The sequence below is a fragment of the Pedobacter sp. D749 genome (assembly GCF_019317285.1).
Lineage (GTDB): Bacteria > Bacteroidota > Bacteroidia > Sphingobacteriales > Sphingobacteriaceae > Pedobacter.
On record NZ_CP079218.1, the window covers coordinates 3,921,649 to 4,036,991 of the forward strand.

A 115,343-nucleotide genomic window follows, 5' to 3' on the forward strand; every position below is an offset into this window, starting at 1 on the left:
TGGCATTTTTAAGGAACATGAGTCCATTCAATTCGACTACAAAATCATCACTAAAGTTACCGTTGTAGGTATTAAAATATCCTTTTTTACCCCAAGCCTTATCAGTGCTGTTAAACTCTTCTCCATCCTGCCCGTTAGAATGGTGATATCCTTTAACAGAAAATCCAAAATTGTACTTTCGGCCTTTTTTGTAAAGTTTATTATGACTGATGAATAGCTCACCTCCGGGCCGGGATGATGCCGTACGCACAGGTAATGAACTATCTCCAACCGATTTGTCATTATTAAAAATCCGGACTTCAAATTCAGGATTAAAATAAAGCGCAAACATGAGGTAACTGCCCTTCTTTTTATTTAAACCTATGGTCCAGTTAAACGGAGAAATATTAATGTATGGGCTTATTTTAGCATCTAAAATCAAGCTTTTCCTATCAGAAAAATCACTTTTAGTCATCCATCGCTTATTCGCAATAAAAGAAGCTTTTGATAAAAAAACAGAAGAGGCAATATCTTCATTGAAACTAAAATTATTCCGGTTTCTATCTACAAAATATTTAATCTTTCCACTAAGGCTATCATATAAAACGGAATCTAATTCTACAGTCTTATATCCAGGCTTATTCTGCGCAACTGATTTATTGGAAATAAAAAAAATGACAATTAAGAGGGTAATCGTTGAGGCTTTAATCATGATGTTAATTTTTTATTTAAAAATAACCCACGTTTAAAACATAGCCAATACCCATCATTAGGTATATTTCATCCTTAAAACCTTATTTTTTTAACTTTCCTACAATCAATCTGGCCGTTTTTGCCGAAGCACCAGGTTTGCCCATGAGTAAAAGCAACTCATCGTAATTTTTTAACATTCCGTTCCTGCCAGCTCCTGTAACGATAATTTTAAGCTCCTCATCTACTTTTTGAGTGTTACAATCTTCCTGGATAAGTTCAGTTACAATCTTTTTGTTTACAATCAGGTTAACAAGTGAAATAAACTTAATTTTTACCAGCATCCGGGCAATGGCAATTGAAATTGTGCCTCCTTTATAAACCACCACCTGCGGCACTTTAAACAAAGCAGTTTCTAACGTGGCGGTTCCTGAAGCCACAATTGCAGCATGGGCATGGTGCAATAAATTATAGGTATTGTTAAAAAGCAAGTGAACTTTTTTGTCGCCCGTAAACTGGCGATAATAACTTTCGGTAAAAGTCGGTGCAGCAGCAATGGCAAATACACAATCAGGATAATTTTCGGTAATACTTAACATCACCGGGAGTAAACGTTCTATTTCCTGTTTTCTACTGCCGGGCAATAAGGCAATAATTTTTTCATCTCCCAATTGATGGTTTTCGCGAAAGTTTACATCCGGGATAAACTGTGCAATTTCGTCTAACAGGGGGTTGCCAACGTAATCTACATGCATGCCCCACTCCTGGTAGAAATCAACTTCGAAAGGCAAGATACAGAACATGTGATCCACAACCTTTTTAATTTTCAGCACCCGTTTCTGGTTCCATGCCCAAACTTTGGGTGAGATGTAATAACATACTTTTATGCCATTAGCCTTTGCAAATTCAGCAATTTTTAAGTTAAAACCCGGAAAATCGATCAAAACCAAAACATCAGGCTTCCATTTTATAATATCTTCCTTGCAGGCTTTGAGGTTTCTGAAAATGGTGCGCAAATTTAAAATCACCTCAGTAAAACCCATAAAGGCCATATCGGCATAATGTTTAACCAGTTCACCTCCTTCGGCTTGCATTTTATCGCCACCGAAATACCTGAACACGGCTTCGCTATCCTCAGTTTTTAAGGCTTTCATTAAGTTGGCTCCATGTAAATCGCCTGAGGCTTCTCCGGCTACTAGGTAGTATTTCATAATATGGATGATTTATAAAAAATCGTCATTGCGAGGAGGCACGACGAAGCAATCTTTTATGTTATTATTTGATTGCTCAATCCTCCGTTGTTCTGGAAAGATTGCTTCACGCCAGCTCACTGTCCTCTTCTTCAGTTCGCAATGACGACCATTTCATCAAAAAACTTTGTATGCAAAAAATACAAAAGCACACAAAAACGTTGCGGCCAATATACCCCTGCCTATATTTTCTTTGTTGTATTTAAAAAAGTATTGCATGGTATAAGCATTTATGGCAATACCTCCAATGTATAACAAATCTGCCTTTGCCAGGGAAGCCACATGGTGAATGATGTACCAGGCAATTGAGCAAAATATTGCCGGTACAAGCAAACCAATGCCCAAACCTATCCATACCGAATTATTTAATCTTTTTAACTGATCAATCATCATAGCAGGCACTAACCTAAATTAATGCCATCGGGTGCCGAAACTTTAGTGCCAGCAGCTTTTGTTGAATCGCTGTTGCCTATAAAATCCCAACTGTTAAGGGCTTGTATAGCATGATGCGCCGTTAAATCAAACTGAACCGGAACAATAGAAACATAATTATGCTCCAAAGCCCAAACATCGGTATCTTCTCCTTTGTCGAAATTTTCGAAAACACCCGTTAGCCAATAATATGGGCGTTTGTAAGGATCTGTTCTTTCATCAAATTCTTCCATCCATTTGGCATTGGCCTGGCGGCAAACCTTAACCCCTTTTAGGTTGTCGCCTTTCGGAAAATTCACATTTAAGAGTGTGCCTTCAGGCAAACCGTTCGCTAAAACCTGCTCACAAATATTTTTAATGTATTTTTTGGTATAACTAAAATCGGCATCGGCAGCAAAATCATCGAGGGAGAAACCAATAGATGGAATTCTTTCTATCGCACCCTCTACCGCAGCAGACATAGTACCCGAATAAAGTACATTGATCGAATTATTTAATCCATGGTTAATTCCTGACACGCATAAATCAGGTTTTTTACCTTTAAAAATCTTATTGACGGCAATTTTAACGCAATCAACCGGGGTACCGCTGCATTTATACATTTCTACACCTGCATAAAGATCAACCTTATCAAAACGGATCGGTTTACCTATCGTAATAGCATGGCCCATTCCACTTTGAGGGCTATCTGGTGCCACCACCACCACATTGCCGAGCTCCTGCATTACTTCCATTAAATTTTTTATTCCTGTAGCTGTAATCCCATCATCATTTACAACTAAAATATTTGGTTTTGTGCCCTGCTTTGTCATGCCTGTAAAAATACAGATTATAAATTCAAGGCACAATAAACCACCATTTTTATACTAAAACCATTTATCCCTGGCTTTTTAGTTTAGAAATTAAAATTATTTCTTTCCCTGCCGGAAAGCATCTATATTTGAACAAATAACTTATTAAAAATGAATACTGTATTTAAGATCACTCTTAAACCACAGAGACCTATTCATGATCATAAACCAAAAACAATTCAATGAAATTTAAACTATTTACTTTGGCTTGTTTTCTTATTACAGGTTCTTTAGCGAAGGCGCAAACAATCTATCAATGGAAAACAGGAACATCTGGTGGCTTTACCTACAAGTACGTTACCAACGACCCAACCAAAACACGTTTTTATACGTTAAAAAACGGTTTGACTGTAATTTTATCTCAAAACAACAAAGAGCCAAATATTACTTACAAAATGGCGGTAAGAGCGGGCAGTAATACCGATCCGCGTACCAATACCGGTTTGGCGCATTACTTAGAACACCTTTTATTTAAAGGAACAGATAAATTTGGAACGCTAAATTATGCCAAAGAGAAACCACTTTTAGATAAGATCGAAGCACTTTACGAAACGTACATCAAAACTACCGATCCGGCCAAACGTAAGGAGATTTATAAGGAAATAGACAAAACATCAGGCGAAGCTTCTAATTATTCTATCGCAAACGAATACGATAAAATGATGAAATCGATCGGAAGTAATGCAACCAACGCGCATACCGCTGTAGAAGAAACCGTTTACGAAGAAGACCTTCCATCAAATGCCATTGATAAATTTTTGGCTGTGCAGGCTGAGCGTTTCCGAAATCCTGTATTTCGCATCTTCCATACCGAATTAGAAGCTGTTTACGAAGAAAAAAACATCGGCATGGATAACGATGGTCGTAAAATGTACGAAAAAATGTTATATGCATTGTTTCCAACACATAACTACGGCCAACAGACCACCATTGGTACTGTTGAACATTTGAAAAATCCATCCTTAGTCGAAATCAGAAAATATTACAACAAATATTATGTGCCTAATAATATGGCCTTAATTATGAGTGGTGATATTAATTATGATGATTTAATTAAAAAAATCGACAAAGATTTTGCTTACATGGTTCCTAAACCATTTGCACTTTACAACCCTGCGCCAGAAAAACCATTAACCCAGGTTCAAACGGTTGATATTTACGGTCCAAGTGCCGAAAACTTATATATTGCTTACCGGGGCTTTGCCCAAAATACCCACCAAAGTTTACTGTTAGATTTAATCGGAAGCATTTTATCTAATGGCAAAGCGGGTTTAATGGATATCAACATTAACCAGCAACAAAAAATGTTGCGTGCAGGTGCTGGTTATAACTCCATGAAAGATTACGGAATCTTCATTTTATCTGGTTCTCCGAAAGCCGGACAAAGTTTAGAAGAGGCCCAAAAATTATTATTAGAGCAGGTAGAATTGCTTAAAAAAGGCGAGTTCGACGAAAGCCTGATTAAAGCAACTGTTGCCAACATTAAACTGGCCGAACTACAAAGTTTTGACAATAACGACGTTCGCGCAGATTTTGCAATGAATGCCTTTATCCAAAACCGCGGCACAGAATGGGATAAAACCTTAGCCTCAACCGATGCCATGGCCAAAGTAACCAAAAAGGAAATTGTAGAGTTTGCCAACAAGTTTTTCATTAATAACTATGCTGCTATCTTAAAACATAAAGGTGAAGACAAAAGCATTGTTAAAGTAGAAAAACCTACAATTACAGCAGTAAAAACCAATGCTAACGAAGTTTCTCCATTTACCAAAAACATTATCGATGCTCCGGTAAAACCGATCGCACCTAAGTTTTTAGATTACACCAAAGACCTTAATTTTGGTAAAGCAGGTATTGCCGATGTAATTGCCATACAAAATACAGAAAATGGCATTTTCCGTATGGGTTACCGTTTTGATATGGGTTCTTATAACTACAAATTGCTGCCTTATGCTGCGCAATACCTATCTTTTTTAAGTACCGATAAATATTCTGCAGAAGATATCAGCAAAGCATTCTATAATATTGCCTGTAGCTATAGTATCAATGTAGGTACTGATGTAACTACCGTTTCTATCACCGGTTTACAAGAGAATTTTGATAAAGCAGTGGCTTTGCTTGAAGATGTTTTAGCACATTGTAAACCAAACGAAAAAGCTTTAGAAGATTTAAAAGGCCGTTTGTTAAAATCAAGAGATAACAACAAATTAAATAAATCGTCAATTCTAAGTGGTTTAATGAGTTATGCACAGTATGGTGCAGATAATCCTTTTAATTACGGATTAACCAATGATGAGATCAAAAACATTAAATCGGCAGATTTGATCTACCTTTTACACAACCTTACCAATTACAAACACACCATTACCTATTACGGACCTAAAACATTGCCTGCATTTTCTGCTGATATTGTAAAAGCACATCCATTGGCAAAAGAATTTACTGATGCTGCACCGCTTAAGAAATTTGTTTATACCAAAACCGATTCGAACAAAGTATACTTTGCCGATTACGATATGGTACAGGCCGAAATCCGTTGGGTACGCAATGGTGGATTGTACGATCCGGCAAATGCTGCAAAAATTGCTTTATTTAACAACTATTTTGGTGGTGGCATGGGTTCGGTTGTATTCCAAACCATCCGCGAATCTAAAGCCTTAGCTTATTCTACTTTTGCAGTATATTCTTCTCCAAACACCAAAGAGAAAGAGAATGCAATTATTGCTTATGTAGGTACACAGGCCGATAAAATGAACGAAGCTGTAGCAGGTATGAATGAGTTATTAACCACTTTACCAGAGTCTGATAAATCATTTGACTTATCTAAAGCCAATACCTTAAACGGCCTCGAAACCAACCGTATTACTAAAGATGGTATTATCAACAGCTACCTGGCAGATAAAAAATTAGGTTTCGATCACGACTCAAGGATTGATGAATACGCCAACTTAAAGCCATTAACGTTTAATGATGTAAAATCATTCCATCAAAACAACCTTTCGGGCAAGCCATACAGCTATTGTGTTGTTGCGTCAGAGAAAAAAATCAACATGGCCGATTTAGCCAAATTTGGTCCGGTAACTAAATTGAGCTTAGAGCAGATTTTTGGATACTAACAAGGTTGAAGGTTTGAAGGCGGAGGGTTTAAGGTAAAAACCTTTGCCATAAAATTAAAATTGCAAGCGATTCCCGGAAACGGGGATCGCTTTTTTTATTTAGGTAAAATAGTTCGTTTCCATAGGATAATCGTTCAAATAAGTGCGATGAATATTTAATTATTAATAAAGGTTGGGAAAGCAGTGTTCCGTAGGTTTGTTAGCATTTCTCCCGGCTTTCCGATCTGATCTTTTTTGCCCAATACCTAAACGGCCAGGCCGCAAAAAAGGATCTCCCCTTCAATCCGGTTTAAAAACGAGATTTGTGCGACTATTTAGGGCTATAAAGCGTACAAAACCACCTCCCATAATTAATTATAGCTAAGCATATTTCAAGGTACTCAAAATTTCCTTCACCGAAAATTTAGCCCCGCAAACAAATTCATCAGCGGCTCCGTAGTAAATAGTCAGTTCATCTCCATTAACGATGTGGCCGTTTGTAAACACCACCTCGCCAAAGAAACCATGCAGTTCATAATCTGCTGTTGGCACCATAATCGGTTCTTCGGTTCTGGCCAGTACTTTCGATGGATCATTTAAATCCATTAAAAAAGCACCCAGGCAATACTGATGTTTCCCGTTTGCACCGTGGTAGATTTCGAGCCATCCTTCTACGGTTTTTATCGGTGCTGCACCGGCGCCCACACGGGCACTATCCCAGTGGTTAGGTCTCGTTTTAACAATACACTTGTGTTTACCCCAATGGATTCCATCTGGAGATTCGGCCAGCCAGATATAATTACCACCCAAAGCCACACTGCTAGGGCGGTGTAAAGCGTAAAATTTACCGTTAATACATTCTTCGAATATGGCGCAGTCTTTATTGTGCGGTGGGATAATCATACCGTGTTTCTCAAAACGCTTCCAATCTTTTGTGGTTCTTAATCCAACCCCTACCCCATGCGCAGATACCGAGGTAAAAGTTAAATAGTAAGTGTTATCGATTAAGGATACACGGCAATCTTCAATGCCAAACGTTTCATCTTCTCCCTCACCCTGCAGTAAAGGATAACCGGCTGGTTGGTAAAAATGTACACCATCATCACTGCAAACCAGCCTTAGATGCGATAACGTGGTTAAATAGTCAGCACCCTGATAATTGATTACCCGTGGATCATTATCTGCCAAAGCAGGGTCTGACTCTGCTATCTCGATAATTTCGATGCCATTTTTTCTTAAAACCGGGAAAGAAATAAGCCCCTGTTTTTGCGCCGGCCGTTCTGCTACGCGTACCAGAAGCCATATTTTATTTTGAAAGGTAAAAACCCCGGGATTTAAAAGACAAACGATTTCTAGTCCTGCCCTACTGGCATTTAGCTCTTTTGGACATAAAATTGGGTTTTCGGGAAATCTTCTTGCAATATCGGACATAAAAAATGTTTTTTAAAGCAAAACAGGCGGCCAAATTGACCGCCTGTTTATCTTATAGAATTGTGACTATAATGAGTTAATCCATTTCACAAGTTCATCTCTTCCCTTGCCGGTTTTTTGTTGCAACTTGCCTAACAATTCATCGTCCTGGCCTTCTTCGTGCTTTAAATCATCATCGGTTAAATCTCCATACGCTTGTTTAACCTTACCTTTTATTTCGTTCCACTTTCCTTTTAATTCTAACTTATCCATGCTCGTATTTTTTATGATAAAACATTCTAATTTCTAACTATATAACAGTTATCGCCTCTTTTTGTTTTGCTTTGAACTCATAAAACCAAATAACGGCCTGATTTTGCTTTACTCCACAGGGTTTTACAGATATTTTTAAGTATATTAAAAAATCATTTCAACAAACTATTCATATTATCAACTAAACTCCTTAATTTGATGAAAAAACTACTCTTTAGTATGCTTTTGTCTCTCGGTGTAATTTCGTTTGCTTTCGCACAAGGCAAGGTAATTACCGGGAAAGTTACATCAGTCTCCGGACCAATTCCGGGTGTTAGTGTATTTGTAAAAGGCTTACCAGCTAACGGCACGCAGAGTGATGCCTCTGGAGCCTTTAAATTAACGGTTGCAGACGATGCAAAAACGCTAGTTTTCAGCTTTATCGGTTACAAAGCCAAAGAATTGCCAATAACTGGGCAAACTATAAACGTAAATCTGGATGAAGAGAACAACACTTTGTCAGATGTGGTTGTGGTGGGATATGGTACGCAGAATAAACGGGATGTGACGGGATCAATAGCAAGAGTTACCGCAGCCGATTTGAAAGACAAACCCCTAACAACTATAGAAAGTGCCTTACAAGGTAAAGCGCCAGGGGTATTTATCAACTCTGGTAGTGGTAAACTGGGCCAGGCGCTTCAAATCCGGGTAAGGGGTATTTCTTCTATTTCGGCAAGTAACCAACCTTTATTCGTTATTGATGGCGTGCCAATAGTAAGTGAAGCATTGGGAACCTATACAGAAGCGGATAACCCGCTTGCGGCCATTAGCCCAGATGATATAGAATCGATGGAAGTTTTAAAAGACGCCGCATCTGCAGCAATTTATGGAGCCAGGGGATCGAACGGGGTTGTGCTGATTACAACTAAAAAAGGCAAGGAAGGAAGAACCAATATCGATTTTGGCTATTATGCCGGCTTCAGCGATCCAACCAAAAAGGGCGAGTTTTTAAATGCCGATCAATACCGTCAATTATTAGATGCATCGTTTAAGTACAACAACTATGACAATGGAGACTATGCCAATGCTGCAGAAATGTGGAAAGATTATACGGGCACAGATGACTGGACGGGCAACAATAATACCAATTGGGTAAACGAAGCTTTTAGAAAAGGACATACTCAACAATACAACTTAAATATTAATGGTGGTGATGCAAAAACAAGGTTTATGCTCTCCGGGAACTATAATAATAATGATGGAATTATAGTGAGCAACCGTTATGTACGTACTGGTGGTCGCTTAAGTGTAGACCATACTGTTTCGAAAATTTTAGATGTTGGAGGATCAGTTAATATCTCTAAAGTAGATAACTACCGTATTCCTACTGATAATGCCTTCTCTAATCCATTACAATTAAATGCCTTGCCACCAATTCAGCCTGTACGTGATGCATCAGGTCAATTAAATGGTTCTACTGTTTATTATAACAGCTTAATTGATTATGATAATGGTAAAAATTTATCAACCACGTACAGAACTTTTGCCAATGCTTATGCAAGTTTAAAAATCACACCCGATTTAGTTTTTAGAAGTGAGTATGGTTTTGATTTTAACAATTTAGAAGAAGAACAGTTTTTAGGATCAAAAACACAGGACGGAGGTAGCACAGGAGGCTATTCTTCCGATTATATGGCTAAATCTATAAACTTCAATACAAACAACACCCTTAATTACACCAAAACATTTAACGAAAAACATAACCTGAATGTATTGGCTGGTTTCGCCTTTCAAGATACGAAGTTCAGGTATTCATCTGTAACTGGAACTACTCTACCGTCAGACAGTTTTACTAAGATTGCAAGTGCAGCAGTAATTTCTGCGGGTGAATCTTCAGAAACCAGACACACTTTTGTTTCGTATCTGGCCAGGGTAAATTATAAATATGAAGAGAAATACCTGCTAAGTGCATCAATAAGAACGGATGGTTCATCAAGGTTTGGTGTAAACAACAGGTATGGAACTTTCCCTGCAGTTTCGGCTGGCTGGATCATTAACCAGGAAGAGTTTTTAAAATCGAGTAGCTGGGTAAGTGTATTAAAACTTAGGGGAAGTTATGGTTTAACGGGTAATGCAGAAATTGGCGATTTTGCTTCCAGAAATTTATATCGTGGGGTTAACTACGCTGGTGTAGGTGGTACACGTCCGAGCCAGTTAGGCGATCCGAATTTAAGCTGGGAAAATACAACCAATTATAATATAGGTTTAGATTTTGGTTTATTCTCAGACCGGATTTCGGGTACGGTTGAATATTACAAAAAGAAAACGACCGATTTACTGCTAAATGCACCAATTGCCGCCACAAATGGTTTTTCAACCATTACGAGGAACATTGGCGATATGCAAAACAAGGGATTTGAATTCTCCTTAAATACCAGAAATTTTGTCGGGGAGTTTAAATGGTCTACCTCTTTTAATATCTCACTCAACAGAAATAAGGTTTTACGTTTGGTTGATGACCAACCTATTTATCCCGGAGGAAGATTTTTAGGTAGAATTGCTGTTGGAGAGCCACTTGGTTACTTTTATGGCAAAGCTTATGCAGGCGTAGATCCGGCCAATGGTGATGCCCTTTATTTTGTTGATGCATCAAGAACGGCAACAACCAATGACTATGCCCTTGCACAAAACCAAAAGCTTGGCGATCCAAACCCTAAATTCTATGGTGGCTTTGGCAATCATTTCTCTTTTAAAAATTTCGATCTGGATATTCAGTCGCAATTTGTTTCTGGTAATGATATTTATAATATGGCAGGTCCTTTCCAATCAGCAAACGGCGATTATTTTGATAACCAAACCATTGATCAGTTAAACTATTGGACACCTACCAACACCATCACCACCATCCCACAACCAAGGTTTGGTAAAGGAAATGGAACAGGCTCGTCATCCAGATGGATACAAGATGGGTCTTATCTGAGGATGAAGAGTGTAACCTTGGGCTATAATATTCCCAAAGCCTTTATAAGTAAGTATAAATTACAAAATGTAAGGATATACGCATCTGCTCTTAACCTATTTACCATAACTGGTTATAAAGGTTACGATCCGGAAGTGAATACCCCGAGTGGTGGCTCGCTCCAGTCTGACAACATTCAACTCGGTCACGATTTTTATACTCCACCACAAGCAAGAACCATTACTTTCGGTGTAAACATTGGCTTATAAAAACATTAGAATATGAAAAATTACAAAAATATATTAGCTGCATTTCTTATTGTTCTAAGCGCATCAGGCTGCAAAAAACAATTAGAAATAGATCCTAAACAAAATATAGATGCCGGTGTGGCACTAAACACAACAGCAGATGTTCAAAATGCGCTAACAGGCGCCTATACCTTTTTGGCTACTGGCGACCTATACGGAACAAATCTTGTCTTTCTGCCAGACCTTTATGCAAACAGTGGTTATTTAACTTGGAGGGGAACTTTTTCTACTTACGGCGACATTGCAGACAAAACAATTGTATCGAATAATTCCGATGTCACCCGAACTTGGGTAACCGCTTACAGCGCGATTAACACCGCCAACATTGTGCTTTCGGCACTAAATGTGGTAAGTGATGCAGATACAAAAAGTGTAATAGAAGGGAAAGCTTTATTTATTAGGGGTATTATGCATTTTGAACTGGTAAGATTGTACGCTTTGCCTTATGATGCATCTGGTGCTAATACAAACTTAGGCGTTCCTATTATTACAAAGGCAGTTAAAACAATAAATGATGTAACCAATTCAGTTGCGAGGAATACGGTTGGCGAGGTTTATGTTGCGGTAGAAAATGATTTAAAATCAGCGATCACTAAATTGGCTTCAGTTAATGATCAATATGCTGCAAAGGCTTTTTTAGCCAGGGTTTACCTACAGGAAGGCAAGTATGCTTTAGCAAGGGATATGGCCAATGATATTATTACTAATAGCCCGTATACGTTAATTACCAATTCTCTTGAAGCACCTTTTAGGACAAAAAATTCAAGTGAAGGTATTTTTGAAATCAAACAGAACGAACAAAGCAATGCAGGTACCTCTAACGATGGGCTAGCTACTTTTTATGCAAGCTATCAAAATGCTACTGGCGGAGATGTAGGCAGGGCTGATGCGCTGGTGAACCCCACTTTTTACAATTCGTTCGAAACTGATGATAAAAGAAAAACAGAAATGATTTATGATGGTACTGGTGCCAGAAATGGGCTTTTTACTAAAAAATGGTACAGCTTTTATGATAACCTACCTGTTTGCAGGGTTACAGAGCAATACCTCATCAGGGCAGAATGTAATTTTAGATTAGGTACTGATATTGGAGCTACACCAGCTGACGATATTAATACGTTAAGAACCAGGGCCGGATTAGGAGATGTTGTTCCAACTCTCGATATTATCTTAAATGAACGCGAAAAAGAACTGGATTATGAAGGTTTCAGGCTTCACGATTATAAACGTACCAAACGTTCAATCGGAACATTTGCCTATGATAACCCTAAATTGGTATTCCCGATTCCAGACCGTGAAATAAATGTGAACAAAGCATTAAAGCAAAATCCAGGCTACTAGCCCTAACCCTTATAAACAACAAAGCCTCCCGATTTACATCTGGAGGCTTTCTCGTTAAATATGATAAGTTATTAAAGCTTTTTCGCCGCTTCAATAATTTCTTCTACCACACCTGGATCGAGCAAGGTAGACGTATCGCCTAAATTAGCAGTATCTCCTTCGGCAATTTTACGCAGAATCCTGCGCATAATTTTGCCCGAACGTGTTTTGGGTAAACCAGAAACAAACAATATTTTATCAGGTTTGGCAATTGCCCCAATTACGCGGGTAACCGTTTGTAATATATCTTTTTTTGATAATTCTGCTTCGCCATGCATTTCAGGGTAGATTACAAACGCATAAATCCCCTGTCCTTTTACATCGTGCGGATAACCCACAACTGCACTTTCTACCACACCCGCATGCATGTTAATGGCATTTTCTACTTCAGCGGTTCCAATTCTATGCCCCGAAACATTTAATACATCATCAACACGACCTGTGATTCGATAATAACCATCTTCATCACGCAAACAGCCATCACCAGTAAAGTATAAATTCTCGTAAGTAGAGAAATAAGTCTGTTTGCAACGCTCATGGTCACCATAAGTGGTACGCAACATGCCTGGCCAGGGGAATTTAATACAAAGGTTTCCCATCACCCCATTTCCTTCAATTTCATTCCCGTTTTCATCTACCAAAATTGGCTGGATACCCGGTAAAGGCAATGTGGCAAAACTAGGTTTGGTTGGTGTTACGGTAGCAATGGGCGAAATCATAATCCCTCCGGTTTCCGTTTGCCACCAGGTATCAACAATAGGCGCTTTACCGTGCCCGATTTTCTCATCGAACCAATGCCATGCCTCTTCATTAATCGGCTCTCCTACCGAGCCTAAAACGCGGATTGAGCTTAAATCTTTACCGTTTAATGGTTCCTCACTAAAACTCATTAAAGAACGGATGGCTGTAGGTGCGGTATATAAGGTATTTACTTTATGTTTTTCTACAATATCCCAAAAACGGGAAGGGCTTGGGTAAGTCGGGATCCCTTCGAAAAGCACAGAGGTTGCACCTTGCGAAAGCGGCCCGTAAACGATATAAGAGTGACCGGTAATCCAGCCAATATCGGCTGTACAAAAATAAACCTCACCAGGCTGGTAATTAAACACATTGGAGAAGGTATAACCCGCATAAACCATATAACCTCCACAGGTATGCACCACACCTTTGGGTTTGCCGGTAGAACCAGATGTATATAGAATGAATAACATATCTTCTGCATCCATTTCTTCTGCCTCGCAGATATCGTTGACGTGTTTAACTTCATCTTCCCACCATACGTCCCTGCCTTTCAGCATGGAAACAGGTGTGCGAACATGGGTTAATACAATACATTTTTCTACAGTTGGGCAGCCAATTAAGGCATCATCGATTACATCTTTTAGAGGGATCTGTTTGTTGCCACGGTAAGCACCATCAGCCGTAATTACCACCTTACATTGCGAATCGTTAATCCGGTCGGCAATCGATTTAGCAGAAAATCCTCCAAAAATAACGGAGTGAACAGCACCAATCCTGGCACAAGCCAAAACAGCAATGGCCAGTTCAGGCACCATAGGCATGTAAATACAAATACGGTCGCCCTTTTTAGCACCATTACGTTTTAAAACATTGGCAAAACGGCAAACACGCTCATGCAACATTTTATAAGTATAAGTAACACTTTCTTCTTCCGGGTTATTGGGCTCCCAAATAATGGCTGGTTTATCTCCATTGGTAACCAAATGCCGGTCTAAACAATTTTCGGTGATGTTAAGTTTCGCACCTTCAAACCACTTGATATTTGGTTCGTTAAAGTTCCAGGATAATACCTTGAACCAGGGCTTGCGCCATTGAAAGTTCTGCGCCACTTCGCCCCAAAACTGCTCAGGGTTTTCTACGCTTTTCTTATAATCTTCTTCGTATTGCTTGAAAGATGTAATTTGCATTGCTCGTTCTTATGTATTGTATTAGTGGGGCTAATTTAAATAAATAATAATAAGAAGAAATAGTCTAATCGTATCAAAATGAATATCAAACGTTTGATTGGAAATATTTATTTTTAATCCAGTATGATCTAAAGATTATTTAATATCCGGCATGAACAACCATTACACAAACCTTCTCCACTTATTCAATAATAATTATAAAAATAATTAGCTAGGCTATTGCTGTTTACAATTATTATTCAGATATTTGCACACTCTTAAAAAAATTAAGCGGACGATATTAACAACTATATTTACAAGTCATGTCAAGAGTTTGTGATTTAACAGGAAAAAAAGCAATGGTAGGTAACAACGTTTCTCACTCAAACGTTAAAACCAAACGCAAATTTTACCCAAACCTACAACTTCAGAAATTTTATATTCCTGAAGAAAACCGTTGGATTACGTTGAAAGTTTCTACTTCAGCGATTAAAACCATCAATAAAGTGGGCATTAGCGAAGCAATTAACCGTTTCGTAAAAAAAGGATTTTTGTAAAAAACATTAACTGTTGAGATTAACAGTTTTCAATTTATATTAAAATGGCAAAAAAAGGTAACAGAGTTCAGGTTATTTTAGAATGTACTGAACATAAAGAAAGTGGCATGCCAGGTATGTCTAGATATATTTCTACCAAAAACCGTAAAAACACTACTGAGAGATTAGAATTGAAAAAATTCAATCCAGTATTGAGAAAAGTAACCGTACATAAAGAAATTAAATAGGTTAAGAATAAAAGACCAAAGCTTAAAGACTAAAGCATTTGCAAGTCTCAAATCTAATGTCTGATATCTCAAATCTAATAATTAAAATTATAAGAACATGGCAAAGAAAGTAGTTGCAACCCTTAAAACAGGTACAGGTAAAGAATATTCGAAAGTAATTACAATGGTAAAATCACCAAAAACTGGTGCTTACTCATTCAAAGAACTTATCGTACACAACGACCACGTAAAAGATGCTATTGCATCTAAATAAGGTTAATATTTTTTAATATTAAAAATATTAAAGGCCGTTCCGTTTTAACCGGAAGGGCTTTTTTTGTTATATAAAAATTTAGATATGGGTTTATTCGATTTTTTCAAAAAGAAAGAAACTGCACCTGAAGCTCAGGAAGCACTGGATAAAGGTTTAGAGAAAACTAAAGACGGTTTCTTTAATAAAATTACCAAGGCCGTAGCAGGAAAATCTTCTGTTGATGATGAAGTACTCGATAATCTGGAAGAGGTTTTGGTTACTTCTGATGTAGGCGTAAGTACCACCTTAAAAATTATCAAACGGATCGAAGAGCGTGTTGCCAAAGATAAATATCTTAACACCTCTGAGCTCAACTTTATTCTGCGTGATGAGATCCAGTTGCTTTTATCTGAAAACAACAGTAACGATTTCCGTCAGTTCGAATATGGCGACCATAAACCTTATGTAATTATGGTGGTTGGCGTAAATGGTGTGGGCAAAACCACTACCATTGGAAAGCTGTCGCATAAACTTAAAGAATCGGGGCTTAAAGTAGTATTAGGTGCTGCCGATACCTTTAGGGCTGCAGCCGTTGACCAGATTAAACTTTGGGGCGAACGCGTTGGCGTGAGGGTGGTGGCACAGGCTATGGGGTCTGATCCCGCTTCAGTGGCTTTTGACACCTTACAATCGGCCGTTGCCAGTAACGAGGATGTAGTAATTATCGATACTGCAGGACGTTTACACAATAAAATCGGCTTGATGAATGAGCTGGGCAAAATTAAACAGGTAATGCAAAAGGTAGTACCAGGTGCACCGCACGAAATTTTATTGGTATTGGATGCCTCGACCGGACAAAACGCCTTTGAACAATGCAAACAGTTTACCGAAGCTACTGATGTGAATGCATTGGCCATTACAAAATTAGACGGAACGGCAAAAGGTGGTGTAGTAATTGGCATTTCTGATCAATTCAGAATTCCTGTTAAGTATATCGGTGTAGGAGAAAAAATAGGCGATTTACAGCTTTTTGATAAGAAAGAGTTTGTGAATAGTTTGTTTAAATAACACTTCGTGGTTGATTCCACCGATTTAAGTGATTACGCCGATTAGCTCATTTCATAGATTTTATATAGATTTATATATGATCGAATATGAAAAAGACACCTTAACACAAACCATTATAGGCTGTTGTTATGAAGTTCATAATCAGTTAGGTCCGGGATTTTTGGAAAAAACATACGTTAATGCGCTAAAAATCAAACTTCAACAGGCAGGTTTAAATTACACGGCAGAAAAAGAATTCAGCGTTGTATTTGAGAACATTGTTGTAGGAAAATTCAGATGTGATCTTTTTGTTGAAAATAAAGTAATTGTAGAATTAAAATCGGTGACAGGATATCAACCTAAGTTATTTCAAAGTCAACTTATATCATACTTAAAAGCGAGCAAAATTAAAACCGGATTATTGATTAACTTTGGCAACACAAGCTGTGAGGTAAAACGCTTATCTATTTAACAGCAAAATAGGCATCAAAACCCTTAATCTATTAATCCAATCATAAGATTAATCACCGAAATCGTTAATAATCGGTGGAATCATACACAATATGAATACCAAAATAGTAAGAAGTAAAAGCGCAGTTAAACAACCTAAAATTAATGTAATTACATTAGGTTGTTCTAAAAACATATACGATTCGGAAGTGTTGATGGGGCAGTTGCGTGGCAACAATTTAAACGTTGTGCACGAATCAGACAAAATGGGCAAAGACGATATCGTTGTAATCAATACCTGCGGTTTTATCGACAATGCTAAACAGGAATCAATTGATACCATCCTTCAGTTCAGCGAGTTGAAAGAAGCTGGTAAAATTGGTAAGGTAGTGGTTACAGGTTGTTTATCTGAACGCTACAAACCTGAGTTGGAATCAGAAATTACCAACGTTGATGCCTTTTTCGGCACCAATGATTTACAAAATATTCTGCACGAACTAGGTGCTAACTACAAACACGAACTGATTGGCGAACGTTTGCTCACTACTCCATCCCATTTTGCTTATTTCAAAATTGCTGAAGGCTGTAACCGTCCCTGCTCTTTCTGCGCCATTCCTTTAATGCGTGGCAAGCACATGAGCAAACCTATGGAAGAACTGGTTAACGAAGCTAAAATATTGGCCAAAAACGGCACCAAAGAACTGATTTTAATTGCTCAGGATCTTACTTATTACGGATTAGACCTTTACGGCGTACGTAAATTAGATGAGCTGATGCGTCGCCTGTCGGATGTTCCCGGAATCGAATGGATCCGTTTGCAATACGCCTACCCTTCTGGTTTCCCGATGGAAATTTTAGATGCCATGAATGAGCGCGACAACATCTGCAACTATCTGGATATGCCACTACAGCACATTACCGATAACATGCTAAAATCGATGCGTCGCGGTACCACTAAACAGAAAACCATCGATCTGGTTAACCAGATTAGAGATAAAGTTCCGAATATCGCTATGCGTACGACTTTAATCTGCGGTTATCCTGGCGAAACTGAATACGATTTTGAAGAAATGAAGGAATGGGTTGCCGAAACCAAATTCGATCGTTTGGGTTGCTTTACCTACTCGCACGAGGAAAAAACACATGCCCATAGTTTGGTTGATGATATCCCGGATGAAGTTAAACAACAACGTGTTGATGATATCATGGAAATACAACAAGGCATTTCATTTGATATTAACCAGGAAAAAGTAGGCAAAACCTTCAAAGTGCTGATTGATAAAAAAGAAGGTGATTTTTTTGTAGGCAGAACCGAATTTGATTCACCAGAGGTAGATAATGAAGTTTTAATCGACGCTGCAACAGGTTATGCTGCTAATGGAAGTTTTGTTAATGTAAAGGTTGACAGAGCAGAAGATTTCGATTTATACGGAAAAATCGTTTAATAAAAAACTTAATCAATTAAAAATCCCAAGAGTAAGCCTCTTGGGATTTTTTGTTTTAAGACTATAATCATACCTTTTTACGAACTGCCATATATTATTTAAGGCATTTCGATGTTTCCCCTATTCAAGCTCAATACAAACTTTTAGGAAAACTTATTTTATGATATAGTGCATTTTACTTAGTTTTTTGATGCTGGTCTGGTCTTAATCTGACTAGGTTTTAACCAGATTTTAGCTCCTTTTGAGTTTACATAGTATTTCTCATTTTTTGCATTGATATAAACATCAGAACCGTCTGGTGCCATTTTGCCTTTCCAGGTTTTATCAGCAACTTTCGAACTACCTTTTACCGCTACCTCAGCAGTTTTATTCCCTACCGATTTAGCACCTTTACCAATTGCTTTTCCGGTATGATCTATTGCTTTACCTACCTCAGTTTTTTTCTTTTCCTGTGCGCTCACACTAAGGGTTACACCGCCAATTAAGGCCATTGATAATAAACCCATTACTAATTTCTTTTTCATGACAGCTATATTTTTATTTAACTGATAATGATAACAGTTCGCCACCTCTTTTGTTTGATAGCAAAGTATTTATTAATAAATGTTATTAGATTTTTTTTGAGATTGAGAAACGTAATTTTCAGGATGCTTTTTTAGCATGCAGGGTATCATTTTAGTTTTACTATTTTTTTGGAGCGCAAGGACAGTGATCATGATTAAAGCCTGGTCCCGTGCTACGCTGTATCCCTCCGCTGCGCTTCAGGGATGCCGCTGCGCCCGGGGCTAGAAACGTTGTTCCTGCAAAGAACAAAATACAAAATGTCTATAATAGGCAAAGCGTTAATTGTTCCTTACACTGTCCTCTGTTAAATAAACCTTATTGCAGCGGTTATCCTTTTTGGCGCACAAACAAGAATGTTTCCACTAAGCTCTCACAAAAAGATAATAGCGGAAAGAAGGACTGCCCTAACCGACCGGTACAAACCTGCTTTACAAAAATAATTATTGAATCAAATCACTATAATTATTAACCTACGCTAATTTTAGTTTAATTTCTCCGCCAATAGCTTCATTTCTATCTGTGGCGATCGTTTCTCGTAAATGATGCTGTGAACAGCCTTACAGATGGGCATGTCTACATTATACTCCTGGTTTTTGATGTGCATACATTTTGCAGCATAATAACCTTCGGCTACCATATTCATTTCTAACTGTGCCGATTTTACGGTATACCCCTTGCCTATCATATTACCAAAAGTACGGTTGCGGCTGAACTGTGAATAGGCAGTTACGAGCAAATCGCCCAGATAGGCTGATTCTTTAATGTCGCGATCAATGGGATGAACCAAATCTACAAAACGTTTGATTTCTCGTATGGCGTTGCTAATGAGCACGGCCTGAAAGTTATCGCCATAACCTATGCCATGGCAAATGCCACTGGCTACGGCGTAAATATTTTTTAAAACAGCAGCGTATTCTGTACCGAAAATATCGTCAGAAACATTAGTTTTAATGTAGCGTGTATTTAAAATCGAGGCAAATGCGGCCGCTTTATCTACGTCGGTACAGGCAATAGTTAGGTAAGAAAGTTTCTCAAAGGCTACTTCTTCTGCATGGCAGGGGCCGCTTACCACAAGAATATCGTGATAAGGGATGTTGTATTTTTCGTTCAAAAATTCGCCGATAATCAGGTTATCTTCGGGTACAATTCCCTTAATGGCTGATACTATTTTCTTGCCTCTTAAATCTTCAGGGGTTATGGCAGACAGTGTTTCCTTTAAAAAAGCCGCAGGAACATTTAAAATAACAAAATCAGCTGATTTTATAATCGAACTGATATCAGACGAGATATTGTCCTGATTGAGTTTTAGCTCAACAGAACTGAGGTAATGAGGATTGTGTTTAAATTTTTTGATGTGTTCAATGGCTGTTTCGTTACGCATCCACCAAAAAATCTCTTTCTCAGACAAATTATCTGCAAGCATTTTTACGATGGCAGTAGCCCAGCTCCCACCCCCTATCATTGCTATTTTAGGTACCATGATTATAAAAAAGGTTTAAGGTAAAGGTGTAAAATCATTTTTCAAAAGGTATAAGGCAAAAGGTGTAAGGCTTAAAGTTAGGCTCAATGCCATATACCTTAAACCTTACACCCTAAACCTTAGAAATACACCTAAACAACGCAAGTTACTATTTCTTGCGATTATTTATAAACTACTTTTTCCCGTCTTTGCTAAACAATTGGTCTTTAGCTGTTTTTTCTACAACCATACCATCTTTCAGTTTGCTCTGAATGGCTGAATAAGGACCAGTTACAACTTCTTCTCCGGCTTTAACACCCGATTTTACTATGATAAACTGATCGTTCTGAATACCCGTTGTCACCTCTGCTTTTTTAACTTTTTTACTTTTAGCATCGTAAGTGTAAACATATTGCTTCACCTTTTTGTCGGTAAGTTTCGATTTCTGTTTATCGGTATTTTCCTGGCTGCCCTGGTTATTGTTGCTACCACCCGATTTTGCATTATCAGTAAACACCGCCTGGATTGGAATAGCCAATCCGGTTAACGATTCGCTTTCAATATCAACCGTTGCCGACATGCCCGGACGGAAAATAGATTGTTGTTTGCCCTCCATTTCTTCGGTAATCCTGATTTTTACAGAAAAATTGGTCACCTGATCTACTGAGGTAGATACTGCAGTACCCACTGCTGTTGATGAACTTGCAATTTCAGTAACCACACCTCTGAATTTTTTATCAGAAAATGCATCTACTTCGATAGAAGCTTTATCGCCAACCTTAACGCGGGTAATGTCGTTCTCGTTTACATCTACATTAACTTCCATAGATGAAAGATTAGAAATACGCATAATCTCGGTACCTGCCATTTGCGAAGTTCCTAAAATACGGTCGCCAAGCTCAATTGATAATTTAGAAACCACACCATCAACTGGTGCGTAAATAGTGGTTTTAGCTAAGTTAGCTCCCGCTTCTTTAACATTTGCACCAGTTTGCTCTAAAGTAAATTTGGCGCCGGTAACATTTTCTTTTGCACTGGCTAAATTTGCTTTAGCGGTTAAAAACGCCGCTTTAGCTGAATCGAACTCTGAAGCTGAAATTACTTTTTTATTAAAAAGCTCAACATTACGTTTGTAGGTAGCTTCAGCATTCACAAAATTAGCCTGGTTTTGCGCAAGCTGTTGTTGTGCTGCAGCTACACTGGCTTTTTGCGCATTAAAACTTGCCACGGTTCTTTCATAGCCCGATTGTAACACATCCGGACGTACTTTACAAAGCAACTGGCCTGCTTTAACAATATCTCCCTCTTTTACTTTTAACTCTACTACCTCTCCAGATACCTCAGAACTTAATTTAACCTCGGTTTCCGGCTGGATTTTTCCACTTGCCGTAACTGTTTCCACAACAGTTTTATCTGATGCTTTTTCTGTAGTTACTTTTTCGGTTTTATTTCCACCTATCACGCCGGCCAGTTTGAGCACAACCAGAAGGACTACGATAGCAACTACGGTAATAATAATATGCTTCAGTTTCATAATTTGTATTGTATTTCGTTTATTTAAAGTTGTAATATTTAAGCTTCAGCATTTTGTCTTAAAAAACAATCTGTTTGCCTAAATAATAATCAATTACCTTGGCACGGAACAGTAAGTCGTATTTTGCTAAGATAAAATCTATTTCGGCTTTATTTTTATTGGTTTGAGCTGTACTGTAATCTAAAGAGTTTACTAAACCAACAGCATAACGTTGCTCAATAACATAAAAGGCATCTTTTTGCGCCTGAAAAGCATTTTGGGTAGAAGAATACCTGCTTTGCGCGGCATTTAAATCGGCGACAGCCTGATTGATTACTTTAATCAGGTTGTTTTTAGAGATTTGCTCATCTGTTTTGCGCTGCTCGAATACTATTTTAGCCTTTCTTACGGTAGACCTGGTGGTAAAACCATTAAAAATAGGAATTGAAATACCCATATTAATTGATTTACCGAAGTTGTCAGACAGTTGACTAAAAAACGGACTGTTTCCTGGAAAAGCAAACTGGTACTGATAGAAAGATCCTAAACCTCCTCCAAAAGTAACTTTAGGGTAATAACTACCTTTGGCTACATCAATTGCTTTTTCTGCTGCTTTTGTATTTAAACTTGCCAATTTGATATCGGGAAATGTATTTAAGGCCTGACTGTAAATATCACTTGGCACATAATTATTCTGAATGTTATTCAATTCGTTAACCAATGGCGGCTGTACCTTAAATGTCATTGGTGGCTGAATTTCCATTAATTGTCCTAAAGTTAAATAGGATATTGTCAACTGATTCTGCGCATTGGTTAGATTAAGCTCAGCGGTTGCAGCCTGCGATTTGGCCTGCGAAATATCGGCTAAAGTTTTATTACCAACATCCAAAAGGGCCTGTTCTCTTTTTAAAGTAGAATTAGCTACGTCTAATTGTTGCTGCGTAGCTTTAACCTGATCCTGGTTATTTAAAACCTGCAAATAAGCGGTCACCACCTGCAGAATAAGATCATTTTTTACTTTGTCTACATTGGTTTGATCTACGGCCAGCAATAACTTATTCTGTCTGATCTGATTCAGTTGAGCGCCACCTCCAAATACCTGCACATTCGCAGATACATTAGGATTTAAGGTATAATTTTGTGTATTTAGAAACAACCCTGATGTTACCTGGCTCCTTCCCCATTGCATAGATTGGTTAACAGAACCGTTTACAGTGGGCAATAAAGCATTTTTAGATTGGCGTACATTTTCTTCGCTAAGCGCGGCATTAAATGCGGCTTGTTTGATGTTTAGATTGTTTTTTAATGTGTTTTCGACCGCTTGTTGAATGCTGATCACTTCTTGAGCCTTAATTTGCTGATTAAAACTTAATGCCACTAATAACGCAGATCCGGTAATTAACTTATTCTTGGTAAACATCTTCATAATTTGTTTCAAATCTATATAAACAACTTTAATAATTTCAATCTGTTCAGGCATTTACTAACTTTGAACTTAAATGTACCTGATCAAATCACCGCTTCTGCTAAAATGGTATTATCCATCATTGTTATGGAATAAATCCCGCACCGAAAAAGTTATTTATTTGACCTTTGACGATGGACCCATACCCAATGTTACAGATTTTGTATTAAAAACTTTAAAAGTATTCAATGCTAAAGCTACATTTTTTTGCATCGGTGATAATATTGTTAAACACCCCGAAGTTTTTGAACGCGTCAAAACCGACGGGCATGCCATTGGCAACCATACTTTCAATCATTTAAAAGGTTGGAAAACCGATGATGAAACCTACCTTCAAAACACAATAAAATGCCAAGAACTTACGAAAACTGAGCTTTTCCGTCCACCTTACGGGAGGATTAAGAAAAGTCAGATTCTGAGTCTGAAGTCCAAAGTCCGGAGTTCGGAGTCAATATCCCAAAATTCACAAACCGATTCAAATCCCAAATCTCAAATCTCAAATCTGAAAATCGTAATGTGGGATGTACTTAGCGGCGATTTCGACACTAAACTCTCACCCGAAAAATGTTATCAAAATGTGATTAAACATACCGAAAATGGTTCTATAATTGTATTTCACGATAGTTTAAAAGCATTCGACCGTTTATCTTACGCACTTCCCAAAGTATTGGCTTATTTTACTGAAAAAGGTTTTACATTTTCAACATTATAGTTCGAAGCCAATCTTATGCCAAGGCTTTACATACATTTCAACAAACTGAATATCAAAACATTAATATACTATTAAATAAATAACTGTTCAAAATCGCACAAACATGTCCGATAACGAACGGTTAACCAAGTTATTAAGATGCTATCGTTTATCACTAATTTACCTAACTACAGCAGAAATCTTTTTACATAGTTCAAAGATTTCTCCACTGCGGTCGAAATGACGATACTTCGAGACCATTCCCTTCTTTATCCATTTTGTCCATTCATATTGATTTTTATACAATAAATTATCCCTAAGGATGAAAATTCTATATTTATTGTATAGCCCGAGGATTATAATAAACTGGTAAGGATGAAATGATTTTAAGTTATAGCAGGCACTCAAAAAAACACTTCTTAATCACATAAACGTGGTCATAATTTATACGTTTTCATGACTTCTGATATACATCCGTTTTTCATTGTTTAGAATAATTCCAAATTACTGAATCACCTACCTAAATTACATTTAAGGGTTGTTTTTTGCTATTTTTGTTTTAACCAAAAAATTGTGCCCTATTGGCTCAATAAACGCAAATTAATATACAAAAGCAGTATTCTTTTTTTGTAAAAAGTGGGTGTACATTTTATTGCACAATCTTATCACAAAAAGAATAAACTATCCAAGATGAGTATTTATAACGATTATATCCAGGAGATTGAAGACAGAAAAGCTCAAGGTCTTCATCCCAAACCTATTGATGGCGCTGAATTATTAAGTGAAATCATCGATCAAATCAAAAATGTAAATAATTTTAACAGGGCAGATGCTGTTAATTTTTTCATATACAACACCTTGCCGGGCACTACCGGAGCAGCTGGTGTAAAAGCAGAGTTTTTAAAAGAAATTATTTTAGGCGGAGCTATCGTTGCAGAAATCACACCTGATTTTGCTTTCGAATTGTTATCGCACATGAAGGGTGGATCTTCTATCAAAGTGTTATTAGACATTGCCTTAGCCGATAATGGCGATAAAGCCCATAAAGCTGCAGATGTTCTTAAAACACAGGTTTACTTGTACGATGCCGATACCGATCGTTTAAAAGAAGCTTATAACAATGGCAATGCCATCGCTAAAGAAATATTAGAAAGTTATGCCAGGGCTGAATTTTTCACCAAACTCCCTGAAGTAGCAGAAGAAATTAAAGTGGTAACCTTTATTGCCGGGATAGGTGATATTTCTACAGATTTATTATCTCCAGGTAACCAGGCACACTCCCGTTCTGATCGTGAACTGCATGGTAAATGTATGATTACGCCAGAGGCTCAGGAAGAAATCAAAGCATTGCAGGCGCAACACCCAGATAAAAGTGTAATGCTGGTAGCTGAAAAAGGCACCATGGGTGTAGGTTCCTCGCGCATGTCAGGCGTAAATAATGTGGCACTTTGGACGGGCAAAAGATCTAGCCCTTTTATCCCATTTGTAAACATAGCGCCAATTGTAGGTGGTACCAATGGTATTTCTCCAATTTTTTTAACCACAGTTGATGTAACTGGTGGTATTGGTATCGACCTTAAAAACTGGGTAAAGAAAACCGATGAGAACGGAAATGTTATCCGTAACGAAAATGACGAGCCAATTTTAGAGCAGGTTTACTCCATAGAAACGGGCACGGTACTTACCATTAATACCAGAACTAAAAAATTATATAATGGAGATCAGGAGTTGATCGACATTTCAAAAGCGTTGACACCACAAAAAATGGAATTTATCAAAGCTGGCGGTTCTTACGCTATCGTTTTTGGTAAAAAAATCCAAACTTTTGCAGCTAAAACCTTAGGTATCGAAGCTTCTGCAGTATTTGCTCCGGCAAAAGAGGTATCTGTAGAAGGGCAAGGTTTAACCGCTGTAGAGAAAATATTTAACAGAAATGCAGTAGGTTTAACACAAGGCAAAGTTTTACATGCCGGCTCTGATGTTCGTGTTGAAGTAAATATTGTAGGTTCGCAAGATACTACCGGTTTAATGACGGCTCAGGAATTAGAGGCAATGGCTGCTACAGTGATTTCTCCTATTGTTGATGGCGCTTACCAGTCAGGTTGCCATACGGCATCTGTTTGGGATAAAAAAGCACAGGCAAACATCCCTAAACTGATGAAATTTATGAATGATTTCGGGGTAATTACTGCCCGCGACCCTAAGGGGGAATATCATTCGATGACCGATGTTATTCACAAAGTATTAAACGATATTACCATTGATGAGTGGGCAATTATCATTGGTGGCGACTCGCACACCCGTATGTCTAAAGGTGTGGCATTCGGCGCAGATTCTGGTACAGTAGCATTAGCATTGGCAACCGGTGAGGCTTCTATGCCAATTCCGGAGTCAGTAAAAGTAACCTTCAAAGGTGAAATGAAACAACACATGGATTTCCGTGATGTAGTACATGCGACGCAATTACAAATGTTGCAACAGTTTGATGGCGAAAACGTATTCCAGGGCCGCATCATCGAAGTACACATTGGTACTTTATTAGCTGATCAGGCCTTTACCTTTACCGATTGGACTGCTGAAATGAAAGCAAAAGCATCTATCTGTATTTCGCAGGACGATACTTTAATCCAATCGTTAGAAATTGCCAAAAACCGTATTCAAATCATGATCGACAAAGGTATGGATAACCATAACCAGGTTCTACAAGGTTTGATTAATAAAGCAAACAAACGTATTGAAGAAATTAAAACCGGTATCAAACCAGCTTTAATGCCCGATGATAATGCTAAATATTATGCTGAGGTTGTAATTGATCTGGATCTCATTGAAGAACCAATGATTGCCGATCCGGATGTGAATAACGCAGATGTTTCTAAACGTTATACACACGATACCATCAGAGATTTAACCTACTACGGTGGCGATAAAAAAGTAGACCTTGGTTTCGTTGGCTCATGCATGGTGCATAAAGATGACTTGAAAATCGTTTCTCAAATGTTAAAAAACATAGAGACGCAGACCGGTAAAGTAGAGTTCAAAGCGCCATTGGTAGTTGCAGCCCCTACCTACAACATCATAGATGAACTGAAAGCAGAAGGTGATTGGGAATACTTGCAAAGATATTCTGGATTTGAGTTCAGCGATGCGTTACCTAAAGCTGCAGCACGTACCGAATATGAGAACATCATGTATTTAGAGCGCCCGGGCTGTAACCTTTGCATGGGTAACCAGGAGAAAGCGGCTAAAGGTGATACGGTAATGGCTACGTCGACCCGTTTATTTCAGGGCCGTGTGGTAGAAGACAGAGATGGTAAAAAAGGAGAGTCTTTACTGGCTTCAACCCCTGTAGTCGTTCTTTCAGCAATCCTGGGCCGTATTCCGAGCATTGAAGAATATAAAATGGCAGTAGAAGGCATTAACTTAACCAAGTTTACCCCTATTTCTACAAAACAATAAGAAACAAAAAAGCATATTATTTGTTAATCTTTAAAAAAGGCTATCCGAGAGATCTGGTAGCCTTTTCTTTTGCATAATAGTTGCATAGAATGGTTTTAAATAAGATATTATGACAAATCTCAAAAATAAATCTGTTTAAAATTGTTTAATTTAGATAGTACCTTATTGACAATAATTATAAAAAATTAAAGTATGGCTTTTGATATAGACATGATTAAAAAGGTGTATGCAAACTTTGGTAGCCGCGTAGAGGCTGCGCGTAAAGTTGTTGGCAGACCTTTAACATTATCTGAAAAAATATTGTATGCACACCTTTGGGATGGAGATCCTAAAAAGGCGTTTAAGCGTGGTTCTGATTACGTAGACTTTGCACCAGACCGCGTAGCGATGCAGGATGCTACGGCGCAAATGGCCTTATTGCAGTTTATGCAGGCAGGCCGTCCACAGGTTGCCGTTCCTTCAACAGTTCACTGCGATCACCTGATTACGGCTAAAGAAGGCGCTGCCATAGATTTACCACATGCCAAAACCGAAAGTGCCGAAGTTTTTGATTTCTTATCTTCTGTATCCAATAAATACGGTATTGGCTTCTGGAAACCAGGGGCTGGTATTATCCACCAGGTAGTTTTAGAGAACTATGCTTTCCCGGGTGGAATGATGATTGGTACCGACTCGCACACCGTAAATGCTGGTGGTTTGGGTATGGTTGCGATTGGTGTTGGTGGTGCTGATGCCTGTGATGTAATGGCAGGTTTGCCCTGGGAGCTTAAATTCCCTAAGTTAATCGGTGTAAAACTAACCGGTAAATTAAATGGCTGGACCGCAGCCAAAGATGTAATCCTTAAAGTGGCTGGTATTCTGACTGTAAAAGGTGGTACTGGTGCTATTGTTGAATATTTTGGCGATGGTGCCACTTCAATGAGCTGTACCGGAAAAGGTACCATCTGTAACATGGGTGCCGAAATTGGGGCAACCACTTCTACTTTCGGTTACGATGAAAGCATGGAGCGTTACTTACGTGCTACCGGCAGAAATGAAGTTGCAGATGAAGCAAACAAAATTGCGGCTTACCTAACCGGTGATGCTGAAGTATATGCTGATCCTGAAAATTATTTCGATCAGGTTATTGAGATCGATTTAGATACTTTAGAACCTTACTTAAACGGTCCTTTTACACCAGATTTAGCTACTCCGGTTTCGCAGATGAAAGTTGAGGCAGAGAAAAATGGCTGGCCATTAAAAGTAGAATGGGGATTGATTGGTTCTTGTACCAACTCTTCATACGAAGATTTATCAAGGGCAGCGTCTATTGCCAACCAGGCTATTGAAAAAGGTTTGGTAACCAAATCGGCTTTCGGTATTAACCCGGGATCTGAACAGGTACGTTACACGGCAGATCGTGATGGTTTCTTAAAAACTTTCGAAGATTTAGATGCAACGATCTTTACCAACGCCTGCGGACCATGTATCGGTATGTGGGATCGTACAGGTGCAGAGAAAGCAGAAAAAAACACCATTGTACACTCGTTTAACAGAAACTTTGCTAAACGTGCTGATGGCAACCCTAATACTTTCGCTTTTGTGGCTTCACCAGAAATGGTTGCTGCAATTGCCATTTCGGGTAATTTAGGATTTAACCCATTAACGGATACTTTAACAAACGATAAAGGCGAACAGGTTAAATTAGACCCTCCTACCGGTTTTGAATTGCCAACAAAAGGTTTCGCTGTAGAAGATGCAGGTTACCAGGCACCAGCAGCTGATGGTTCATCAGTTCAGGTTTTGGTTTCTCCAACTTCACACCGTTTACAATTGTTAGATCCTTTTACCCCATGGGAAGGCACCGATTTAAAAGGTCTAAAACTTTTAATCAAAGCCAAAGGTAAATGTACAACCGACCACATTTCGATGGCTGGTCCGTGGTTAAAATTCCGTGGTCACCTGGATAACATCTCTAACAACATGTTAATTGGTGCAGTTAATTACTTCAATGATAAAACAGATAACGTTAAAAATGAATTAACTGGCGAATATGGTCCTGTTCCGGCTACCCAACGCGATTATAAAGCTGCTGGTTTAGGTTCAATTGTAGTAGGCGACGAAAACTACGGCGAAGGTTCATCTCGTGAACATGCAGCCATGGAACCACGCCACCTGGGCGTTCGCGCGGTATTGGTAAAATCTTTTGCCCGTATCCACGAAACCAACCTGAAGAAACAAGGTATGTTAGGTTTAACCTTTGCAGATAAAGATGATTACGACAAAATTTTAGAAGATGATACCATCGATATCGTAGGTTTAACAGAATTTGCTCCAGATAAACCATTAACATTAGTATTACATCATGCTGATGGCACTCAAGAGCAATTCCCTGTTAACCACAGTTATAACGATCAACAAATTGAATGGTTTAAAGCTGGTGGTGCATTAAATATCATCAGGGCTGAAGCAGCGGCTAAGGCAGCGCTTTAATAGTCCGAAGTCCAGAGTCGGAAGTCCGAGGTCTGGATGAAAACAATATCAATCCCGTTTTGTTAATTCAGAACGGGATTTTTTATAGCGAAAATGCATTTTCTAATAAAGAGTCGTCATCTCGACTGAAGTGCAACGAAACGGAGAGATCTATCAAGATAGATTTCATTCTAAATCCCATAAAATCGTTTTAAAAGTCTTTCCACTATGCTCAGGATGACAATTGTGAGGAGAATTTCACCTTACTTGCAGTAAAGAACCTTTTAGCCCCGAACGCAGCGGCATCCCTGAAGCGTAGCGCAAGAATACAGCGCAGCACGGGAACAAACTTTAATAGTGGTTCCTGCCTTTGCGCTTCAAAAAATAAAATAAATAGTTTCCTTATTTTTTTGGAAAGCAGTTAAAGTAGTTCTTAGGGTTGGGCTGGCCCCGCTAATGCTGCTGCTGGTTAGAAAAAAACCAGCATTCGCGTATATCGGGTTTAGATGGCAAAGACAGTGATAGTCTTGAGGCGGACGTCCGAAGCCTAGAGTCTACATATCGAAATTCCCATTTTGTTAATTCAGAACGGGATTTTTTATAGCGAAAATGCATTTCTAATAAAGAGTCGTCATCTCGACTGAAGTGCAACGAAACGGAGAGATCTATCAAGATAGATTTCATTCTAAATCCCATAAAATCGTTTTAAAAGTCTTTCCACTATGCTGAGGATAACAATTGTGAGGGGAATTTCACCTTAATGCAGTAAAAAACCTTTTAGCCCCGGGCGCAGCGGCATCCCTGAAGCGCAGCGTATGGATAGAGCTCAGCACGGGAACAAGCCTTAATAGTTGCCTCTGACCTTGCGCTTCAAAAAATATAAAATTTATCTACTTAAACTCATGACCACAATCGTAACAATGATGGCACTTATTGGCTTTAATTGGAGTGGTAAGTGTTAAAAAAGCAAGTATAGTTGCCCAAATACTATATTTTTTATTGGTAGCCATTCCATAGCCCACATTAGTAGATCCACATTTCTCACAAACTGTTTTACCTTCTTCTGATTCTTGTTCATTAGTAATTTCATCTGATGATTCAAAAGTCAAACTATTGTCTTCAGCCAGTAAAGCATTGATGGCCTCTATATCTCTTTCAAAAACAATAAGTTTAACACCGCCAATAGCTTGATTGTAAAGTGGATTTAATGTTGCAAAATTTTCATCCGCCAGGTAACAGGCAAACCCGCTATCTTCCAATTTAGCTTTAATAATATTGGCTTCCATTGGATTATAATAGGTGCTGTACACTACTGTTCTATCATTCATATCCAAACATAAGAATTTGTTTAATTATGAACGTGAAAACAGTAAACGATTAACTAACTTTTCAGAAATTCTTTCCACCAATAGCCCGAATCTTTAATTGTACGTTCCTGAGTTTTAAAATCGTTATAGACCAGTCCAAACCTTGCCGTAAAACCCTCGGCCCATTCAAAATTATCCATGAGTGTCCAGGCCATATAACCGGTAACATTTATCCCTTCATTTTTGAGTTTTAGTAAAGCACTGAGGTAAAGTTTAAAATATTCGATCCGTTCCGGATCTTCTACCCTTTTATCTGTCAATTTATCGTGATAGGCTGCACCGTTTTCAGTAATCATAATATTTTTGACATTGGGATAAGCTGCAAACTGTTTTACAATATTATAAAAGCTATCGGCATTAATCTCCCAGCCCATCGTAGTATGCGGCTTTTTCCGGCTTTTGGCCTTTACTTCCCAGGCCTGGATTACTGGAATAAAGGCGTTGTATTTTACAACCAAAGGAAAGTAATTCTGAAGACCGATAAAATCAAAATCAAATTTCATCCTTTCCTGCAGTCGCCAGGTACCATATTCGATCTGAAATTTCTCCAACACATCCCAATCTGCAGTCGGAAAGCCCATACCTAGTGTAGGTTCTACAAACAAACGGTTCATCAGGCAGTCTACGCGTTTAGCGGTGAGGATATCGCTATCACTTTGTGTATTAGGGATAATTTCCGAACAGGAAAAAGTAGTGCCAATATTGGCCCTGTTAATTTCTGCACGTAAAATTTTACCTCCTTCTGCCTGTGCCAAAGCCGTATGTAATACCGCAGGAAAAAAATTGCTCAAACCTGTTTTACCGGGAGCATGAATACCAAGCATATACCCTAATGATGTATAACCAAAAGGCTCGTTCAACACAATCCAGTTTTTTACTTTATCTCCGTATTCTAATGCACAGATGCTCACAAAGGCATTAAAGGCAGCATTGATGCTAAAGCTTGTCCAGCCGCCCTCATCTTCCAGTGCCTGCGGTAAATCCCAGTGATAAAGCGTAACGTATGGGGTAATTCCATGTGTTAAACATTCGTCAATAAGATTGTGGTAAAAACGGATACCTTCCTGATTTATTTCTCCCCTTCCGCCAGGCAAAATCCTGGACCAGGCAATAGAAAACCTAAAAACTTTAAAACCTAGTAATTTTACTAAAGCTACATCTTCGGTATATCGGTGATAAAAATCGCAGGCAGGATCTAATTTATGGCTCTTCTTTATTTTGCCGTTTTTCGCCGTAAAGGTATCCCAAATGGAAGGGCCTTTACCGTACTGGGTTGCTGTACCCTCTATCTGCGCTGCTGCAGTAGCTACCCCCCAAAAAAAATCCTGACCAAAATCGCTTGCCTTAACCATTGTTATCCATTATTTGCCATAAGTTGCGAGTTTAATATTAACAAATCATTAAGCGCTAAATTTTAATTTAAGATCCTGTCATTTTTAAAAGAAAACGAAACCTCTACTCTTAATAGTATTAAACAGCTTAAAAACAACCAAATATTAATTCACCAATTACGGATTAATGAAATTGAATGAAAAATCGACATTTCTTTATAGTGTCAGATGGTAACATCTAACACCACTTACATATCACTAACTATCAATCCAATGTCAAACCAATCTCTTTCAGCAAAATAGCTGCATTAAAAGTCTTGCACGGCCCGTATTTTAGCAAATAATCAAATCTCATTTCTCCCTCCGTAATCTGGATATCGAAATGAAAATTACGGACGGTGTCAGGGTAATCAACAATCAGATCTGCTAATTGTAAATCGTGAGTAGCAAAAAGTGCAGGAGTTTTTTCGGCAATCAGCTTTTGTATAAAAACTTTTGAACCTAAATATTTATCCCGGCTATTTGTACCCCGCAGCATTTCGTCAATTAATACAAAAGTATCTTTATCCTTTACAACATTGTCCAGAATCATCTTCAAACGGTTGAGCTCTGCCTTAAAGGTCGAGGTACTTTCGTTCAGCGAATCTTTAATCCGCATATACGTATTGATTGAAAAAACAGATAATTGCATCGTTTTGGCACATACCGGCGCACCAGCATAAGCCAATACCATATTGATACCCAAAGTACGTAAAAAAGTACTTTTGCCCGCCATGTTAGAGCCTGTTACAATATCAACTGTTGGTTTTGCCTCCAAATGAAAATCATTGTTTACCCTTACTTGGTCGTTAATAAGCGGATGGCCAATATATTTGGTGGTTAATGCAAACTGACCGGAAACTACCGGAAAAACCCAATCTGGCTGATTATAGGCAGTTGTCGCTAATGAGATCAGTTCTTCAAAATCGCCTAAATGGTCAAGGGCCGAAATTACATCCTTTGATGAAGATTTATACCAACGATCTAAACTGATGCAGCATTTTAAATCCCAAAGTAAAAGGGCATTCAATATTCCTCCAACAAGGATATTCAGCCTGGCATCAAAATTCTGGATAATTTTAGATAGCCCTTTAATTTCTTTGCTTACCGGGATTTTTGAGTCCAGTAAACTCAAAATATACGAACTTTTCCAGCTTTGATTCTCCGTCCATAAAATAGCACTGGCGTAACCATTTAACAGATTCGAACTTCCGCCAAACGTATAAAAAACCTTATTAATTTTTGAGCCTAATAAAACGTTCCATCCTGTATGGATTACAAATAAAAGCGACAATACTTTCCAAAAAGCACTGCTAATAAGAATTGCCGCTAAAATTAACCCAACCGAAAGATACGGCACCAGCTTGACGTAAAACCTTAAAAAATTGCCCTTTATAAATTCCAGTTGAGCACCCAACTGCTGTTTAAGCTGTATTTTAATCTGCTCTATTTTATCGGGGTCGTAACCATGCAAATTCGCCCTAAAGCTATAGGTTTCTGTTATCTTATCTTTTATTTCTTTTATGGCTCCCTGGCGGCGTAATACCTTATCTCTCGTCGATTTTTCTGCGAAATTTTTAGCCAGAATGTTATTACCGCTTTTGGTACTACAGCGGTTAATCAGGGCAAACAGTGATGAGGCACCAAAAATATCAAGATCGGAAGTGTAAGGATGTAGCTCCGATTCGAATGCCTGACCATGGTCGTATCCGTTAGCAGCACCATTCAATATGTTCCACTCATTCTGATAAACCCATAAAAGTTGTTTTTTATAATCGATATCGCGGTCGAGCTGACTTTGTCTGCGCACAATAAAGACGAAAGCAATTACCGGCAGTAACAAACAAATTTGGATTAATGTACGCAGGCTGTCGTCTGCCGAGCGAAGCAGCAAAACGAAAAATAATATTTCTGCCAAAAACAAGCCTATGCGTAGGAAGGAAAGTTGATCGATTAGTTTTTTTGTTTGATCTATATCTGTAGTAACCTCTTTTATTTTATCCTGGTAATCGGCAATTATTTCTTGTTGTTGTTTCAGCATGATTTTATTTAGTATATGTTTTCGAAGCTATCAGATGGATAGATTGTATTTTTTGTTACAATTTTCTCTAAGTTTGAATCTCGAAATTCTAAAGATAGGCAAAATATTAAATGAAGATTACCCTGATCGCCATTGGCAAAACAGAAGACAAATATCTAATTGAAGGGATTGATAAATATATCAACCGCCTAAAACATTATATTAATTTTAGTTTTTTGGCCATACCTGATGTAAAAAACGTTAAAAACCTGAGTGAGGCGCAACAAAAAGCAAAGGAGGCAGAACTCCTGCACAAACAAATTAATAATGGCGATGTTGTTATTTTGTTGGATGAGAAAGGGAAAAAATATTCATCTGTAGAATTTTCAAACTACCTGAATAAACAGATGGTGGGCAGTGTACAGCATTTAATTTTTATCATTGGCGGCCCATACGGATTTGATGAAACCATTTACAAAAGAGCAAATGGTTTAATTTCTTTATCTGATATGACTTTTTCTCATCAAATGATCAGATTGTTTTTTGTAGAGCAGCTTTACCGGGGATTTAGTATTTTAAAAGGAGAACCTTATCATCACGCTTAGCGTAAAAAATTGTTTGACGTAAGGTGGACTATGTGAATGAGATATGGAAAAGACGAATTAAAATCATCATTAAATAAAAAAGATTATGCTACTAGATAAATATAAACGGGAATATAGATATAAAAGCGATCAAAACCGCAACAATAAATACTTATGGATCAGCATTATTGCCTCTTTAGTGATTGTAGCTTTGCTTTGGTATTTCTTAGATTAAAACCCATAAAAAAACACCAGACACATAGCCTGGTGTTCTCTATAATAATTAAATAAAGCTTAAACGCCTTTTTTACTGGTCATGCTTGCTTTTTTAGCTGGAGCTGAAGTTTTAGTAGTCGCTTTAGCACTTGCCGAAGCTTTAGATCCTGTGGCTTTTAGTTTTTTATCTGAAGCTGCTTTTTCTTCTGATAATTTAACTTCTGCTGGTGTACCCGGAGTTTCCGGAGTTTCTTCAGTAAACAAAGGCAGATCTTTTAATAAGTTATACCAGGTAATGATTTTCTTCATATCTGAAGCATAAACTTTTTCCTGATCGTGACCCGGAGCTACTTCAAGAAAATATGCACGTAAATCGCCTTTTAAATCAGGAGTAGCTCCTTTAGCAGAAATTTTAGTAAAAATATCAGCCAGTTTAATTTCTTCATCTTCACCATACACGGTAATATCTTCTAATGAAGCTAATTTTGTGTTAGTGATGTTGGCAACAACTTTAGTTTTTTGGGCATCTAAGCCCTCTAAAATGTAACCCACTTTATTTTGTCCAACCAGTTTAAATAAACCTGGTCTGCCAGATACGGCAACAATTCCTCTTAAATTCATATGATGTGTGTTTAGCGGTTAGTGTTTGGCGTTTAGCGTTATAACGAGCTTGCAACCAAACGCATCGCGTTTTCTAATGTTTAAAACCTCAATAATGAGCAATTGGCATCAGCGCACCGCTTATCGCCAAACGCATTGCGCACTAATCTTCTAAAACTTCAATATTTACAATCTTATCGCCCTGACGGATATCATCAACAAGATCTACATTTTCGATAACTTTACCAAAACAGGTATGGTTACGGTCTAAATGAGCAGTATTTGTTCTGCTATGGCAGATAAAAAATTGTGAACCACCAGTATTACGGCCAGCGTGGGCCATAGATAAAACACCACGATCGTGATATTGATTTTCTCCGTCCAATTCGCAATCAATTTTATAACCTGGACCACCAGTACCTGCCAAATGTGCTTTAGCCGGATCTTTTGAATTTGGACATCCGCCCTGAACCATAAAGTTAGGAATTACACGGTGAAAAGTTACACCATCATAAAAGCCTTCTTTAGCTAGTTTTTTAAAGTTTGCAACGGCTTTTGGCGCATCATTTTCGTAGAATTCTACGGTCATATCGCCTTTGTCTGTTTTTATTATTGCTTTACTCATATCAATATCGGTACTAATTTTAAATTTTTCTTCCCCTAAAAAACTTTCATATTTTTTTAGTAGAGGGCAAAAATAACAAAATTGTATAACTTATAACACCATTAAATTTTTCTATATAGTTTAAATGCGGTATTTTAGTGTTTTAAGCATACCGATTTGATAAAGAAATATTATATCCTGCTCATCTGCCTGCTTTGCTCCCTGGGACTAAGGGCTTCTTCTCTGCTAATTTATATGGATGAAGACCAAAAAAACCATCTTAAAGCATATGGCATAGCCTATTGGACCATCAGCAAACAAGTGGAGGTTGACTGGCTCTTAAACTATCGTGGAGGAAGCTTTTTAATTAAATACAATAAAACAGTTGAAGATGAGCTTAAAATACGCGGGGTATCATACGAAGTAATGGCCGATGGAAAAGTAACCAATCTTTTAAATGAAATCAGCGATCCTGCCGTGAATATGGAAATGGTTAAACTGGAAAAAACACCAAAAATTGCAGTTTACTCGCCAAAAAGCAAATTACCCTGGGATGATGCGGTTACACTCGTTTTAACCTACGCCGAAATCCCATATGATGTAATTTACGATGACGATATCCTTCAGGACAAATTGAGCAAATACGATTGGTTACACTTGCACCACGAAGATTTTACCGGGCAGTACGGGCGTTTCTGGGCTAATTTCAGGTATGCAACCTGGTACCAGGAAGATGTTAAAAACCAGGAGGCTTTAGCCAAACGTATGGGCTATAAAAAGGTTTCTGAAATGAAACTAGCCGTTGCTAAACATATTAAGGAGTATTGTGCTGGTGGAGGTTTCTTGTTTGCCATGTGCTCTGGTACTGATAGTTTCGACATTGCCCTTGCTGCAGATGGGGTGGATATTTGTGCCCAGATGTTTGATGGCGATGCCGCAGATCCGAATGCACAAAGCAAACTGGATTTTAACAAAACACTGGCTTTCCAAAATTTCAAGTTAGACAACAACCCGATGAACTATGAATTTTCAGATATAGATGTTACTCAAACCCGTACACTAAACCAAACCAACGATTATTTTACTTTATTCGATTTTTCTGCCAAGTGGGATCTTGTTCCAACCATGCTAACCCAAGATCATGATAAGGTAATTAAAGGTTTTATGGGACAAACCACAGCATTTAAAAAAAGTCTAGTAAAAACAAGTGTAACTGTTTTAGGAGAAAATAAAGGTGCGGCAGAGGTAAGGTATTTACATGGAGAAATTGGCAAAGGCCAGTTTACTTTTTATGGCGGCCACGATCCGGAAGATTATCAACACGCTGTAGGCGATCCACCAACAGATTTAAATCTGCATCCTAATTCTCCGGGTTACCGTTTAATTTTAAACAATGTACTTTTCCCGGCGGCAAAAAAGAAACCTCAAAAAACATAAACAATCAGAATTTAACTCCTGGCATTATTCCTTTGAGTTTAAAAAATTGTTAATTCTCCGCTATATTCCTGTTATGTATACACTAAATGGCTCCTCATACCATTTTTTAGCTAGATCATAACCACACTTAATTTTCACGAGAATCATACTGGTAACCAATATTTTAGCTAACAAACTGTAACACGTTTGATACTTTGGCACAGCTTTTGGATTAGCAAGGACAATTAACAAGCAGGATAAAACCTGAAAATTTTAAACAAGATTTTTATAAAAGAAAAATATCATGAAAAAGTTACTATTAAGCGCATCGATCATTTTATTGGCAACAGGTGCTTTTGCACAATCGACAATGACAGGTGAGACTTCACGTTTTGGGATTAAAGCCGGTGTTAACCTCTCTAAGTTCCATGCAGGTGGAGATGATAATGCAGCCAAAGCTTTTAACGATAATGCAAAAAACAATGTTGGTTTTAATGTGACCGCATTTGGTGATTTTGGTGTAGGAAACAATTTCTTTATCCAACCAGGAGTGTCGTTACAGAACAAAGGCAATAAGTTTGAATCAACAAGTTCATCAACAATTGGTAATAGCACCATTACAACTACATCATCTGTTAAAACAAATTTAATGGCCATTGAAGTTCCGGTTAATGCGGTATTCAGAATTCCTACTGGCGATGCTGGTTCGGTTCAGATCAGTGCTGGTCCTTATATTGGCTTTAATATTTCAGGTAAAGACAAAGGAGAAAATACCATTACAACGGTTAACAACAGCAACAACACAAGCACAACTGCTACCACCTCTAATGATAGAGACTTATCATTTGGTAGTGCAAGCGATAAAAACTACAACAGCACAGAATTTGGTGCAAACTTTGGTTTAGCTTACCGTACAAATTCAGGATTTTTAGTAGGTGCTAATTATGGTTTAGGTTTAACTGATTTAACTCCTAAAGACAGACAAGCTAACACGAATAAATTGACTAACCGCGTATTAGGTTTCTCAGTTGGTTATTCGTTCTAAGCGAAAGGCCTTAAAAGCAAAAGCCTCCCAGATTATTAAATTTGGGAGGCTTTTTTATGCTTGATTCTTTAGTCGTAAAAATTCCAGCTTACCCCAAATTTTAATAAGGCATCTTGCATAGGGTACCTGTTTACCGTGTAATAACCTGGTTGAAATAAACCCTGATTTATAAAATCATATTTCACAAAAATATTAGCTCTCTTTAAATTTGCCTTAAAAAAGACATCAATTACTGGTCTTGAAACAAGGTTTGTTGGATTGCGCTCATCAATATAAAATTGAGCCGTTGCCGGTGAATATAAGTAATTTGCATATTCCGAATTATACCTCACATCAAATCCCACATTAGCTTTTAATACTTTGAAAAACGTATTATTAAAATAGATACTGTTATAAGTATAAAGTTCTGGTGTTCTTAATACTGCATTTTTATCTGTTTTTTGATAAGCGATATAGTTTTCCATCACAAACCTGCCGAACCTGGTTTTCTTTGATACATCCAGCCTGATTAAGCTAATATCAGCCGTAGCTTGTTTTGGTAAAATAGCAGTTGTATTATTGGTTTGATCTGCAGCAAAATAAACATAGTTACTGGTTAAGTAATAGTTGGCTCCTGCAGTAAAACCATACTTATCATTGATATAGTTGAATGATAAATTGGCAATTTTAGTATTCTTAAAATCGTTGTTTGTCCATTGGTAATGATTGCCATGATAGTAATTAAAAATGGCCGCCGGGGTTTGATTTTGCGCGTATGCCCCCAACTCAATTCTTCCGATGGTTTTACCTAAAAGGATTTTACTTTTTGCCTCATATAAATAATCGCCGGCATTTTCACCTTGCAAAATTTGCTGTACATCTAAATTGAAATCGATATTGTTAGAGAACCGATAACCCGCTGCACCTAAAATGGTAATGTTCTGATAAGCAAATCTACTTTGTTCGTAATTGGTTCCATCTTGTTTTATGCCAAGATATTCATGTTTGTAATAATCGTGCCTTATACCTGCATCAACCTTTAATTCATTTTTAATCACCGAACTATTTTTAGGTCTTAAGAAGAAACTATAGATAAATTCATTTTTAATATGTTTTACATGGGTCGAATCATTTGTAAATACTGTACTCGCAATACCAGGAGGCAGCACATTATTAACATCAGTTCCATTTTTGTAAAAATCAAAACTATCGTTATTATACTCAAATATATATGAAACCTTATTGGTTGGTAAAACCGCATTATTAACATTCGCAGAGGTATCTATCCTGCCTACATAATAGGTTTGCTTTAAGAAAACGGTGTTTTTACGGTACAAATTTCTTGAGTCTGATAAATTTATGGGCTCCGCCTCTCTGTCAATTTTAGAATAGCCTGGATCGAATAAACCCGTAGCTACAGTAGAACCATTCTCGTAGGCACGCATGGTATTAAAAATTGCCGATGCCCACATATTATAACGTTTGCTTGGCGATTGGTACCAGGAAAATACGGCAACATTCAGATTATCACCCCGCTGCCTGGCATAAAAACCCTTCGAATCGCCACGGTTAAAATTAACACCAACGTTCCAGTTTTTTTTAATATTCTGCGTGTGGATAGCCCTAAAAAGCTGTTCTTTTTGACCTGCACTTACAAAATATAAGCTGGTAAAGGGAGTTCTGGCCTGATAGTAAATAATATCTTCTGGCGTTAATGCATAATAATCAAGCGAGTGAAATCCTGCATCAAAGCCAATCCTCTTACTCGGCTCGTACAATAAAGGCCTCGCGGCCAAGCCCATATTACCATTGCTAATGGTTGGATGCAGGGGTTGTAAAAGCGGACTATAATTCTGAATATTTGTTGTGGAGGTATCTAAGGGTAGCAGTACAATGCTATCTTTACTTAGTGATAACTTTGTAAACCGGATATATTTTGCGGTAAAAACAACTGAGTCCTTTCCCGAATCTAATTTTTTCCGGACAGAATCGAGCTCCTTATTGGTCCCAACACTCGTCTTTAAATCTTGTGCAAATACTTTGTTGATGCCTAACAGCAGGAACAGAAAAAAACAGATCTTAACGACTTTATGCATCTTATAGTTCAGAAATTAAGCGGGTTAAAATCTCAGTCATTTTAGGCTCTGCCTTAGCCGCTGCTTCTAAAATTTCATCTAAATTAAAAGGTTGCAAGTCTTCCGGAAAACCTTCATCCGTTAATACGGAGATGGCAAAAACAGGTAAACCAGCATGGTTGGCCACTATAACCTCAGGCACAGTACTCATGCCCACTGCATCAGCGCCAATTAAACGCAGGTATTTGTACTCGGCTTTGGTTTCTAAATTCGGACCAGAAACCGCAACGTATACCCCTTTATGGCACTTGATATCAACATCTTTAGCGATCTCCAGCGCTTTGGCTATAATATCACGTTTATAAGGCTGGCTCATGTCCGGGAAACGTGGTCCTAGTTCGCTCTCAATTAAGCCACGCAATGGGTTATCTGGCTGCAAATTAATATGATCGTCGATAATCATTAAATCGCCCTTTTTAAACTCAGGATTTAATGAACCCGCAGCGTTTGATACAATTAAGTTTTCGATTCCCAACCCTTTCATTACCCTAACCGGGAAGGTGATCTGTTGCATGCTATAACCTTCGTAATAATGTAAGCGCCCCTGCATGGCAATAATCTTCTTCCCGTTCAACGTTCCAAAAATTAGTTTCCCACTGTGGAACTCTAAAGTAGAAATTGGAAAATTTGGGATATTAGAATACATCAGTTGATGCTCGATTTCGATTTCTTTTACCAGGCCACCCAAACCAGTACCTAAAATAATGCCTATTTCTGGCTTAAAGTTCTCTGTTTTACGTTTTATATATTCAACGGTTTCTTCTATTGCTCTTAACATAATTTAAAATGAGTTCGTCAAAGGTAATCTTATCTTCTTCAAATAATTCAACCTCAATGGGTAAATAATATACAGGTAAATCTAGCAGTAAATCTTCAAATCCGGTAGCTCTTAAACGCTTGCTATCCTTTTCTGTTGTGATAATGATTTTATCTTTTTTAGTACTGGCCATAAAAACTGATTTAAACTTCTTAATATCATCATTTTTAAAAGCATAATGATCAGGAAATTCTTCGTGTTTAATGGTTTCAGCATATTTTTCAAGCTCTTCTATTAAAGGATCAGGATTTGCAATTCCCGTGAGCAGGAAAATTTCAAAATCCCTAACTGACTCAAGTGTGCGGCTTTCGTTATGGGATAAATGGATAAGATTGCCATACTTAAGATAAGAATGTAATACTGGTTGATTGCTATTTGGCTGCAGTTCATTTATTGAGGCCTGCTGCGCAACATGTAACAACGGAACCGGCGATTTTGTGACTAACAATACATCGGCCCTTTTGCGTGAGGAGAAAACATCCCTTAAATTTCCTGCAGGCAATAAAAACTGTAAAGTACCCAACTTTCTAAACTCGAAAAGCAAAATATTAAATCCGGCATTTACTGCGCGGTGCTGAAAGGCATCATCAAGGATAATTAAATCATGATTGTCCTTCAACTGCTTAATCCCTTTCACACGGTCTTCGCAAACGGCAACAGTAACAGCTGCAAATTTTTGATGGTACTGTAAAGGTTCATCGCCTATCGTTTCGGCAGTTGCAGCACTATCGGCAATTATAAACCCTTTCGTTTTACGACCATAACCACGACTTAGGATGGCTATTTTATACCCGGCCAGCAACCTGACCAAATATTCTGTTGTTGGTGTTTTGCCCGATCCGCCAACGGCCAAATTGCCTACACAGATTACTGGTAAATCAAACTTTACAGATCGCATCAATCCCCAGTCGTAAAGTTTTTTACGGAGAATAATAGCCATTCCATAAATGATCGAAAAAGGAAGCAGTAAAAGGCGTAGATAGTTAAGTAGCATATCGTGGTTTCAAAAATACTGATTATTTAAAAAAGAAAGGCATAACCTGGTCTGATGCCCAATAAAGCAACCACAGTGTGAGGGAAATGGTTTGGAAAGATGTAAAATGGAAGATGGATGATGGAATGACCAATAATCAGTTTCAAATGATCAATAATCGAAACTAAGGTTAGAGTCTGGAGCTGGGCGTTTGGCGTATAATTAAACAATTAATTTAATGAACCGATGAATTTAAAATTGTTCCAAAATATCTTGATCTGATTTATAGGTTTCGACAATTACCTTCGGAATCGTTAAGTGATGCTTTTGATAGAGTATTGCCCAAAACCCGGCATCATTCTTTTTAGGATATTGATAAAAATCCTGTCTAAGTTTTAAAGTAGAATAGTTGTTGCTGTTTTTTAGTTCCGGATCAATATTTTCCAGAAAAATCAGTTCCATCTCTGCCGAAGGTTCTCCTTCCGAAAATAATCCGGCCACAACATTACACTTTAAATACGTAGAAGATAACTTCGACAAATCATTATCAATGGTATAGTTTTGCCTGTTTATCCAGATCATGCTTTTGTTTATCGTAGCGATATTGCTTTCCATTCCTTTAATCAGGCGTTTATCTACCGTGATATAAACCCATCCATTCTTGCTTTTGTACAATGCATTTCTTGACCTTGTGAAAGAGATCTTATAACATTTTGCCCCTTCATATTCAACCTGCCCTTCAATTTCGTAATCATTATCCTCGCTGAGCATATTATCGTTGAGGTTACTTACAAAATAAGATTTGAGTTCAATTCTTAAATCAACAGCGTAATTAATCTTCACCCCTCCAGTTTTTTTGAGCTCCTTAAGCCTTCTTAGTTCCTCAAGCTGTAACCTGATATCGTTTTTATATTCATCGGTATGGAGGTTGAATAATCCCTCAGCATAACTATAATATTTGCCATCTTTTAGCATATACTGCCTGCACAACAATTTTTCGCTCACCACACCGGTATCCGCAAGGTGCGCGACCGCATTTTTAATTAAGGCAGAAGCAAAATTGGCAGCATAAATTTGCACATCGTCCAATTTAATGTATTTGTCTTTTAGCTTAACCATGAGATCACTTGTACCACTACGCTCATCAACTTTAACTGAATGGCTTTCGTACCCCACCGAACTGAAGGAAAGCGATTGACCTTTATTTAAGGAATCTATTTTAAAGCTGAAGTTTCCTTCAGGATCGCTCAGGGCAATTAATTTCTGCTTATTATAAATCGACACGGATGCGATACCTTTATTGGCTTCGTTAAGCACTTGTCCTTTAATAAGCTGTTGTGCCCAGGCGCACGGGAAAATGAAAAAGCAGCCTATTATGATTGATAATAAGATTTTTGAGCGATAAGACATAGTTGGTTGAGGCTTTATTTAGCTAAAATTTGGTTATTTCAGGTGTAAAATAATCAATCTCTTTAAATAACAAAAATATAACGGATTAAGTAGGACTTTTGAAGTCAGTTAACCATTAAATAATGAGCCATTATTAACTAACAAAATTATTCGACTATATTTTATTTTTTATTATTATCATTGTTATCTATCAAAACATATTTTAATGTCACCGAAAAGATTAGTAGTGGGCCAAGGCCAGATCAGTGGATATATCTCTATTTTTTTAGCCGTATTGGCCTTATTGGGCATTCTCTGTTTTCATTATCCCGAGAAATTAACCACGCCAGAATTCCGCGAAATTTATACGAAAAACAGCATGGAAGTTTTAATGCTTGGTGGTGTTATAGCCTGTTTCTTCTTTTCATTGCTAAGCTTAATCCTCAGCAAAAAGCTAAAATGGGCCTGGCCAGGCTTTGTGCTTGGCGCCCTGGCAGTAATACTAGGTGCTTTAAGCGTAGAAGGTAGAGATGTTGCCAAATCGAGCTGGCATTTTGGCTTAGATTGGATGATTTTGGATCTTCTTTTAATGGTGGCCATTTTTGTTCCATTAGAATTATTCTTTCCAAAAAACAACGGGCAAACCAAATTCCACGAAGAATGGCGTACCGATTTAACCTATTTTGTCATCAGCCATTTGTTCATCCAGTTTTTCGGTATCATTACGCAAAAGCCTGCCGTATTATTTTTTGGCTGGATGGGATTAGATAAATTGCATAGCTGGGTGCAGGGCCTCCCATTTATAGTAGCTTTATTTTTGGCTTTTTTCAGTACCGATTTGTTTCAGTATTGGGCACATCGTTTCTTCCATACAAGGGTAGCTTTATGGCGTTTCCACTCCATACACCATTCTACACAAAATATGGATTGGCTGGCTGGAAGCCGTACCCATTTTATCGACATCTTTTTTACCAGGGCTATGACTTTCATTCCGCTTTATGTGTTGGGCTTTTCATCCACCGTTTTCAACGTATACATTATATTTATTGCCATACATGCAGTACTCATCCATGCCAATACCAGAATTAACTTTGGCCCATTAAAATATATATTTACTACCCCTCAATATCACCATTGGCACCATTGCGAAGACCCTAGATATTATGGACACAATTTCGCTTCAATATTCCCCTTTATTGATATGATATTCGGCACCTATCATTTACCAGGCAAAGAATGGCCAGCCGGAACAGGTGTACATGAAGCCTCTTATCCTAAAGGTTTTGTTAAACAATCTATTTACCCTTTTACCAAAAGTCCGTTTGATACCGATTTGAATATGGAAGAAAGAAGCGATAGATAAATAGATTGAGCTAACGCTCGTTTCTAACGAGTGTTGAATATCTCATAGTTTTAAACGATGGAATCGTATGACTATTTCTGCGCTCGTTTGAAAACGAGCGCAAACGAAACTGTCAGATAGTAACGTCTGACAGCACCTAGTACACACAACTCAGCGCCTCTGTATTTTTCTCTCCGTGGCCTCTGTGTTTAAAGATGCTTAAATGGAACAAACCAGTATTTAAAACGTTATATTAGCGTTCCATCTCATTTTATGCAGGCCGAAACAGAAATTTTAATTATTGGTGGTGGATTGGCAGGTTTAACAGCCGCACTTCACCTGAATAAGATGGGTTTAAATGTTATACTGATTGAGAAAGATACCTATCCTCACCATAAAGTTTGCGGCGAATATATTTCGAACGAGGTACTACCCTACTTTGAATGGCTCGGCCTGGATATCGAAAACCTTGCCCCTGCACTCATCAGCGACCTGCTTTTCACCTCAAACCTTGGTAAAAGCATACAAACAAAATTACCGCTCGGCGGTTTTGGTTTAAGCAGATATACCATCGATCATTATTTGTATACCGAACTCATCAGGAGAAAAGTAAACATCGTTCATGATCGCGTTGTAGAAATAAAGTTTACCAATAATCAATTTACAGTATCAACTGCTAACAATACTTTTGTTGCTGCTTATGTTATTGGGGCTTATGGAAAACGATCGGCTATTGATATTAAGCTAAACCGGAGTTTCATTAATAAACAATCGCCATATCTGGCAGTTAAAGCACATTACAAAGCCGATTTCCCGAATAACGTGGTTAGCCTGCATAATTTCGAAGGTGGCTATTGCGGCGTTTCAAAGGTTGAAAATGACCGGTTGAATATCTGTTATCTGACCAATTACGAAAGTTTTAAAAAGCATAAAAACCTGCTTGCCTTTCAGGAAAACGTACTCTATAAAAACAGCTATCTGAAGGCTATTTTTGAAAATGCTTCAGATTTATTCGATGTTCCGTTAACCATTAGTCAGATTTCTTTTGAAGCTAAAGAACCTGTAAATAACCATATTTTAATGATTGGTGATACTGCAGGTTTGATTCATCCACTTTGTGGGAACGGCATGGCCATGGCCATTCACAGTGCCAAAATAGTTTCAGAACTTTTGCATCAAAGAATCAAGGGGCAAATTAATTCCCGCACAGCACTCGAAGAAAGTTATACCGCCGGCTGGAACAGGGAATTTAAAAGCCGCTTAAAAACGGGAAGAATGTTATCTTCCTTGCTGAGAAACAATAAATTCGAAAGTGTAGCCATGAGTGCATTGACTAAAATGCCCTTTCTGCTCCATAAAATAATTAAAAAAACACATGGCAAACCCATTACAATTTCACCATAAATGCCAGTAGATACCACATTTAGAAGCACCGCACCAGAGATTATGGATGATTTCGCCATGGAAGGTGAAATATTGCGCGATGCATTAGACAAAATAGCCAGCATTAACCAACTCCTTGGTGGTAATAAAGTTACGCTCGATGGAGTTAAAACTTTAATCAAGGGCAAACCATTTGATCAGATTATACGTATTACCGATATCGGTTGTGGAAATGGAGATATGTTACGGACCCTGGCCGATTATGCGAAAAAACAAGGTTTACATTTTATTTTAAAAGGGATAGATGCCAATAAATTCACCATAAATCATGCACAAAGTTTATCTGCAAACTACCCGAATATCACCTATGCCTGCAGCGATATTTTTGAGGATTTAAATAAAGATGAACCCTGCGACATTATGCTCTGCACATTAACGCTACATCATTTTAAAGATGAAGAAATTATTGATTTGCTAAACAATTTTAAACGATCGGCAAAAATGGGTATTGTGATAAACGACCTGCAAAGAAGTGCAGTAGCCTATTACCTGTTTAAAGTATTGTGTTATGTTTTCCGTTTAAATAATATGTCGAGAGAAGATGGTCTAGTATCCATTCTGCGTGGGTTTAAAAGGGCAGATTTGCTTAAATACAGCAAACAATTAAAGCTAAAATCGAGTTCAATAAAATGGAAATGGGCTTTCCGCTACCAATGGATAATTAAAACAATATGAGCGTAACCGTAAAAGCAGTAAGTAAAGCCTTGCCCGAGTTTTGGAGGTCAACCGATGAAATTTTGCCGTTTCTGGATATTTGGCTAAAAGATCAGGATGATCGCTTTATCCGAAAAGTAAAAAAGATTTTTGAAAGCGCAGCAGTAGATAAAAGGTACTCGATCATGTCGCCCGAAGAGGTTTTTAGTGATTTAAGTTTTGAAGAGCGAAACAACATTTATGTAAGAGAAGGGATAAAGCTGGGTGCTAAATGTTTGGAAACTGCACTCGAAAAAGCCAGTTGGAAAGCTCAGGATTTAGATTACATTATTACGGTAAGCTGTACCGGAATCATGATCCCTTCTTTAGATGCTTATTTAATCAACTTACTTAAGCTTCGCCAAGATATCGTGCGCTTGCCGGTTACCGAAATGGGTTGTGCAGCAGGTGTATCAGGCATGATTTACGCAAAGAATTTTCTGAAAGCCAATCCAGGCAAACGGGCAGCAGTTATTGCAGTAGAATCTCCAACGGCAACCTTTCAATTAAACGATTTTTCGATGGCCAACATTGTAAGTGCAGCAATATTTGGCGATGGTGCTGCCTGTGTACTGTTAAGTTCGAATGAAGATGATAGCGGACCAGAGCTTTTGGCTGAAGAAATGTACCATTTTTATGAGGCTGAAGAGATGATGGGATTTAAACTCACCAATACCGGACTGCAGATGATACTGGATGTGGCCGTTCCTGAAACTATTGCCAATCATTTCCCCAATATCATCCATCCATTTTTGATAAAAAACGGGTTCGAAATTAATGATATAGACCATTTGATCTTCCATCCGGGAGGAAAAAAGATTATCCAGATTGTTGAAGAATTATTTGGACAACTTGGTAAAAACATAGATGAAACAAAAGAAGTTTTAAAGCTTTATGGAAACATGAGCAGCGCAACGGTTCTTTATGTTTTAGAACGGATTATGGACAAAAAGCCAATGCCGGGAGAAAAAGGGCTGATGTTAAGCTTCGGCCCGGGATTTTCGGCACAACGCATCCTTTTACAATGGTAACCATTCAATAATTCACTCAATCAATTATTCAATAATTCAAATATGAATCCACAAGAAATATTAGATAAACTGCCTTACGGTAAATCTTTTCTTTTTGTTGATGAGTTATTACATATTGATGAAAATGGAGCAAAAGGCACTTATACTTATGCCAAAGATCTACCTTTTTACGAAGGTCATTTTAAAAACCTTCCACTTACCCCAGCAGTAATCCTTACCGAAACCATGGCACAGATTGGATTGGTTTGCCTGGGCATTTACCTGCTAAAAAACATGGAAACTGATCAAAACATATCCATTGCCATGACATCAAATGCAATCGATTTTTTAAAACCAGTTGCACCGGGAGAAAAAGTTACGGTAACGAGCGAGAAAATATATTTCAGGTTTAATAAACTGAGTTGCAAGGTAAAAATGGAAAATGTAGCAGGCGAGATGGTTTGCAAAGGAAATATTTCCGGAATGTTAATTTCGAAAGAAAATGAATAACAGAGTTGTAATTACAGGCTTAGGCATATGTGCACCCAATGGCGTTACCCTGGCTGAGTTTTCTGACGCCATAAAAAAAGGACTCTCCGGGATCCGTCATCAGCCCGATTTGGAAGCCTTAAACTTCTCTTGTCAGATAGCAGGCAAACCATTACTTAGCGACGAGCGCATCAGTCAATATTTTACACCACTTGAATTACGAAACCTAAACAGCACAGGAATTATATATGGTGTTATTGCTGGCCTGGATGCCTGGAAAGATGCAGGCTTAGCCATCGAAAATAATGACGAACCCGACTGGGATAGTGGTACCATTTTCGGAACCGGCACTTCTGGTATAGATAAATTTAGATGGGCAATTAATAAGATAGATGCGCTTGAAATTAAAAAACTGGGCAGTTCAGTTGTGATACAAACCATGGCCAGCGGCGTAAGCGCTTTTATCAGTGGTAAACTTGGCTTAGGAAACCAGGTAAGCACCAATTCATCTGCCTGCGCAACAGGAGTCGAAAGTATCTTGCTGGCTTATGAAAGAATTAAAACCGGTCAGGCGACAAGAATGTTAGCAGGAAGTACCAGCGACAGCGGGCCTTATATTTGGGGTGGTTTTGATGCCATGAAGGTTTGCACTTTTAAACACAACCACGAACCGGAAAAAGGTAGCCGCCCAATGAGTGCAACAGCAAGTGGCTTTGTACCTGGAAGCGGTGCAGGTGCTTTGGTATTAGAATCGCTCGAAAGTGCAATGGCAAGAAAGGCCAGAATTTATGGCGAGGTACTTGGCGGACATATCAATTCTGGTGGTCAGCGGGGCTTAGGTACCATGACAGCCCCTAACCCCATTGCAGTTCAGCGATGTATTCAGGCAGCCTTAAAAAATTCAGGTATTGAAGCCCATGAAATCGACGTAATTAACGGCCACCTTACCGCAACAACTAAAGATGCACTCGAAATAGAAAACTGGAAAATGGCATTACAACTGCCTGCTGATGATTTTCCATACATCAACTCTTTGAAAAGTATGATTGGTCATTGTATTGCGGCTTCAGGCAGTATAGAATGTGTCGCTTCAATACTGGAACTTTCAGAGGATTTTATATTTCCTAATATTAATTGCGAAGACTTAAACCCTGAGATTACGGCTTTAATTGATGCGAAATGCATTCCAGAAACCGTAATTCATCAACCAATTAATATCTTAGCAAAAGCAAGTTTTGGTTTTGGCGATATTAATGCCTGCATTATTTTTAAAAAGTATACCCATGAATAAAGAAGAGATCATCGAAGCCTTAAAAACAATTGTTCAGCCATACAGCGAAGAGTCAACAGCCTTGGCTCACATCGACGAAAACACCGATTTTATTAATGATTTGAAAATAAATTCGGCTAACCTGGTTGATATTGTCCTGGATATTGAAGAGAAATTTAACATCGAAATAGACAATGATTCGATGGCTAAAATGCTCAACGTAAAAGCCACGACCGAAATTATTGCCCAAAAGCTTGAAGCACATGCTGGGTAACGACATCGTTGATTTGGATCTGGCTAAAATCCAGAGTAACTGGAGGCGTAAAAATTACCTCGATAAAATTTTCACAGCGGAAGAACAGTTATTGATTACTTCAGCAGAAAGGCCTGATGAAATAGTATGGCTGTTGTGGAGCATGAAAGAATCGGCTTATAAAATTTATAACCGAAAAACAGGCATCCGGAATTTTGCTCCTAAAAGTTTAAACTGTAGTGTTTATGCCGGCGCTAGTGAGATAAAAGGTACGGTAAACATCGATCATGATACTTACTTTACTAAAAGTGACATTCAGTTACAATATATCCATACCATAGCTGCTCCTGTTTATAGCAAGCTGGAAGAAATTAAAGTTTCAATTTATGAGGCTCCAAATCATCCAGATGATTATAAACGCACTAAACCGGGCAGTGTAAGCCACCATGGACAGTATTTAGCTTTGGTGTATTAATCAGCTTATGTTTTAAAGGTTAAAAAAAACTGACCTGATAAACTAAAAGAGCTTATGAAATGGTATTTGATGCTTAATTTTAAATTCGCTCAATTCATCACAACTCCCAGTTTGTTCGACGTATTTTTCTAATCCACATTTATTAACATCAAAATTCCATTTATCTATATCTGCACCTATTTGACGAAATACAAATATTTCATCATTTGTTGAATAGGAATTTCTGCCAATTATTTGTTTTGCACTTATAGATCCAGAAAAGAGTTCATTATTTAGATAAGAATAATCATAAAATAAAAAATGGTTTTTATTTACATATTGTTCATAATACCGGGATTGTTTTAATGAATTAGTTTTTTTATCCAAAATCCATAGGTAAGAAACCAAAAGCTTTTCATTGGCAGAAAGATTTCCTTTAATATTAATAACGGTATTAATACTATCAGATTTAATACTTTCTTCTGTAAGATTTAACTTTACGAGCTCATAGAAATGATTTGGCAATAACCCCAAACGCAATTTAATTTGAGGATTACTCCCATAAGTTACCTTCGGACGGCTATTTGAATTAATCGGATTACAAGCATAATCAATATTTAATTTTACTTTTTTACTGCTACCAGCGACAATAAGATCTTTTAAATCAGGACAGTTCAGATTTAACAAGCCTTCGTTTAATAAGATAACCTTTTCGTTATTCCGAACAACAGACTGTCTCAAAAAAACCTTCGCGTTGAAAGCATTTGGATTTAATTGCAGAAAGGATATGTTCAACAATGAATCAATTGTTTTTCGTTTGTTAAAACTTATTTGAACATCATCTAATTGGAATGACTTTGCTGTTAAAACGATATTTTTCTGAAGGGAATCAGTTAAAACAACAGTGGAAGCTTCATAAAAAGGAAAAGTTACCTTCAATGTATCACCCAATTTGGCATTGGCTTCAAAATAACCAGATGCATCACTATTGCCAACATATTTGCCGGAAATTATTATTGAGGCACCTATTAAAGGTTCTTTACCATCAAAAACATGCCCTGTAAGATAAAATGACTGTGCATCAACATTAACAGAAAATAGAAAAAACAAAATCGCTAAAAAAGCATTTTTAGCGTTACATATATATTTAAACATAAGCTGGTATAAAAGGAAGTAAAATAGCAGGTATTTGACCTGCTATTTTTGTTTAATTATTTTCCATGTGCTCCATCTGAGCCTAAGGTAAGTCCAATATTATCCTGTAACCAATGATAAGCGTCATCCAAAGCATTACCAACTGCTTCAAATGCTCTGCTAAACCAGCTTCCACCATCAATTGACTTCATTTCTGTTAAAGATAATTCTTCAACCTCATATTTTTTAAGATTTTTCATATTGTATTTTTTAATTAGTTTTAAGCCTGCTATTTAGACAATCCGGTTTATATTTTAGTTATTTATAGGTTTGAGGTTGGATCGGCACCTACCACATCGGTAACAATTTCATGCACTACATCCAAAACAAACTCTTTTATCGAATTCCACGCCCTGCCAATCCAGCTGCCTCCTTCAACAAGAGATATTTCTGAGAAGCTCATCTCCTGAACATTTAAGTTCTCTAGATTTAATTTTTTCACAATTTAGATTTTATTGATTTCACCTACTCGTTAAAGGCTTTTCGGTATACGCCTTTTTGTTGCAACGGTACTAAATTACTTTTGCTCACTATACAAAAAAAGGAGTGGATAATTTTGCTGATAAAAAAAACCAGCATTTATATCCGTTAACTCCTGAGGCTTTAAAACCGTAAAATCGGCCCTAATATTTACTTCGAATGCCTGGGTATAATAATATGTTTGTAACTGTCGCGAGTATTCTATCGGAGCGCCCATTAATTTCAACTCATCTAATACCACGTATAGTCGCGAGGTAGAAATTGATAATCTTCTTGCTAAATTTTCAGGAGCACCTGTACGGCTTTCTTTTATCAATTTGTGAATGATCTTAATGCGATCGATGTATTCTAATAGTTTCATAGTACAGGTGGATAATTAAATGCTATCTCTTACAAATTCAAGTGAGGGTGTGATCAGACTTGGTAGGTCATCATCGCCAAATTGCTGTTTCCATAAACTAGCATAATGCCCATTCGCCATCATCATTTCCGTATGGCTCCCCTCTTCTACAACCTTTCCTTTATCTAATACAATAATCTGATCAGCCTTTCTAATCGTAGGTAACCGATGCGCAATGATGATGATTGTTTTCTTTTGCATCCTTAGCAAATCTATTGTTCGCTGCACATACTGCTCTGAAGCTGAATCTAAAGAGGAAGTAGCTTCATCCAGAATTAAAATTTCAGGATTACGGTATAGTGCCCTCGCGATGGCGATCCTTTGTTTTTGTCCACCTGATAAAGAGGCTCCGTTTTCACCTAAATAAGTCTGAAAACCTTCTGGCAAAGCTTCAATAAAATCGATAATCCCCAATTGTGTGCAAATACCAATAATCTGTTGCATATTTGGCTCATAATCGCCAATGGCAATATTTTCGATTACATTTCCTGCAAAAAGATCAATTTTTTGTGGCACAACACTTAATAAATTTCTTAAAGAGGCATTATTCAAATACTTAAGCGCATGATTACCAATAAAAATATTACCTGATTGTATGGGATAAATATTTTGTAGCAAAGACATTAAGGTAGATTTACCGGATCCACTCTCCCCAACAATAGCGGTAAAACTTCCGGCCTTAATCATTAGATTTAGATCATCAAACACATTAACGCGACTCCCATACCTAAAGGCTACATGTTCAAATCTGATATCGCCCATTAATTCTTTGGTGAGGAAAACGCCAGATGAATTTTGTTCAATTTCCAAATCCATGATTTCAAACAAACGATCAGAGGCGATCATGGCATCTTGAATAGATTTGTTTGCTCCAATTAAGCAAGTAGCAGGACCAGTAAAATAACCGATTAATGTATAGAAAGAGAATAATTCACCAGGGGTAATTTCGCCGTCTAAAACATAACCGGCACCCACCCAAAGTAAAACGATTGTAAGCATACGGGCAATAACCTCTGTTGAGGTACCAGAAAAAACAGAGTTTAATCCTGATTTATAAATTGTTCTTAGGAGGCCGATAAAATGAGTCTCTGTTTTTTCATTCGTAAATCTTTCTAAACCAAATCTTTTAATTGTGGCCACATTATTTAAACCTTCTACCAATTGCGATTCCAACTCTGCCGACTCCTCCATCAACTTCCGCTGAATTTTTTTGTTTAATTTATTGCTGATGAAATAAATCAATAAATACAATGGAATAACAGCTAACATCATTAAGGCCAGTTTCCAATAGTAACTGAACATTAAAATAAAAGAGAACACCACAATAAAGCCGTTTACCACCAGGTTAATGGAAACATCGTTTATAAAAGCCCTTATTTTAACCGCGTCGTTTACTCTAGAAATAATTTCGCCCACCCTCATTGGTATCGAAAAATTGTTGAGGCAGTTTTAAGAGATGTTTATAGTAACCCAAGATCAAGCGGGCATCTATCTGTTGCCCCGTACGGATGGTAAAAATAGTTTTAGCGGTGCCTATAAACAATTGCAGCCCTAAAATGGCTACCATCATTAAGCTCATTAAATTAAGCAGGTTCCGGTTACCTTCTACCAAAACATGATCAGTTATTTTTTGAACAAAAACAGAGGTAGATAGCCCAAGTATGGTATAAATCAAAGCACCAAAAAGTGCCTGTACTACAATACTTTTATGTGGTTTAATCAGGTTCCAAAAACGGCTTTTAGTATCAACCTTTTCATTTCCTTGTTTAAAGCCTTCATCAGGCAATAACAGCACCAATACACCTGTCCATTCGCTTGTAAATTCATCAATGGTTTTGCGGTGTATTTTTCCATCGCCGGGGTCCATTACTTCGACGTATTTATCCGTTACCTTATAAATAACCACATAATGCTGCAATTGCTTCTTTACTACTACATGAGCAATTGCCGGTAGTGGAATTTTAGAAAGACTATCTAAATTGCCCTTTACCCCTTTTGCTTCAAAACCCAGTTTATTTGCCGCTTCTATCAAACCTAAAACATTGGTTCCTTTTTGATCAGTACTGGCCAATTGGCGGATCCGCGCAACAGGCATTTTCAATTTATAAAATGCAGCTATAGATGCCAAACAAGCAGCACCACAATCGGTAATATCGCGTTGTTTTATTAGTGTAGACATAGAAGTGAGATATTAGATTTGAGACTGGAGATATGAGACTGGAGCACTATGATTGGTAATTTGAGATTTCGGCTTTAACCTTTAAGCTATCCACCTTAAACCCTAAGCCTTTTACCCTACGCCTTTTAAGGGGTTTAACCAATCATCAACTTTATCATAAAGCAGTTGATATAGGTTTCGTTTGGCAATAGCAAAATGTGCATTAAAGGTCATACCCTTTTTTACCTGGCCTTTATAACCGTTTTTTAATTTCAAATAATCCCTATCCAATTTACACTTCACTTTAAAATAAGGACTCTGGTTAATCAATATAATATCGTCTGAAATATCGGCCACTATACCTGCAAGCAAACCCCATTGGTTATAGCTAAAAGCATCGATCTGAAACCTAACGGTTTGCCCGGTTTTAATTAAACCGATATCTGACGGTTTAATATAACAAATGGCCAACAGGGCACTATCTGGCGATATTTCGCCTATTTTCTGATTGGCAGAAATGAAAGAACCCAATTGTAAGCCTGACAGATTTTGTACCGTGCCAGAAATCCCTGCGGTTAAGTGATATAGTTTTTCCTGCTCGGTAAGCTGGATCTTCTGACTATCCAAGTCCTTGAGTTCTTTTCTATATTGATTAGATTCGGTTTGCCACTGAGTTTTATATTTCCTGGCAACCATTTTAAAATCGGAAAGTGCCTGTTCGTAATTAAATTTATATTGCTCATACTCTGCTTCGGTAACTACCCTCTTGCTGAAAAGAATCTCATACCTTTTATAAATTTTGCAGGCCTGTTCGCGTGCATTTAATGCATTTTGAATCTGCTCTGCGTATTGTTGCCAGCTTGCAGCATACAGGCCGGTCTGCAATGCAGGTTGCCCGGCATTGCTTAAATCGACCAGTTTTAAGAGGAGGAGCGCATCATTTAATAAATCTTTTAATTCACGGGAGCGATTATTCAAAATCACATTTTGTGTTTCGGGTATGGTAGGATCAATATTTAAAAGGAGTTGTCCTTTTTTTATTTTTTTGTTATCGGTTAAATTAATCAGCGTAATTTTCCCGGAGACTGGCGCCAGCAATTCTGCCCTTTCGATGTTACTCTGCAAAGAACCATTACCTTTAACACTTACGGTTGTATAAATAAAAGGCAGGGCAGCAAAAGCAATAAGAATGAAAAATATGGTGGCAGAATAAATAATTTGTGTACGAACCTTGGTGTGGTGTAAAAAAATAATGGCGTTATCTTCGAAATTGGCATCTTCTGTAAAAGACATAATCATCAATTGGCTTGGTTAAGGCCAAGTTTGTGATTATTATTTTATGCGGGAAAAAAGATACACGAAATGGGCTATTGTAGGGATGAATCTGTTTTGATCTTTAGAAAATAAAAAACCGATAGATGCACAAATAGGCACTATCGGTTAACAATATTTTAATCGTATTTGGCTTTCTTAGAATTAATTTATTTCATATTTTTAATTAAATATAGCTTTATTGCTCAAAATACAGTTTAAATTAGTTTGAGAGAGTTAACGTTATTTAGACAAATCAATACTTACATTTTTACCATCACGGTTTCCATCATTTCTGCCAATTTTATATGCAACCATCATGGTACTAAACAATAGTAAAAACAAGATCAACTTAACCCAATTATTTTCCAGTATTTTCATAGTATATGTTATAATTAAAATTAACAAATTACTCGTTTATTGCTTTTGAAACGCCATAACCTATCCAGTAGGCTACTCCAAATATACTACCAGACATCGCCCTAAGCATGTGGCTAACTATTGATATTTCTTGAGAGCCGCCACTGATCATTAATTGCTCAGTTTTGTTTAATTCTATTAATTTGATGGTTGTAAGCTTTACACTAAGATTTTTATTATAATTTTCCATATATTTTTTATTTTAATTAACAGATAACTATCTATTTCCATCTGCTCTACCAATTTCATAAGCAGCATACAATGCAATTCCCAAAAGCCCACCCGCAAACAAAAGAACAATTGGATTCCCGGCATCAACGGTTAACATCTCTTTAGCATCCATTTCCTGAACACCAAAACGCTCTAATTTTAAGTTTTTCATTTCGTTTAATTTAAATTTTTGTTTCTTACTCTTTAAAGGCTTTTCAGGTTCCGCCTATGTTGGACTAACATGAAACAAGTATCTAATTTTAAAATTCGACTCAGAAAAAAGATACACGAAATGGGCTATTTTAGGGATGAATCTGTTTTGATCTTTAGAAAATAAAAAAACCGATAGATGTACTAATTACATCTATCGGTTAACTACTTAAATACTATTTTAGAAATATTGCAATATTTAACAATTAATTAATTTTTTATACTAATGTTAAAGCCTTTAGCAAAACTCCTCCCAAAAGATTCAGTAATTTCGCCCAACACAAAAACAAGTAAAACAATAGCAATTACAGTAGATAACGCTTTTGCATTTTTTTTAATAATATTATTCATATTGCCTAAAATTAAAATGTACTTTAAAAATTCTATTTTTTCACAAAAATTCTTTCCTATAAGCTGCTGATTCTGCCACTTCTCCGGCTAGATAAACAAGTCCACCAATTGCTGCAAAAACCTGCCAAATCCCTCCATTTATATTTTTCTTTTCCACCAAAGTTAATTCTTTGACTTCTAATTTTTAAAATCTACTTTCATTTTATATCTATTTTTTTTATAAAACATTACATTGACAGCCGTTTTCAAATTTCTCGATTAGGTAGGCAGAACCGGGTGCCATAAATATAACCAAATTGGTACATTACCTCCACTTATTTTATCCATTTCTTTAATATCCATCTTCTGAACAACAAAATTGCTTAATTCTTATTTTTTCATTTCGTTTAATTTAAAATTTATTCCTTAATCATTTAAGGCTTTTCAGGTTCCGCCTATGTTGGCCTAACATGAAACAAGTATCTAATTTTAAAATTTTACTCAGAAAAAAGATAAACTAAAAGGGAAATTGTAGGGATGAAAAGGCTCGATTAAGAGAGTTGGTCATGAATTTCGCCATGGAACCAAAAGCCTACCAGCAATAAATGATTAGGATTTACACACTTCATGAGCCAAATCCAGGTAATTTCTTTCATACATGGATTAAACTCATTTGTAATTAATGGAAATAGAAAATATTCTAACATTATTAGTGGCTAACATAATATGCCGCCTTACCAATAAAATAACCACCTAAATAAGTTATTCCAATTAGGGCAAAAGCCAGAAAGATAAATAGCAGAAGGTTGTTTTTCATAGCAATTTTAGATGAGTTGTTTTAATTGAAATTTGATTTCATGGCTTCCTACTTGTTTCAGATTCTGTCTAGCTGAGCATAACATAAAACAAATATCTAATTTTAGAATTTATAGAGCAAAAAAGATACACGAAATGGTGTATTGTAGAGGTGAAAAGGCTTTGGATCTTTAAAATAAAAACCACATCTATCGGTTAACTATTTAAACGCTATTTAAGGAAGAGTGATTAGAGGGATAGTGCAGCAACTGCATAATCTTTCCCATGTTCAAAACCAAACCTAAACAGCTCAAATGATAAATAAGTAAGAAGTACAAGAAATAACACAAACACGTAAATCCTGTCTTCTTTTGTAATTGAATGATTCATAATATTAAATTTATGTCTGTTACCTATCTTACCAATTGTTTCATACAAAAACTTACTTAGCCGCAGCTACACCTGCATCCCAACCAAATTTAAACAGCTGGTAGCTTAATGCTGTAGCACCAACAACTAAACCTAATAATCCAAGTATGCCTCCATTTGTTTCAATAATTTCTTGCTCTGATAACTCTTTAAGATTATCAATTTTTAGTGAATTCAATTTACTAATTTTATTTAAAGATTTCATAATATGTCAATTTTATTTGTTTAATTTTTTAAACGTGACTTTTAATAGCCTGCAGTGCTTTTTCATAAATGAAGCCCGAAATCCACCCAGTAATTGGAAGAGTAAGCAATCCTAGCATCCCTCCATTTTTTTCAACCATCTCCTTAACACCAAATCTTTCTAATTCTAATTTTTCATTTTGTTTAATTTAAATTTTTGTTTCTTACTCTTTAAAGGCTTTTAAGGTTCCGCCTATGTTGGCCTAACATGAAACAAGTATCTAATTTTAAAATTCGACTCAGAAAAAAGATACACTAAAAGGGTTATTCCAGGGACGAAAAGGCTGGATAAGAGAGTTGGTCATGAATTTCGCCATGGAACCAAAAGCCTACCAGCAATAAATGATTAGGGATTTACACACTTCATGAGCCAAATCCCGATAATTTCTTTCATACATGGATTAAACTCATTTGTAATTAATGGGAGTAGCAAATATTCTAACATTATTAGTGGCTAACATAATATACCGCCTTACCAATAAAATAACCACCTAAATAAGTTATTCCAACTAGGGCAAAAACCAGAAAGATAAATAGCAAAAGGTTATTTTTCATTTCATTTTTAGATTAAATGTTTATTTAAATTGTTAACAAGAAAATACTGAAATATTTAATGCCTTGTATTGCTCCGTTTATAAAAGATATTTTATGATCGAAAGATATATATGCGTTCTAAAACAGATTAGGCTGGCGTGTTAAAAGCTATAATATTAAACATAATCACAATTAAATAATAATTATCGCCTTCAATATTTTACATTTTTCAATTCAAAATTATTTAAGGTTAATTAAATCACCACAAAGAACAAATAAATTATGTAACATGTGAATGATGCAAACAATTACAAATTTATTTAATCTCCTTCCTTCCCAGCATAAATAAGCCATAATTAATACAGTTCCGGCAAGGAAACCATAAAGGATATAAGCAAAACTTGAAAAATGAATTAATCCAAATAGCAGGCTCGAAACCAATATGATGACCCATTTTTTTGAATTTCTCCTCTTCAAAATATCGTAAGGTGCTTTTTGAAAAAAGTAGGTTTCTATTAATGGAGCTAAAAAGCAAGATAAAATTAATTTGTAAGGTAAAGTTTTATGATCAATTCTATTATTGTAAACAATTTCAACACCAAATTTCGATTCTATTAATTCAATAAAATAATCGTATAAAAAACTGATTCCTAATAAAAAACATGAAAATATAACAATAAATATTATTGGATTTTCCATTGCATTTTTCAACCTTACCTTAAAAGTGTTATTAAACATACCTTGACCGAGATTTATATTTACAAATAAAAGATTTTTTACCTTTATTCGATATAGACTATGGGGCAGATCTTGAAAATGCCCCATAGCTTAGATTTACTTTTTTAATCCAGACGGAAGAGATTGTTGATAACGACCACCTTCTTGCCCAGCATGATACCATATTTCAACCCAACCATCTAATAAGTGTCCTATCAAGTAATCCCCCACGCTAAATCTACCTCCATTTTCTTTAATCAATCCTTTTGCATCCATTTCCTGAACGCCAAAACTTTCTAATTTTAAATTTTTCATAATTAGTTTTTCATTTAAGTTTTCTTACTCTTTAAAGGCTTTTCAGGTTCCGCCTATGTTGGCCTAACATGAAACAAGTATCTAATTTTAAAATTCGACTCAGAAAAAAGATACACTAAAAGCCCTTTTATAAGGACAAAAAGAGATATAACATCAGAAATAGTTTAAATCAGTGCCAATAGATATTACATTTCCCTCAAGATAAGGCAATACAAATATGTATTTTAAAATAGTTCATGCTTTGTGGATAAATATCTACTATAATTGTAATTTAAAACTATGAAAAAAATTATCTTCTACTTATTGCTCTTATTCCCGTTTTATAATTTACAAGCTCAGAACTGTAATTGCGGTGATAATTTTAATTATCTTACTAATAGAATAACAAAAAATTATGTTGGCTATGCCGATAAAGTAAAGCCTGCAAATAGCCAACAGTTTAAAAAATTCACAGATAGTCTGCAACAGGTAGCCAATCAGGCCAACCAATACAAGTGTTTAAGTTTATGCCGGGAATGGTTAGATTTTTTCAAAGATAAACACATATCATTTGGGATGGATTTTGATAAATTGGATCCAGATTCTGTAAGAAGTTTTTTTGCTAATGAAGAAAAAACCACCTGGACAGAGAGCACATTTAAATCCTATCTTGAACAAAATAAAGAAGCCCTAGATAGCATTGAAGGAATTTGGAGCGTTGGCATATATGAAGTTGGGATTGTTAAAGACAAAAAGTCCGATCAGTTTATAGGTTTTATACTAAAGGCAGACTCTGTAAGATGGATGCCTCAACATATCAAATTTAGATTGGCAAAAAAGGATAATCAATATCAAACCATTTTCTTTGCTGGGGGGGACCATTCAGAGCAACACCCAATACTTTTGAAAACTAGAGATGTTTTAGATTTCGGAATATTCGGAAAGTGGATGAGGAGCCCCAAACTACTCCCTGCTCCACTTAAAAAAGAAATTGACCTTTCGCCAAAATTTAAGGTTTTGGACCATGAAACCGCATTATTTGAAATGCCATCTTTTGGCAAACTAGAATATGTAGCCCCAACAGCAGCATTAATTAAAAAGAATGAAAACGTATTAAAAAACACCAAACATTTAATTATCGATTTAAGAAATAATGGCGGTGGATCTGTTCTGATATATGAAAAGTTAATGCCCTACCTTTATACCAACCCTATACTAAAGGAAGGCGGATATGTTCTGGCAACACCAGAAAACATTAAAGATAGCGGTTACGCTAAAGAATATCCCGAAACCTCTGACAGCATAAGAAACGTTTTTAAAAAATACCTAACCGAGTTAAAAGCTCACCAGGGAGAAATGTATAAGCTATATCCAATAGATACCATCAAGTTTAAAACTATTTCAAAAAACCCTGAACGTGTTTCATTTCTTGTTAACCGGGGTACGGGAAGCGCTGCCGAAATGTTTTTACTGGAAGCTAAACAAAGTAAAAAAGTGAAACTCTATGGTGAACATTCATCTGGAGCTGTAGACTACACTGAATTTGTTAAAGTAGAAATGCCATGTAAATTCTACACGCTTTATTACCCTACCTGTAAATCTTTAAGATTACCAGATTATCCCTTAGATAATATTGGAATCAAGCCTGATGTAACAATACCTGCCGATGTTACCGATTGGATTGATTTTGTAAAGAAGTATAAACCTAATTAACGATCACTATTTAAACTAGACAATCTGTAGGTTTGACACAGACAAAAGGCCATTTGGTGTATATTTTTTGGCAAGTGCATTTAGAAATAACACTTTTAAATACATTTATTTAGCCATCTAATATTACAATTATGAAAAACAAAAAATTAGAAAAAAAGACTTTATTTGTTTTTAAGAAAAACAACCTTACAAATTTAACAAAAGAGCAAATGAGAAGAATTAATGGAGGTGATCATCCCACTAGTAACCTATCAGGAGAACCTGGTTGCGAAAATAAAACAATAAATAACCAAACCTTAAGTGGTTAGTATTTATGTATCAAATCCATTGAATTAAAACATTTGCAAACCCTATATTGCTATTGATGAAATATACAATTCCTTTTTTTTTCATGTTTGCCTTTTCATTTGCTTTAAAAGCACAAAACTGTAACTGTAATGATAACTTTCGCTTCTTGGTAGAGAAAATCAAGAAAAATTATATTGGTTATCCTGATAAGGTAGATTCTTCAAATCAATTTCAATTTGAAAAGTTTACAGACAGTTTAAAACACGTCGCCTCTATTTCCAATTCCTACAAGTGTTTAAGCTTAATGAGAGAATGGCTCAGTTTTTTTAAGGATAAACACGTAGATTTTGGGATGGATTTCAGCAAACTTTCACCTGATTCAGTAAAGCTGTTTTTTGCTAATGAAGAGAAAACAACTTGGACAGAAAAGCGTTTTAAATCTTACTTGCAAGAAAATAATAAAACTCTAGATAGTATAGAAGGAATTTGGAATTATGGGATGTATGAAATTGGAGTTGTTAAAGATAACACCAAAAAAAATATTGAATTTATTGGTTTTGTGATAAAAGCAGATAGCGTACGATGGATACCACAACAAATAAAATTTAAAATCGCGAAGACTGACAATCAGTATAAAACTATTTACTACAGCGCGGGTGATCATTCGGTTAATTACCCAGCTTTAATTAAACAGAATGACGTACTAGATTTTGGTTTTTTAGGAAAATGGGTAAGAGGAGAAAGAAAAGCTAAAACTATCCCCCCTGCTGCATACATTGAACCTGATTTAATGGCCAGTTTAAAAAAATTAGATGACCAAACAATTCTCCTTTCACTTCCTTCTTTCAATTCAAAGTATAAAACAAGAATAGATAGCTTAATCGAGAGAAATAAAGATAATTTAGCTAATACTAAACATCTAATTATTGATGTTCGTAACAATTCTGGAGGAACAACGGGTTGTTTTGAAAAAATAATACCTTATTTATATACTAACCCCATACATATTGATGGTGGTATCGTATTAGCTACAGATGACAATATTCGTGATTGTTATGAAAAAGATTATCCATATGCATCAGCAGCTTCAAAAAAAGAATTAAAAAAGAGTGCAAAAAAATTGAGAGCTAATTTAAATAAATTTTACCCACTTTATAAATCCAGTACACTGAAACTATTGAAAACATTAAAAAATCCCGAACGTGTTTCAATTCTAATTAACGGGAATACAGCAAGCAGTGGAGAATTATTTATTTTAAGAGCAGAACAAAGTAAAAAAGTAACTTTATTTGGACAAAATACTGCTGGAAGCGTTGATTATGGCGAAATGGTAATCACTCATCCTCCTTGTAGCTTTTTCACTCTTGTTTATCCAGTAGCAAAATCACTACACGCCATAAAACGACCATTAGATAATATAGGAATAACTCCAAATGTAATTATTCCTAATCAAGAAGTTGATTGGGTCAACTATGTAAAAAACTACAAAAGTAACTAATGATAAAGCATAACTATAGAGTAGTTACATATCACTTAATATTTTGGGTGATTTATATATTACTAAATAATATTTTGACGTATGCTCAAGATCCTAAAAGCTATATTTTCAATATTGGAGACATTTTTATCTTTCAAATTCCGAATATTTGTACTGTATATTTATGCATATTAGCATGTAGAAAATATACCAACCCGCTAAAATCATTTCCCTTGTTCTTAGGAATCGCTACTGTTTTCGCGTTCTCTTACCTCCTATGGTATACTATGACTTATCATATTAGGCCCTATGTTAATGCGAATGGATCAACTCCACCCCCATTCAATTTTATAAATTACGGGGCAGCTGTACTTTTGGTTTTTATTCGGTATTCAATTATAGGTATCGGCTACCATTTTGCCTCTGAAGGAATTAAACGTGAACGAAAACTGCGCCTCATTGAAAAAGAAAAACATGAAGCAGAATATGCCTTTCTCCGCGCACAGATTAATCCTCACTTTTTAAACAACACGCTGAATTTCTTTTTCGCAAAATCGTTACCCTTATCTCAGGAGCTTGCCGATGGCATTATGACCCTCAGTAAAATTATGCGCTATTCCCTGGAAATGGATAAAGATGACCGCATGACCTTAATAGACGAGGAAATTGAGCATATTAAAAATGTAATTAAAATTAATCAGCTTCGTTTCAATAACAAGTTACAGATCGATTTTAATGTAAATGGTAATACTGATCATGTAAGACTGATTCCATTAATTCTAATCACCATTGTAGAGAATATCTTAAAACATGGCGATTGCATAGATAAGTTGCATCCTGTTAAAATTACTTTAAACATTAACGAAATCGATCATAACATTCATCTAATCACCTGGAATAAAAAGAAAAATGGACCTAAAGAACTATCAAGTGGTATAGGTATGGAAAACATAAAGAAAAGACTCGCAAATCATTACAACAAAGGGGTTGCATTAAATATTAATGAAACCGAGATTGATTATAGTCTTGAATTAACTTTGCCTTACAATAAGGTTACTGATCACCAGGAAAAACCAAGCTCATTTGATAATTTAGGCTTTTTGGAACATTTCAAGATACCACAAATTAAACCTCAACCATATACCTCATGATTAAGTGCATTATTGTTGATGACGAAGACCATGCCATTGAAGTAATACAACATTACCTGAAATCAGTTGCTGCCATACAGATCGCGGCAACATTTATCAATCCGATTGATGCATTAAGCTTTTTAAGTAGCAATCCTGTAGATCTCATTTTTTTAGATATCCATATGCCAGGGATATCAGGTATCGAATTTATTCAAACCATGAAAAATAGGGATGTGCAGGTGATACTTACTACTGCCTATAAGGAATTTGCGACCGAGGGCTTCGATCTTGATGTGGTTGATTATTTAGTTAAGCCTATCCCGCTGCCCCGTTTTTTACAAGCAATAAACAAGGCTAAAAAGATAATCCAATCTAAAAAAACCAACATGCCGGCTAACCAGCAGGATGATGATTATTTTATGGTTAAAACAGAGGCTAAAGGTAAAATGCTTAAAATTAATATCGCTGAAATTGATTTTGTTGAGGGCATGAAAAATTATATCGCTTTTCACCATAATGGGATTAGAACGCTTGCGCTCTTAACGATGAAGGATGTAGAGGAAAGATTACCAAAAGCGCAATTTATCCGGGTACAGAAATCGTTTATAGTGGCACTTAATAAAATCACTTCAATAGATGGGAACAGGATTATTCTAAAAGGTATTTCAGCTGAAATATTAATTGGCGAAACCTATCGGAGAGATTTTTTGGATATGATGAAGCAAAAGCTGCTTTTATAACCAGAGTTTAAACTCTTCCTGTAAAGCCTAAACTACCCGGATTTTAACCGCAACTTCTTTAAAATTATCTACTCATTGGCTTAGGCCTTCAGACTTCTATCTAGGAACTGTTGCAGTTAAACCTTCCCTATTTTCTTTACAGAATAATAGAATTGCCTACCCCAAAAAGCACTATCTTTGCACAAATCATAAAAAATAAAATATGCTTAAAGGATTTTTTAACGTACCTACCCCGGTTAACGAGCCCATTAACAGCTATGCGCCAGGTACAAAAGAACGTTCTCTTTTAAAGGAGGCTATTTCCGAAGCGCGTGCTAAACAATTGGATATTCCGATGTTTATTGGCGGACAAGAGGTACATACTCAAAATAAAAAGAAAGTAGTAGCTCCGCACGATCATCAACATGTACTGGCTACCTTCAGTTATGGCGATAAAAACCATGTAAAACAAGCCATAGATGCTGCTTTGGCCGCCAAGGCAGATTGGGAAGCTTTAGCCTGGGAACACAGAGCTGCTATTTTTATGAAAGCTGCTGATTTGTTTGCTACAAAGTACCGCTACCAAATTAATGCGGCAACCATGCTTGGACAAAGTAAAAATGCCTATCAGGCTGAAATTGATGCTGCTTGCGAACTGGTAGATTTCTTGCGTTTTAATGTAAGTTATATGCAGGATATTTATGGCCAACAGCCGCCTGTATCGCCAAATGGCATGTGGAACAGAACGGAACAACGGCCTTTAGAGGGTTTTATATTTGCTTTAACACCTTTCAACTTTACCGCAATTGCCGGTAATTTACCTTCTTGTGTAGCCATGATGGGTAATGTGGTGGTATGGAAACCTGCCGATACCCAGGTTTATGCGGCTAATGTAATTATGAATGTTTTCCGTGAAGCAGGCTTACCTGACGGTGTAATTAATCTTATTTTTGCAGATGGTCCTGAAGTTGGCGATGTGGTTTTTAATCATGCTGATTTTGCAGGCATTCACTTTACAGGCTCAACAAAAGTTTTTCAGGAAATCTGGAAAACAATCGGAACAAACATCCATAAATACAAATCATATCCACGCATCGTTGGTGAAACCGGTGGTAAAGATTTTATTTTGGTTCACCCAAGTGCAGATGTTGCAGCTTCGGCTACTGCTATTGTACGTGGTGCTTTTGAATACCAAGGACAAAAATGTTCTGCTGCCAGCCGTACTTATATCCCACAAAGCCTGTGGCCTGAGATTAAAAAATTAATGATCAGAGATTTAGCTTCATTTAAAATGGGCGGAACAGAAGATTTCGGTAACTTTATTAATGCAGTTATTGATGAGCGTTCTTTCGATAAACTGGCTAAATACATCGATCAGGCTAAAAAAGATAAAGGTGTAGAAGTTATTGCCGGTGGCAACTATGATAAGAGCAAAGGTTATTTCATTGAACCTACTGTTCTAGTGGTTGACGATCCAAAATATACCACCATGTGTGAGGAACTTTTTGGTCCGGTACTATCTGTTTACGTATACGAAGATCAGGAATTTGACCAGATTTTAGAAATAATTGACACCACTTCACCCTATGCCTTAACGGGAGCTATTTTATCACAAGATAGATATGCTATAGAAAAAGCAAGTTATGCCTTACGCAACTCAGCTGGTAATTTTTACATTAACGACAAATGTACAGGTGCCGTAGTTGGGCAACAACCATTTGGTGGAGCAAGAGGATCAGGTACCAACGATAAAGCCGGGGCAATGATTAATTTATTGCGTTGGGTTTCTCCACGTACCATTAAAGAAACTTTTAATCCCCCAACTGATTACCGTTATCCATTCTTAGCAGAAGATTAATATTAAATACCAGGCCAGACATCATTGTCTGGCCTTTTTTATGTGTATGATCCTCATTTGCAATGAAGATGAGGAGAAAAAGCGATTGCACCACATAAATTTATCAAATACGATCTACCCAAAGATAAAACCAATCTTCTTTTTTACTGTTCTATATAATAGCTTAAATAAGACCATGGAAAACAAAAAAGAAAACAACGAAAATCTCGAAAATAAAGACATCGAAAATACTGCCGATAAAAGCAATATGCCCGATCAATTGGTGCCCCGCCACCGCAGCAACGATAATGAAAAGAAAAATACGGTAGAAAGCGATGCCGGTAACTTGGGTAGAAATTTTGGAAGAGGCGATTTTGGATCCGAAGAAGCCAGAGAAGATGCCGAAAAAGGCAATAAAGGCCATGCCGGCAATATGCCGAACAGTACAGAAAAATGAAAGCTCCCGATGTAAAACCGGAAGCTTTCCCTAACAACTAAAAAATAATACCTATGGGGTGTTTTATCCTACCTTAAAAGCAGGGGCAACATCATCAAGACAGTTACAAGTTACTTTCAGGTCTTTGATGATTCCTGTTTTTAGGCTATAAACCCAGGCATGTACAGCTAATTCCTGACCATTTGCCCAGGCACTTTGTACAATCGAAGTATTGGTCACATTTGCAGCGCCTTCAATGGCATTTAACTCCACTAAACGGTCAAATCTCTGATCAGGATCCTTGATCGTAGCCATTTCACGTTCGTGGGTACGGTACACATCGCGAATATTTCTCAGCCAGTTATCAATAATCCCCACTTGTTTATTGCCCAAAGCAGCTTTAACACCACCGCAACCATAATGGCCGCAAACAATAACATGTTTAACCTTTAATACATTAATAGAATAATCCAGTACTGAAAGCAGGTTCATATCCGTATGTACAACCACATTGGCTATGTTTCTATGCACAAAAATGTCACCTGGTCTGGTATTCGTAATCTGATTGGCCGGTACACGGCTATCTGAACAGCCGATCCATAAAACCGGTGGGCTCTGACCTTCTGATAATTTATCAAAAAAAGCAGGATCGTTGTCTATTGTATCTTTAACCCAGTCTTTATTACCCTGTAATAAGTTCTCGTAAGTTATATCTTTTGTATCTAATGTTTTTGCGCACATAACTATAATTTATTAATGTCTTCTTCTACTGTTATATTTAATTTTGGTACTGTATAATGTTTTTGGATATTCTCCAGGGTTACGATAATACCTTTTGTATAAGCATTATGTTTATAATTGTAAATGGTTTCCAATACATCAGGATCAATATACCTGGCATTCGAACCATCAATAATTACATTTGTTTCTTTAGGGATATTCGTTAAAACTACCTGTATCGCTGCTTTATTTAAAAATGAAACCTCTTCTGCTAGTTTAATCCTGATATTCTTTTTGTCGCCTTCGTTCGTTATCCTGTAAAAAAAGGGGTTGCGCATATTGGTCCGTAATAAATAAAAAACCGAAACCAACATACCCACAGCCACACCTTTTAACAGATCGGTAAATAATACCGCCAATACTGTAACCACAAATGGTACAAACTGATCCCAGCCTTTGTGGTACATGTGTTTAAATAAACTGATCCTGGTTAACTTGTATCCCGTTACCAAAAGAATTGCGGCTAAACACGATAATGGAATCATGTTAATGAGCCCTGGAATAAATAACAGTGACAATAACAACCAGATACCATGAAAAATAGCCGCCATCTTGGTTCTGCCACCAGCCCCTACATTTGCCGAACTCCGCACGATTACCGATGTCATAGGCAAACCGCCCACCATACCGCTTGTAATGTTACCTAAACCCTGGGCAATTAACTCTCTGTTTGTTGGCGATACACGTTTAATCGGATCGATTTTATCCACAGCCTCAATACTGAGTAAAGTTTCTAAACTCGCTACAACAGCAATGGTTACGGCTACTATATACACATTTTTATTGGCCAGCTGAGAAAAATCGGGCATCGTAAATAGCCCCAAAAATTCGCCGAAACCATTTACTACCGGGATTTTCACCATTTGATCAGCACGTAAAGGATGATCTGTCCCGGCAAAAAGTATAGTTCCAAGAACTCCTAAAGTTACCACCAATAATGGAGCAGGTACAACCGCCAATTTTGGAAACTTAGGCCACAAAATCAAAATAGCTATTGATAACAGACTGATAACTACTGCCGCCAAACTAAAATGGCTTATTGCTGCACTAATCGCAGAAAAAGTGTTTTCGTGATCTTGTTGAAAGAAACCTTCGTCGCCAGTAAAATCGGTATCAACGCCCAATGCATGCGGTAATTGTTTTAAGATTAAAATCAGTCCGATGGCAGCAAGCATTCCCTCAATTACGCTCGAAGGGAAGTAATTTCCAATGGTTCCGGCTTTAACCAGGCCTAAAACCATCTGGAATACCCCTGCCAATACAACAGCAAGTAAAAATGTAGGATAGCTTCCTAATGAGGTTATTGCACCTAAAACAATAACCGTTAAACCTGCTGCAGGGCCACTAACACTTAATTGCGAGCCGCTAAAAGAGGCAACCACAATTCCCCCTATAATTCCGGTAATTAAACCGGCAAATAAGGGTGCGCCAGAAGCTAAGGCAATACCCAAACATAGTGGTAAAGCCACTAAAAACACAACTATACTTGAAGGTAAATCTTTCTTTAAATTCTTTTTAAGAAAATATTTTTTCACGTCCGAACCTGAAAAGGCCGGGTTAAACTTTTGCATAACGATATAATTATCTAGTAAATTTTAACGAATAAAATCGCAGGGGATAAAAAACAAGCTACAAAAATAATTTACGTACTACATAAATTTAAACATAGCAATAACGCCCAATACCATTGAGCAGGCAATTTATACCCCAAAAAATAATGACTAGATAAAGTTAGGCGGAGGTGTTGGTACAGTAGGGTGATATGGGTCTACATATCTTTTAAAATGTTCTATAAAACTGCTCTTCAAAAAGAAATGGCTGGAAGAGAACTCGTAAGAAAAGATAGGATGATTAAGCTCGATGAGTTTGAAATCGGTAAACTTTGCAGTGTCTTTGGCGGCATCCTTTCCGCCTTCATGCTCTAACTCAATTTGCATGATTACAGCATTCATAATTTCCTTGTCAATACTCGTAAAAAATACCGGCGCTCCAGATATACCCATCTTCGACATGAAGATGACCATAAAAGTGGCAACGATTAAATACTTGTATTTCCTAAAAAACATTTAATTTCTAATGCTATTTTAATTCTTATGATTACAAAAGTAAACGGATTATTGGTTTTTCAATACTTTAAGCTGTAAAAAAAATGTAATTTAAGTAAAATGCAGGCACCTTTCAAGCAAAAACAGGGTTCTTTATAACTTTTGAAAACAGTTGGTTCCATTATTATCGGTTAGTTCAGTCCTGCCATCCGCTAAATCTTTTTGGCAAAATTAACTATAATTCAAAATCAATTGAAGCCAAAAAGGATATCGCTTCTATCAGGTTTAGTTAACAACAACCTGCTCCAAACCGTACTATTTTACCTGTAGGCGAATGAAAGATTTGAGTATCGTGCACTCAGCCTAGGTTAAATAAACCCGATTGCCGGGAAGAGCTTCCGATTCTTCATCGGAACTCGTACCAAAAAGCGGGACCAAACCTGCCAAAAGCAAAGAACCAACCGTTTCCAAATATTTATATTTTTTTTCCTTTTAGGAAATGAATGGTCAGTATTTCATAGATGTTGTAGCCTCGTCATCTGTTTTACCTAACATCGCGTGCTTTGAATAAAATAATACCTCGCTTACCTTGCATTACCACTAGTAATTTTTAATTTTAAAACCTCATCGCATTGCAATGGATAAAAAAATAGCATTACTCAAAGATAAAATCAACCAGGCCAATCTTGGCGGCGGACAGGCCCGTATCGACAGTCAGCATAAAAAAGGTAAACTTACGGCCCGCGAGCGTATCCATTTTTTAATGGATGAAGGCAGCTTCGAAGAAATTGGCATGATGGTGATCCACAGAAGCACCGACTTTGGCATGGAACGCGAAAAATACCTGGGCGATGGTGTGGTAACGGGTTATGGAACAATTAATGGCAGATTAACCTATGTTTTCTCTCAGGATTTCACCGTGTTTGGCGGTTCACTTTCTGAAACCCATGCCGAAAAAATCTGCAAGCTAATGGATATGGCCATGAAAAATGGTGCGCCATTAATCGGCTTAAATGATAGTGGTGGTGCGCGTATCCAGGAAGGTGTTGTTTCTTTGGGCGGTTATGCCGATATCTTTTATAAAAATGTACAGGCTTCGGGTGTAATTCCGCAGCTCTCGGCCATAATGGGACCATGCGCAGGTGGAGCTGTTTATTCGCCCGCCATTACCGATTTTATTTTGATGGTAGAAAATACTTCTTATATGTTTGTTACCGGTCCAAATGTGGTTAAAACAGTAACACACGAAGAAGTAACTTCAGAAGAATTAGGCGGTGCCAGCACACATGCTACAAAATCGGGCGTTACCCATTTTGCCTGTGCCAATGAAATTGAGGCTATTAATCATGTAAAGAAACTATTGAGTTATATGCCGCAAAACTGTGAAGAGATAGCCGATCCTTTACCTTACGAAGCAGCTGATGAAAGCCGGCCAGCACTCAATACTTTTATGCCAGAAAATGCTTCACAGCCTTACGACATACGTGAAGTAATTGCTGCCGTGGCCGATGCCGATAGCTTTTTAGAAGTACATGCCACTTATGCAGAAAATATTGTAGTGGGTTTTGCCCGCCTTGCAGGGCGAAGTATTGGTATCGTAGCCAATCAGCCTGCTTATTTGGCAGGTGTTTTAGATAGCAATTCTTCTACCAAAGCAGCACGTTTTGTCCGCTTTTGCGATTGTTTTAATATTCCGTTATTGGTATTTGAAGATGTGCCAGGATTTTTACCAGGTACAGATCAGGAATGGAATGGCATTATCACCAACGGTGCAAAATTATTGTATGCATTTAGTGAAGCTACTGTACCACGCATCACTGTAATTACCAGAAAAGCATACGGCGGTGCTTATGATGTGATGAACAGCAAACATATTGGTGCAGATATGAACTACGCCTGGCCAAGTGCTGAAATTGCCGTGATGGGAGCAAAAGGTGCCGCAGAAATTATTTTTAAACGGGAAATTACTTCAGCAGAAAACCCTGAAGAAAAATGGCTGGAGAAAGAAAAATTATATTCAGATATCTTTGCCAACCCTTATCGTGCTGCAGAACGTGGCTTTGTTGATGAAGTGATTGAACCAGCTCAAACCCGTATAAAGTTGATAAAAGCCTTTAAGATGTTGGAAAATAAGGTGGTGAATAATCCACGAAAAAAACATGGAAATATACCTTTGTAAGGATGGAAGATGGACAAAGTAAGATGGTAAATGGATTGACTCCACCATCATCCATTTTTATATTAAACGTTTTACATATCCAACTCCATCATCCATCTTACATTATTTACATCTTACATAACCTTACATGTTAAAACGAGCGGATATTCTTCTCATGGCTTTTTGCACAGGCCTGATTGTTGCAAATATTTACTACTGCCAGCCTTTGGTCATCTTAATTGCAAAAGAGTTTAATCTTACTGAAACCGATGCAGGAAAAATTACCTACCTCACCCAGATCGGTTATGCTTTAGGTCTTTTCCTTTTAGTACCACTAGGCGATATGTTCGAGCGTAAAAAACAGATCCTCATTATTACCGGACTTGCAATCTTCGCCTTACTGGTTGCCGCGGTTTCGCATACCTTTTTTGTACTGGAAGTTGCATCAATTTTAATTGGTGCCTGCTCTATTGTACCCCAATTGATTTTGCCCTTAGCGGCTAATTTAAGTACAGATGAGAATCGCGGAGCCAACATTGGAATGATTATGAGTGGTTTGTTGGTTGGGATTTTAGCCTCACGCGCAGTAAGTGGCAGTATTGGCTTTTGGCTGGGTTGGAGAGCCGTTTATTATATGGCTGCAGGAATTTGTGGCATGCTCATTCTTTTAATGGCCAAACGTTTTCCACAAAGTTATCCTGCTTTTAAAGGGTCCTATAAAGAACTCATGCGATCAATGTTCAGCTACATTAAAACCCAACCCGTATTAAGGGAGACTTCGATTATTAACTTCCTGGCATTCGCCATTATTAGTGCATTCTGGACAACCATGGTATTATTCCTAGCTAATCCACCCTTTAATTTACAGACTTTACAGATCGGGTTATTTGGAATTGCAGGGGCTGCGGGTGCATTGGCCGCCCCATTAGTTGGAAAATTAAGCGATGGTAACAATCCACGCAAAAACTTAATGATTGGTTTTATATTACAAATCGTTAGTATCGCCTTGTTTTATTTTACCGGCAGCCATTTATATCTGTTTGTAATCGGAATTGTATTGATCGATATCGGTCAGCAAGCCATACATGTAACCAACCAGACCCGAATTTACACCTTAATACCAGAAGCCAGAAACAGGCTAAATACCATTTTTATGTCGGTTAGTTTTATTGGCGCCAGCTGTGGCTCTGCCCTGGGTTTGTGGCTTTGGGGCCAGGGTGGATGGGAATTATTCTGTTATGGAATGACGGGTATAATTGTCCTTAATATTTCAATTTATCAGTTTTACGGAAGAAAAATAAATAAATAACCAATCATAAAAATTTCATGAAATCTAAAAACGTAATCAAAACACTTTCAATCTTATTGATTTGCTTGACCATTTTAGGTAAAGCAAAAGCCCAGGACAGCACCAAAGTAGAACAGCCAACTGAAGTAAAGTCACTTAATAAAATAAGGTTGAGTCTTCTCTCACTACATTATGAACGGGAACAAAAAATAGGAAAACTCACCACAGTTTATGGAGGTGCAGGGTTGGCTGGTACTTTTCTAATAGAATACAATTATAATTACATGGTTGGGGGTAAAACCAAAACCTACTTTGATCTGGCACCAAACCTTTACGCAGGAATCAGAAAATATTATCATTTTGAAAACAGGATTAAAAAAGGGAAAAAAACCATCAACAATGCTTCTAATTATTTTGGGCTAGATGTAAGCAGTTATTTTTCTCCTTTAATTAAAGGTGGCAATCTCAATCAATACAATGTGGTAAATTGGGAGATCGGAATTACCCCGCAATGGGGTTTTCAACGCAGCATTGGCAAGAAAACAAATTTTGAGCTTTCATTGGGTCCAAATATGCGTATTAATAAATATCAAACCTATTATGGCATTGATGGAAGGATAGGCTTCAGCTTTTTATTATAAATATGGTTCAAATTGAGCAAATATTCCCATCGCTAACCTGGCGGATCAGGCATGAGGCGATGTATCCGGAATTACCTTTTGATACGGTTAAACTTCCCGATGATTTTGACGGCATCCATTTTGGATTATACCTCGATCATAAATTAACTGGAGTAGTTTCTCTATTTCATGATGGGGATGTTTATCAGTTCCGTAAACTGGCCATTCTGCCCGATACTCAAAATGCAGGTTACGGCTCACAACTAATGGACTATATCATTGATTTTTGTAAAATTCAAAAAGCGACAAAACTATGGTGCAACGCACGTGTAAATGCTAAGGAATTTTATTTTAAATTTGGCTTCCACGAAACAGATAAAACCTTTTTTAAAGATGGTTACGGTTTTGTAGTAATGGAAAAACAATTATCAAGTTAAGTTTAAAATGAGTATGAAGTCTCAAATCTGAATACTCAAATCTCATATCTATTAAAATGGCTAAGAAAAAAGACGACGAAAAGAAAAAACATGTTGCTGTGGTTACTAAAAAATCGCTGCAATTTCTGGAAGAATACATCAACAATCCTGCTCCTACCGGTTACGAATGGGAAGGACAAAAACTTTGGTTAAATTATTTAAAACCCTATATCGACGAACATTTTATCGATAATTACGGCACCGCAGTAGGTGTTATTAACCCTAAAGCTGATTTTAAAGTAGTTATAGAAGCCCACGCCGATGAAATTTCATGGTATGTAAACTACATCACCAACGATGGTTTAATTTATGTGATCCGAAATGGCGGTTCTGACCATCAGATTGCACCTTCGAAACGTGTAAACATCCATACTGAGAATGGCTTGGTTAAAGCAGTATTCGGCTGGCCAGCTATCCATACACGCCATGGCGAGAAAGAACAGGCTCCGGAGTTAAAAAACATCTTTTTAGATTGCGGCTGCACATCAAAAGAAGAAGTAGAAAAATTAGGCATCCACGTAGGCTGTGTAATTACCTACGAAGACGAGTTTATGGTTTTGAACGACCGCTACTATGTTGGCCGTGCTTTAGATAACCGTGTGGGTGGTTTTATGATTGCCGAAGTTGCCCGTTTATTAAAAGAAAACAAGAAAAAACTTCCTTTCGGTTTATACATTGTTAACTCTGTACAGGAAGAAATTGGTTTACGCGGTGCCGAGATGATTGCCCAGCGCATTAAACCAAATGTGGCCATCATTACCGATGTAACACACGATACTACTACGCCAATGATTAATAAAAACATTCAGGGCGATTTATCGGCCGGCAAAGGTCCTGTTGTTTCGTATGCCCCGGCTGTACAAACCAATTTAAATAAACTATTAATTAAAACCGCTGAGAAAAATAACATTCCATTCCAGCGCCAGGCATCTTCACGTTCTACCGGAACCGATACCGATGCTTTTGCCTACTCGAATGGCGGCGTACCATCTGCATTAATTTCGCTACCGTTACGCTACATGCATACAACCGTAGAAATGGTGCACAAAGAGGATGTTGACAATGTGATCAGCCTGATTTATGAAAGTTTATTGAACATCACTAACGGCCAGGATTTCAGGGAATTTAAATAATGGAAAAAGTAAACCACCAGAAAATTATCATCAGGACTTTGTTAAAGGTTTTATTAATGATTGTTGTTATTATCATTCTTAACTCATGGCCAAACATCAAACAGAGTTTTAGTGGTAATATACCACCACTTAATTACTGGCTCAATCATAGTTTTAAAATAAGTAATATCATCCTCATTTTAGGATTTGGTGGTTATTTTTATTATAAAGATTTAACAGATCAAAAGCAATTGATTGAAAGTTCAGAAAACACCAATCAGTATTAATTTCGCTTCAGATGATGTCATGTTGAGCTTGTCGAAACACCTTTAAAGGCCCTTCGACAAGCTACCATTGACAGATTCCAATAGAAAAATCGTCATCCGATAGCTATCGGATGCGAGGAACGAAGATAACCGAACAATTGAGTTCATGAATACCTTTAAAAACAACTGCAAAATGAATAATCTTAATACGCACGCTAGTAGCGATCGTTGTAAGATTGCTTCGTCGGCTGAAAAAGCCTTCTCGCAATGACGATACCTCTTGGCCTTTCAATTTGCTAAATTATCTGTCATTCTTATTGATTTTTATACAATAAATTACCCATCAGGATGACTAATCTATATTTATGATGCATAGTTTTTCTCGGTGCCGAGCCTGATGGATAAACCCGATGGATTAAAGTCATGGAATACTACCCCAACAGGACAGGGAATCGTTAAAATTATTTAGAACAAATTAGATGTCACCGATTTAAACAATCTTAATCTGAGTTACAGCTCATCTAGTTCAATCCAAACAGGTCCGTGGTCGCTTGTTTTTTCCCATCCCCTAACGTGCATATCCACTCCTGCTGATTTTAAGCGATCGCTCACCTGAGGACTTAGTAAAAAATGATCAATTCTTAATCCGGCATTTCTGCCATAAGCATTACGAAAGTAATCCCAAAAGGTATAGATGGTTTCGGTAGGATATAATTTTCTGATGGCATCTGTCCAGCCCTGGGCAAGTAAATTTTTAAATGCTAAACGTGTTTCCGGACGGAATAAAGCGTCTTCTACCCATCTTTCAGGTTTATAGGCATCCAGCTCAGTCGGAATCACATTATAATCGCCTACTAAAATCACAGGTATATTTCGCGCCAGCAACGTTGCGCTATGTGCAGCAAAACGTTCAAACCATTGCAGCTTATAATCAAACTTAGGGCCGGGTGCCGGATTGCCATTTGGCAGGTATAAACAGCCAATTACCAAGCCGTTTACCATTGCCTCTATATACCTGCTCTGCAGGTCTTCAGGATCTCCGTCCAAACCACGCTTTAATTCCGTTATTTCTAAATTTCTAGCCAGTATAGCTACTCCATTCCAGCTTTTTTGTCCATGCCAGATCGCATTATAACCTGCATCTTTAATCGCCTGTTCAGGGAATTTTTCCTGCGGTGCCTTCAATTCCTGCAGGCACACTACATCTGGCTGAGTTTCTTCCAGCCAACGTAACAGTACAGGCAAGCGGCCATTTACACCATTTACATTATAAGTAGCTATTTTCATTTTATAAAGCTCAACATTAAAACCCAAAAATAGAAGATTGTTGCATTTTTTGAGCTTAAATATTAGACCACATTTTGGTCAAATAATTCAGATAATTTAAAAATTTGAACTTATCTTGCAATTCATATAGCACACAGGTTCAAACAGCCCATGTTCAAAGCAGTTTCAAACAATCCTTCTGCCGAATCAAAAGACATCCATTGGTTTTATAATCAGTATGCACCCATGCTGCTTGGCTATATTAACGGCATCGTGCAAGATCATCAAAAATCAGAAGACCATTTGGTTGCTATTCTTACCTTATTTGTTAAGGACGTTGTTATTTTGCAGGAAAAATGCAGGTTAAATACTTGGCTGGAACTGCGCCAATATGCACAAAGTAAATTAACTCTGTTTATAGCAAAAGATCATCAGTTAAAGCCTAACCCATCCTTAAAAAAGGAAAGGCTGGATTTGTTAGATGATTTACAGAAACGGATATTTTGTGCGATATATTACCATGGAAAATCAATTTCATACCTGGCGGCAGCAATTGGCTGTGATGAAATTGAGATCCGCAATCAGTTAAAATTATCAATCGATAAAATGAGGAGGAAAAGTGGAAATTAGTAAAATTATTGAAAGTGGTTTAATGGAGACTTATGTAATGGGGATTGCCACCGAAAAAGAGGTACAGCAAGTTTTGTCGCTAAAAAAAGAATATCCGGCATTCAAAAAAGCTTTGGAACTGCTCGAATATGACATGGAATTACTGGCACAAAGCATGGGTATTGAGCCGCCGGCAGGCACGTTATCTAAAATTGAGCATGAGATCAATGAAATCCAACGTCGTAACCAGGCGCTACAAACAACTTTCGAGCCCGAATACAGGCATGAAAAATCTAATGGAGAAAGCAGGCAGGAAAAATATATACAGGTAGAATCAGAATCTAACCAAATGCGCGTAAATAAAGCCTGGAAATGGGTATTTATTGCAGTCTTTGTATTAGGAAAAGTATTTTTAGCGTGTGCCATTTATTTTTATCTGGAGAAGAGACAGGCAAAGGAACAAATCAAAGAATTGAAAATAGAACTAAAACAAAAGATCAGGTAAAATTATGCTGAATTTGACAGACAAAACCTGTCTTTTTTAAAACCAATACTAAACTGAAATGTTTAGTTGTTAAGATTCATTCATGTTTGAGCGCATGTTTTGAGTTTAGATATAGGGATAGGCTGTTAGTCTATCCCTTTTTTATGTTAAAACAAGTTTAAGTGTTATTCAGCAATGCCTTCACCTTCTCTTGCAGATTGATAATATCAAAAGGTTTTTCGATGATATCATTGGGCGAACAGCTTAGATTATCCATATTCAAAGCCGAAAACAATATAACCGGCAAGTATGCTGTTTTAGGATTATGCTTTAACTTATTGCAAATTTCCCGGCCATCATACTGACCAATAAGTATATCCAATAAAATAATATCCGGTAAAAAATTAGCGATTGTTTCTTCTAAATTACCAGCATTTAAAATACCTTTTATATGATAATGTTCATCCTCGAAAATTAATTTTATAATATCATGAATGTTCTCATCATCATCAACTATAAGAATTTTCTTAACTAGCGTGTTGCTCATTTGCAGCAAATCTAGTTGAAGTGGCTTAGTTCATACAAGGTATTTATACCCGAATTTACCGAAATAAATAATAAATATTATGCAGCTAAACCAGACTTATAATTTTTAAGCATTTTTTTCAGCAAGCCTCTGGCCACATGTATTTTCGTTTTTACAGTGCCCAGGGGGATGTTTAGCTCGGCAGCAATTTCATGGTATTTATAACCTTCAAAATAACGGCAAAAGCAAAACCGGCAATCCTCAGGCAAAGCATTTAGCGATTTCTGAATATCCTCCATTACAAACTTTGTAGCACCACCATTAGATGATGCACTTGGAACCAGTTGGATGGAAGTTAGATCTTCTTCCTGCTGGATGATTTCATTTTTACGTTTTACCTTATAGTAATGATTAAGAAAGGTATTTTTCAGGATGGTAAAAAGCCATGCCCTCACGTTGCTTCCCATTTCAAATTTAGCTGAAAACCTAAATGCTTTCATAAAGGTATCCTGAACTAAATCGGCAGCATCGTCTTCGTCATGTGTGTAGGCTAATGCGCGATCGAAAAGTGGTTGTTTGTACTGGTAGATGTCGCAATTGAAATTTAAGGTATCCATATTAGTTAAGGCTGATGTAATTATTCAACAAACAGCAATACCTTATGTTATTTGTAAAAATACCCGATTTTTTACGGTTTATTTAAATCACTCAAAAAAGCCGCTAAAATGACCAAAAACACTAGTCTACATAACCATTTCGCATGGCAAAACGGACTAAAGATGCGGAGTTTTTTGTACCGGTTTTACTAATTAAAGCTTCTCTTTGACTCTCTACTGTTCGCCTGCTTAAGTACAATTTATCGGCAATTTCCTGATTCGTTAACCCATCAGCGATGAGTTTTAACACATTAATTTCGCGCTCTGTGAAGTTAATATCAGTATTCATTTTTCGCGAAAGCATATTCAGCTGCGTATTAAAACGCTCTAAAATGGAAATGCATATATTAGAAGAAAGATACCGTTTTCCCTTCATTACGTGTTTTAGGCAAAACAGCAATTCATCTTCTTCAATATCTTTTGACAGGTAAGCAAAAGCACCTGATATTAAAGCATTTGAAGCATACTTTTCATCTTCTAAAATAGACAAAACCACTACCTTTGTGTTGTATCCGCGCTCTTTAATCGAATTGGCTAAAGCTATTCCATCAAGCCTTGGCATTACAATATCTGATAAAATGATATCAGCTTTTGTTCCTTTTTCAAGAAGCTCTAAAACGGCTAAACCGTCTGGTACTTCTGCAACAACATTGATGCCTTCATGTTTTTCTATAAGCGCTTTAAGTGAGGTCCGGATAATATGGTGATCATCCGCAAGAATAATGTTAATCATAATTCAAATATAACTTACGCCATTTTAAAATTAAAACGACTACTTAGGCAGCTCAATATAGAAGGTAGTTCCAACACCAATTTTGCTTTTAAACCATATCTTTCCCTGATGTAAATCAACAATAGCCTTGATTATTCCCATACCAAATCCGCCTGATTCCTCTCCCTTAAGGCCTGGCCTTAAAGTTTCGGGCAATTGGTCAAAAAGGCCGGCCTGCAGCTCTTCCGGAATACCGATCCCATCATCAGCTACAGTAATTAAAACGGAACTTTCATATTCTTCGGCATGTAAAGTAATATTTCCATAATCAGGAGTAAATTTTATGGAATTTGAGATGAGGTTATTGATGACCTGCAAAAATTTCATATTATCCAGGTTCAGATAAATCCGCTCTGCCGAACTGATGAACTTAATGTTTTTCATTTTTCCCAATTTTGATCGTTTATAAAAACGAACCACATCTCTAAGTTCCCAAACCAAATCTGCCCGCTCCTTCCCAATTTCAATTACTGATGATTTTAAAAATTCACGATTAATCATGCTCCGTACCAAAAGCAGGTTCCGCTCACACATCTCCTGAATAAAAGCCAGCGAGTTTATCATCTGCTCATCGCCCGTTTTTGAAATGTCCTCTTTCATAGATGAAGCCGTTAATTTCATCATGCCCAGCGGTTCTTTTAAATCGTGCGCCAATACTTCCAGTGTTATATTCTTTCGGGTATTTATTTGTTCGATGTGAATTTTATTATGGCGCGCCACTGTGGTGTCTTCTACTGTACCCACTAAATGCTTAACATCCCCGTCAATAACAGAAAATACGATTACACGTACATATTTTTCCTTATTGGCAAACAGCAAACGGAATTCATATTTTTTATCCGTATACGCTTCAACGCATTCCTTGCAGCATGACATCACATGTGTTACATCTTCAGGGTGTACACGCTCCAGAAGTAGCTGTGGATTAGTGATCACTTCATTAGGATCGAGTTCCCAAATAGTACCTATCGATTTATTTAGATATGAAAAATTCTTCGCTGTGTAGTTAAAAATAAAATAACCATCAAGAGAACGGTCACCAAGATTACAAAAAAGCTCTTTATTTAATTCGACCATGATTTAATGTTTGATAATCTGCCACTAAACGATATAAATAATGAATCAGCAGTCACACTTGAAACACTATAGGAGTAAAAATGTTTTATTCAAAAAGAATGGGTTTAATTACTTAGCATAAGACCAAGTACATAGCTGTTGATCCACCTTTAGAGATATTAACATTTTCCACACAATGTTTAAAATTATTTGATGCATTAAAACTAACTATTGCCTAAATTGTTAAACATAAAGAAAAGACAAAAAAGTCCTGTGAGCGGGAGATCCGCGGAGGGCAGGCACACCATAAAGAAGCTACAGTTCTTCTTACCAATAGCCATCGCACAGGTGGCTATTTTGTTTTGCATCAGGCGAATTAAAAAACATTTTACCTGTTGAGCTGATTTCTTCACAGCAATTAAATTCGCGACAAAATAAATCATTCTGCGGCGGCGCATAATAAGCAAGCCAAAAAGAAAGAGACCTTCGGAGGTAAAACCTTTTGTATGGCAAAACAATCAATTATACCTCACTAATATTGATTTTGTAAAAAAAATTATTCTACCATGATGACAATTTTATATTTATGAGACAGTTTCTTTTTTGGTGGCTTCAGGTATTTCTAATAATACTTAACTTTTGTTTTCCTTTGGATTGCAATAGTTTAAACTTCACCAGTAAGTTGATAATAGCTTACTCACTGCCAATTTACTTTGCGCTTTGCCTAAAGTCCTCTCTACATTCCCATCCTAAAATCTTACATTTATACAATAAAATTGAACATTCCCTTTATTAATTTGTTAAACCATCATGGACTACATAGACTATTATAAAATCCTCGATTTAAAAAAAGATGCAACCACTGAGGATATTAAAAAAGCTTATAGAAAATTAGCCCGAAAACATCATCCGGATCTTAATCCCAACAATGAAGAAGCCAATAAAAAATTTCAGCAAATTAACGAGGCTAACGAAGTTTTAAGCGATCCCGAAAAACGGAAGAAATACGATAAATATGGCAAAGATTGGCAGCATGCCGATCAGCTTGATGCGCAGCAACAGCAGCAAAGACAATACCAGTCGCAAGGCCAGGGTTATGGTGGCAATAGCTATTCCGGTGGTTTTGGTGGCGAAGATTTTTCTGATTTCTTTTCCTCCATGTTTGGTGGCGGTGGTGGTAGAAGCAGCAGAAATTCACCTTTTAAAGGCCAGGATTACAATGCTGATTTACAGTTAAACCTACTTGATGCCTATACCACCCACAAACAAACCTTAACTGTTAATGGCAGGCAAGTACGCATTACCATTCCAGCCGGTGTAGAAAACGGACAAAAGATCAAACTTCCGGGCTACGGTGCGCCAGGAGTTAATAATGGCCCTCCAGGCGATCTGTTTATAAAATTCAATATTAGCGATGACCCCAAATTCAAACGGAAAGGGAACGACATTTATATCCAGGAGGAAATAGATCTATATACCGCCATTTTGGGTGGCGAAAAAATTGTAGAAACCTTGAATGGCAAAGTCAAACTTAAAGTGCCTGAGGGAACACAGCCAGATGCTACTTTAAGATTAAAAGGCAAAGGGTTTCCGGTTTACAAAAAAGATAACCAATTCGGCGATCTATATATTAAATGGCAGGTTAAAATACCCACCAATCTAAATGATGAACAAAAAGAATTATTCGAAAAACTTTCCAAATTCTAACCATTATGGAAACCTATCTAATACCTGTAGAAGAAATTTGCACTTATCACCATGTAGAAATCAACTTTATCCATTCTCTTGAAGATTTTGGCCTGATCCGTACCACCGTTAAAAAGCAATCTGTCTTTTTGCCTGTAGATGAATTATCTAAGCTGGAGCAATACCTGCGTTTAGCAAACGATCTGCAGATTAATCTGGAAGGTATTCATGCCGTTTCTCATCTGCTTAATCAATTGCAAAATATGCAACAGGAAATAACCGTACTTCAGAACGAACTAAATTATTATAAGCAACTTAACCAGTAATATCTAGACAACCATTGTGAGGTATTTCAGATTAAAAGTGCCAACAAAAACATAACCTTCTAAGATATGTTTCTTAAATTGGCAATCTAATTTTAAAAAATGAGCGATCTTTCTTCAAAATTCATCGAAAAAATAAAATCATCCTATGCCCCTTCGGGATCGTACATTTATTTAGGCGCCGGAATTTTAGACGGACAAGTTTACAGCGAAGCCGAAGTTAATTTATCATTAAAAATGATGAACAGACATGGTTTAATTGCCGGAGCAACAGGAACCGGAAAAACACGAACCCTGCAATTATTAGCAGAACAATTATCAGATGCTGGTGTGCCAGTGTTTATGCTGGATGTTAAAGGCGATTTATCAGGTTTAAACCAACCAGGATCTGTTAATCCGAAAATAGAAGAAAGAGCACAACAACTCAACAAAACTTTTTCGCCAACCGGTTTCCCTGTTGAGATTTACTCACTTTCGGGTAAAATGGGTGCACAGATGCGTGCAACTGTACTTGAATTTGGACCTACGCTATTATCAAAAATTTTAGATTTAAACGACACGCAAGCAGGTGTTTTAGCAGTTATCTTCAAATATGCCGATGATAATAAACTACCAATAATCGATTTAAATGATTTAAAAAAACTAGTCTCATATCTTTCAGAAGGTGCCGGGGCAGCAGAAATCAAAAGCAGTTATGGCAGTATTTCTACTGCAACATCAGGTACCATGCTAAGAAAAATAGTTGCCATAGAACAACAAGGATTAGGTGGTATGTTTGGCGAAAAATCGTTTGATATAGAAGATCTCTTCGAACGGGTTGATGGCAAAGGAACCATTAGTTTGTTAAACATCTCTGATGTTCAAAACCAGCCCATATTATACTCTACATTTTTATTAAGCTTATTGGCTGAGTTATTTAATACCATGCCCGAGGTTGGCGATTTAGACAAACCTAAGCTGGTATTCTTTTTTGATGAGGCCCATTTATTATTCAAAAATTCTTCTAAAGCCTTTTTAGAACAGATAGAAATCATTATCAGGCTCATTCGTTCTAAAGGTGTTGGTGTTTTCTTTTGTACACAGGCACCTACCGATGTTCCGGAAAGTGTTTTAGGCCAGTTGGGTAACCGCGTGCAACATGCCTTGAGGGCTTTTACTCCAAATGATGTAGATGCTCTTAAAAAGACAGTGAATACCTACCCGAAATCAGATTTTTATGAGATCGATAAAATATTAACCTCATTGGGTACGGGACAGGCTTTAGTTACTGTTTTAAATGAAAAAGGTATTCCAACTGAGGTTTCGGCAACCATGCTCACCCCACCAAGAGCCATAATGGGACCGTTAACTGCTGCAGATTTTGATCAGCTTGTTCACGCCAGTCCGATGTACACTAAATATAAAGATGCAATTGATCGGGAAAGTGCTTACGAAATTTTAACCCAGCGCATTAACGACCAAACTGCTGCTGTAGAACAGGAAAAGCAGGAAGCTGAGGCTCAAAAACAGGCCGAAAAGGAGAGCAAACCTAAACCGGGTGAAAAGAGCATTGTTGAGCAGGTAATGGGCGCAACAATAACCCGCCAAATTGGTAAAGAAATTGTTCGCGGTATTTTTGGCATGCTTACCGGAAAGAAAACCCGCTCAAAAACCGGTGGTGGACTTTTTGGATTCTAAACAAATTATTTAACTTTTAAAACGCTCAAATTATTAATTTCGCAATACGAACCAGAGAGGATTATTCCATTAATCATCAAAAAGTTCGGCACTAACAAAAATTAACAAGTAATAAATGAAACCCACCTTATTAATATTGGCAGCCGGTATGGCAAGCCGTTATGGAAGTATGAAGCAGATTGATGGTTTTGGTCCAAATGGCGAAACGATTATCGATTATTCAATATATGATGCAATTAATGCTGGCTTTGGTAAAGTTGTATTTATCATTAAAGAAGAGTTTGTAGATAACTTTAAAGCTATTTTTGAACCTAAACTTGCAGGAAGAATAGGAACAGATTATGTTTTCCAAAATTTCGATTTAAAACAGTTCGGAATAGAAGAAGAAATTTATAGAGAAAAACCTTGGGGTACTGCACACGCAATCCTATCGGGCAGAAACGTAGTTAAAGAACCATTTTGCGTAATTAACGCGGATGATTATTATGGTTTCGATGCCTTTAAAAAAATGGTTGATTTCTTAACCACGGAAGTGACGGATAGCAATTATTCAATTATTGGTTATGAAATTGGCAAAACTTTATCTGAGTTTGGCGCTGTTTCCCGCGGTGTTTGTAAAGTAGATGCAGCCGGTAACCTGGAAGAAATTATAGAACGCACAAAAGTTTATCCTAAAGACGGTAGTATCTTTTACGAAGAAAATGGCGAAGAATTCCCATTGGCCTTTGAAACGCCTGTATCGATGAATTTCTGGGGTTTTACACCGGCAGTATTCAAAATTACAGAAGATCTTTTTAGAGAATTTGTGCAGGCGAACAAAGATAAACCTAAGGCAGAATTTTTTATTCCATTAATTGGCGAAAACCTGGTAAAAAGCAATACAGCAACCTTTAAAGTAGTACCAACCTCAAACAAATGGTTCGGTGTAACTTACAAAGAAGACAAGCCTTATGTTCAGGATAGTATTGACCAATTGGTTAAAAACGGAACATATCCGGAAAAACTTTGGAATTAAATTTTAGATTCTGAAGCTTTAAAAGACTAAGGATACCCTAAAGAAAATACAAAAATTATACAAATAGGTACGGGTTTAATTAACCGTACCTATTTGCTTTCTCCATAAGTAGAAGAAAAGAAATATTCTTCAAAATATCAATAATCTGGTATTTAAATCGCCACAAGCTATTGCAAATAACCTCACACCAATCGCTGATTATCTTGATTTTACCTATGCTGATTACCTTTTTATAAAACCCGTTTCGACAACTCAGCGAAGAAATAGGCCTACCTTTACAACAAACACTGGCTTATGGCTTCCTTTTGTGCCAAATACGTTTTCATTTAATAAGTCTAATAGTAGCTTGCGGTGCAATACGCCAAACAAAGAGAAGAACATGAGAATCAATAATTTTAAAGTCTGGCTTTTTATTTCCGCTTCGTTCCTTTTTGTCCTTTTTACTTTCATAACATTCATTGCATCTGGATTGGTTGATGAAGGGGCCGATGGAAACAGCTCAACTGTACAAGCAATAGCTAAAGCATATTATATTTTCCGTTTCCCTACACATACTTTGTTTTTTCAATTTATGAATGGTCCTATTTTCTTCTTTGGACTATTGATCAATTGTTTGTTTTATGGTTTTTTCACTGAGCGAATTGTTTTTATATTGAGTAAATTAACTACCAGGTTATGATCATATAAGACATTTAAGGTCATATAAGTACTTTTCCAAACCTTCACATGTTTTGAAAATCTGCGAGGCTTAAACACCTGCCATAAACAACAAGCCCTCCTCCATAAACCCGAAAGCAGCGAAAATACTTTTTGAAGTGTGGCCTTAATACAAAGCAATTGCAACAGATGGAAAAGATGCTTCGTGCCTCAGCATGACAGAAATTTAAAAAGATTGTAGTGAATGGCGGGACTGCAGTTCCCGAAAAGCACCGGAACATTCATTTCCAAAATATTTTGAACTATATAAGACATATAAGAACATATAAGCCCTTTTGACACCCTGCGAGATTTAGCCCATAAAAAAAGCGCTCCGATTTTACACCGGAACGCTTTCTATATTTAAATCTTCGGACTTTACGGACCTTAGACTTTCTGACTTTAAGACACTATTTCTTATCGTCTTCTTTTACTTCTTCAAAATCAACGTCAGTAACATTATCGCCACCACCTTGAGGTTGACCATCAGCTTGTGGTTGTTCACCACCTTGAGGCTGACCGCCATCTTTATACATTTCCTCAGAAGCAACGTTCCATGCATTTTGCAATTCTGCAGATGCTGCATCGATGTCTGCGAAGTTACGTGATAAATGCGCTGCTTTTAATTTCTCTAAACCAGCTTCGATTGGCGCTTTTTTATCTGCAGATAATTTATCACCAAACTCTTTTAATTGTTTCTCAGTTGAGAAAATTAAAGCATCAGCTCCGTTGATTTTATCAGCTTCTTCTTTTTGCTTAGCATCATCTGCTGCATTAGCTTCAGCTTCTTCTTTCATTTTTTTGATCTCAGCATCAGTTAAACCTGAAGATGCTTCGATACGGATTTTTTGCTCTTTACCAGTCGCTTTATCTTTAGCACTTACGTGTAAAATACCGTTGGCATCAATATCGAACGATACTTCTACCTGAGGCACACCACGAGGTGCTGGTGGAATACCATCTAAAATAAAACGGCCAATTGTACGGTTCTGACCAGCCATTGGGCGCTCACCTTGTAAAATATGGATTTCTACTGAAGGCTGGTTATCAGCTGCAGTTGAGAAAGTTTCCGATTTTTTAGTTGGGATAGTTGTGTTAGACTCAATTAATTTAGTCATTACACCACCCATAGTTTCGATACCTAGTGATAAAGGCGTAACGTCTAATAACAATACATCTTTCACATCACCAGTTAACACACCACCTTGAATAGCAGCACCAATCGCTACAACCTCATCAGGGTTAACACCTTTACTTGGCTCTTTACCGAAGAAAGCTTTAACCGCTTCCTGGATTGCAGGGATACGGGTTGAACCACCTACCAAAATAATTTCGTCGATATCACTTGTGCTTAAACCAGCATTTTTCAAAGCAGATTTACAAGGATCGATAGTCCGTTTGATTAAGCTATCAGCCAATTGCTCAAATTTAGCACGAGATAATGTACGTACCAAGTGTTTAGGGCCACTAGCATCAGCAGTAATGTATGGTAAGTTAATTTCAGTTGAAGTTGTGCTTGATAACTCGATTTTAGCTTTCTCAGCAGCTTCTTTTAAACGTTGTAAAGCCATTGGGTCTTTAGCTAAATCCATGCTGTTTTCAGCTTTGAATTCTGCAGTTAACCAATCAATAATAATGTGGTCAAAGTCATCACCACCTAAGTGAGTATCACCATCAGTAGATTTTACTTCGAAAACACCATCACCTAATTCCAATACAGAAACGTCATGTGTACCACCACCACAGTCAAACACAACAATTTTCATGTCTTTGTGTGCTTTATCTAAACCATAAGCTAAAGCAGCTGCAGTAGGCTCGTTAATGATACGTTTAACAGTTAAACCTGCAATTTCGCCAGCTTCTTTAGTCGCCTGACGTTGTGCATCATTAAAATAAGCTGGTACCGTAATTACGGCTTCTGTAACTTCCTGACCCAAGAAATCTTCAGCAGTTTTTTTCATTTTCTGCAAAATCATTGCAGAAATCTCTTGTGGAGTATATTTTCTGTCGTCGATTTCAACACGTGGTGTATTGTTATCACCTTTAACCACTTTATAAGGTACACGCCCAGCTTCTTTCGCACTTTCGTCGTAGCTGTTACCCATAAAGCGTTTAATCGAATATATCGTTTTTGTTGGGTTGGTTATAGCCTGACGTTTAGCAGGCTCGCCAACCTTACGCTCACCGTTTTCTGCAAAAGCAACAATAGACGGTGTAGTACGTTTACCCTCACTGTTTGCGATAACTACAGGCTCGTTGCCCTCCATTACGCTCACGCAAGAGTTTGTTGTTCCTAAGTCTATTCCAATAATTTTTCCCATTGTATTTTTAATTTCTCTTTTTAAAGTATTATAATTTCTACTCCTATTAAACAATGCTTGTGCCAATTGGGTTTTGGCAGAAAATATGGGTAAAAGACTGTTAAAATGTAAAAAAAGAGGCTATAGTTTACTGACAGCATGACAGAAAATGATGGATGATGTGGTATGGAAGATGGAAGGGTAAAGACAAAAGGAAAAGGCATAAAGACTAAAACTTAAAGAGAAGTTCTTTAAAGTAATTTGAAAATGAGCGTTCGAATCTCGTCGGGAGCACCTGCCCCGCTAATCGCTTTACTTCGTTTCACTCGTGTTCGCTATTATCGGGTTTATTGAACAGCGTTTTTGCGCTTCGGTGATAAAAACACAAGCAGAAATAGTAAGTGATCGTCTAAATGCCCTTAAAGTTTTATATCTTTAAATTACAATCAATCGTGCAATCATTTAAATCTTTTTAATTACCTAAAAATCCTTATAATCGCCAAAAAAAATGCAAATAGCAGCACAAATCGTAATCGGCTTAGTCGCCTTGATCCACATCTACATCCTTTGGCTTGAAATGTTTGCCTGGACTACCAAAGCACCAAAAGTTTTTAAAACCATCCCGAAAGATTTATTCGTACCGACAAAAACTTTGGCTGCCAATCAGGGCTTGTATAATGGCTTTTTAGCAGCGGGTTTAATCTGGTCGTTATGTATTAGCGATCATCAATGGAAAATTTACGTGGCGATATTCTTTTTAACCTGCGTAATTATTGCAGGCATTTATGGCGCCGCTACAGCCAGTAAAAAAATCCTTTACGTCCAGTCAATACCTGCATTAATCGCATTAATTTTATTGCATCTGTAGGCTCCATTCTATTGGTTGGTGTCACACCAACCAACATGGTAAATTCCTGGCGCCATTAATATTATATGCATAAGCTATCCGCTCTTAGTGATCAACTTAACAAGTCGATCATCACCCTGAACTTGTTTCAGGATCTTATCGTTAAGGATGCTGAAATAAATTCAGCATGACGGCCGCATTAAAATCTACAACTCCAGCAACCGTTCCAAATGATGGTAACCAATCCCAAAATATTCCTTGCTTGCTTTAATTTTCAGTAAAATCTCCGCTTTTCGCTCTGCGCTATGCGCCTTGCCCTTTACCCCCACTACAAGCACATTTTTTGGCGTGTGTGCATCGGAAATAAATTCGAAAACCTTTGTTTTATAACCGAAATACTCTAAAATCAAAGCCCTTATTCCATCCGTAACCATTTCGGCCTGACGTTCTAAAAAGATCCCGTATTTGGTTAAAAAAGAAACATCGTTTTTCACTTTGCTTTTCTCTATTTCCCTGCGGATCTGTTTATGGCAACATGGTGCAACCACAATCAGTTCGGCATCCGCTTTAATCCCTTTATAAATGGCATCATCGGTTGCTGTATCGCAGGCATGTAATGCAATTAAAAGGTTTACATCCTCAGCTTGATAATCTTCAATAGTTCCCTGTACAAAATTCAATCTATCGAAAGCAGATTTAACAGCAACCTGATTACACAAGTCAACCATATCCTGACGGTACTCTACTCCTATCACCTCGCTTTCCAATTTTAAAACCGAATGCAGGTAATCGTATAGTGCAAAAGTTAAATAACCTTTACCCGAGCCCATATCAGCTACCTTTTTAATGGTTCCTTCTGGCAGTTCTTTTATTAAAGAACTTAAAATTTCAATGTAATGGTTAATCTGCCTGAATTTATCCTGTGCATTTTTAAAAACCTTACCGTCCGCGTCGGTAATCTTTAATTCAGTTAAATATGATTTCGAGTCAGGTTTGATCAACCTGGTTTTTTCTTTGTCATGATAGGCTGATGGCGCTGCCTCACTTGATGCTTTACCTTTCCTCAATACAATTTTTCCATTGTTCAGTTCTTCCAATATCAGGTCATTTTCTGTGGTAAACAGCGTAGCTATTTTAAATCCATTCTCCAGATAACCCGCAATTAAATCGATTGCCTCATCAATAGCATAGTTTTTTACCACGTCGCGTGTTTTATAACGATAGGTAAAAGCCAGTTTGTCTTCGCGTTTGATCACCACCTTACGGATCAGCAATTGTTTTAAGGCTTCCTCTGCTCCTTTGTAGTTCCCCAGGGAAACTTTTACAAATGTTGCTGCATTCAGGCTTTCTTTTAAAGCTGTGATTAATTGTTCTATATATTCCAACACTGGCATTTATATTTAAAACACAAAGATAATCAAGTTTATTTGGAGCGGCACATACCTATGATAATGTAACAATAGAGCGACCTTATAAAATCACGGAAGAGGTAAAATGTAATATGGACTGCCATTTTCAACCAGAAAAATCGTTGGAATTGATTTAAATAAATGAATAACATAATACGATTTAGAAACGCAAAGGGCATCATTATCTATATTGATTCCAAAGTAGCGCAACGTTTTTTTTTCAGAAAATTAAATTCTAGATTAGGATATTTAAATAGCTAATCACAATACATGAGTGACTTTCAGATAAAAAAATCGCCTACTGTTTATGATGCCATTGTTGTTGGCTCAGGAGCTGGTGGCGGGATGGCAGCCTATGTTCTGGCGCATGCTGGTCAAAAGGTTTTATTGCTCGAGGCTGGTCAAAATTTCGATCCGCGATTAGATTCACATCAATTAAAATGGCCATGGGAGTCGCCACGCCGTGGGGCAGGTACCGTTCGTCCATTTGGTGATTTTGATGCTTCTTACGGGGGATGGGAATTAGAAGGTGAGCCTTATACACAGAAAAATAAAAGTGAATTCGAATGGTTCCGTTCGCGCATGCTCGGTGGCCGTACCAATCACTGGGGAAGGATTTCTTTGCGGATGGGTCCTGACGATTTTAAACCTAAAGATAGTTTAACAGATGCCTGGCCGATAACCTATGCCGATGTAAAACCATTTTACGATAAAGTTGATCGCATGATCGGTATCTATGGAACAGCTGAAGGTTTAGAAAATGAACCTGATGGCATCTTTATGAAACCGCCTAAACCAAGGTTAAATGAGCTTTTTATCAAAAAAGGAGCAGAAAAAGCCGGGGTAAAGGTAATTACCGGTCGCGGCTCTGTATTAACAGAAGCTTTACCGAATAACAATGATCGTGCACCTTGTTTTTATTGTGGCCAATGCGGCAGAAGCTGTAAAGTGTATGGCGATTTTTCATCCTCATCATGTTTGGTAAACCCTGCAGTAAAAACAGGAAACCTGACTGTGATTACAGATGCGATGGTACGCGAAGTGATTACGGATAAGGATGGTACGGCTAAAGGTGTTTCTTATGTAAACCGTAAAGATTTGCAAGAATATCAGGTTAACGGCAAACTGGTTATTTTAGGCGCCAGTGCATGCGAATCAGCACGTATCTTATTGAATTCAAAATCAACTTCACATCCAAATGGCTTGGCAAACAGCAGTGGAGTGGTTGGGAAATACCTGCACGATTCTACAGGCGCAAGTGTTTCAGGATTTCTGCCACAATTAATGGATAGGAAACGTTATAATGAAGATGGTGTAGGCAGTGTGCACATTTATTCGCCATGGTGGTTAGACAACAGAAAGTTGAATTTCCCACGTGGTTACCACATCGAATATTGGGGCGGAATGGGCATGCCTGCTTACGGTTTTGGTGGTGGTGTGGCTCAAATGAACGGAATGGTGCCGGGCAGAGATGGTAAAATGAAAGAAGCCGGAGGTTATGGAAAATCATTAAAGGATGATTATCGCCGGTTTTATGGAACCGGTGTTGGCATGGCTGGACGTGGTACCGCAATTGCCAGAGAAAGCAACTATTGCGAAATAGACCCGAACACAGTAGATAAATACGGTATCCCTGTTTTAAGATTTAACTACAAATGGGACAAAGATGAAATTCTACAGGCTAAACACATGCAGGAAACCTTTCTTTCTATTATGAAGGAAATGGGTGCAGTAGTAACTTCCGAGATTCAGGGAGCAGATACCAATTATGGTTTACTCAACCCAGGAAAAATCATCCATGAAGTGGGTACCATCCGCATGGGCGATGACCCTAAAAAATCGGCGCTAAATAAATACTGCCAGGCACACGACTGTAAGAATCTATTTGTGGTAGATGCCGGGCCATTTGTGCAACAGGGTGACAAAAATGCCACCTGGACGATTTTAGCCCTTTCGATGCGTACTGCAGAATATATTTTAGCTCAAAAGAAAAAACAGAATATTTAAGAATTACCATATGAACAGACGTGATTCACTAAAAGCATTAGGTTTAACAGCAATAAGCACAAGCGTGCTGCTTGATGCCTGTAAGCAGCCCGAAACAAAAACCGAAGTTGCCGCACCAGAAGAAAGCACAAAAGAAGCAGGAAGGGAGCAATGGGAATTAGACCGCGATAAAAATCTGAAATTAGAAACCTTTTTCACTAAACATGAAATGGCTACGATTACGGTCCTAGCCGATATCATTATTCCTAAAGACGAGGTTTCGGGCAGTGCATCTGATGCCAAAGTGCCAGAGTTTATCGAATTTATAGTAAAAGATATTCCTGAACATAAAGTACCTATGCGAGGCGGCCTGAAATGGCTGGATGTGTATTGTTTTAATAAATTCCAGAAACCTTTTGTTGAAGCTTCTGCAGATCAGCAGATCTCGATTGTAGATGAGATTGCCTATCCTAAAAAAGCCAGGCCAGAAATGCAGGCAGGGGTAACTTTTTTCAATAGAATGAGAAATTTAACGGCATCAGGTTTTTACACTACAGAAATGGGCGTAAAAGACATTGGCTATGTGGGTAATGCGCCAAACCAATGGGCTGGCGTTCCTGCCGATGTACTGAAGCAGTACAGTATGGAAAATGTGAAGGTATAATTTCTAAAAAAATCGTCATCTCGACTGGAGCACAGCGTAATGGAGAGATCTATCTAGAAAGATTTTGCTTCGCAGAGCCTTCGGGTTCTCTACTAAGTTGTACCCGATGCTATCGGGTCCGCTCGAAATGAAGGTAAAGTATTATTTTTAACAGAATTACGTGGCTCGTGAAGACTTGAACCACGGTACATGGAAAATATAATCATATACCAAAGAAGTCAAGTTTTTAAAACTTGACTTCTTTTATTTATTGCAATAAAGACTCAACATTGTCCTCGTTTGTAACGAGGATAAACGAGAAGATCGATTGTATCGATCTTAATTATAAATACACATTACAAATGTGTATCTCAATAATCCCCGTTGCAAACGGGGACTATAGCTTCTCTCTATTCCACTATCAAAATCAAACCTTTTCCCTTTTCAACCAGAATCGATTTCCCATCAGCATAATTCCCTCCGGTTTGGAATTTATCAATTGCAGGGGCACTTATCTTAACTTTTGACGCATCTAAACCCAGTTTAGGCCAATCAATAATTAAATTAACCTTAACATCGCTCTCTGTCCAGCTGGCTAAAGCAATCATTGTTTTACCTTTTTGCTTATAAACTGTTGCCAATACCTTAGGATTATCTGTTTTAACCGGACAGTTTTCACTCCAGTAACCGATCATTTGAGATCCTTTTATGCCAAAATTATCCCAGGCTTTCCAAAGTGGTTTTGGATCACTTTTGTCAGACCAGCCCAAACGGCTTGTCATGCCATAAATCATACCACGCCAAGGATTTCCATCATCCTGCAACATCTCTCCCATTAAACCGAACGGAATACCGCTTACTTCGGTTAAAAAGAAATCAGGATTGTTTTTCTGGTAATCAAAATATTCGCCAAACCATAAACGGTTCAGGTAAGGGAAATGCTCCAGATATAAAATGGCGCTATTGTTAAAACCATCACTTTTATTGTATTGATTTGCTGAATGCAGATCGATAATGCCCGGATGGTTATTCTGTGTCAGTACACGTTTAATCCGCTTCATGGTTACACGATCGAAGGCCACATCGTCTAAGTACACCCCATCAATCCCAACATTATTTACCAGCCAGTTCATGCCCTCTACATAGTAATTATGCCAACGGTTCATTCCACTGTTAATTACAGCAGCATCTTTAATTTCAGGCACAAACCAGGCAGCAATATAGTTCGAATCTAAATGTTCCTGTAACCAGCTAAAACCACCACCTTTACCTGGAGAATATACTTCGGTACCTAAACTTCTTAAAGCAGGCCATTCATAAGCATGATTGGATAATTCTCGAACGGTGTTATAAATTTTTACTTTTAATCCTTTTGAATGTGCGTTATCAATATAACCTTTCATCTTTTTCCATTCGATAAATGGATAGTTGATCCATGGATTAATCGGTGTAGCATGGTGAATATTCACTACTGTTGCACCTGTCGATTTAATAGAATCTAAATCGCCATATTTATGATAAAAGCGGTTATCCCATTGAAAATCTGTGTTAAGTAAATGAAACGGTGTGATCAGTAAATTAAAATTATAATAAAGCACGTCCCCCTTTTTCATGCTTCTGGCACCTGTAAAGTTATCGGCCAACATCGAACTTCCTTTTACATTGATCTGGATCCCTCCTTTATCTCCATTACCCCACGATTTAGGCAACAATAAAGGCTTCTGAAGGTAGAAATTGGTATTCAACGGGCGAACATAGTTCTCATCTCTTAAATTGTAATATAGGCCTGCATTTACATTGCCAATCCAAACGGCATCCTGGTTTTTATTGGCTACATCCCATTTCCATTTTACGGTATCGGGTCTAATACCACCTTTTTCACCCAAGCCCATCAAATATTTAGTAGAAGCTTTATTAAAAGGAATATGAAAATCAACATTGCTAAATTCTACATCTTTTAAAGCGGTAACCTTAACTACATAATGTACATAACCATCAAACTCTAAAGCACCTTCTAAATCCATTTTGAGGCTTTCAGAGGTGTTAGTTGCCGACCATTTTACTTTTCCAGCTTCTTTGCTTATAATTTGGAAATTGCCTGGTACAAATTTCTCCTGCGTTTTTGGTGTATTAAAAAAGTGAAAGTGAATCGGTTCTGCCAGGATATTATTTGGTTTTTCGCTATAAGCGGTCATTTCAGCATTAAAGAAAGTCTGGATCTGCTTAGGAAAACCATCTGCATTGATTTCGAATTTCCTTCCCAAAAGAGAAATTACATTACCTTCAACAGTTAATGGCCTATAAGGAGCCACTACGGTATTAGCCTGTGCCAAAGTAGAATTTAACCATGTTAAACGGGTCTGTTTATTTGGCGTTCCTACACCAGCATCAGGTAAAACTGTATTATCAACTTTAATTTTAACATCAATTACTTTAAACTTCCCATTGGCTTTAACCGTAAATTTACCGGCATAAACACCTGCATCCGTATTTTTAGGGATATTAATTGTGATCCACATTGGTTGTATCTTACCAGACATTACATTTACCATTTCAACCAAGGCTTTGTTATCATAACTGGAACCATTCGTATTTAAACAGTTGATATATTTCGAAGAGATTACTTTTCCGGTGGAGGTTTTTAGATCCCCAAAGCTTACTGTTAGGTTATTTAGATCCTTCAAAGCAAATACACCCAGTTGTAAAGCATAATTTTCGCCTTTACTTGCTGAACCTGTAAAAGTATTTGCAGCACCCTTTTGTACCCAACGATAAGGTAAATCGTTCTGCATTTTAATTGGAAACATTCTGTCTTCGGGAAAAACGACAAAAGCTTCCGAAGCATACTTGGCTTTTATAGCCGATGTTTCTTTGGCTGTAGCAATTACTTCCATTGGATAAAAAGAGTTGAAAGCATCAATAGATTGGATCTCTATCACAGCGGTATTTACTTTAACCCGTTTTGCCCTATTTAACCAGCCCTGATCAATTTGTTTAGGTTTTATGTAAACACCTTTGGGATAATTGCTTCTTCCCTCATTTTTATAAGCGAGGTAATACACATAATATTTTCCAGGGCGGGTAGCTTCGAAATAGACATCAGCACTTTCTCTAGTCAGCTTATCCGAACCCACAACCGAAACAGTTTTACCATTGGCATCTTGTACGATAATTCCTTTTAATTCCGGATGTTCATCCCTCCTTCGCCAATCAATTTTTGCATGCGCGATTTTACCTGTGCCAGCAAATTGAACAACAACCCTATGGTTACCTAACGAATCAGGGTTCCAGGCATTGTTGCCATTAGTGTATTTTAGTGTTTGCGCGTAAATAGATAGTTGCCCGAATAAACAGAACAGTAGAAAAAGCCTGAATTTCATTTCAAATTTGTTTTAGCTAATTTATGTATAGCAGACTGAAATAAAGCTATGTAATGAAAAAATGAGACAAACGTTTGCTTTGTTAGTTCATTAGTTATTGGTCAATGGTTCATTAGTTGAGAGCATGTCGCCTATGGAGTTCATTCCATAGATTCATAGTGGTGTCAGATTTTACCATCTGACAGAAAACTTAATCCCCTTATCTCATCCGATTAATAATACTACAACCGCCAGATGGTAACACCTGACGGCACAAAAGGGCACAAAAAAAGTCCTGCTCTTTCGAACAGGACTTTCGTATACTTAAGGTGAATAAAATTATTCTCCTTTTGGTTCTTCAGTAGCAGGAGCTTCTTCAGCAGGAGCAACTTCTTCGGCAATTTCAGCTTTCGCTTCAGCAGCTTTAGGTGCAGCAGTAGCTTTACTTCTACCACGACGAGTTGTTTTCTTCTCTTCTTTAACTTCCACATCTTTACCGTAAACTGTATTGTAATCTACCAATTCAATTAAAGCCATTTCAGCGTTATCACCCTGACGATTGTTTAATTTAATGATACGAGTATAACCACCTGGACGGTTTGCAACTTTCTCAGCAATTTCGCGGAACAAAATAGTGATTACTTCTTTATCCTGTAGGTAAGAGAAAACTGTACGACGTGAGTGAGTAGTGTCATTTTTCGATTTAGTGATTAATGGCTCAACATAAGTACGTAAAGCTTTAGCTTTAGCTAAAGTTGTAGTAATTCTTTTTGCTTTAATAAGTGATGTAGCCATGTTAGCTAACATCGCTTTTCTGTGGCTGTCGGTTCTACCTAAGTGGTTTACTTTTTTACCGTGTCTCATTGTTTTTTGATTAAGTGTATACCGTCTCTGTCTCAGAGGGAATTATACACTGTGAACTAATAGTTTATTTCGCTTAGCGCTAAGCGCCATGCGCTTATTCTTCGTCTAATTTAAATTTAGACAGGTTCATACCAAATGATAAACCTTTTGATTTTACTAATTCCTGGATCTCTGTTAAAGATTTCTTACCGAAGTTTCTGAATTTTAACATATCAGCAACATCATAAGAAACTAAATCAGCTAAAGTACGGATATCAGCAGCTTTTAAGCAGTTTAATGCCCTAACTGAAAGATCCATATCTACCAATTCAGTTTTAAGGATTTTACGCATATGTAAAATTTCCTCATCAACTTCTTTAGTTTCTTCTTTAGCCTGAGATTCTAACACTAAATTCTCATCAGAGAATAACATAAAGTGTTGGATAAGGATCTTAGCCGCTTCTTTTAATGCTTCTTCAGGATGAATTGAACCGTCAGTAGAGATATCTAAAACCAATTTTTCATAATCCGTTTTTTGCTCAACACGAAAGTTTTCGATCGTGTATTTTACATTTTTCATTGGAGTATAAATCGAATCGATTGCGATTACACCTACAACAGCATCAGCAACTTTATTTTCTTCAGCAGGTACATAACCACGTCCTTTATTGATGGTTAATTCCACTTCCAAAGTAACAGATTTATCCATGTTGCAAATTACATGCTCAGGGTTTAAAACTGTAAAGTTGTTAGAGAACTTAGTGATATCACCAGCTTTGAACTGATCTTGACCATTAACGATGATGAAAACTTTTTCAGAATCACCTGAATCACCTGTTTTCTTAAAACGAACTTGTTTTAAGTTTAAGATAATATCAGTTAAATCTTCTACAACACCTTTCATGGTAGAAAATTCGTGAGAAACGCCTGAAAAACGAATAGTAGTAATAGCATAACCTTCTAATGAAGAAAGTAAAATTCTTCTTAAGGCATTACCAATTGTTACACCGAAACCGGGCTCTAAAGGACGAAATTCAAATGTGCCATCGAAATCAGTTGATTTCTGCATGATCACTTTGTCTGGTTTCTGAAATGCTAAAATTGCCATTTATAATTTTTTAAATTCGTTATTGAATATATAGTAACATGAAAAAAGTTAATTACCCTTTTGAGGTAATTAACTAGCTCATTTATTACTTTGAGTATAACTCGATGATTAAGTTTTCCTTGATGTTTTCAGGAATCTCATCACGTTGAGGGTAGGTTAAGAATTTACCGGTTAATTCACCAGCATTCCATTCTAACCAGGCAAACTTATTAATAGTTCTACCTGCAACTGAGTTACTAATTGATTCTAAAGATTTAGATTTTTCACGAACAGCAACCACGTCACCAGCTTTTAACTGATATGAAGGGATATTTACAACTTCACCATTCACGGTTACGTGTTTATGGCTAACTAACTGGCGTGCACCAGAACGGGTTGTTGAAATACCTAAACGGTAAACTGTGTTATCTAAACGTGCTTCTAATAACTGAAGTAAGTTATCACCGGTAATACCAGCACGAGAAGATGCTTTTTTAAACAAGTTACTGAATTGTTTTTCCAATACACCATAAGTATATTTTACTTTTTGTTTCTCCATTAACTGGATAGCATATTCAGATTGTTTTCCTCTTCTTTTTGATGAGCCATGTTGCCCAGGAGGATAATTTTTTCTGTCTAACACTTTATCAGGACCGAAGATTGGTTCTCTGAATTTACGTGCAATTTTTGATTTTGGGCCTGTATATCTTGCCATTTTTTTTCTGTTTTAAAGTATCATCCAACCTGAAGCTGGAGATTCTTAGCTTTAAAATTAATTAAACTCTTCTCTTTTTAGGAGGACGACATCCGTTGTGAGGAAGTGGAGTGATATCTTTAATAGACATTACCTCAATACCTGCTACTTGCAAAGTTCTGATTGCAGATTCACGACCTGAACCCGGACCTTTTACAAATACTTCAACTTTACGTAAACCTAGATCAAACGCAACTTTACCGCAATCTGAAGCTGCTTGACCAGCTGCATAAGGGGTGTTCTTTTTAGAACCTTTAAAGCCCATTTTACCAGCAGAAGACCATGAAATAGTCTGTCCGTTGTTGTTTGTTAAGGTAACGATAATGTTGTTGAAGGTAGCATTGATATGCGCCTGACCAACAGGCTCAATTACAACGATACGTTTTTTTGTTACTTTTTTACTCTTAGCCATTTTATCTTTTAGATTTTAGATATGAGACTTGAGATATGAGACTTTCTCTACCCCGATACTCAGTATCCTACTTTTTATCTTTTATTCCAGATTTGAGCAGATTTTAAAGACATGATGCTCATATCTAAAATCTCACTTCTCCTATCTATCTATTACTTAGTAGCTTTTTTCTTGTTAGCAACTGTTTTTCTCTTACCCTTACGAGTACGTGAGTTGTTTTTAGTACGCTGACCACGAGAAGGTAAACCTTTTCTGTGACGTAAACCACGGTAACAACCAATATCCATTAAACGTTTGATGTTTAACTGAACCTCTGAACGTAAAGCACCTTCTACTTTAATCTCATCGTTAATCATTGTACGGATTGCTGATAACTCATCATCAGACCAGTCTTGTACTTTTTTGTTTAAATCGATACCTGCCGTAGTTAAAATACGTTGAGCAGTTGTTCTACCAATTCCGTAGATATAGGTTAAACCGATCTCACCTCTTTTGTTTCTTGGTAAATCAATACCTGAAATCCTTGCCATATTTATTTATGTTTTACGTAACTCCGAACGGCGGGCCACCGTTGTGCGGTTCATTACAATATTCTTAATTACCCTTGACGTTGCTTGTATTTAGGATTTTTCTTGTTGATTACGTAAAGTTTTCCTTTACGGCGAATAATCTTGCAATCAGCGCTACGCTTTTTAATTGATGATCTAACTTTCATTTTATTTGTATCTATAAGTAATGCGTCCTTTTGTTAAATCATAAGGAGACATTTCCAATTTAACCTTATCTCCAGGAAGAATCTTGATGTAGTGCATCCGCATCTTTCCTGAAATATGCGCAATAATCTCATGCCCGTTCTCTAGTTCTACCCGGAACATGGCATTGGATAATGCTTCTCTTATTACTCCGTCTTGTTCAATTGAGGCTTGTTTAGCCATATTTTATTGATTGTTACTTAATTAGCTGCTTCTAAACAGGGTTGCAAAATTAAATAAAAAATTTTAATTATTTATTTTTTTTGTTGTAAAACTTCTTCTATTATAGAAAACGTTGATAAAACATCTGCTTTGCCCTTTTTTACGGCTATTGTGTGTTCAAAATGTGCCGATGGTTTATTGTCTTTACTGGTTACCGTCCATCCATCGTTATGGAATTTAACACCGGCTACGCCTGCATTGATCATGGGTTCTATTGCAATTACCATTCCTTCTTCAAGTTTTGGTCCTGCACCACGTTTCCCATAATTCGGAACTTCTGGCTTCTCATGAAGTTTTACACCAACACCATGTCCTACAAGTTCTCTTACTACGCCAAATCCGTTAGCTTCTGCATATTGCTGAACAGCGAAACCGATATCACCGATCCGCATACCAACAACAGCTTTTTCTATACCCAATTCCAGACAACGTTTAGTAACCTCAATCAATTTCTGTTTTTCTGCATCAATTTCCCCGATGGAGAAAGTATAAGCCGAATCGCCAAAATAATTGTTTTTAATTACTCCACAATCAACTGAAATCAGGTCGCCCTCCTGGATTACGTATTCACTTGGAAAACCATGAACAACCTGCTCGTTTTGCGAAATACATAAAGAATTGGGGAAACCATTATAGTTTAAAAATGCCGGAATCGCTCCGTGATCACTTATAAACTCATAGGCTAGTTTATCTAACTGGATAGTAGTCATGCCTGCTTTTATCACCTTGGCCACTTCGGCTAAAGTTTTAGAAACAAGCATGGAACTTTCTCTTATTAACTCGATCTCCTCAAGAGATTTGTAATAAATTTTAGACATCCGTTACACTACAACGCTACGTTGCTACTTGCAGCAGGAACTCCTGTTCTGCCAGTAACTCTACCCGTTTTCATCAAACCATCATAATGGCGCATCAATAAATAACTTTCGATCTGCTGTAAAGTATCCAATACAACACCAACTAAAATCAATAAAGAAGTACCACCAAAGAAGTGTGCAAACTCTTGCTTAATACCGAACTTAACCGCTAAAGAAGGTAAAATAGCAATGATCGCTAAAAATACCGCACCTGGGAAAGTGATTTTAGAAATTACATCATCAATAAAAGTTGATGTTGCAAAACCTGGCTTAATACCTGGGATAAAACCACCGTTTTTCTTCATATCATCACTCATTTGAGTTGGATTAACTGTAATGGCAGTATAGAAGAAAGTAAATGCGATAATTAAAAATGCGAACGTTAAGCTATAAGCCAACGAAGTTGTGTTGCTGAACTGGATTAACCAAGAACCTTGTAATGAAGGAACAAACTGCATTAAAGCACCTGGAATAAACATTAACGCCTGAGCAAAAATGATCGGCATCACACCAGCAGCATTTACCTTTAAAGGAATGTACTGACGAACACCACCAAACTGGCGGTTACCAACAATTTTTTTAGCGTATTGTACAGGTACTTTACGTACACCTTGAACAATTAAAATGGTAAACATTACCACTGCAAATAAAGCAACAATCTCTAAAACCAATGCAACCGGACCCCCACCTTCACTAGATGAGCCTACACGTGCACTAAATTCCTGAGATATTGCAACTGGTAAACGGGCAATAATACCAACCATGATGATTAGTGATGTACCGTTACCAATACCTTTATCCGTAATTTTTTCACCTAACCACATTACAAATAATGTACCTGCTGTTAATACAAACGTAGATAACACTAAAAATAAAGTATTTGGCAATAAAATAGCTTCTGCAGGAACTTGCGTTTTAACGTAACCAACAGATTGAACGATTGTGATCGCTACCGTTAGGTAACGGGTAATCTGGTTCATTTTCTTTCTACCACTTTCGCCCTCTTTCTGCATTTTTTGGAAAGAAGGAACAGCAATACCTAATAGTTGCACCACAATGGATGCAGAGATATAAGGCATTACCCCCAATGCTAAAATAGACACACGAGAGAAAGAACCTCCGGCAAACATATCTAGTAAGCCTAAGATTCCTGATTTTTCGTTATTGCCTAAAGCAGTTGGATCTACACCTGGTAAAACCACGTGAGATACGAAACGGTATACCAAAAGAATTAAGAGCGTAAACAATATACGCTCTTTTAATTCCTGAATTTTCCAGATATTACTTAAAGTAGTAAATAGCTTCTTCATTTAATAATTACAATTTTACAATAGAACCACCTGCAGCTTCAATAGCTTTTTGTGCGGTTGCAGAGAACGCATGTGCTGTAATTTCTAGCTTTGCTTTAACTTCACCACGACCTAAAATTTTAACTAAGTCGTTTTTAGAAGCTAAACCATGTGCTTGTAAAGCAGCAAAATCGATAGTTGTTAAGCTGTGTTTTTCAGCTAAAGTTTGTAAAACATCTAAGTTTACACCAACATACTCAGTACGGTTGATTGGTTTGAAACCAACTTTAGGCACACGACGTTGTAAAGGCATTTGACCACCTTCAAAACCGATTTTAGTTTTGTGACCTGAACGAGAACCCGCACCTTTGTGACCACGAGTTGAAGTACCGCCACGACCAGAACCTGTACCACGACCAATTCTTTTGCTGTTTTTTGTAGAACCTACTGCAGGTTTTAAATTACTTAAATTCATTTTTTTGAATTTGTGTTGCCCTTCGCTTTCACTAAACAGGTACAACGATTAAACATATATAAAGGTAATACCGGTTTTACCCAATATTACCTTTAAAACTTTTACTAGATTGCTTCGATTGCTACCAAATGGTTCACTTTGCGAACCATACCGATAATTTGTGGAGTAGCTTCAACCTCAACACTTTGGTTCATTTTAGATAAACCCAAAGCCTGAACGGTTCTTTTTTGGCGCTCGCTTCTGTCGATAACGCTTTTTACTTGTGTTATTTTGATCTTAGCCATAATATTATCCGTTAAATACTTTGTTTAAATCTATACCACGGGTTTGAGCTACTGTATAAGCGTCACGCATTTTAGTTAATGCATCAACAGTTGCTTTTACCACGTTGTGTGGGTTAGATGATCCTTTAGATTTTGCCAATACGTTATGCACGCCAGCACTCTCTAATACCGCACGCATCGCACCACCAGCAATTACTCCGGTACCTACTGCAGCTGGTTTGATTAAAACAAAACCACCTGAGAATTTACCGATTTGCTCGTGAGGAACAGTACCGTTTAAAATTGGAACTTTTACTAAATTCTTTTTAGCATCATCCACACCTTTAGCGATTGCTTCAGTTACCTCTTTCGCTTTACCTAAACCGAAACCAACAACACCGTTTTCATCACCTACAACAACAATTGCTGAGAAGCTGAAAGTACGGCCACCTTTGGTTACTTTGGCAACGCGTTGTATACTAACCAAACGATCCTTTAATTCGATATCGGTGGTTTTTACTCTTTTTATATTAATAGTTGACATCTTACTTTTTCTTCAGATTAAAATACTAAACCAGCTTCGCGGGCACCCTCTGCCAACGATTTTACACGACCGTGGTATAAATAGCCGTTTCTATCGAAAACAACTTCTTTAACACCTGCTGCAATTGCTTTTTCGGCAACTAATTTACCTACTGCAACTGATTGATCGCTCTTGTTTCCAGTACCAGTAAAATCTTTCGATAATGATGATGCTGATGCTATTGTTGTACCGGTTACATCGTTAATTACCTGCGCATAAATCCCTTTATTGCTTCTATATACAGATAACCTTGGACGTTCTTCTGAACCGGTAAGTCTTTTTCTGATCCCTTTTTTAATACGATCTCTTCTTGATAATTTTTTACCTGCCATGATTACTATTTTTTAGATGCTGATTTACCTGCTTTTCTTCTTAACACTTCACCTACAAACTTGATACCTTTACCTTTGTATGGCTCTGGTGCACGTAACGAACGGATTTTCGCTGCTACCTGACCGATCAGTTGTTTATCAGTACTCTCTAAAATGATTTTAGGTGTCTGACCTTTTTCTGATGATGTAGTTACTTTAATTTCTTCTGGTAACTGGAATACATAATGGTGAGAATAACCTAAAACCAGATCTAATGTATTACCTGTGTTTGTAGCACGGTAACCAACACCTACTAATTCTTGAGTTAATTTATAACCTTCTGTAACACCAACAACCATGTTGTTAAGCAATGAGCGATATAAACCGTGTAATGCTTTGTGTTTCTTTTGTTCTGAAGGACGTTGAACTGTTAAAATTCCGTCTTCCTGACTTACAGTGATATCTGAATCTACTGCTTGTGTTAATTCACCTTTAGGACCTTTTACAGTTACTACGTTATCTTTTGATACGGTAATTGTAACACCTGCAGGGATTGTAATTGGGGCTTTTCCTATTCTTGACATTGTGCTGTTCTCCTAATATTAATAAACGTGACACAATACCTCACCACCAATGTTTAATTTGGCTGCTTCTTTATCGGTCATTACACCTTTAGAAGTAGATAAGATTGCGATACCTAAACCGTTTAATACTCTTGGCATATTTTCAACACCAGCATAGTTTCTCAAACCTGGTTTACTTACTCGCACTAATGTACGAATAGCAGGAACTTTAGTAATTGGATTGTATTTCAAAGCAATTTTAATGGTGCCTTGAACTGTAGTATCTTCAAACTTGTAGTTCGCGATGTAACCTTTGTCAAAAAGAACTTTAGTAATTTCTTTTTTAAGGTTTGATGCAGGAATTTCTACAACACGGTGGTTGGCCTTAATGGCATTCCTTACTCTTGTTAAATAATCTGCTATTGGATCTGTATTCATTTTTTATTGTTTTTGATAGTGGTTTCCTTCTGCTACCCAGCTGTGGGACCTGCTACCGGTTAAAATTCTTTTTTTAGTAAATAGATATAAGTATCAAGTATCAAGACCAAATTGGTTTCTTGCTACTTGATACTAAATACTTGATACTTTTATATTACCAAGATGCTTTTTTAACACCTGGTATTTTACCGTCTAGTGCCATCTGGCGGAACGTTACCCTTGAAATACCAAAGGTACGCATATATCCACGAGGACGACCAGTTAATTTACAACGGTTGTGTAAACGTACCGGAGATGAGTTTTTAGGTAATTTATCTAAACCCTCGAAATCTCCTGCAGCTTTTAATACTGCACGTTTTTCAGCGTATCTAGCTACCAATTTTTGGCGCTTAACTTCGCGTGCTTTTACACCTTCTTTTGCCATTATTCTGCTGTTTTTTGATTTTTAAATGGTAATCCGAATTGTTTCAATAACTCAAGAGCCTCAACGTCAGATTTTGCCGAAGTTACGAAAGTTATATCCATACCTAAAATTTTATTGATTTTATCGATATTAATCTCAGGAAAGATGATTTGTTCAGTAACACCTAATGTATAGTTACCTTTTCCATCAAATCCTTTATCATTGATACCTTTGAAATCACGGATACGAGGCAAAGCCACAGAGATCAAACGATCTAAGAACTCGTACATGTTGTTATCGCGTAAAGTAACACGTACACCTACCGGCATACCTTTACGTAATTTAAAGTTAGAGATATCTTTCTTTGAATTAGCCGGAACCGCTTGCTGACCAGTAATGGTAGTCAACTCAACGATAGTGGTATCCATAATTTTCTTATCTGTAACAGAAAAACGACCAACACCCTGATTGATACAGATTTTTTCCAATTTAGGAACCTGCATTACAGTTTTGTACTGAAATTTTTCTTTTAGTGCATTTACAACTTCTTCTTTGTATTTGCTTTTTAATCTAGGTGTAGCCATTATTTAATCTCCTCCCCTGAAATTTTAGCAACTCTAACTAATTTACCATCTGCGTTAAGTTTACGACCTACGCGGGTAGCTTTACCAGATTTTGGATCAACCAACATCAAGTTAGAAATGTGAAGAGCAGCTTCTTTTTTAATAATACCACCGTTTGGATTAGCAGCATTTGGTTTAGTATGTTTAGATACTAAGTTAATGCCTTCCACAATGGCTCTGTTTTTATCTATAAGTACTGAAAGTACTTTTCCTTGTTGACCTTTTGAATCGCCAGCAATGACTTTAACTAAATCTCCTGTGCGGATTTTAAGTTTTGATGGTGTATTTACTTTGTTTCCCATTTTATAATACCTCCGGTGCTAATGATACAATTTTCATGAATTGTTTTTCACGTAGTTCTCTCGCAACCGGGCCAAAGATACGTGTACCTCTTGGCTCATCCTGTGCGTTCAATAATACAGCAGCATTATCGTCAAAACGGATATAAGAACCATCTTTACGACGGATTTCTTTTTTAGTTCTTACAACAACTGCTTTAGAAACTGTACCTTTTTTAATGTTACCAGAAGGTAACGCGCTTTTTACGGTAACAACTACTTTATCACCAATTGAAGCATAACGTTTGCCGGTTCCACCTAGCACACGAATTACTAATACTTCTTTTGCGCCGCTGTTATCAGCAACGTTTAATCTCGATTCCTGTTGTACCATCTTATTTAGCTCTTTCTAAAATTTGTACCAATCTCCAGTTCTTGTTTTTACTCAAAGGACGAGTTTCCATAATCAATACTGTATCACCAATACCGCATTCGTTTTTCTCGTCGTGAGCCATAAATTTGGTAGTTTTCTTTACGAACTTACCATAAATCGGGTGTTTTACTTTACGTTCCACGCTCACTACAACAGACTTATCCATCTTGTTGCTTACCACTAACCCGGTTCTTGTTTTTCTTAATTGTCTTTCCATGTCGACTCTCAAATTATTTAGTTTCAGTAGCTGACTCAGTGTTTTTCACTTTAGTCAACTCAGTGTTTAAACGGGCTATGTCTTTCCTTACTTTTGCAATACGTGAAGGATTTTCGATAGCTGAAATAGTGTGAGCGAACTTCAATTTTGATAAGTTCTCTTTTTCTTCCGCAATCTTAGCTACTAATTCTTCTTTTGAAAGCCCTGTGATTTCTGAATTTTTCATTTTTCTTTTTCTTTTACGTTGAGTGTAGCGGTTATAATAAACAAGTATTTACAACATTCACCTCAACACTTTACTATGCTTCTACGTAATCTCTACGTACTACGAATTTGGTTTGGATCGGTAATTTCTGAGCGGCTAAACGTAATGCTTCTTTAGCAACTTCTAAAGGCACACCTTCAGCTTCGAAAATTACGCGTCCAGGTCTTACAACTGCTACCCAATACTCAGGAGCACCTTTACCTTTACCCATACGTACCTCAGCAGGTTTTTTAGTTACCGGTTTGTCCGGGAAGATCCTGATCCATACTTGGCCTTCACGTTTCATGAAACGAGTTACGGCAATACGGGCAGCCTCTATCTGACGACTTGTGATCCAAGTAGCTTCTAGAGATTTGATACCGAAAGATCCGAATGCTAACTCAGCTCCACGAGAAGCTAAACCCTTCATTCTGCCTTTTTGCATCTTCCTGAACTTCGTTCTTTTTGGCTGTAACATTTTATTTTGTTCTAATCGTTAAACGATGTTAATAAATCAATTATTTACGAGGACCTCTGTTAGCGCCTGCGCCACCACCTCTGTTTGCTCCGGGACCACCTTGACCTGGACCACGACCACCACCTTGGTTTCCACCACGTCTGTCGTTACCACCGCCACGGTTATCTCTTCCACCACCACGGTTATCTCTTCCACCGAAAGCTGGTTTGTCTGATGCGCCTTTTGGACCGTTGTTTGTTGCACCAATGTTTGGAGACAAATCACGTTTTCCATAAACCTCACCTTTACAGATCCAAACTTTAACACCTATTTTACCATAAGTAGTTAAGGCTTCAGCTAAAGCGTAGTCGATATCAGCACGGAATGTATGCAAAGGCACTCTTCCTTCTTTGTACTGCTCAGTACGTGCCATCTCAGCACCACCTAAACGACCAGAAGTCATGATTTTGATACCTTCAGCACCCATACGCATGGTTGATGCGATAGAAGATTTCATTGCTCTACGGAATGAGATCCTTGCTTCTAATTGTTTTGCAACACCTTCTGCAACTAATTGTGCATCAAGTTCAGGGCGTTTAATTTCAAAGATGTTAATTTGAATTTCCTTTTTAGTCAATTTCTTTAACTCTTCTTTGATTTTATCAACCTCAGCACCTGCTTTACCGATTACGATACCCGGACGAGCTGTGTGGATAGTTACCGTGATACGTTTTAACGTACGCTCGATTACTACTTTTGCAACACCGCCTTTTGCAATACGGGCAGAAAGATATTTTCTTATTTTCTCATCTTCAACTAATTTATCGGAGTAGTTGTTGCCACCGAACCAGTTAGAATCCCATCCTTTGATAATTCCTAACCTGGCACCTATTGGATTTGCTTTTTGTCCCATTTCCTAATTAGTTTTGAGTTGTTTCTGTACTTTTACTATCTACAATCAGCGTTACGTGATTAGAACGTTTACGAATTCTATATCCACGGCCCTGAGGAGCTGGACGTAAGCGTTTTAACTGACGGCCACCATCAACCATTACTGTTTTTACAAAAAGTTGGTTTTCTTCAGCATTGGTGCCTTCGTTTTTAGCTTCCCAGTTTTTGATAGCAGATAATAATAATTTCTGAACTCTTATTGCTGCTTCTTTATTGGTAAACTTTAAAATGCTTAATGCTTTCTCTACACGTTCACCTCTGATAAGATCTACAACCAAACGCATCTTACGCGGTGAGGTTGGACAATTGTTTAATTTTGCTATTGCTTCCATTGTCTAATTATTTTTTCTTTTCAGCGTGTCCTCTGAATGTTCTGGTTGGAGCAAATTCTCCCAACTTGTGACCAACCATGTTTTCTGTAACGTACACAGGGATAAATTTATTTCCATTGTGTACAGCAAATGTATGATTCACGAAATCTGGTGAAATCATTGATCTGCGAGACCAAGTTTTGATTACAGACTTTTTGCCTGAATCATTCATAGAGTTTACTTTTTTCTCTACGTTATGGTCAATATAAGGTCCTTTTTTTATCGAACGAGCCATTATTTCTTCCTTCTCTCTATGATGTAACGATTAGAATATTTTTTAAGTTCTCTGGTTTTGAAGCCTTTAGCTAAAACACCATTTCTTGAACGTGGGTGACCACCTGATGATCTACCTTCACCACCACCCATTGGGTGATCGACAGGGTTCATCGCTACCGGTCTAGTTCTCGGACGACGGCCCAACCAACGTTTACGACCTGCTTTACCTAATACTTCGTTTGCGTGATCTGAGTTAGATACAGCACCGATAGTAGCCAGACAAGTAGTCAAGATTAAACGGGTTTCGCCAGAAGGCATTTTTAAAGTAGCATATTTACCATCGCGGGCAGCTAATTGTGCATAAGCACCTGCACTACGAGCCAATTGTGCTCCTTTTCCAGGGTGAATCTCCACGTTGTGGATAATAGAACCTAATGGAATGTTCGATAATTTTAAAGTGTTACCTACTTCTGGTGTTGCGGTGTCGCCCGATAATAATACCGAACCAACTTGCAATCCTTCAGGAGCAATGATATAACGCTTCTCGCCATCTGCATAATGTAATAATGCGATGCGGGCAGTACGGTTTGGATCGTATTCAACAGTAGCTACTGTTGCAGGAATATCGAATTTATCGCGTTTGAAGTCGATTAAACGATATGATTTTTTGTGACCACCACCCATGTAGCGCATAGTCATCTTTCCTGTGTTATTACGTCCACCAGACTTTTTTGATGATACAACCAATGATTTTTCGGGCGTGGTTGCTGTAATCTCCGTGAAACTGGCACCAACTCTGAAGCGGGTACCTGGAGTAACTGGTTTAAATTTTCTTAAGCCCATAGTTATAATGAATTATTAAATTAAAGGGTTGCGTAATAATCTATTGTTTCGCCGTCTTTCAACGTTACGATTGCTTTTTTGTATTTCGGGCTACGGCCAGATACAAAACCTGCTTTAGTGTAACGTGATTTAGCTTTTCCATCAACAACCATTGTGTTAACTGCAACGATAGTTACACCGTACAATTTCTCAATAGCTGCTTTAATCTGGATTTTGTTAGCCTTATGGTTAACGCTAAACGTGAAACGGTTAGATTTCTCAGTTAAAGCTGAAGCTTTTTCGGTTAATATTGGTTTTTTTAAAATTTCCATATTATTTGGCAAATGCCTCCTCCAAAGTTTTAACAGAATCAGCAGTTAACACAAGCACACCAGCGTTTAATACATCATATGTATTCAAATCTGCTGCAGCAATCACTTTAGTTTTCTGAACGTTTCTGCTTGATAAATAGATATTATTATTTTGTGCAGGTAAAACCAATAAAGTTTTTTGAGTACCTACGTTTAACGCAGCCAATAAACTTGTATAGTTTTTAGTTTTAATAGTATCGAAGTTGAAATCTTCTAAAACTACCACGCTGTTATCTTTTGCTTTATAAGCTAAAGCAGATTTACGTGCTAATGATTTTAATTTCTTGTTCAATTTAAAACTGTAATCACGTGGCTGAGGACCGAAAACACGACCACCACCGTTAAATAACGGAGATTTAATGCTACCAGCACGGGCACCACCTGTACCTTTTTGTTTGTATAGTTTGCGAGTTGAACCAGCAATCTCATTACGTTGTTTAGATTTGTGAGTACCTTGACGTTGGTTAGCCAAATACTGTTTTACATCTAAATAAATCGCGTGGTCGTTAGGCTCGATACCAAATACCGATTCAGGAAGTTGCACCTTGGCACCTGTTTCTTTACCTGAAATGTTTAATACTTTAACTTCCATCTGATTACTTGTCTAAGATTACGTAAGAACCTTTAGCTCCTGGAATGGAACCACTAACTACTAATAAGTTTTGCTCAGCATAAACTTTCAAAACCTGTAAGTTCTGAACTTTTACCCTGTCTCCACCTGTTCTTCCAGCCATGCGCATTCCTTTGAATACACGTGAAGGGAATGACGATGCTCCCAATGAACCTGGGGCACGTAAACGGTTATGCTGACCGTGAGTCTGCATACCAACACCGGCAAATCCGTGGCGTTTTACAACACCTTGAAAACCTTTACCTTTTGAGGTACCTACAACATCAACAAAATCGCCTTCTGCGAAAGAATCAACCGTTACTACATCACCTAAATTAAGTGAAGTTGTAAACGAATCGAATTCTACCAGCTTGCGTTTCGGAGTTGTGTTTGCTTTCGCGAAATGGCCTTTCAATGGTTGAGTTGTGTTTTTCTCTTTTTTCTCATCATAACCCAACTGGATTGATGAATAACCATCTACTTCTTCGGTTTTTACCTGTGTAACTACACAAGGTCCAGCCTCGATTACCGTACAAGGAATGTTTCTTCCTTCGGCATCAAAGATACTGGTCATTCCTACTTTTTTTCCAATAATTCCTGACATTTTATCTTTTCTTTTTAACACCCATCGAAGCAGTAGGGCTTCGTTCAAGGTGGTTGTACATCCCCCGAAAGGGACGGCAAAGATAGGCAAGAATTATTAATTTTCAAATAGTTAGCCAAATATTTTTTCAAATAAATTGCTGATATAATGGGATTTAACCTGAAAAGTGAGGTTAATGGGCTATTGGAGCGTTTAAAGCCATAGCTATATATTTGACTGAAAGCAATTTAGATCATATTCCTGGTTTAAAAATGCTTTAATCTGATCAACATTCGCATTTTAGTATACGTCTCCCAGTTTGGCTTTTATAAGCTGTAAAAGATCAAGTATCGCATTTTCACTACATGCGTATTTATAAATTTCAATAATCAGTGCATTGCTACAGGTGATGGCATCAATTAAACTGTCATTAGCCATAAAATATTGGCACAATGCAGCATAAAAAAGCATAAACTCACCTTTGGCAAATGCTGTCCGCTGTGGAAATGCTTCATCAAGGTTATACTTTTTATTCAATAACTTTAAGCCCTTTTCCAACTCACCATCAACCATTGCAGCATGGGCCACATAAAACCTTAAATATAAGAAATCAGGAAAAAGCTGCATCCCCTTTTTAGCTATGGCATCAGCTTTTGCATCAAGTCCTATTACTTTATATTGCAATAATAATATTGAGCGAAAATTAATGTGCTATCCCACCATTTAGACTGATGGTTATGATGGTTAAAATAATTACCCCAATGAGAACGTAAAGGTAATCGCGCTCTATTAAAAAGCTAAAAATAGCGAAAACAATGCGTGCAATTGGCGTAAAAATAAGCATCAGGATACCAAACTGTACAATGGCATCACCCTGAAAGGTTAATACACCTTTAAATATCGCAGCGATGGAAGAAAAATTGTTAAGCTCGGGTTTAAAAACTTTATAGTTGGTAACAGCCCCTTTATTATGAATGAGGAAAATGGCGCCAC

Annotated in this window: 122 protein-coding genes and 1 pseudogene (2 of these 123 only partly in view); 46 read left to right on the forward strand and 77 right to left on the reverse strand. The window is 37.3% G+C overall.

Annotated elements, in window-relative coordinates; all coding sequences use genetic code 11:
* The 4 genes from KYH19_RS15720 to surE form a co-directional block, all read right to left on the reverse strand.
* Window positions 1-691 carry the 5' portion of a hypothetical protein gene (locus tag KYH19_RS15720; protein WP_219075809.1) on the reverse strand. The gene continues 479 nt to the left of window position 1, outside the view, so the window shows 691 of its 1,170 coding nt (coding positions 1-691); it begins with the start codon at window positions 689-691; its stop codon lies off the left edge, out of view.
* Window positions 692-773: 82 nt separating this feature from the next.
* Complete coding sequence (gene lpxB, locus KYH19_RS15725) at window positions 774-1,880, reverse strand: lipid-A-disaccharide synthase (RefSeq protein ID WP_219075810.1); 1,107 nt, start codon at window positions 1,878-1,880, stop codon at window positions 774-776.
* Window positions 1,881-2,036: 156 nt separating this feature from the next.
* Window positions 2,037-2,312: a stationary phase survival protein SurE gene (locus KYH19_RS15730; RefSeq protein ID WP_255562441.1), complete on the reverse strand. Its 276-nt coding sequence runs from the start codon at window positions 2,310-2,312 to the stop codon at window positions 2,037-2,039.
* A gap of 8 nt (window positions 2,313-2,320) precedes the next feature.
* The gene (surE, locus tag KYH19_RS15735; RefSeq protein ID WP_219075811.1) at window positions 2,321-3,163 is read right to left on the reverse strand and encodes a 5'/3'-nucleotidase SurE; all 843 of its coding nucleotides are present in this window, start codon (window positions 3,161-3,163) and stop codon (window positions 2,321-2,323) included.
* A 221-nt stretch (window positions 3,164-3,384) separates the two neighbouring features.
* Between surE and KYH19_RS15740 the strand changes: the two genes are divergently transcribed.
* Window positions 3,385-6,318 (forward strand): pitrilysin family protein, encoded by a 2,934-nt coding sequence (locus tag KYH19_RS15740; RefSeq protein ID WP_219075812.1) that lies wholly within the window; start codon window positions 3,385-3,387, stop codon window positions 6,316-6,318.
* Window positions 6,319-6,678: 360 nt separating this feature from the next.
* Here the strand turns inward: KYH19_RS15740 and KYH19_RS15745 are convergent, their stop codons facing one another.
* Window positions 6,679-7,728: a glycoside hydrolase family 130 protein gene (locus tag KYH19_RS15745; protein WP_219075813.1), complete on the reverse strand. Its 1,050-nt coding sequence runs from the start codon at window positions 7,726-7,728 to the stop codon at window positions 6,679-6,681.
* Between the two features lie 66 nt (window positions 7,729-7,794).
* On the reverse strand, window positions 7,795-7,980 hold the full coding sequence (locus KYH19_RS15750) for a CsbD family protein (protein ID WP_121283788.1): 186 nt from the start codon (window positions 7,978-7,980) through the stop codon (window positions 7,795-7,797).
* Window positions 7,981-8,178: 198 nt separating this feature from the next.
* Between KYH19_RS15750 and KYH19_RS15755 the strand changes: the two genes are divergently transcribed.
* Together KYH19_RS15755 and KYH19_RS15760 are read left to right on the forward strand one after the other, a co-directional pair.
* Entirely contained in the window at window positions 8,179-11,187 is a 3,009-nt protein-coding gene (locus KYH19_RS15755) for a TonB-dependent receptor (RefSeq protein WP_255562442.1), read from the forward strand.
* A 12-nt stretch (window positions 11,188-11,199) separates the two neighbouring features.
* A complete protein-coding gene (locus KYH19_RS15760) occupies window positions 11,200-12,567 on the forward strand; it encodes a RagB/SusD family nutrient uptake outer membrane protein (protein ID WP_219075814.1) in 1,368 nt (455 codons plus the stop codon).
* A gap of 71 nt (window positions 12,568-12,638) precedes the next feature.
* Here the strand turns inward: KYH19_RS15760 and acs are convergent, their stop codons facing one another.
* Window positions 12,639-14,534 (reverse strand): acetate--CoA ligase, encoded by a 1,896-nt coding sequence (gene acs, locus KYH19_RS15765; RefSeq protein WP_219075815.1) that lies wholly within the window; start codon window positions 14,532-14,534, stop codon window positions 12,639-12,641.
* A 302-nt stretch (window positions 14,535-14,836) separates the two neighbouring features.
* Here acs and rpmB point away from each other — a divergent pair, with 302 nt between their 5' ends.
* From rpmB to rimO, 6 genes are all read left to right on the forward strand, one after another.
* A complete protein-coding gene (rpmB, locus tag KYH19_RS15770) occupies window positions 14,837-15,070 on the forward strand; it encodes a 50S ribosomal protein L28 (protein ID WP_025145121.1) in 234 nt (77 codons plus the stop codon).
* A gap of 44 nt (window positions 15,071-15,114) precedes the next feature.
* Window positions 15,115-15,297 (forward strand): 50S ribosomal protein L33, encoded by a 183-nt coding sequence (gene rpmG, locus KYH19_RS15775; RefSeq protein WP_010599807.1) that lies wholly within the window; start codon window positions 15,115-15,117, stop codon window positions 15,295-15,297.
* A 97-nt stretch (window positions 15,298-15,394) separates the two neighbouring features.
* Window positions 15,395-15,550 (forward strand): DUF4295 domain-containing protein, encoded by a 156-nt coding sequence (locus KYH19_RS15780; RefSeq protein WP_010599808.1) that lies wholly within the window; start codon window positions 15,395-15,397, stop codon window positions 15,548-15,550.
* 84 nt (window positions 15,551-15,634) lie between these two features.
* Entirely contained in the window at window positions 15,635-16,597 is a 963-nt protein-coding gene (ftsY, locus tag KYH19_RS15785; protein ID WP_132398667.1) for a signal recognition particle-docking protein FtsY, read from the forward strand.
* A 76-nt stretch (window positions 16,598-16,673) separates the two neighbouring features.
* Window positions 16,674-17,048 (forward strand): GxxExxY protein, encoded by a 375-nt coding sequence (locus tag KYH19_RS15790; RefSeq protein ID WP_219075816.1) that lies wholly within the window; start codon window positions 16,674-16,676, stop codon window positions 17,046-17,048.
* 91 nt (window positions 17,049-17,139) lie between these two features.
* On the forward strand, window positions 17,140-18,471 hold the full coding sequence (gene rimO / locus KYH19_RS15795; RefSeq protein ID WP_121283796.1) for a 30S ribosomal protein S12 methylthiotransferase RimO: 1,332 nt from the start codon (window positions 17,140-17,142) through the stop codon (window positions 18,469-18,471).
* A gap of 179 nt (window positions 18,472-18,650) precedes the next feature.
* Here rimO and KYH19_RS15800 read toward each other — a convergent pair whose 3' ends face one another.
* The 4 genes from KYH19_RS15800 to KYH19_RS15815 form a co-directional block, all read right to left on the reverse strand.
* Window positions 18,651-18,995 carry a hypothetical protein gene (locus KYH19_RS15800; protein ID WP_121283797.1) on the reverse strand — a complete coding sequence of 115 codons (345 nt, stop codon included), beginning with the start codon at window positions 18,993-18,995 and terminating at the stop codon, window positions 18,651-18,653.
* Between the two features lie 521 nt (window positions 18,996-19,516).
* Window positions 19,517-20,515 (reverse strand): NAD(P)H-dependent glycerol-3-phosphate dehydrogenase, encoded by a 999-nt coding sequence (locus tag KYH19_RS15805; RefSeq protein ID WP_227256173.1) that lies wholly within the window; start codon window positions 20,513-20,515, stop codon window positions 19,517-19,519.
* 172 nt (window positions 20,516-20,687) lie between these two features.
* On the reverse strand, window positions 20,688-22,028 hold the full coding sequence (locus KYH19_RS15810; protein WP_219075817.1) for an efflux RND transporter periplasmic adaptor subunit: 1,341 nt from the start codon (window positions 22,026-22,028) through the stop codon (window positions 20,688-20,690).
* Between the two features lie 58 nt (window positions 22,029-22,086).
* On the reverse strand, window positions 22,087-23,487 hold the full coding sequence (locus tag KYH19_RS15815) for a TolC family protein (RefSeq protein WP_121283801.1): 1,401 nt from the start codon (window positions 23,485-23,487) through the stop codon (window positions 22,087-22,089).
* Between the two features lie 19 nt (window positions 23,488-23,506).
* On the opposite strand from KYH19_RS15815, the gene KYH19_RS15820 reads away from it, so the two are divergent.
* From KYH19_RS15820 to KYH19_RS15830, 3 genes are all read left to right on the forward strand, one after another.
* Window positions 23,507-24,184, forward strand: coding sequence for a polysaccharide deacetylase family protein (locus tag KYH19_RS15820; RefSeq protein WP_193420441.1), 678 nt, complete (start codon window positions 23,507-23,509; stop codon window positions 24,182-24,184).
* Window positions 24,185-24,853: 669 nt separating this feature from the next.
* Window positions 24,854-27,619 (forward strand): bifunctional aconitate hydratase 2/2-methylisocitrate dehydratase, encoded by a 2,766-nt coding sequence (locus KYH19_RS15825; RefSeq protein ID WP_219075818.1) that lies wholly within the window; start codon window positions 24,854-24,856, stop codon window positions 27,617-27,619.
* 192 nt (window positions 27,620-27,811) lie between these two features.
* Window positions 27,812-30,091: an aconitate hydratase gene (locus tag KYH19_RS15830; RefSeq protein WP_219075819.1), complete on the forward strand. Its 2,280-nt coding sequence runs from the start codon at window positions 27,812-27,814 to the stop codon at window positions 30,089-30,091.
* A gap of 869 nt (window positions 30,092-30,960) precedes the next feature.
* Here the strand turns inward: KYH19_RS15830 and KYH19_RS15835 are convergent.
* From KYH19_RS15835 to KYH19_RS15845, 3 genes are all read right to left on the reverse strand, one after another.
* A complete protein-coding gene (locus KYH19_RS15835) occupies window positions 30,961-31,398 on the reverse strand; it encodes a putative signal transducing protein (protein ID WP_219075820.1) in 438 nt (145 codons plus the stop codon).
* Between the two features lie 53 nt (window positions 31,399-31,451).
* On the reverse strand, window positions 31,452-32,789 hold the full coding sequence (locus tag KYH19_RS15840; protein ID WP_132398649.1) for a GH1 family beta-glucosidase: 1,338 nt from the start codon (window positions 32,787-32,789) through the stop codon (window positions 31,452-31,454).
* A 244-nt stretch (window positions 32,790-33,033) separates the two neighbouring features.
* Window positions 33,034-34,848, reverse strand: a complete 1,815-nt coding sequence (locus KYH19_RS15845; RefSeq protein ID WP_219075821.1) for a DNA mismatch repair protein MutS — start codon at window positions 34,846-34,848, stop codon at window positions 33,034-33,036.
* A gap of 110 nt (window positions 34,849-34,958) precedes the next feature.
* Between KYH19_RS15845 and rlmH the strand changes: the two genes are divergently transcribed.
* The gene (gene rlmH / locus KYH19_RS15850) at window positions 34,959-35,432 is read left to right on the forward strand and encodes a 23S rRNA (pseudouridine(1915)-N(3))-methyltransferase RlmH (RefSeq protein WP_132398645.1); all 474 of its coding nucleotides are present in this window, start codon (window positions 34,959-34,961) and stop codon (window positions 35,430-35,432) included.
* An 85-nt stretch (window positions 35,433-35,517) separates the two neighbouring features.
* Complete coding sequence (locus tag KYH19_RS24225) at window positions 35,518-35,646, forward strand: hypothetical protein (RefSeq protein WP_255562443.1); 129 nt, start codon at window positions 35,518-35,520, stop codon at window positions 35,644-35,646.
* A gap of 59 nt (window positions 35,647-35,705) precedes the next feature.
* Here KYH19_RS24225 and KYH19_RS15855 read toward each other — a convergent pair whose 3' ends face one another.
* Window positions 35,706-36,248, reverse strand: a complete 543-nt coding sequence (locus KYH19_RS15855; protein ID WP_219075822.1) for a DUF5606 domain-containing protein — start codon at window positions 36,246-36,248, stop codon at window positions 35,706-35,708.
* A 142-nt stretch (window positions 36,249-36,390) separates the two neighbouring features.
* The gene (locus tag KYH19_RS15860) at window positions 36,391-36,852 is read right to left on the reverse strand and encodes a peptidylprolyl isomerase (RefSeq protein WP_121283809.1); all 462 of its coding nucleotides are present in this window, start codon (window positions 36,850-36,852) and stop codon (window positions 36,391-36,393) included.
* A 234-nt stretch (window positions 36,853-37,086) separates the two neighbouring features.
* On the opposite strand from KYH19_RS15860, the gene KYH19_RS15865 reads away from it, so the two are divergent.
* Both KYH19_RS15865 and KYH19_RS15870 read left to right on the forward strand, forming a co-directional pair.
* The gene (locus KYH19_RS15865; RefSeq protein WP_219078954.1) at window positions 37,087-38,268 is read left to right on the forward strand and encodes an asparagine synthetase B; all 1,182 of its coding nucleotides are present in this window, start codon (window positions 37,087-37,089) and stop codon (window positions 38,266-38,268) included.
* A gap of 283 nt (window positions 38,269-38,551) precedes the next feature.
* On the forward strand, window positions 38,552-39,292 hold the full coding sequence (locus tag KYH19_RS15870) for a porin family protein (RefSeq protein WP_219075823.1): 741 nt from the start codon (window positions 38,552-38,554) through the stop codon (window positions 39,290-39,292).
* Between the two features lie 68 nt (window positions 39,293-39,360).
* Here the strand turns inward: KYH19_RS15870 and KYH19_RS15875 are convergent, their stop codons facing one another.
* The 4 genes from KYH19_RS15875 to KYH19_RS15890 all read right to left on the reverse strand — a co-directional run bounded on the left by KYH19_RS15875 (window position 39,361) and on the right by KYH19_RS15890 (window position 44,513).
* Window positions 39,361-41,367 carry a putative porin gene (locus tag KYH19_RS15875; RefSeq protein WP_255562444.1) on the reverse strand — a complete coding sequence of 669 codons (2,007 nt, stop codon included), beginning with the start codon at window positions 41,365-41,367 and terminating at the stop codon, window positions 39,361-39,363.
* A gap of 1 nt (window position 41,368) precedes the next feature.
* Window positions 41,369-42,184: a purine-nucleoside phosphorylase gene (locus tag KYH19_RS15880; protein ID WP_219075824.1), complete on the reverse strand. Its 816-nt coding sequence runs from the start codon at window positions 42,182-42,184 to the stop codon at window positions 41,369-41,371.
* Window positions 42,156-43,217, reverse strand: coding sequence for a tetraacyldisaccharide 4'-kinase (gene lpxK / locus KYH19_RS15885; protein WP_219075825.1), 1,062 nt, complete (start codon window positions 43,215-43,217; stop codon window positions 42,156-42,158). Before lpxK ends, KYH19_RS15880 begins: the two co-directional genes overlap by 29 nt.
* Window positions 43,218-43,448: 231 nt before the next feature.
* The gene (locus KYH19_RS15890; protein ID WP_219075826.1) at window positions 43,449-44,513 is read right to left on the reverse strand and encodes a hypothetical protein; all 1,065 of its coding nucleotides are present in this window, start codon (window positions 44,511-44,513) and stop codon (window positions 43,449-43,451) included.
* A gap of 298 nt (window positions 44,514-44,811) precedes the next feature.
* On the opposite strand from KYH19_RS15890, the gene KYH19_RS15895 reads away from it, so the two are divergent.
* From KYH19_RS15895 to KYH19_RS15930, 8 genes are all read left to right on the forward strand, one after another.
* On the forward strand, window positions 44,812-45,948 hold the full coding sequence (locus KYH19_RS15895; RefSeq protein WP_193420428.1) for a sterol desaturase family protein: 1,137 nt from the start codon (window positions 44,812-44,814) through the stop codon (window positions 45,946-45,948).
* 252 nt (window positions 45,949-46,200) lie between these two features.
* The gene (locus KYH19_RS15900) at window positions 46,201-47,331 is read left to right on the forward strand and encodes an NAD(P)/FAD-dependent oxidoreductase (protein ID WP_219075827.1); all 1,131 of its coding nucleotides are present in this window, start codon (window positions 46,201-46,203) and stop codon (window positions 47,329-47,331) included.
* Window positions 47,332-48,045: a methyltransferase domain-containing protein gene (locus tag KYH19_RS15905; protein WP_219075828.1), complete on the forward strand. Its 714-nt coding sequence runs from the start codon at window positions 47,332-47,334 to the stop codon at window positions 48,043-48,045. It abuts the gene before it with no gap.
* Window positions 48,042-49,094 carry a type III polyketide synthase gene (locus KYH19_RS15910; RefSeq protein ID WP_219075829.1) on the forward strand — a complete coding sequence of 351 codons (1,053 nt, stop codon included), beginning with the start codon at window positions 48,042-48,044 and terminating at the stop codon, window positions 49,092-49,094. The genes KYH19_RS15905 and KYH19_RS15910 overlap by 4 nt, the downstream gene beginning before the upstream one ends.
* Before the next feature lie 42 nt (window positions 49,095-49,136).
* Entirely contained in the window at window positions 49,137-49,583 is a 447-nt protein-coding gene (locus KYH19_RS15915; protein ID WP_219075830.1) for a 3-hydroxyacyl-ACP dehydratase FabZ family protein, read from the forward strand.
* Window positions 49,576-50,853: a beta-ketoacyl synthase gene (locus KYH19_RS15920; protein ID WP_219075831.1), complete on the forward strand. Its 1,278-nt coding sequence runs from the start codon at window positions 49,576-49,578 to the stop codon at window positions 50,851-50,853. Before KYH19_RS15915 ends, KYH19_RS15920 begins: the two co-directional genes overlap by 8 nt.
* Window positions 50,846-51,106: an acyl carrier protein gene (locus KYH19_RS15925; RefSeq protein WP_219075832.1), complete on the forward strand. Its 261-nt coding sequence runs from the start codon at window positions 50,846-50,848 to the stop codon at window positions 51,104-51,106. The genes KYH19_RS15920 and KYH19_RS15925 overlap by 8 nt, the downstream gene beginning before the upstream one ends.
* The gene (locus KYH19_RS15930) at window positions 51,096-51,560 is read left to right on the forward strand and encodes a 4'-phosphopantetheinyl transferase superfamily protein (protein ID WP_219075833.1); all 465 of its coding nucleotides are present in this window, start codon (window positions 51,096-51,098) and stop codon (window positions 51,558-51,560) included. Before KYH19_RS15925 ends, KYH19_RS15930 begins: the two co-directional genes overlap by 11 nt.
* Window positions 51,561-51,602: 42 nt before the next feature.
* Here KYH19_RS15930 and KYH19_RS15935 read toward each other — a convergent pair whose 3' ends face one another.
* The 15 genes and pseudogenes from KYH19_RS15935 to KYH19_RS16000 all read right to left on the reverse strand — a co-directional run bounded on the left by KYH19_RS15935 (window position 51,603) and on the right by KYH19_RS16000 (window position 61,285).
* A complete protein-coding gene (locus KYH19_RS15935) occupies window positions 51,603-52,694 on the reverse strand; it encodes a carboxypeptidase-like regulatory domain-containing protein (protein WP_219075834.1) in 1,092 nt (363 codons plus the stop codon).
* A 56-nt stretch (window positions 52,695-52,750) separates the two neighbouring features.
* A complete protein-coding gene (locus KYH19_RS15940; RefSeq protein WP_121283822.1) occupies window positions 52,751-52,933 on the reverse strand; it encodes a hypothetical protein in 183 nt (60 codons plus the stop codon).
* Between the two features lie 62 nt (window positions 52,934-52,995).
* Window positions 52,996-53,175 (reverse strand): hypothetical protein, encoded by a 180-nt coding sequence (locus KYH19_RS15945; RefSeq protein WP_121283823.1) that lies wholly within the window; start codon window positions 53,173-53,175, stop codon window positions 52,996-52,998.
* A 75-nt stretch (window positions 53,176-53,250) separates the two neighbouring features.
* Window positions 53,251-53,574, reverse strand: a complete 324-nt coding sequence (locus tag KYH19_RS15950; RefSeq protein WP_193420420.1) for a helix-turn-helix domain-containing protein — start codon at window positions 53,572-53,574, stop codon at window positions 53,251-53,253.
* A 15-nt stretch (window positions 53,575-53,589) separates the two neighbouring features.
* Complete coding sequence (locus tag KYH19_RS24390; RefSeq protein ID WP_370630320.1) at window positions 53,590-54,459, reverse strand: peptidase domain-containing ABC transporter; 870 nt, start codon at window positions 54,457-54,459, stop codon at window positions 53,590-53,592.
* A gap of 102 nt (window positions 54,460-54,561) precedes the next feature.
* A pseudogene (locus tag KYH19_RS24395) lies at window positions 54,562-55,792 on the reverse strand (peptidase domain-containing ABC transporter); the annotation flags it as partial.
* Between the two features lie 111 nt (window positions 55,793-55,903).
* Window positions 55,904-57,064, reverse strand: a complete 1,161-nt coding sequence (locus KYH19_RS15960) for an HlyD family secretion protein (protein WP_219075835.1) — start codon at window positions 57,062-57,064, stop codon at window positions 55,904-55,906.
* A 261-nt stretch (window positions 57,065-57,325) separates the two neighbouring features.
* Window positions 57,326-57,463 (reverse strand): hypothetical protein, encoded by a 138-nt coding sequence (locus KYH19_RS15965; protein ID WP_193420417.1) that lies wholly within the window; start codon window positions 57,461-57,463, stop codon window positions 57,326-57,328.
* A gap of 28 nt (window positions 57,464-57,491) precedes the next feature.
* Window positions 57,492-57,692 (reverse strand): hypothetical protein, encoded by a 201-nt coding sequence (locus KYH19_RS15970; RefSeq protein ID WP_193420416.1) that lies wholly within the window; start codon window positions 57,690-57,692, stop codon window positions 57,492-57,494.
* A gap of 27 nt (window positions 57,693-57,719) precedes the next feature.
* Complete coding sequence (locus KYH19_RS15975; RefSeq protein WP_193420415.1) at window positions 57,720-57,884, reverse strand: hypothetical protein; 165 nt, start codon at window positions 57,882-57,884, stop codon at window positions 57,720-57,722.
* 248 nt (window positions 57,885-58,132) lie between these two features.
* Window positions 58,133-58,273 (reverse strand): hypothetical protein, encoded by a 141-nt coding sequence (locus tag KYH19_RS15980; protein WP_193420414.1) that lies wholly within the window; start codon window positions 58,271-58,273, stop codon window positions 58,133-58,135.
* Window positions 58,274-59,296: 1,023 nt separating this feature from the next.
* On the reverse strand, window positions 59,297-59,437 hold the full coding sequence (locus KYH19_RS15985; protein WP_193420413.1) for a hypothetical protein: 141 nt from the start codon (window positions 59,435-59,437) through the stop codon (window positions 59,297-59,299).
* Between the two features lie 52 nt (window positions 59,438-59,489).
* On the reverse strand, window positions 59,490-59,681 hold the full coding sequence (locus KYH19_RS15990; RefSeq protein ID WP_193420412.1) for a hypothetical protein: 192 nt from the start codon (window positions 59,679-59,681) through the stop codon (window positions 59,490-59,492).
* An 812-nt stretch (window positions 59,682-60,493) separates the two neighbouring features.
* Window positions 60,494-60,952: a CPBP family intramembrane glutamic endopeptidase gene (locus tag KYH19_RS15995; protein WP_193420411.1), complete on the reverse strand. Its 459-nt coding sequence runs from the start codon at window positions 60,950-60,952 to the stop codon at window positions 60,494-60,496.
* A 135-nt stretch (window positions 60,953-61,087) separates the two neighbouring features.
* Window positions 61,088-61,285 (reverse strand): hypothetical protein, encoded by a 198-nt coding sequence (locus KYH19_RS16000; protein ID WP_193420410.1) that lies wholly within the window; start codon window positions 61,283-61,285, stop codon window positions 61,088-61,090.
* A 555-nt stretch (window positions 61,286-61,840) separates the two neighbouring features.
* Between KYH19_RS16000 and KYH19_RS16005 the strand changes: the two genes are divergently transcribed.
* From KYH19_RS16005 to KYH19_RS16035, 7 genes are all read left to right on the forward strand, one after another.
* Entirely contained in the window at window positions 61,841-62,977 is a 1,137-nt protein-coding gene (locus KYH19_RS16005) for a S41 family peptidase (RefSeq protein WP_219075836.1), read from the forward strand.
* A gap of 131 nt (window positions 62,978-63,108) precedes the next feature.
* Window positions 63,109-63,285 (forward strand): hypothetical protein, encoded by a 177-nt coding sequence (locus tag KYH19_RS16010; protein ID WP_219075837.1) that lies wholly within the window; start codon window positions 63,109-63,111, stop codon window positions 63,283-63,285.
* A 56-nt stretch (window positions 63,286-63,341) separates the two neighbouring features.
* The gene (locus KYH19_RS16015) at window positions 63,342-64,763 is read left to right on the forward strand and encodes a S41 family peptidase (protein ID WP_219075838.1); all 1,422 of its coding nucleotides are present in this window, start codon (window positions 63,342-63,344) and stop codon (window positions 64,761-64,763) included.
* 266 nt (window positions 64,764-65,029) lie between these two features.
* Window positions 65,030-65,893 carry a sensor histidine kinase gene (locus KYH19_RS16020; protein WP_219075839.1) on the forward strand — a complete coding sequence of 288 codons (864 nt, stop codon included), beginning with the start codon at window positions 65,030-65,032 and terminating at the stop codon, window positions 65,891-65,893.
* Window positions 65,890-66,615 (forward strand): LytTR family DNA-binding domain-containing protein, encoded by a 726-nt coding sequence (locus KYH19_RS16025; RefSeq protein ID WP_219075840.1) that lies wholly within the window; start codon window positions 65,890-65,892, stop codon window positions 66,613-66,615. The genes KYH19_RS16020 and KYH19_RS16025 overlap by 4 nt, the downstream gene beginning before the upstream one ends.
* 202 nt (window positions 66,616-66,817) lie before the next feature.
* Window positions 66,818-68,452, forward strand: a complete 1,635-nt coding sequence (pruA, locus tag KYH19_RS16030) for an L-glutamate gamma-semialdehyde dehydrogenase (RefSeq protein WP_219075841.1) — start codon at window positions 66,818-66,820, stop codon at window positions 68,450-68,452.
* A 175-nt stretch (window positions 68,453-68,627) separates the two neighbouring features.
* Window positions 68,628-68,888: a hypothetical protein gene (locus KYH19_RS16035; protein WP_121284587.1), complete on the forward strand. Its 261-nt coding sequence runs from the start codon at window positions 68,628-68,630 to the stop codon at window positions 68,886-68,888.
* Window positions 68,889-68,951: 63 nt separating this feature from the next.
* Here KYH19_RS16035 and KYH19_RS16040 read toward each other — a convergent pair whose 3' ends face one another.
* The 3 genes from KYH19_RS16040 to KYH19_RS16050 form a co-directional block, all read right to left on the reverse strand.
* Window positions 68,952-69,608 (reverse strand): carbonic anhydrase, encoded by a 657-nt coding sequence (locus KYH19_RS16040; protein ID WP_193420403.1) that lies wholly within the window; start codon window positions 69,606-69,608, stop codon window positions 68,952-68,954.
* A 2-nt stretch (window positions 69,609-69,610) separates the two neighbouring features.
* Entirely contained in the window at window positions 69,611-71,218 is a 1,608-nt protein-coding gene (locus KYH19_RS16045) for a SulP family inorganic anion transporter (RefSeq protein ID WP_219075842.1), read from the reverse strand.
* Between the two features lie 150 nt (window positions 71,219-71,368).
* Entirely contained in the window at window positions 71,369-71,713 is a 345-nt protein-coding gene (locus tag KYH19_RS16050; protein ID WP_132398610.1) for a hypothetical protein, read from the reverse strand.
* 616 nt (window positions 71,714-72,329) lie between these two features.
* Here KYH19_RS16050 and KYH19_RS16055 point away from each other — a divergent pair.
* The 6 genes from KYH19_RS16055 to KYH19_RS16080 all read left to right on the forward strand — a co-directional run bounded on the left by KYH19_RS16055 (window position 72,330) and on the right by KYH19_RS16080 (window position 77,633).
* Window positions 72,330-73,871, forward strand: coding sequence for an acyl-CoA carboxylase subunit beta (locus KYH19_RS16055; protein ID WP_219075843.1), 1,542 nt, complete (start codon window positions 72,330-72,332; stop codon window positions 73,869-73,871).
* A 127-nt stretch (window positions 73,872-73,998) separates the two neighbouring features.
* Complete coding sequence (locus KYH19_RS16060) at window positions 73,999-75,159, forward strand: MFS transporter (RefSeq protein ID WP_255562447.1); 1,161 nt, start codon at window positions 73,999-74,001, stop codon at window positions 75,157-75,159.
* A 17-nt stretch (window positions 75,160-75,176) separates the two neighbouring features.
* Complete coding sequence (locus tag KYH19_RS16065; RefSeq protein WP_219075844.1) at window positions 75,177-75,779, forward strand: hypothetical protein; 603 nt, start codon at window positions 75,177-75,179, stop codon at window positions 75,777-75,779.
* 2 nt (window positions 75,780-75,781) lie between these two features.
* Complete coding sequence (locus KYH19_RS16070; protein ID WP_255562448.1) at window positions 75,782-76,195, forward strand: GNAT family N-acetyltransferase; 414 nt, start codon at window positions 75,782-75,784, stop codon at window positions 76,193-76,195.
* Between the two features lie 56 nt (window positions 76,196-76,251).
* The gene (locus KYH19_RS16075) at window positions 76,252-77,367 is read left to right on the forward strand and encodes a M42 family metallopeptidase (RefSeq protein ID WP_219075845.1); all 1,116 of its coding nucleotides are present in this window, start codon (window positions 76,252-76,254) and stop codon (window positions 77,365-77,367) included.
* Window positions 77,367-77,633: a hypothetical protein gene (locus KYH19_RS16080; protein WP_219075846.1), complete on the forward strand. Its 267-nt coding sequence runs from the start codon at window positions 77,367-77,369 to the stop codon at window positions 77,631-77,633. Before KYH19_RS16075 ends, KYH19_RS16080 begins: the two co-directional genes overlap by 1 nt.
* A gap of 489 nt (window positions 77,634-78,122) precedes the next feature.
* On the opposite strand, the gene xth is transcribed toward KYH19_RS16080, so the two are convergent.
* A complete protein-coding gene (xth, locus tag KYH19_RS16085) occupies window positions 78,123-78,899 on the reverse strand; it encodes an exodeoxyribonuclease III (protein ID WP_219075847.1) in 777 nt (258 codons plus the stop codon).
* Between the two features lie 150 nt (window positions 78,900-79,049).
* On the opposite strand from xth, the gene KYH19_RS16090 reads away from it, so the two are divergent.
* Together KYH19_RS16090 and KYH19_RS16095 are read left to right on the forward strand one after the other, a co-directional pair.
* The gene (locus KYH19_RS16090; protein ID WP_219075848.1) at window positions 79,050-79,508 is read left to right on the forward strand and encodes a hypothetical protein; all 459 of its coding nucleotides are present in this window, start codon (window positions 79,050-79,052) and stop codon (window positions 79,506-79,508) included.
* Complete coding sequence (locus tag KYH19_RS16095) at window positions 79,498-79,992, forward strand: hypothetical protein (protein WP_219075849.1); 495 nt, start codon at window positions 79,498-79,500, stop codon at window positions 79,990-79,992. The genes KYH19_RS16090 and KYH19_RS16095 overlap by 11 nt, the downstream gene beginning before the upstream one ends.
* Before the next feature lie 157 nt (window positions 79,993-80,149).
* On the opposite strand, the gene KYH19_RS16100 is transcribed toward KYH19_RS16095, so the two are convergent.
* From KYH19_RS16100 to KYH19_RS16115, 4 genes are all read right to left on the reverse strand, one after another.
* Entirely contained in the window at window positions 80,150-80,518 is a 369-nt protein-coding gene (locus KYH19_RS16100; RefSeq protein WP_219075850.1) for a PleD family two-component system response regulator, read from the reverse strand.
* Between the two features lie 77 nt (window positions 80,519-80,595).
* The gene (locus KYH19_RS16105) at window positions 80,596-81,114 is read right to left on the reverse strand and encodes an RNA polymerase sigma factor (protein WP_219075851.1); all 519 of its coding nucleotides are present in this window, start codon (window positions 81,112-81,114) and stop codon (window positions 80,596-80,598) included.
* A gap of 121 nt (window positions 81,115-81,235) precedes the next feature.
* Complete coding sequence (locus KYH19_RS16110) at window positions 81,236-81,886, reverse strand: response regulator transcription factor (protein ID WP_219075852.1); 651 nt, start codon at window positions 81,884-81,886, stop codon at window positions 81,236-81,238.
* A gap of 39 nt (window positions 81,887-81,925) precedes the next feature.
* On the reverse strand, window positions 81,926-83,002 hold the full coding sequence (locus KYH19_RS16115; protein WP_219075853.1) for a PAS domain-containing sensor histidine kinase: 1,077 nt from the start codon (window positions 83,000-83,002) through the stop codon (window positions 81,926-81,928).
* Window positions 83,003-83,791: 789 nt separating this feature from the next.
* Between KYH19_RS16115 and KYH19_RS16120 the strand changes: the two genes are divergently transcribed.
* The 4 genes from KYH19_RS16120 to KYH19_RS16135 all read left to right on the forward strand — a co-directional run bounded on the left by KYH19_RS16120 (window position 83,792) and on the right by KYH19_RS16135 (window position 87,682).
* On the forward strand, window positions 83,792-84,688 hold the full coding sequence (locus tag KYH19_RS16120; protein ID WP_219075854.1) for a DnaJ C-terminal domain-containing protein: 897 nt from the start codon (window positions 83,792-83,794) through the stop codon (window positions 84,686-84,688).
* A 5-nt stretch (window positions 84,689-84,693) separates the two neighbouring features.
* Complete coding sequence (locus tag KYH19_RS16125; RefSeq protein WP_132398582.1) at window positions 84,694-84,993, forward strand: chaperone modulator CbpM; 300 nt, start codon at window positions 84,694-84,696, stop codon at window positions 84,991-84,993.
* A 99-nt stretch (window positions 84,994-85,092) separates the two neighbouring features.
* Complete coding sequence (locus KYH19_RS16130; protein WP_219075855.1) at window positions 85,093-86,667, forward strand: helicase HerA-like domain-containing protein; 1,575 nt, start codon at window positions 85,093-85,095, stop codon at window positions 86,665-86,667.
* Between the two features lie 115 nt (window positions 86,668-86,782).
* Entirely contained in the window at window positions 86,783-87,682 is a 900-nt protein-coding gene (locus KYH19_RS16135; protein ID WP_219075856.1) for a sugar phosphate nucleotidyltransferase, read from the forward strand.
* Window positions 87,683-88,788: 1,106 nt separating this feature from the next.
* Here the strand turns inward: KYH19_RS16135 and dnaK are convergent.
* Entirely contained in the window at window positions 88,789-90,699 is a 1,911-nt protein-coding gene (dnaK, locus tag KYH19_RS16140) for a molecular chaperone DnaK (protein WP_219075857.1), read from the reverse strand.
* Between the two features lie 487 nt (window positions 90,700-91,186).
* On the opposite strand from dnaK, the gene KYH19_RS16145 reads away from it, so the two are divergent.
* Window positions 91,187-91,546 (forward strand): DUF1304 domain-containing protein, encoded by a 360-nt coding sequence (locus KYH19_RS16145; RefSeq protein ID WP_219075858.1) that lies wholly within the window; start codon window positions 91,187-91,189, stop codon window positions 91,544-91,546.
* Between the two features lie 185 nt (window positions 91,547-91,731).
* On the opposite strand, the gene KYH19_RS16150 is transcribed toward KYH19_RS16145, so the two are convergent.
* Window positions 91,732-92,910 (reverse strand): SAM-dependent methyltransferase, encoded by a 1,179-nt coding sequence (locus tag KYH19_RS16150; RefSeq protein WP_255562449.1) that lies wholly within the window; start codon window positions 92,908-92,910, stop codon window positions 91,732-91,734.
* A gap of 294 nt (window positions 92,911-93,204) precedes the next feature.
* Between KYH19_RS16150 and KYH19_RS16155 the strand changes: the two genes are divergently transcribed.
* Both KYH19_RS16155 and KYH19_RS16160 read left to right on the forward strand, forming a co-directional pair.
* Window positions 93,205-94,941 carry a GMC family oxidoreductase gene (locus KYH19_RS16155; protein WP_219075860.1) on the forward strand — a complete coding sequence of 579 codons (1,737 nt, stop codon included), beginning with the start codon at window positions 93,205-93,207 and terminating at the stop codon, window positions 94,939-94,941.
* A 10-nt stretch (window positions 94,942-94,951) separates the two neighbouring features.
* On the forward strand, window positions 94,952-95,584 hold the full coding sequence (locus KYH19_RS16160; RefSeq protein ID WP_219075861.1) for a gluconate 2-dehydrogenase subunit 3 family protein: 633 nt from the start codon (window positions 94,952-94,954) through the stop codon (window positions 95,582-95,584).
* A 389-nt stretch (window positions 95,585-95,973) separates the two neighbouring features.
* Here the strand turns inward: KYH19_RS16160 and KYH19_RS16165 are convergent, their stop codons facing one another.
* From KYH19_RS16165 to KYH19_RS16320, 32 genes are all read right to left on the reverse strand, one after another.
* On the reverse strand, window positions 95,974-98,943 hold the full coding sequence (locus tag KYH19_RS16165) for a glycoside hydrolase domain-containing protein (RefSeq protein ID WP_219075862.1): 2,970 nt from the start codon (window positions 98,941-98,943) through the stop codon (window positions 95,974-95,976).
* A gap of 318 nt (window positions 98,944-99,261) precedes the next feature.
* Window positions 99,262-99,786: a 50S ribosomal protein L17 gene (rplQ, locus tag KYH19_RS16170; RefSeq protein ID WP_219075863.1), complete on the reverse strand. Its 525-nt coding sequence runs from the start codon at window positions 99,784-99,786 to the stop codon at window positions 99,262-99,264.
* 94 nt (window positions 99,787-99,880) lie between these two features.
* Window positions 99,881-100,873, reverse strand: coding sequence for a DNA-directed RNA polymerase subunit alpha (locus tag KYH19_RS16175; protein WP_025145205.1), 993 nt, complete (start codon window positions 100,871-100,873; stop codon window positions 99,881-99,883).
* An 85-nt stretch (window positions 100,874-100,958) separates the two neighbouring features.
* Window positions 100,959-101,567 (reverse strand): 30S ribosomal protein S4, encoded by a 609-nt coding sequence (gene rpsD, locus KYH19_RS16180; RefSeq protein WP_029278658.1) that lies wholly within the window; start codon window positions 101,565-101,567, stop codon window positions 100,959-100,961.
* Window positions 101,568-101,628: 61 nt separating this feature from the next.
* A complete protein-coding gene (gene rpsK, locus KYH19_RS16185; RefSeq protein WP_121283859.1) occupies window positions 101,629-102,018 on the reverse strand; it encodes a 30S ribosomal protein S11 in 390 nt (129 codons plus the stop codon).
* A gap of 152 nt (window positions 102,019-102,170) precedes the next feature.
* Window positions 102,171-102,548 (reverse strand): 30S ribosomal protein S13, encoded by a 378-nt coding sequence (gene rpsM, locus KYH19_RS16190; protein ID WP_010599886.1) that lies wholly within the window; start codon window positions 102,546-102,548, stop codon window positions 102,171-102,173.
* Window positions 102,549-102,616: 68 nt separating this feature from the next.
* Window positions 102,617-102,733 carry a 50S ribosomal protein L36 gene (gene rpmJ, locus KYH19_RS16195; RefSeq protein WP_010599887.1) on the reverse strand — a complete coding sequence of 39 codons (117 nt, stop codon included), beginning with the start codon at window positions 102,731-102,733 and terminating at the stop codon, window positions 102,617-102,619.
* Between the two features lies 1 nt (window position 102,734).
* Window positions 102,735-102,953 (reverse strand): translation initiation factor IF-1, encoded by a 219-nt coding sequence (gene infA, locus KYH19_RS16200; protein WP_010599888.1) that lies wholly within the window; start codon window positions 102,951-102,953, stop codon window positions 102,735-102,737.
* 71 nt (window positions 102,954-103,024) lie between these two features.
* A complete protein-coding gene (map, locus tag KYH19_RS16205; protein WP_219075864.1) occupies window positions 103,025-103,810 on the reverse strand; it encodes a type I methionyl aminopeptidase in 786 nt (261 codons plus the stop codon).
* An 8-nt stretch (window positions 103,811-103,818) separates the two neighbouring features.
* Entirely contained in the window at window positions 103,819-105,159 is a 1,341-nt protein-coding gene (gene secY / locus KYH19_RS16210; RefSeq protein WP_219075865.1) for a preprotein translocase subunit SecY, read from the reverse strand.
* A 7-nt stretch (window positions 105,160-105,166) separates the two neighbouring features.
* Window positions 105,167-105,613, reverse strand: a complete 447-nt coding sequence (rplO, locus tag KYH19_RS16215) for a 50S ribosomal protein L15 (RefSeq protein ID WP_121284590.1) — start codon at window positions 105,611-105,613, stop codon at window positions 105,167-105,169.
* A 104-nt stretch (window positions 105,614-105,717) separates the two neighbouring features.
* The gene (rpmD, locus tag KYH19_RS16220; RefSeq protein WP_010599892.1) at window positions 105,718-105,897 is read right to left on the reverse strand and encodes a 50S ribosomal protein L30; all 180 of its coding nucleotides are present in this window, start codon (window positions 105,895-105,897) and stop codon (window positions 105,718-105,720) included.
* A gap of 4 nt (window positions 105,898-105,901) precedes the next feature.
* The gene (gene rpsE / locus KYH19_RS16225) at window positions 105,902-106,420 is read right to left on the reverse strand and encodes a 30S ribosomal protein S5 (RefSeq protein WP_010599893.1); all 519 of its coding nucleotides are present in this window, start codon (window positions 106,418-106,420) and stop codon (window positions 105,902-105,904) included.
* Between the two features lie 17 nt (window positions 106,421-106,437).
* Window positions 106,438-106,791, reverse strand: a complete 354-nt coding sequence (gene rplR / locus KYH19_RS16230; protein WP_090501109.1) for a 50S ribosomal protein L18 — start codon at window positions 106,789-106,791, stop codon at window positions 106,438-106,440.
* A gap of 5 nt (window positions 106,792-106,796) precedes the next feature.
* Window positions 106,797-107,354 carry a 50S ribosomal protein L6 gene (gene rplF / locus KYH19_RS16235; RefSeq protein ID WP_121283862.1) on the reverse strand — a complete coding sequence of 186 codons (558 nt, stop codon included), beginning with the start codon at window positions 107,352-107,354 and terminating at the stop codon, window positions 106,797-106,799.
* Between the two features lie 18 nt (window positions 107,355-107,372).
* Window positions 107,373-107,771, reverse strand: coding sequence for a 30S ribosomal protein S8 (gene rpsH / locus KYH19_RS16240; protein ID WP_010599896.1), 399 nt, complete (start codon window positions 107,769-107,771; stop codon window positions 107,373-107,375).
* Window positions 107,772-107,925: 154 nt separating this feature from the next.
* The gene (gene rpsN, locus KYH19_RS16245; RefSeq protein WP_025145214.1) at window positions 107,926-108,195 is read right to left on the reverse strand and encodes a 30S ribosomal protein S14; all 270 of its coding nucleotides are present in this window, start codon (window positions 108,193-108,195) and stop codon (window positions 107,926-107,928) included.
* Window positions 108,195-108,761 carry a 50S ribosomal protein L5 gene (rplE, locus tag KYH19_RS16250; RefSeq protein ID WP_086547740.1) on the reverse strand — a complete coding sequence of 189 codons (567 nt, stop codon included), beginning with the start codon at window positions 108,759-108,761 and terminating at the stop codon, window positions 108,195-108,197. The genes rpsN and rplE overlap by 1 nt, the downstream gene beginning before the upstream one ends.
* Window positions 108,758-109,099, reverse strand: coding sequence for a 50S ribosomal protein L24 (gene rplX, locus KYH19_RS16255; protein ID WP_029278653.1), 342 nt, complete (start codon window positions 109,097-109,099; stop codon window positions 108,758-108,760). The genes rplE and rplX overlap by 4 nt, the downstream gene beginning before the upstream one ends.
* Before the next feature lies 1 nt (window position 109,100).
* Complete coding sequence (gene rplN / locus KYH19_RS16260) at window positions 109,101-109,469, reverse strand: 50S ribosomal protein L14 (RefSeq protein WP_010599900.1); 369 nt, start codon at window positions 109,467-109,469, stop codon at window positions 109,101-109,103.
* Window position 109,470: 1 nt separating this feature from the next.
* Window positions 109,471-109,725 carry a 30S ribosomal protein S17 gene (gene rpsQ, locus KYH19_RS16265; RefSeq protein WP_010599901.1) on the reverse strand — a complete coding sequence of 85 codons (255 nt, stop codon included), beginning with the start codon at window positions 109,723-109,725 and terminating at the stop codon, window positions 109,471-109,473.
* A 13-nt stretch (window positions 109,726-109,738) separates the two neighbouring features.
* A complete protein-coding gene (gene rpmC, locus KYH19_RS16270) occupies window positions 109,739-109,951 on the reverse strand; it encodes a 50S ribosomal protein L29 (protein ID WP_025145217.1) in 213 nt (70 codons plus the stop codon).
* 73 nt (window positions 109,952-110,024) lie between these two features.
* Window positions 110,025-110,447 (reverse strand): 50S ribosomal protein L16, encoded by a 423-nt coding sequence (gene rplP, locus KYH19_RS16275; RefSeq protein ID WP_010599903.1) that lies wholly within the window; start codon window positions 110,445-110,447, stop codon window positions 110,025-110,027.
* Between the two features lie 40 nt (window positions 110,448-110,487).
* Complete coding sequence (gene rpsC / locus KYH19_RS16280; protein ID WP_025145218.1) at window positions 110,488-111,339, reverse strand: 30S ribosomal protein S3; 852 nt, start codon at window positions 111,337-111,339, stop codon at window positions 110,488-110,490.
* 7 nt (window positions 111,340-111,346) lie between these two features.
* A complete protein-coding gene (gene rplV, locus KYH19_RS16285) occupies window positions 111,347-111,709 on the reverse strand; it encodes a 50S ribosomal protein L22 (protein WP_132398564.1) in 363 nt (120 codons plus the stop codon).
* Between the two features lie 7 nt (window positions 111,710-111,716).
* Window positions 111,717-111,983, reverse strand: a complete 267-nt coding sequence (gene rpsS, locus KYH19_RS16290; RefSeq protein ID WP_010599906.1) for a 30S ribosomal protein S19 — start codon at window positions 111,981-111,983, stop codon at window positions 111,717-111,719.
* Window positions 111,983-112,807 carry a 50S ribosomal protein L2 gene (rplB, locus tag KYH19_RS16295; protein WP_132398562.1) on the reverse strand — a complete coding sequence of 275 codons (825 nt, stop codon included), beginning with the start codon at window positions 112,805-112,807 and terminating at the stop codon, window positions 111,983-111,985. Before rplB ends, rpsS begins: the two co-directional genes overlap by 1 nt.
* A 20-nt stretch (window positions 112,808-112,827) precedes the next feature.
* Window positions 112,828-113,118: a 50S ribosomal protein L23 gene (rplW, locus tag KYH19_RS16300; protein ID WP_025145221.1), complete on the reverse strand. Its 291-nt coding sequence runs from the start codon at window positions 113,116-113,118 to the stop codon at window positions 112,828-112,830.
* A gap of 1 nt (window position 113,119) precedes the next feature.
* Window positions 113,120-113,749, reverse strand: a complete 630-nt coding sequence (gene rplD, locus KYH19_RS16305; protein WP_121283865.1) for a 50S ribosomal protein L4 — start codon at window positions 113,747-113,749, stop codon at window positions 113,120-113,122.
* Between the two features lie 4 nt (window positions 113,750-113,753).
* Window positions 113,754-114,371, reverse strand: coding sequence for a 50S ribosomal protein L3 (gene rplC, locus KYH19_RS16310; RefSeq protein WP_029278646.1), 618 nt, complete (start codon window positions 114,369-114,371; stop codon window positions 113,754-113,756).
* 279 nt (window positions 114,372-114,650) lie between these two features.
* Window positions 114,651-115,034, reverse strand: a complete 384-nt coding sequence (locus tag KYH19_RS16315; protein WP_219075866.1) for a hypothetical protein — start codon at window positions 115,032-115,034, stop codon at window positions 114,651-114,653.
* A 19-nt stretch (window positions 115,035-115,053) separates the two neighbouring features.
* Window positions 115,054-115,343 carry the 3' portion of a DUF1634 domain-containing protein gene (locus tag KYH19_RS16320; protein ID WP_121283867.1) on the reverse strand. 106 nt of this gene lie beyond the right edge of the window, so the window shows 290 of its 396 coding nt (coding positions 107-396); the start codon falls outside the window, past its right edge; the stop codon is at window positions 115,054-115,056.

Coding starts and splice junctions, on each gene's coding strand:
- lpxB (WP_219075810.1), bottom strand. CDS start 1,880: ATGAAATACTACCTAGTAGCCGGAGAAGCCTCAGGCGATTTACATGGA.
- KYH19_RS15730 (WP_255562441.1), bottom strand. CDS start 2,312: ATGATGATTGATCAGTTAAAAAGATTAAATAATTCGGTATGGATAGGT.
- surE (WP_219075811.1), bottom strand. CDS start 3,163: ATGACAAAGCAGGGCACAAAACCAAATATTTTAGTTGTAAATGATGAT.
- KYH19_RS15740 (WP_219075812.1), top strand. CDS start 3,385: ATGAAATTTAAACTATTTACTTTGGCTTGTTTTCTTATTACAGGTTCT.
- KYH19_RS15745 (WP_219075813.1), bottom strand. CDS start 7,728: ATGTCCGATATTGCAAGAAGATTTCCCGAAAACCCAATTTTATGTCCA.
- KYH19_RS15750 (WP_121283788.1), bottom strand. CDS start 7,980: ATGGATAAGTTAGAATTAAAAGGAAAGTGGAACGAAATAAAAGGTAAG.
- KYH19_RS15755 (WP_255562442.1), top strand. CDS start 8,179: ATGAAAAAACTACTCTTTAGTATGCTTTTGTCTCTCGGTGTAATTTCG.
- KYH19_RS15760 (WP_219075814.1), top strand. CDS start 11,200: ATGAAAAATTACAAAAATATATTAGCTGCATTTCTTATTGTTCTAAGC.
- acs (WP_219075815.1), bottom strand. CDS start 14,534: ATGCAAATTACATCTTTCAAGCAATACGAAGAAGATTATAAGAAAAGC.
- rpmB (WP_025145121.1), top strand. CDS start 14,837: ATGTCAAGAGTTTGTGATTTAACAGGAAAAAAAGCAATGGTAGGTAAC.
- rpmG (WP_010599807.1), top strand. CDS start 15,115: ATGGCAAAAAAAGGTAACAGAGTTCAGGTTATTTTAGAATGTACTGAA.
- KYH19_RS15780 (WP_010599808.1), top strand. CDS start 15,395: ATGGCAAAGAAAGTAGTTGCAACCCTTAAAACAGGTACAGGTAAAGAA.
- ftsY (WP_132398667.1), top strand. CDS start 15,635: ATGGGTTTATTCGATTTTTTCAAAAAGAAAGAAACTGCACCTGAAGCT.
- KYH19_RS15790 (WP_219075816.1), top strand. CDS start 16,674: ATGATCGAATATGAAAAAGACACCTTAACACAAACCATTATAGGCTGT.
- rimO (WP_121283796.1), top strand. CDS start 17,140: ATGAATACCAAAATAGTAAGAAGTAAAAGCGCAGTTAAACAACCTAAA.
- KYH19_RS15800 (WP_121283797.1), bottom strand. CDS start 18,995: ATGAAAAAGAAATTAGTAATGGGTTTATTATCAATGGCCTTAATTGGC.
- KYH19_RS15805 (WP_227256173.1), bottom strand. CDS start 20,515: ATGGTACCTAAAATAGCAATGATAGGGGGTGGGAGCTGGGCTACTGCC.
- KYH19_RS15810 (WP_219075817.1), bottom strand. CDS start 22,028: ATGAAACTGAAGCATATTATTATTACCGTAGTTGCTATCGTAGTCCTT.
- KYH19_RS15815 (WP_121283801.1), bottom strand. CDS start 23,487: ATGCCTGAACAGATTGAAATTATTAAAGTTGTTTATATAGATTTGAAA.
- KYH19_RS15820 (WP_193420441.1), top strand. CDS start 23,507: ATGTACCTGATCAAATCACCGCTTCTGCTAAAATGGTATTATCCATCA.
- KYH19_RS15825 (WP_219075818.1), top strand. CDS start 24,854: ATGAGTATTTATAACGATTATATCCAGGAGATTGAAGACAGAAAAGCT.
- KYH19_RS15830 (WP_219075819.1), top strand. CDS start 27,812: ATGGCTTTTGATATAGACATGATTAAAAAGGTGTATGCAAACTTTGGT.
- KYH19_RS15835 (WP_219075820.1), bottom strand. CDS start 31,398: ATGAATGATAGAACAGTAGTGTACAGCACCTATTATAATCCAATGGAA.
- KYH19_RS15840 (WP_132398649.1), bottom strand. CDS start 32,789: ATGGTTAAGGCAAGCGATTTTGGTCAGGATTTTTTTTGGGGGGTAGCT.
- KYH19_RS15845 (WP_219075821.1), bottom strand. CDS start 34,848: ATGCTGAAACAACAACAAGAAATAATTGCCGATTACCAGGATAAAATA.
- rlmH (WP_132398645.1), top strand. CDS start 34,959: ATGAAGATTACCCTGATCGCCATTGGCAAAACAGAAGACAAATATCTA.
- KYH19_RS24225 (WP_255562443.1), top strand. CDS start 35,518: ATGCTACTAGATAAATATAAACGGGAATATAGATATAAAAGCGATCAA.
- KYH19_RS15855 (WP_219075822.1), bottom strand. CDS start 36,248: ATGAATTTAAGAGGAATTGTTGCCGTATCTGGCAGACCAGGTTTATTT.
- KYH19_RS15860 (WP_121283809.1), bottom strand. CDS start 36,852: ATGAGTAAAGCAATAATAAAAACAGACAAAGGCGATATGACCGTAGAA.
- KYH19_RS15865 (WP_219078954.1), top strand. CDS start 37,087: ATGGATGAAGACCAAAAAAACCATCTTAAAGCATATGGCATAGCCTAT.
- KYH19_RS15870 (WP_219075823.1), top strand. CDS start 38,552: ATGAAAAAGTTACTATTAAGCGCATCGATCATTTTATTGGCAACAGGT.
- KYH19_RS15875 (WP_255562444.1), bottom strand. CDS start 41,367: ATGCATAAAGTCGTTAAGATCTGTTTTTTTCTGTTCCTGCTGTTAGGC.
- KYH19_RS15880 (WP_219075824.1), bottom strand. CDS start 42,184: ATGTTAAGAGCAATAGAAGAAACCGTTGAATATATAAAACGTAAAACA.
- lpxK (WP_219075825.1), bottom strand. CDS start 43,217: ATGCTACTTAACTATCTACGCCTTTTACTGCTTCCTTTTTCGATCATT.
- KYH19_RS15895 (WP_193420428.1), top strand. CDS start 44,812: ATGTCACCGAAAAGATTAGTAGTGGGCCAAGGCCAGATCAGTGGATAT.
- KYH19_RS15900 (WP_219075827.1), top strand. CDS start 46,201: ATGCAGGCCGAAACAGAAATTTTAATTATTGGTGGTGGATTGGCAGGT.
- KYH19_RS15905 (WP_219075828.1), top strand. CDS start 47,332: ATGCCAGTAGATACCACATTTAGAAGCACCGCACCAGAGATTATGGAT.
- KYH19_RS15910 (WP_219075829.1), top strand. CDS start 48,042: ATGAGCGTAACCGTAAAAGCAGTAAGTAAAGCCTTGCCCGAGTTTTGG.
- KYH19_RS15915 (WP_219075830.1), top strand. CDS start 49,137: ATGAATCCACAAGAAATATTAGATAAACTGCCTTACGGTAAATCTTTT.
- KYH19_RS15920 (WP_219075831.1), top strand. CDS start 49,576: ATGAATAACAGAGTTGTAATTACAGGCTTAGGCATATGTGCACCCAAT.
- KYH19_RS15925 (WP_219075832.1), top strand. CDS start 50,846: ATGAATAAAGAAGAGATCATCGAAGCCTTAAAAACAATTGTTCAGCCA.
- KYH19_RS15930 (WP_219075833.1), top strand. CDS start 51,096: ATGCTGGGTAACGACATCGTTGATTTGGATCTGGCTAAAATCCAGAGT.
- KYH19_RS15935 (WP_219075834.1), bottom strand. CDS start 52,694: ATGTTTAAATATATATGTAACGCTAAAAATGCTTTTTTAGCGATTTTG.
- KYH19_RS15940 (WP_121283822.1), bottom strand. CDS start 52,933: ATGAAAAATCTTAAAAAATATGAGGTTGAAGAATTATCTTTAACAGAA.
- KYH19_RS15950 (WP_193420420.1), bottom strand. CDS start 53,574: ATGAAACTATTAGAATACATCGATCGCATTAAGATCATTCACAAATTG.
- KYH19_RS24390 (WP_370630320.1), bottom strand. CDS start 54,459: ATGATCGCCTCTGATCGTTTGTTTGAAATCATGGATTTGGAAATTGAA.
- KYH19_RS15960 (WP_219075835.1), bottom strand. CDS start 57,064: ATGTCTTTTACAGAAGATGCCAATTTCGAAGATAACGCCATTATTTTT.
- KYH19_RS15965 (WP_193420417.1), bottom strand. CDS start 57,463: ATGAAAATACTGGAAAATAATTGGGTTAAGTTGATCTTGTTTTTACTA.
- KYH19_RS15970 (WP_193420416.1), bottom strand. CDS start 57,692: ATGGAAAATTATAATAAAAATCTTAGTGTAAAGCTTACAACCATCAAA.
- KYH19_RS15975 (WP_193420415.1), bottom strand. CDS start 57,884: ATGAAAAACTTAAAATTAGAGCGTTTTGGTGTTCAGGAAATGGATGCT.
- KYH19_RS15980 (WP_193420414.1), bottom strand. CDS start 58,273: ATGAATAATATTATTAAAAAAAATGCAAAAGCGTTATCTACTGTAATT.
- KYH19_RS15985 (WP_193420413.1), bottom strand. CDS start 59,437: ATGAATCATTCAATTACAAAAGAAGACAGGATTTACGTGTTTGTGTTA.
- KYH19_RS15990 (WP_193420412.1), bottom strand. CDS start 59,681: ATGAAATCTTTAAATAAAATTAGTAAATTGAATTCACTAAAAATTGAT.
- KYH19_RS15995 (WP_193420411.1), bottom strand. CDS start 60,952: ATGGAAAATCCAATAATATTTATTGTTATATTTTCATGTTTTTTATTA.
- KYH19_RS16000 (WP_193420410.1), bottom strand. CDS start 61,285: ATGAAAAATTTAAAATTAGAAAGTTTTGGCGTTCAGGAAATGGATGCA.
- KYH19_RS16005 (WP_219075836.1), top strand. CDS start 61,841: ATGGATTTTGATAAATTGGATCCAGATTCTGTAAGAAGTTTTTTTGCT.
- KYH19_RS16010 (WP_219075837.1), top strand. CDS start 63,109: ATGAAAAACAAAAAATTAGAAAAAAAGACTTTATTTGTTTTTAAGAAA.
- KYH19_RS16015 (WP_219075838.1), top strand. CDS start 63,342: ATGAAATATACAATTCCTTTTTTTTTCATGTTTGCCTTTTCATTTGCT.
- KYH19_RS16020 (WP_219075839.1), top strand. CDS start 65,030: ATGACTTATCATATTAGGCCCTATGTTAATGCGAATGGATCAACTCCA.
- KYH19_RS16025 (WP_219075840.1), top strand. CDS start 65,890: ATGATTAAGTGCATTATTGTTGATGACGAAGACCATGCCATTGAAGTA.
- pruA (WP_219075841.1), top strand. CDS start 66,818: ATGCTTAAAGGATTTTTTAACGTACCTACCCCGGTTAACGAGCCCATT.
- KYH19_RS16035 (WP_121284587.1), top strand. CDS start 68,628: ATGGAAAACAAAAAAGAAAACAACGAAAATCTCGAAAATAAAGACATC.
- KYH19_RS16040 (WP_193420403.1), bottom strand. CDS start 69,608: ATGTGCGCAAAAACATTAGATACAAAAGATATAACTTACGAGAACTTA.
- KYH19_RS16045 (WP_219075842.1), bottom strand. CDS start 71,218: ATGCAAAAGTTTAACCCGGCCTTTTCAGGTTCGGACGTGAAAAAATAT.
- KYH19_RS16050 (WP_132398610.1), bottom strand. CDS start 71,713: ATGTTTTTTAGGAAATACAAGTATTTAATCGTTGCCACTTTTATGGTC.
- KYH19_RS16055 (WP_219075843.1), top strand. CDS start 72,330: ATGGATAAAAAAATAGCATTACTCAAAGATAAAATCAACCAGGCCAAT.
- KYH19_RS16060 (WP_255562447.1), top strand. CDS start 73,999: ATGTTAAAACGAGCGGATATTCTTCTCATGGCTTTTTGCACAGGCCTG.
- KYH19_RS16065 (WP_219075844.1), top strand. CDS start 75,177: ATGAAATCTAAAAACGTAATCAAAACACTTTCAATCTTATTGATTTGC.
- KYH19_RS16070 (WP_255562448.1), top strand. CDS start 75,782: ATGGTTCAAATTGAGCAAATATTCCCATCGCTAACCTGGCGGATCAGG.
- KYH19_RS16075 (WP_219075845.1), top strand. CDS start 76,252: ATGGCTAAGAAAAAAGACGACGAAAAGAAAAAACATGTTGCTGTGGTT.
- KYH19_RS16080 (WP_219075846.1), top strand. CDS start 77,367: ATGGAAAAAGTAAACCACCAGAAAATTATCATCAGGACTTTGTTAAAG.
- xth (WP_219075847.1), bottom strand. CDS start 78,899: ATGAAAATAGCTACTTATAATGTAAATGGTGTAAATGGCCGCTTGCCT.
- KYH19_RS16090 (WP_219075848.1), top strand. CDS start 79,050: ATGTTCAAAGCAGTTTCAAACAATCCTTCTGCCGAATCAAAAGACATC.
- KYH19_RS16100 (WP_219075850.1), bottom strand. CDS start 80,518: ATGAGCAACACGCTAGTTAAGAAAATTCTTATAGTTGATGATGATGAG.
- KYH19_RS16105 (WP_219075851.1), bottom strand. CDS start 81,114: ATGGATACCTTAAATTTCAATTGCGACATCTACCAGTACAAACAACCA.
- KYH19_RS16110 (WP_219075852.1), bottom strand. CDS start 81,886: ATGATTAACATTATTCTTGCGGATGATCACCATATTATCCGGACCTCA.
- KYH19_RS16115 (WP_219075853.1), bottom strand. CDS start 83,002: ATGGTCGAATTAAATAAAGAGCTTTTTTGTAATCTTGGTGACCGTTCT.
- KYH19_RS16120 (WP_219075854.1), top strand. CDS start 83,792: ATGGACTACATAGACTATTATAAAATCCTCGATTTAAAAAAAGATGCA.
- KYH19_RS16125 (WP_132398582.1), top strand. CDS start 84,694: ATGGAAACCTATCTAATACCTGTAGAAGAAATTTGCACTTATCACCAT.
- KYH19_RS16130 (WP_219075855.1), top strand. CDS start 85,093: ATGAGCGATCTTTCTTCAAAATTCATCGAAAAAATAAAATCATCCTAT.
- KYH19_RS16135 (WP_219075856.1), top strand. CDS start 86,783: ATGAAACCCACCTTATTAATATTGGCAGCCGGTATGGCAAGCCGTTAT.
- dnaK (WP_219075857.1), bottom strand. CDS start 90,699: ATGGGAAAAATTATTGGAATAGACTTAGGAACAACAAACTCTTGCGTG.
- KYH19_RS16145 (WP_219075858.1), top strand. CDS start 91,187: ATGCAAATAGCAGCACAAATCGTAATCGGCTTAGTCGCCTTGATCCAC.
- KYH19_RS16155 (WP_219075860.1), top strand. CDS start 93,205: ATGAGTGACTTTCAGATAAAAAAATCGCCTACTGTTTATGATGCCATT.
- KYH19_RS16160 (WP_219075861.1), top strand. CDS start 94,952: ATGAACAGACGTGATTCACTAAAAGCATTAGGTTTAACAGCAATAAGC.
- KYH19_RS16165 (WP_219075862.1), bottom strand. CDS start 98,943: ATGAAATTCAGGCTTTTTCTACTGTTCTGTTTATTCGGGCAACTATCT.
- rplQ (WP_219075863.1), bottom strand. CDS start 99,786: ATGAGACACGGTAAAAAAGTAAACCACTTAGGTAGAACCGACAGCCAC.
- KYH19_RS16175 (WP_025145205.1), bottom strand. CDS start 100,873: ATGGCAATTTTAGCATTTCAGAAACCAGACAAAGTGATCATGCAGAAA.
- rpsD (WP_029278658.1), bottom strand. CDS start 101,567: ATGGCAAGATATACAGGCCCAAAATCAAAAATTGCACGTAAATTCAGA.
- rpsK (WP_121283859.1), bottom strand. CDS start 102,018: ATGGCTAAGAGTAAAAAAGTAACAAAAAAACGTATCGTTGTAATTGAG.
- rpsM (WP_010599886.1), bottom strand. CDS start 102,548: ATGGCAAGGATTTCAGGTATTGATTTACCAAGAAACAAAAGAGGTGAG.
- rpmJ (WP_010599887.1), bottom strand. CDS start 102,733: ATGAAAGTTAGATCATCAATTAAAAAGCGTAGCGCTGATTGCAAGATT.
- infA (WP_010599888.1), bottom strand. CDS start 102,953: ATGGCTAAACAAGCCTCAATTGAACAAGACGGAGTAATAAGAGAAGCA.
- map (WP_219075864.1), bottom strand. CDS start 103,810: ATGTCTAAAATTTATTACAAATCTCTTGAGGAGATCGAGTTAATAAGA.
- secY (WP_219075865.1), bottom strand. CDS start 105,159: ATGAAGAAGCTATTTACTACTTTAAGTAATATCTGGAAAATTCAGGAA.
- rplO (WP_121284590.1), bottom strand. CDS start 105,613: ATGAATTTAAGTAATTTAAAACCTGCAGTAGGTTCTACAAAAAACAGC.
- rpmD (WP_010599892.1), bottom strand. CDS start 105,897: ATGGCTAAGATCAAAATAACACAAGTAAAAAGCGTTATCGACAGAAGC.
- rpsE (WP_010599893.1), bottom strand. CDS start 106,420: ATGTCAACTATTAATATAAAAAGAGTAAAAACCACCGATATCGAATTA.
- rplR (WP_090501109.1), bottom strand. CDS start 106,791: ATGGCAGGTAAAAAATTATCAAGAAGAGATCGTATTAAAAAAGGGATC.
- rplF (WP_121283862.1), bottom strand. CDS start 107,354: ATGTCAAGAATAGGAAAAGCCCCAATTACAATCCCTGCAGGTGTTACA.
- rpsH (WP_010599896.1), bottom strand. CDS start 107,771: ATGAATACAGATCCAATAGCAGATTATTTAACAAGAGTAAGGAATGCC.
- rpsN (WP_025145214.1), bottom strand. CDS start 108,195: ATGGCAAAAGAAGGTGTAAAAGCACGCGAAGTTAAGCGCCAAAAATTG.
- rplX (WP_029278653.1), bottom strand. CDS start 109,099: ATGGGAAACAAAGTAAATACACCATCAAAACTTAAAATCCGCACAGGA.
- rplN (WP_010599900.1), bottom strand. CDS start 109,469: ATGGTACAACAGGAATCGAGATTAAACGTTGCTGATAACAGCGGCGCA.
- rpsQ (WP_010599901.1), bottom strand. CDS start 109,725: ATGGAAAGACAATTAAGAAAAACAAGAACCGGGTTAGTGGTAAGCAAC.
- rpmC (WP_025145217.1), bottom strand. CDS start 109,951: ATGAAAAATTCAGAAATCACAGGGCTTTCAAAAGAAGAATTAGTAGCT.
- rplP (WP_010599903.1), bottom strand. CDS start 110,447: ATGTTACAGCCAAAAAGAACGAAGTTCAGGAAGATGCAAAAAGGCAGA.
- rpsC (WP_025145218.1), bottom strand. CDS start 111,339: ATGGGACAAAAAGCAAATCCAATAGGTGCCAGGTTAGGAATTATCAAA.
- rplV (WP_132398564.1), bottom strand. CDS start 111,709: ATGGAAGCAATAGCAAAATTAAACAATTGTCCAACCTCACCGCGTAAG.
- rpsS (WP_010599906.1), bottom strand. CDS start 111,983: ATGGCTCGTTCGATAAAAAAAGGACCTTATATTGACCATAACGTAGAG.
- rplB (WP_132398562.1), bottom strand. CDS start 112,807: ATGGGCTTAAGAAAATTTAAACCAGTTACTCCAGGTACCCGCTTCAGA.
- rplW (WP_025145221.1), bottom strand. CDS start 113,118: ATGGAAATTTTAAAAAAACCAATATTAACCGAAAAAGCTTCAGCTTTA.
- rplD (WP_121283865.1), bottom strand. CDS start 113,749: ATGGAAGTTAAAGTATTAAACATTTCAGGTAAAGAAACAGGTGCCAAG.
- rplC (WP_029278646.1), bottom strand. CDS start 114,371: ATGTCAGGAATTATTGGAAAAAAAGTAGGAATGACCAGTATCTTTGAT.